Genomic DNA, 115,343 nt, shown 5'->3' with positions numbered 1-115,343 from the left:
TGATCAACTCGATGAATTTCTAGGCTGCGTTGCGATGCGCGCGGGTTAAAGCCGCCTGCAACAGCCAATGCCTGCATTACCGTCATTTTTGGCTCCATGCGAAAAACGCCAGGGCGATTCACTTCGCCATAAACATAAAATTGCTGAGCACGCGGCACATAGACAACATCACCATTAACAATTGGCATATTGCGTTTTGTTTCATTCGATAATTTCATCGATTGATTTAAGCTATATTCAATACGCTCTGAACCACGCAAGACTATAATTGTGTCACCCGCATTTGGGTTTAGCCCTCCTGCAATAGCAATCAAATCAACCAGACCCGTTGCACCTTCCAGCGCATAACGCCCAGCTCGATTAACCTCACCAATCACAGCAATCCGCTGGCTACGATATTGAGAAATTAAAACGCTAACATTAGGGTTATTAATAAACCCACCCTTTTTAAGAGCGCCACCAATCAGTGCTTCTGCATCTGTGTACTGCAGCCCCAAAAGCTTTATATCGCCTAACAAGGGAAATGCAACGGCTCCCTTATCATTTAGCTGCAATTCAGTTGTTAAATCTGGGTGATCGTAAACACTAATTTTAACTATATCGCCAGGCCCAAGCCGATATTCAGCATTAGGAGCAGCCAAGGCAAAAGCATTGCAAAAAAATACAAAAATCAAGGCAATAAAATGCTTTGCTTTCATTATTTTAATCCTTTCAGTCCTGCTTTTAATCCATCATCCGTGCTTGATGGGCTGCTCGCTGCTTCAGGTTTAGTCTCAACAAATTTTTGGGTATATTCAATTTTTGCCGCGTCGCGCAATGCTTTAATTTTAATTTTTGCATCCGCCTGTGCTTTGTCATTTTGTAAATAACGTTTAATTAATGGTGCAGCATTTTCTTTTGCAACAGGGGCCGATACACTTTCTTTTAATAATAACAATACTACTTTGTCACCTTCTGGCATCGTCATAATATCGCCAGGTTTCATTGCAGAAAATTTTGGTAACAAAGCCAATGGCAGTTGCTCAGCCGTACGTTTTACTTCATTTTCACTAAATTGAACTTTTGCACCATCTAAAGTAACTTTAACCTGCTGTACATTTGTTATTTTATCTAGTTTTTTAATTAATTCATCGCTATATGATTTTTTGTCAACACTAAACACAGAGAAATCATAGTTTTTACGCTCAGCAAATAAAGCTGGATTTTGATTATAAAATTTATCAATATCCTCTGCTTTTAATTCTTCAGCTTTACCTAATACACGCTCTGCAGCGGCTTGCGATAAAATTTGGCGTTTAGCCGCCTCAATCGCTTGCAAAATATTGGGTTCTCTATCTAACTTTAGATCGGCTGCTTTTTGCACTAGCAACTCTTGATCAATAAGTTGATCAAGCATTTGCTGCTTAATAGCTGGACTGGCATCTTGAACTTGCCCTAGCAGGCTATTTAATTGATGGACAGTAATTTCTGTTTTATTTACTTTGGCTAAAACTTGGCTTGGTGATTTTTTTTCGTCTTTGTCGCCACATGCAGACAGCAACATAGCGGCAGTAAGGGTTAAAACAATAGGTTTAATGGCTATTTTTAGCATTTTAATTCCTTAGCATTTATTTTTTAAATTAAATAAAATTTAATAAGCATTTCTGTCGCGGAAAATCACAACAACAGTCAAAACTATAATTTTTAAGTCCAACCATACAGACCAATTACGCAAGTAATCTAAATCATATTTGATACGACTCTGCATTTTATCCAGTGTATCTGTTTCCCCTCTAAAGCCATTTACCTGGGCCCAGCCAGTAATACCTGGTTTTACTTTATGCCGAATCATATAGCCTTTAATTAATTTTCTATACTGTTCATTATGCGCATTAGCATGCGGCCTTGGCCCCACAATACTCATTTTTCCCTGCAGTACATTAATAAACTGAGGTAGTTCATCTAAAGATGTTTTGCGTAAAAAGCTACCAATTGATGTTAACCTTTGATCATTCTTGGTTGCTTGGACGACTTTGTCACCATCTTCCATAACCGTCATGGAGCGAAACTTATATACCAGCACACTGTCGCCATTTTCACCATAACGGCGCTGCTTAAAAAATACCGGCCCCTCAGATGTGCATTTAACTGCGAGTGCAATTCCTAATAAAATAGGCCAGATCATCATTAAGATCAGCACTGATAATACAATATCACTTATTCTTTTAACTACCCCATTCAAACCCATAAAGGGGCTTTCACAAATAGCAACAATAGGCATCCCCGCTACGTTATCAAACCGTGCATTAATTAAATCAAAAACAAATAAATCGGGAATAAAATAAATAGATGCAGTGCTATCTTTAAGCTCATCAATTAAATCAAGCACCCTAGGCTGCGAGCTCATTGGCAGAGAAATAAATATTTTTTTAACGCCATGCAGCTTAACAAATTGAGGTATGGCATCTAAGCCACCAATTAAATGTTCTGCGGCACTTTTTGGCAGCCTACTAACAGATCTATCATCAAAATATCCAATAAAGTCCATTTTTAAAAAAGGCTCTTCATTGATATTTTTTACTAAAATTTGGCTAGGATGATTTACCCCAACTACAACGACTTTACTATGCTCTGCATTTTCTCCCGAGTCGACTCGTAAAACATAGACTCGAATAGCCATATGCACACCAATTAAAACAATAGGCGCAACAATAAACCAAGTAATAACGAAGGGTGGATGATAGTAATTAATGAACCCAGAAACGCGCCCAATCAGTATTAAGCCGATCACCACTCCTAGCCATTCAACAATAAAACGCCCAAGCCCTAACCATGACCGTGAGTAGCCAGGAATAAATAAAAACATACCATCTAACAAAAGGGCGGTTAGTAAAAACGAAAGCGCACCTAAAACAAACTCATAACCATCCATCGCAATATCAAAGGGAATGGATAATAAATAGAGCGTTACAACAACTAAAACTGGATCGATAAACAGCTTGAAAAAACTAATAAAAGGTGCCGCATTAGAGAACTCACGGAACCGATCAGCAAGCAAACTAGGTGCGGAGACTATGCTCGACTCTAATTCCTTACCATCCATATATTGGTCAATATTTTTTACTGTATCATTCACAGTGATAAAAACCCCCTAGGCAATTTTCTCATTGGTTAATTAAAAAAACCATTCACTTATAGTTTATTAAAAAATTCAATAAACCAGTGTGGCATTTAAACCAACTTGATAGTATTTGTAATCACTATTATTCAAACTACTATCCCGTTTTTCCGTCTGCAAATAACTATTTATCGTTAGCTGCCGTAGTACTTTGTATCCCATGCCTAAACGTAAGCTATTTGTTGTTTCTTCATTACTAGAATTACTACCAGCCACCTCAAAACTACGATCGCGCTGATTTAAATCAAGATTCCAATTTATTTTTTCTGACATAGACCAACGAGCATTAAAATTTACATGCTGATCTAAGTTTCGCCCTGCACCACTCGTAAACTCTGCAAAACTTTTCCCATAGCTGAGCTTTAGCTGTGTTTTATCTGTGACTCGCCAAAGAAGCCCTAAGTCACCCTGTGGGGTATATTGGCTTTCATCATTAAATGCAGAAACCCAGTGGCTCATCCCTAAAGACATATTTAAATCAATTTTACTACTCGGGGCATAAGCCATGTCTAAGGAGCTAATTTGTTCTGTAAAACCAGCTCTAAATGGTAAATCTTGATCATAGGTATATTTTCGCCAGCTATGCTGAGCCGAAATATAATTACCTTTTTTAGAGCTATAGCGCATACCTAAACTAACCATATTACTTTTTGCATCAATATATTTTTTTACATCATGTTGCTCTGTACTAACCATTGCAGTTGCAATAATTGCAACCGTGCTTTTTAGTTGCAATGCACCCTGCCAATTTATACTATCTTGCTTTTGCATATCCAGCGCGCTATTGCCATTTGAGCCAAGTGAATTATCCTCAAATGAAGACATGCGTGTAGAGGTATTGGCCCTCAGTTGCCCAGTTGCGATACTACCCACTACCCAATCCCAAACTAAATTTGCGTTCCACTCATTGTGGTTTAAATCTGTAAAATTAAGATAATTAATTTGATTCACACCCACTACAACATGTACAAGCTGACGCGACATAACTAAATCTAGGCTGCCACCTAAACGGGTTTCTATTTTCGAATCTGCTCTTTTGCCATGTTTATTAGTTTGTGCATTCGTTATATCTTCATCTAACTTAAATAAATTACTATCGTATTGATAAGCAAGATCAGCAGTCAACTTAAATAGATCTTCAGGGCCATAAGCAGCTTGCGCATAATCGACCAAGCAAAATCCAATTAGGCAGGCACGAAACCACATTACTAGCATCCTTGCTTTCTTTATCATCTTATAATTTATGAAGATACATCAGTTGTATTGCAAACTTCCTACCAAGAAGCCTACTTCATGACACTTTTATTATTTCTTTATCGGTGCAGTTTACCTGTGTTTTTAACTTACTGCATGATTTGCTCTATATTACATAATGCTTATAGACAGAACAACCCTAGCACAGGTGATAAAGCTCACCTCTGACTTTTTATTTTTTTTCATTACTGAAAAAACCACAATGCTTACAAAAAATTTATCCAGATAGATAATCTACCTAGATAAATTTGGAGGATAGATAACCACAGATTTTATCTATTTTGCATATACGCGCATATGATAAATCAATACACCGCTCGTTAATGACGCAGTCATTAAAAAATAAGTGTCGAGCATGTAGGCACTTAGTAATGCTTTAGCAATGAACTCTAATAAAGAAAAGCACTTTGTGGAGGATGATTGCATAAGCTCACCCAAGATAGGCACTGACAACTTGAATCCTACGCTTAATCAACTGCCCCACTTTTGATCTAAGCCGAACTTTTAAATCAAAGGCTTAGTGAAAATGTCACAGCCAACAGATGGGGCCAGGGGATTGAAGAGGGATATCGGCATAACATTTAATAAATAAACAGCAGTAGCGCCGTCATAGTTGTTAGCAAAATATAAATGTTATTATATTAAGTATATTTTTAACCAACATAGTCCAAACGCATGAGCCAACAGACATCCCTGCATCAGCACCGTTTGCCACAGCACCTGCTGAGTGCCCGTGAGGCAGTGATGTCCTATTTCAGGCCGATGCTAAACAGCTTTAATCTGACCGAACAACAATGGCGCATTATGCGACTGCTTGATGATCGTGGCGATATGGAAGCGGGCGTTATTGCTGGACTGGCCTGTATCCTCCCCCCCAGCCTGACCGGCATTCTGGTCCGTATGGAAAAAACTGGGCTAATCCACCGCAGCAAAGATACGGTGGATACGCGCCGCCTGATTATTTCGCTTTCGGCAAAAGGCAGTGAGCTAACTCGCCAGATCCTGCCCGTTTCAGCACGCTATTACGAGCAAATCGAGCAGCATTTTGGCGCAGATAAGCTTGAGCAACTACTCACCCTACTCACCGAGCTAGAGCAAATCCCAGACCCGCAGCCAGCGGACTAAACAGATGCCTGCTTAGACCCCTGCAAATCTGACAAGCATTTGTATCCAGCAGATCACGATGCTTGTCCGCACATTATTGTGCATCCTCCCCGTGGGATTACTGGTAGTGATCACCTCGATGGGCGTCCGACACCACATGCATTAACGATAAGTCTGGGGCACGGGGCGGTTCTGGAGTGATTGCTCCAAGAAACTATTTTAGTTGATGGTGCAGATTCGCCATATCTAATCGTTTTGGTTTAGGCCAGCATGCTTGCCTGCTGAAGATGGAAATAGTCTGCCTTGGATGCGCAAGCGGTGTGGAGCCATTGTCAAAAAGGTTTGTGGCTGCCCCAACTAAATCACCTTATAAATAAAGCATGGCAGGCTCGTAAAGACTGCAATAAAACCTGGCGTTGCTCCGTAATCAATCGGATATAGCGCCGTAGCGGTGGCATGCGACTGACCACCTCGCTGGCTCCATAGTGCTCAATACAGAACTGCCAGCCCTCGTCCTCATACCGCAGTTCACAGCGGCGAAAATCCAAAGATAACAACGCCGCCTGTAGCGCCCTATCGTTCTGCAACTGGCTGGCAATCGCCGCCAAACTGCCATCATCACGCCCTACAACCAAACAAACCGTGCCCAAACGGCGCAGATTACCGGTATGACGAATAACAATACGCCCCGTCTTAATGACATCTGGCATTAGTGGAACAGGCATGCAAAATTCACAGCTGACGATATGCGACAAAAACAGCGACTCTGTATGCTCCCGCACCAAAAACGCCAGCCCATCGCTCATGACGCAAGCTAAAGTGCTCTGACCAATCAACTGGCAATCCACCGATAAATCCTGCCTTAACCGCAGCAGTGTGACACCAGGACGATAAGCCGCCGGTAAGCGATTACGACGTAGCCACTTAAACCAGCGGAGCAACATACTTAAGCTCTTTATCAAGAATAGAGATACAGGCGGATGCTTTACCGAACTCTTTTTCCAGCACAACTTCTATTTCAACAGGGCGAAATGGATGTACTTTTTGAACAAAAATCGTCCATACCAGCGCATACAACCCAGTCAGACCCAACATCAATCCAAACGGCATATAAATATCACGAGGATTCATCCCCGGCGGGGTGATAAAACAGATGGCGATAAGAATCCCAGCACTGGAAATAATTTGTGGCAGAGGAAACCACGGCGAGCAGTAAGCCCTAGGGAAATCCGGACGGCGTATACGCAACATTACGACCGAAATATTCACTAGCAGATAGGCCACTCCCCAAGCACACACCGCGGCCAGCACCAGTGGCAAAATACGATTCAGATCACCCTGAATGTACCAAGCATGTATACATGGCACGATTACAGCGGTCAGAATACCTGCCAGCGGAGTCTTAAAGCGTGGGTGCAGGTAAGTAAACACCTTGGGTAATGCGCCATCCAGCGCCATCCCATATAAGATGCGGGGCAGTGCTGCAATCAAGGTATTAATAGTGGCAGCACCAGCAAACAACAGACCGATACCCAACCAAATTTTACCCATCGGCCCCATAACCTGACCGGCAAACGCCGGTATGGCCATGGGCGTATCCAGAAGACGTGGGCCTGCTGCATTAGTCGGGTCCACCAAGGTATTGGCCACCTGATGCACCATTGCCGCACCATAAAGAAACATGGTGACAGCCACAGCAGTAAGGCCCAACTTAGTAGCCAAAGGAATATTGCGACCAGAGTTTTTCAGCTCTGGAGCCAAAGGGGTTACCAATTCAAACCCCACAAACATATACATAGCCATACCAATCAGACTCAGCATCCCTGATGGATCAGTCAGATTCAATGGTGTGCCAAACCACCCTTCCAGCGGAACAGCAGGCGCTTTTAGCAATCCAATCACAGCAAATACAGTCAGGGTGACCCACATGACAAAGGTAAGAATAATTTCAATCTTGCCAAATACGGCAATCCCCAGAGCATTGAATACTCCAAATAATATTACTAGCCCCACCCCAATCAACCAAGAATGACCACTGCTTTCCATCATGGTATTAAGGTGTTCAAAGTTCACCAGCGCCATCACTCCAGACAAAATCGTCTCGGCGGTACCAGCAAACACATGTACCAGCAAATAGGCAGAGATCGTCCCAGTAATCGCAAAAAAACGCCCCATACCACAGGAAATGTAATCGTAAACAGCCCCTGAAGTCGGGAGCATAGAGGCCAGCTCAGAAAAGGTTGTCGCTTGCGCTTGCATCATAATCCAAGCAATCACCATTGCTAATGCAAAAGTACTCCCCCCCATACCAAAACCGCTGGTCGCAGTAAGAATCACTGGGCTGGCCATTATTACCCCCACTGAGCTGGCCAGCGCCACGGAAAACCCCACCTCACCCTGAGCAAGGTAGTGGCTAAGCTTATGCTGAATTGTCATTGATTGTGACCCCTTACCTTTCTATGTAAGCGACGCTCACTGTCTGATTATGGCCCTGCACCGCCAGCCTCTCACACACAAAGACCAAAAACGGCACAGGTAAAATACCCGCCTCAGTCTCATGGTTAAGTCACTAAACCAGCCCCCGCAAAACCGGCATCCAGTGCCGCAACAATCATATCTAGCTGCGACGACTGGATGACCAACGGCGGCGACAGGATGATTTTTGTTCCTACTGGGCGCACCAACACACCGTGTTCTCTTGCGATTTGTGCTACTCGGTTGGCATAGCCTCCCGTAGGGTCTATTGGCTCACGGCTGTGTTTGTCTACTACCAGATCCAGCGCCACCATCAACCCCTTACCACGCACCTCACCAACGGCAGCGTATTTGTCAGCAAATGGTTTCAGCCTAGACAGCAGATATTCGCCTTGAATGGCGGCATTGGCCGGTAAGTTTTCTTCCTGCACAATTTTGAGATTAGCCATCGCTGCAGCACACGCCACCGGATGGCCAGAGTAGGTATAGCCATGCATGATAGCTCCGCCAAAATCAGCGTTCGCCGCAAAGGCATCGGCCACCCGCTGGTTGACCACGGTAGCCCCCAGCGGGATATAACCCGAAGAAATACCCTTGGCTAAGCACATAATGTCCGGTGCTACGCCCCATAGGCGGCAGCCAAACATGGCACCAGAACGGCCAAAACCGGTGACGATCTCATCTGCAATCAGCAGCACGCCATATTTATCGCAGACCTCTCGGATCAGCGGCCAGTAGCTGGCGGGTGGCACAATCACCCCGCCCGCCCCTTGTATTGGTTCGGCAATAAAGGCCGCCACTGTGTCTGGGCTCTGAAACTGAATTTCCCGCTCTAGCATCTGGGCGCAAATCTGCGCCAGTGCTTCTGGGTCCTCTGTAAACGGATTACGGTAAGTCCACGGGGTTTCCACATGAAAGCAGCCCGGTAGTAGCGGCTCGTAATTACGCCGGAACACAGTGTTGCCGTTCACCGAAGCCCCACCAAAATGCGTGCCGTGGTAGCCCTGCTTTAACGAAATAAACTTGTTACGATCCGGCTGCCCTTTTACCCGCCAGTACTGTCGGGCTAGTTTTAGCGCGGTTTCTACCGCATCCGAGCCACCACTGCTAAAGGCCACACGGGCCATATCCTCTGGCTGCAGCATATCAATGATCATGGTGGACAATTCTTCGGCACGCGGGTGGCTGATGCCGTCAAATAGTTGGAAGTATTCCAGCTCATCTAGCTGCTGCATAATGGCTTGCTTGATTTCACTGCGGTTGTGGCCCACGTTCACATTCCACAAACCGGCCACGCCATCCACCAGTTTGTGTCCTTTGTCGTCGTACACATAACAACCGTCACCACGCACGATGCGGATCGGCTCACGGCGCTGCATTTCATTCGGGTGCAGCATAGGATGCCAAAAGCGGGCTTTATCGTAAGACATCGTTCACTCCTTTAGATTATCAAAGCCGCAGCATCAGCATGCGGCGGATACCCATAATTAAAGCGTTCGGCAGCAGCCTGCCTATCGCTTCAATGGCTTGCCGATTACAGCCCGCAAGCCACGGCCATTTCGTCTAGTAATTGCCGCTGCAGCACCTGCAGGGCGGCACAAGGCTGCTGCAGCTCAACAAAATCAAGCAGTGGATCGATCACCTCGGTGCGGATGCCCGACAATTCTTCCAACACGGCCAGCCCGCAGAACGGTACATAGGCATCGGAATAACCGCCCTCATGCACCAACACCAGCCTGCCATCCGCATGGCGCTCTGCTACCTCGGCGCTCAGCTTGGTCATCAGTCGAAACGTTTCGCTATGCGCCAACATGCGCGCCAGCGGGTCCACCGCGTTGGCATCGTAGCCGCAGGCCACCACGATAAGCTGTGGTTTAAAACGATCTAACGCTGGGACCACCAGCCTTTCCATCGCATAGCGGTAAGCATCGTGGCCACCGCCAGGTAGCAGCGGCACATTGATATTTGCCCCTTCGCCCGCGCCACTACCATGGTCTGTTGCACCGCTGTAGCCTGGCGGAAAACACCCCTCCTGATGTAATGAAATGGTCAGCACGTCTGGGCAGTCGTAATAAATTGCTTGCGTGCCGTTGCCGTGATGCACGTCCCAATCCAGAATAGCCACCCGCTTCAGGCCATAGCGGGCCTTGGCCGCTTCCACCGCAATGGCGATATTTGCTAAACAGCAAAACCCTATCGCCTGATCCGGCAGGCAATGGTGGCCAGGTGGGCGGGACAGCGCATAAGCTTTATCCACTTCACCGGCCATCACGGCATCAACTGCGGCAAGGGCCAGCCCCGCAGAAAGACAGGCAATGTTGTAACTACCAGGGCCAATTGGCGCATGGTCACCCAGCTCGCCGCCGCCTGCATCGCTCAAAGCCTTAAAACGCGCTAGATACGCAGGGGTATGCACCCGTAGTAGCGCCTGTTCACTGGCTGGCGCTGCGCTACGTTGCCATAGCTGAGCGCTCAGGCCGGATACATCCAGCAAGCTTTTCAGCCGCCGTTTGGTTTCAGCCGATTCAGCATGGCCAACGCCTGCTGGTGGCTGCACCCAGCCGCCCACAGGCAGGGTTAAGGCATGCAGCCCCGTGCTGTGCCACAAACACAGTTCATCAAAGAAAAACGCAGTACGCTTACTCATCACAGACTCCTTACAAAAAACGGCCGCAGTCAGCCCTGCTGCGCTTGCAAAAACACCGCGAGCAAAAAAAACGAATCGGTTAGTTCTGTATGGCTGGGGGGAGCTGATGCAAAAGAAGGGCAATGCCCGCCTTACCATGGATGCCCAGCTTGGTATAAATAGAGCGAATATGGTGGCGCACGGTATGGGGTGACATTCCCAGCAGCCGTGCAATTTCTTTATAAGTGCGGCCTTGGCCAAATAACCTTGCCACGTCACTTTCGCGCACAGAAAGCTGCTCCATAACGCTGCGCTGGCGGGCGGTCAGCAGATAAAGGTCATTGACCTGCCGCGCATCAATATATAAGCGGCGGCCATTGTAGCCCTGTGGTTGCACCCCCATCGGCAGGCGCGGGCCGAACCAATCCGGCCATTCGGCCAGTAATAGCTCCGCAAAAGCCGGCTCGGCACTTTGCAGCACGCCTTGCCCGTCGCACACCGCCAGTGCCAGTGCAAGCCGCTGCTCTGCACCTTCCAGCGACATCCGCAGCGCCTGCAAACTGCGGATTTGATTCAGCGATACCGCCGAAACTAGATGCGGCATTAGGCAGGACAACAACTCACGTTCGTCTGTACTGAAGGGCGCAGCGCCTAGGCTACGATACAGCTCCAAATGATCGCTCAGCAGTGTAAGACGGTCTGAGCTAATCACACACAGCAGCTCGGCAATATCATAACGGGCGCCTAGCCAGCGCAAACCCGCTGGGGATTCTTTGTGCTGCATGTCCACCACCACGGCCACACCTGGCTTGGCATGTGCCCGTGCCACCGTAATATCTTCATGGCTGATGGATTTCCAATCGGCCACATAGCTTTCCGGCAGACCAAATAGGTAGGAGCTGTGCTCTTGCGGCCCGGCATCGCCCTGTGCCGAACGCCCCCACCACGCTTTATCAAATGGCAACAACGGCAGCAAACACTCCATCACCGCCTGATGAAAGCCTAGCAGCGATTCTTCACGCGCCAGCCGGTAAATCTCTAGCAGCACCGCCGCAAACACAGCCATGCTGGCCGGTGGACGAACACAGGGTTCAGTCATGATGGAACTCCTTTGAGCACACGGCTTTGCGGCCTTGCTGATGTTTGATCACATGCAACATTCATACAGTCTGTGTTACCCAACCCGCCCGCGCCATCCTACAGATGAGGGATGGGCTGAACGCCCGTTCAACAAGCACAGCCTACATAAGCTTTGCAGAAAAACGAAGCAGCCACACTGCGGCTTTTTGCTTATGCCATTTGGGGCAGCACAATCAAATAAGCTTTAAAAACAAGCGCTAAGCAATAAGCCATTTCAGCAGTATCTACTCAGCTGCCAAGTAAGAAAACAAAATAAGGTAGTTGACAAAGCAGTATGCGCCGCCCTATAAAGTTAACATGTTAAGTAAAAATTGCAACTGCCCAAGGCAGATAAGCCTGAAGGTGCCGCACTCAAAGGAAGCAAAATGACTCGAGGCCAAATACTGCTTAACAATATGGCCTGTGGCGTTACGCTACAGGCAGATGGCAGCCTGCAAACAGACCATGGCAAAGTGCTAACAGGGCCGCCACACTGGCTGCCACCGATATCTGGCACGGTTTACGGCGTGGCCCTCAATCACCGCTCTCTTACCAACAGCCTAGCCACAGCATTTATCAATGAGCCCTATAAGGCGGCCCCCGTGGCCCCCGTGCTGTTTATTAAAACCAGCAACACGCATATTGGGCACGGCGCAGCGATTCCCTTCCCCAATGGCGCAGCCTGCATTCAGGCGGGTGGCGCGCTAGGTGTGGTTATCGGCAGGCCCACACGTAAGGTGAGCGTGGCCAGCGCACTGGACTATATCGAGGGCTACACCGTGGTTAACGAGGTGAGCCTGCCGGAAGTCAGCTTTTACCGCCCAGCGATCAAGGCTAAATGCCGTGACGGCTTTTGCCCCATCGGCCCGTGGATCGTGCCCGCCACCGGCATCAACCCAGCGAATCTGTGCATAGAAACCCGTGTGAATGGCGAGTTGCGTGAAACCAGCCACACCGCAGACCTGATTCGCAACGTGGCCGAGCTCATCAGCGAGTTATCCCAATTTATGACGCTAGAAGCAGGCGATCTGCTGATTGCTGGCACGCCACTACGCAGCGTCAATCTGCAAATTGGCGATGTGGTCAGCGTCCGTATTGATGGCATAGGCACTCTGGAAAACACCGTCATGGCAGAGGAGCCAGCCCAATGAAGCACGCCCGCATTCTTTATCAAGAGCAGATCCACGCCGTGCTGGTTAACGACGATCACTCCGTCACCCTCAGCAATGGCCAGATCCTGGCTGCGGCGGCGGTAGAGTGGCTGCCGCCAACACAGGGCACCATCTTTGCGCTGGGCCTAAACTACGCTGACCACGCCGCCGAGCTGGCCTTTAGCCCCCCCGCCGAGCCGCTGGTTTTCCTTAAATCACCCGCTACGCTCACCGGCCACAACAAGGTATCGGTGCGGCCAGACAATATTCACTACATGCATTACGAGTGTGAGCTGCTGGTGATCATCGGCAAACGTGCAAAAAACATCCAGCGCGAGCAGGCCATGGATTATGTGGCTGGCTACAGCGTGTGCAACGACTACGCCGTGCGTGATTTTCTGGAAAACTACTATCGCCCAAATCTGCGCGTTAAAAACCGCGACACGCTCACCCCAGTCGGCCCTTGGTGGGTAGATAAAGCCGATGTGGCCGATCCAGCCAACCTTACCCTTAGCACTTGGGTCAATGGCGAGCTGAAACAGCAGGGCAATACCCGCGATATGGTGTTTGATATTCCCTTTTTAATTGAGTATCTCAGCGGCTTTATGACCCTTATGCCGGGAGACATGATCGCCACCGGCACACCGGAAGGCCTAGCCAACGTGGTGCCGGGTGATGAGGTCATCACAGAAATTGAAGGCGTTGGTCGACTAGTCAACCACATCGTGAGCGAAGCCCAGTACGAAGCCGCGCGGCGCTAAGCACGCCAATACTAAGGAGCAAGCATGATTAAGCACTGGATCAATGGCCGCGAGGTCGAAAGCAAAGAAACATTCACCAACTACAACCCCGCCACTGGGGATGCCATCGGTGAAGTTGCCAGCGGTGGTGCCGAGGAAGTCAACGCCGCCGTTACCGCTGCTAAGGCGGCTTTTCCGAAATGGGCCGCGACACCGGCCAAAGAGCGTGCCCGCCTGATGCGACGCCTTGGCGAGCTGATCGATCAAAACGTGCCTGAACTGGCCAAGCTAGAAACACAGGACACCGGCCTGCCCATTCACCAGACCAGCAATGTGCTGATTCCCCGCGCCTCGCACAATTTTGATTTCTTTGCCGAAGTCTGCACCCGTATGGATGGCCATAGCTATCCGGTGGATGACCAGATGCTTAATTACACGCTGTATCAGCCGGTAGGCGTATGCGGGCTGGTTTCGCCGTGGAATGTGCCGTTTATGACCGCCACATGGAAAACCGCTCCCTGCCTAGCACTGGGCAATACCGCCGTGCTAAAAATGTCCGAGCTATCCCCGCTCACGGCTAACGAGCTAGGGCGTTTAGCAATGGAAGCCGGTATTCCAGAAGGCGTGTTCAACGTAGTACAGGGTTACGGTGCCAACGCAGGGGATGCACTGGTACGCCACCCAGACGTGCGGGCCGTTTCATTTACCGGCGGCACCGCCACGGGCCGCAAGATTATGCAAACGGGCGGGATCAAAAAATATTCGATGGAGCTGGGCGGCAAGTCGCCAGTACTGATTTTTAATGATGCCGATCTAGAACGCGCACTAGACGCCGCGCTGTTTACTATTTTTTCGCTTAACGGCGAGCGCTGCACCGCAGGCAGCCGCATCTTTATTCAAGAAGGCGTCTATGACGCATTTGTCGCCGAATTTGCCGCCCGCGCCAAAAAACTGATCGTAGGAGACCCACAGGACACTCAAACTCAGGTCGGCTCGATGATCACCCAAGCACACTACGACAAAGTCACCGGCTATATCCGCATCGGCATGGAAGAAGGCGCTAGCCTGCTGGCTGGCGGGCTAGAGCGCCCAGCCGGGCTGCCTGCGCATCTGGCTAAAGGCCATTTTATTCGCCCCACAGTGTTTGCCGATGTCGATAACCGCATGCGTATCGCACAAGAAGAAATCTTCGGCCCCGTGGTATGCCTGATGAAGTTTAAAGACGAAGCCGAAGCACTGCGTCTAGCCAATGATGTGGAATACGGATTGGCTTCTTATATCTGGACTCAAGACATCGGCAAAGCACACCGCCTGGCCCGCAGCATCGAAGCAGGCATGGTCTTTATTAATAGCCAGAACGTACGCGACCTGCGCCAACCCTTTGGCGGCGTCAAAGCCTCTGGCACCGGCCGTGAAGGCGGTGCCTACAGCTTTGAAGTTTTCACCGAAATCAAAAATGTGTGCATTTCGCTAGGCAGTCATCACATTCCACGCTGGGGGCTCTAAACAGCAGCACGGCAGATTTGTGAATAACAAGCTGGCTAGCCAGCACCACCGCCCGCAGGGCAAAGGAAACCAGCATGGGCAAACTAGCTCTGGCGGCCAAGATCACGCATGTGCCGTCTATGTATTTATCGGAACTACCTGGCCCGCATCAGGGCTGCCGTCAGGCCGCTATTGATGGGCATAAAGAAATCGGCCGCCGCTGCCGCGAGCTGGGAGTGGACACCATCGTGGTATTCGACACCCACTGGCTGGTGAATTCTGGCTACCACATCAACTCTGCCCCGCATTTTAAGGGCGTGTATACCAGTAATGAGCTGCCGCACTTTATCAAAAACATGCCTTATGAATATAGCGGCAACCCAGAACTAGGCAGCCTACTGGCTGCAGCAGCCACGGCCGCCGGTGTACATACCCGCGCCCATGATGCCACCACGCTGGCGCTAGAGTACGGCACGCTGGTGCCGATGCGCTTTATGAATCCAGACCAGCAGTTTAAGGTGATCTCTGTTTCTGCGCTCTGCACCGTACATAATCTGCAAGACAGCGCCACACTGGGTGCGGCTTTTCGCCAAGCCATTGAGGAACAATACGATGGCACAGTGGCTATTTTTGCTAGCGGCTCGCTATCGCACCGCTTTGCGCAGAACGGCGTATCCGAGCAGTTTTTGCACCGAGTATGGAGCCCGTTTCTAGAAACCACGGATCACCAAGTCGTGGAGATGTGGCAACGCGGCGACTGGAAAACCTTCTGCGCCATGCTGCCGGAATACGCCGAAAAGTGTCATGGCGAAGGCTTTATGCACGACACCGCCATGCTGCTGGGCGCACTAGGCTGGGACCAATACACCGGCAAAGCCGAAATCGTCACGCCTTATTTCGGCAGCTCCGGCACCGGCCAGATCAATGCCGTTTTCCCTGTTTAATCACAGCCGCTTGCGGCCAGCTTGGAGCCAGCCATGCCCCACTTTATTGTTGAATGCACCGACAACATCCGCGAACAAGCCAAGCTGCCGGCTCTTTTCAGCCAAGTCCATGCCTTTCTGGCGGGCACCGGCTTATACCCGCTGGCTGGCATTCGCAGCCGTGCCATCTGGCTAGATACTTGGCGCATGGCCGATGCTGAAGCAGACTACGCCTTTGTGCATATGACGCTAAAGATCGGCCATGGCCGCACTTTTGACGAGCGCGAGCGCACCGCAGAGGGGCTGTTCCAGATTATCCGAGCGCACTTTCAACCACTGTCTGACACGCGCTATCTGGCGCTGAGCTTCGAGCTAAGCGAGCTGGACGCCAAGCTCAGCTACAAGCAGAACAACGTACATCAGCGTTTCAAAAAAGACTGACAACAAAAAGCCTAGCACACCCGCTAATCACCAGCGGTGCGTACTGCTGCCTGCTGCTGCCCTCCTACCAATCGTGAGCATATAAAATGATACTAAACGATCCCTTACTGCTTCAGACCCAAGCCTATATTAATGGCGACTGGATAAATGGCGAAAACAATGCCGTCTTTACCGTTAACAACCCTGCCAGCGGCGAGACTATCGCAAGCGTAGCCGCAATCGGCATCGCCGGAACCCGCCGTGCCATCGAAGCCGCCGAAGCCGCATTACCCGCTTGGCGCGCACAAACAGCCAAAGCCCGCTCGCAGATTCTACGTCGCTGGTTCGATCTGATTTTGCTGCATCAGCAAGACCTAGCGCTGATTCTAAGCATGGAGCAGGGCAAGCCGCTGGCAGAAAGCCTGAGTGAGATCGCCTATGGTGCCAGCTTTATCGAATGGTTTGCCGAAGAGGCCAAACGCGCTTACGGCGATGTGATTCCCAGCCCGTTTAGCGACCGTCGTCTGATCACCATTAGGCAGCCCGTGGGCGTAGTGGCCGCCATCACACCGTGGAATTTCCCTCACGCCATGATCACCCGCAAAGTGGGCCCAGCACTGGCAGCAGGCTGCACCGTGGTGGTAAAACCCGCCTCCGAAACACCCTTGTCAGCGCTGGCGCTGGCCGTCTTGGCCGAAAGGGCTGGCGTGCCCCGAGGCGTGCTCAATATTGTGACCAGCAACCGCGCCGCTGAAATCGGTGCCGAGCTAAGCCACCACCCAGCGGTGCGCAAGCTGTCGTTCACCGGCTCCACCCATATCGGCAAACTACTGATGCAGCAATGTGCCAGCACAGTCAAAAAGCTGGGGCTGGAGCTGGGGGGCAACGCCCCCTTTATCGTATTTGACGACGCCGATCTAGATGCCGCAGTACAGGGCGCACTGGCTTCCAAATTCCGTAACACCGGCCAGACCTGCGTCTGCACCAACCGCCTGCTAGTGCAAGATAGTATCTACGACGCCTTTGCCAGCAAACTAACCGCAGCAGTGCGCCAGCTGCAGGTGGGTGCCGCCACCAGCCCAGGGGTGCAGCAAGGCCCATTGATTAATCACAAAGCCTTAGCCAAAGTTGCCGAACATGTGGCCGATGCACTCAGCCAAGGCGCAAAGCTACTCACAGGCGGTGCGCCGCACGCGCTGGGGGGTAATTTCTACCAGCCCACCGTACTAAGCGAAGTCAGCGAAAATATGCTGGTTGCTCAAGAAGAAACCTTTGGCCCACTGGCCGCATTGTTTCGTTTTAGCAATGAAGCAGAAGCCATCCGCCTCGCAAACGCCACCGATTCCGGCTTAGCCGCCTATTTTTACAGCCGCGACATTGGCCGAATCTGGCGCGTGGCAGAAGCAATCGAAGCGGGCATGGTGGGCATTAACGAAGGCATGATTTCAACAGAAGTCGCCCCCTTCGGCGGAATCAAAGAATCCGGCCTCGGCCGCGAAGGCTCCAAATACGGACTGGAAGACTTTATGGAAATAAAGTATCTGTGCTTTGGTGGGCTAGCGGCTACGAATATGTAATAAACCGCCGCAAATCACTCAACACCACTGGCGAAAAATAAACGTTTTCCGCCAGTGAACGCTAAGCCTATACCCAGCAGGAGGTTGACCAAGGCTGGGGCAGCATCACAGCGGCAAACCAGCCATAAACAGAGCCTATCCCGCTTGCCCCTTTTATTGCGTTGGGCGAATTCGGATGGATTTTACGATGGTTTCGTAAAGGGCCATGACCTCTTGGTCCGTTAGAGTAGAAGGGAAAAGTTGCCCTCCTCCCCCTTCTCCTGTGTTAACTTCTAAATGAATACTTGCCTTTAGTGGATTGCCCACTTCTCCTAATGTTTCCCACACAAAAGAGTGTGCTACGCCTGCTTCATCATCTGAAGGGAATCGATCTAGGATTTCTTCCCCTTTTAATGTACTTACTTCTCTATTACCTCGTTTAAAAGTTTTTATTTTACTTGCAAACTTAATTCTAATGCCGGTTTCATCGGTTCTTTCTAATAGAGGCTTATGTTGCTTGAAATAAACATCGCTGGAAATTCGTATTTTAACGTATGGATTGTTTTTTAAAACAAAATATAGACTAGCCTCTTCTGCTTGACTGATTTTCCCATCATTGGCGACAAAACCATTTTCAAAACAAAAGCCAGGTTCTTTTGGTATTTCTTTTTCAGCACGGTAACGCGTTTGGTTTATTAATGTTTTGTATTGGTCAATTATTTCATTGATGCGTTTGTCACGCATAGCCTTTTCCTGTCGTATAAAAGTATATTGCCCCGCCTATTTTGTCGATAGGGTTTATTTTAAATGTATCAATTCCATAAATTACGTCACCGTACAATTCAGCTTGTGAGACTAATATGCGTTTCTCATCATCTCCAGCAAACTCTTCATGTACATATTTAAACCCTCTTTTGGTGTTTTCATTTTTTAAAGCATCTATCTTTTCTTTAATTATTTTTTTAAATAAATCTCTTCCTGTTCCAGATTCAATGGCGGTGGAAAGATACTTGTTCCCAAAGCCTTTAAGCTCAGCTACATAAGGAACGTCGACTAGGTAGCGACCAAAACAATAGGTTTTTGTGTTTTCAAACATTACAGGCTCCACTGTAGCTGCATAGCCATTGCAAGCTAGGAATAGGGTAATGAATTGAAGTTTTTTCCTATGCATTATGGTTTAACTTATTGTTGGTTGGAAATAGGCTACATTAAATAATGTAGCCATGCATTACGCATATAGCGGCAAAGTGTATTCTTTATTGCGTTGGGCGAATTCGGATGGATTTTACGATGGTTTCGTAAAGGGCCATAGCTTCTTGCTGGGAGAGGGTTGAGGGAAATGTACCGCTGCCGCCAGAATCACCTGTTTTAATTTCTAAATTAATAGAGGGAAATAATGGATTACCTATTTCGCCCAATGTTTCCCAAGTAAAAACATGCGCAATCCCTGTTTCATCATCAGATGGAAAGGTAGTAAGGGCTTCTTCGCCATTTAGGCCATTAATTATACGTTTCCCTTGCTTGTTATATTTTACTTTACTTAGAAATTTTTTCATAACACCTGATGAGTCAATTCTTTCTAATAAAGTTTGTTCTTTATTAAAATATACATGACTAAAAATTCGTATTTTAACGTATGGATTATTTTTCAAAACAAAATATAGGTTAGCCTCTTCTGGTTGGCTGGTTTTACCATCGTTGGCGACAAAACCATTTTCAAAACAAAATCCAGGCTCTTTTGGTATTTCTTTTTCAGTACGGTAACGTGTTTGATTTAGTAATTTTTTATATTTATCAATTATTTCATTTATTCGTTTATCATCATAGCCTTGGCCAGCTGTATAAAAATATATTGAACCACCGGCTTTATTTTTTGGGTTAATTTTAAAAGTATCGATCCCATATGCTACATCGCCATATAAATCAGCTTTTGAAATTAATATGCGTTTCTCATCATCTCCAGCAAACTCTTCATTTACGTATTTAAACCCTCTTTTTGTGTTTTCATTTTTTAAAGCATCTATCTTTTCTTTAATTATTTTTTTAAATAAATCTCTTCCTGTTCCAGATTCAATGGCGGTGGAAAGATACTTGTTCCCAAAGCCTTTAAGCTCAGCTACATAAGGAACGTCGACTAGGTAGCGACCAAAACAATAGGTTTTTGTGTTTTCAAACATCACAGGCTCCACTGTAGCTGCATAGCTATTGCAAGCTAGGAATAGGGTAATGAGTTGAATTTTTTTCCTATGCATTATGGTTTAACTTATTGTTGGTTGGAAATAGGCTACATTAAATAATGTAGCCATGCATTACGCATATAGCGGCAAAGTGTATTCTTTATTGCGTTGGTCGAATTCGGATAGATTTTACGATGGTTTCGTAAAGGGCCATGGTTTCTTGCTGGGTGAGTGTTGAAGGAAACGTACCGCTGCCACCAGAATCACCTGTTTTAATTTCTAAATTAATAGAGGGTAATAAAGGATTACCTATTTCCCCTAGTGTTTCCCAAGTAAAAACATGCGCAATCCCTGTTTCATCATCAGATGGAAAGGTAGTAAGGGCTTCTTCGCCATTTAGGCCATTAATTATACGTTTCCCTTGCTTGTTATATTTTACTTTACTTAGAAATTTTTTCATAACACCTGATGAGTCAATTCTTTCTAATAAAGTTTGTTCTTGCTTAAAATAAACATGGCTAAAAATTCGTATTTTAACGTATGGATTATTTTTTAAAACAAAATATAGGTTGGCCCCTTCTGCTTGGCTAGTTTTCCCCTTGTTTGCAACAAACCCATTACTAATACAAAATCCAGGTTCGTTTGGTATTTCTTTCGGCTGACGATATCTGATTTTTTTTAAATAATCTTCATAGTCAGCTAGAATGCTTTGATAATGTTTGGCTCCTAATGATCGAACAGATGTTGTTGCCGCATACCCCATGCCCAGCATTTTAAAAGTATCAATACCATAGGCAGTACTGCCGAAACGAGTTGCGGAAGAAACTATTATTTTTTCATTATTTCCATCTAAAGATTTAGAATCGATAAGCCTATATTCCTCAGTGTCTTTTTGCTCTTTTAATTCTTTTTCTCTAGATGAAATATTTTTATTTAAATCAAAAGAAAGTATTTTTTTTATAGATATTTCTTTATCTGTAATGAAGTGATTTCCCTCGTTTTTTAATTCAGCAGCAACAGGAACGTCAACCAAATAACGGCCAAAGCAATAGGTTTTTGTATTTTCAAACATTGTTGGCTCCACAGCATAGGTATAGGTATTGAAACCCAATAGGGTGGCAAAAATAGCAATTTTATTCATTCTCATGGCTTGGCTGGCTCGGCAAGTTGGATGAGTTTTGCAATGCTGTAAATTGTGGATTGCAGGGCATATTTATTTGCATAACTCATTTGATGATCAAAACCACTCAATTTAAATACATTCAGTGGCGTGGGGCTGAGCTTTTCTAATGCGGCACCGGAATGGAGTGGCACCGTGCCATCGCCCGCCAAATCTTTGTCATTAGCCAGTTTAAAGCTTGTAACTTGATTCTCTCCAAACGATACTTTTGATTTTCCGGTGGTATTGCGCCATTGATCTTTAGATGAAAATAAAGCCGCTTCAGAGCCTCCAATGAGTTTGTCATTGGTTTGCCAGCAAATACTGCCAAAAGTAAAATATTTTTTATCATCGATGCCATAATAACCATATGTTTTAGGGTGAGCATAGAGGCCGACATTATCGTGAAATTTTTTAGCAACTTTGAGTGCATCTTTATAAGCTTCCAATGGCTCTGATTGCGTATATTTTTTCATAGGATCAATTAAGCTTGAATCAACCATGCCCCACCAGCAATCGTCTGTAGTTTTGCCATAAATTTCTTCGTAAGGGTCTGATTTTGGCAATGGCTCGAGCAATTGTTTTTCTTCCCCTCCCGATGTTTGTACAAATTTCAGCCAGCCCGCTGGGTAGTGCTTGGTCGGGAGCAGCTCTAATGGGCCAGGTGCGCAAGAGAGGGCGGGGGTGATATCGGCGGCACTCCAGCCAATGACGGCTGCGGCTCCCGCTCCTGCTAAATCATAAAAACTATCGACTTCAGTTCCGGCCCTAAAGCGCCGATATACCACGGGTGCACCGGCCACCGGCTGCACGCCGTGCACAATGCCAAGGATGTTAGCGTCTGACATCTGGGCGGCACGGCGGGTGACAAAACCACCGAGCGAATGGCTGATTAAGATGACCTTGCCATCGCAATGAAAGTAAGGGCTTTTTTCATAATATGCGAGTACTTCATCAATCTTACTCAGTAAGCTTTTGGCTGATTCTTCGCAGCTTTGCAGCCAGTTGTAGCCATGCGCCCAAACTGGGTAGTAATAATTATCTAGATTGTCAATTTCTGCCTTATTAAGCGGCTCAGGCGTTTGCCCCCATGCTTTACAAGCTTTGGCCGCAGCTTTTGAGTAATTGGGTTTGCCATTCTTGGTGTCCGTTTCGGCGCTGCTGCCTAAATGCAGCAGCATGCCAATTTCAGCCAGCATGTGATTCCCATTTTCCTCACTTCTGCCGGGCTTGCTGTATTGCTCATTTAGAATGATTTCTAGCTGTTGCAAAGTACCGTGGTAGCTATCGGCATGCAAGGCTCCCCAGCCGCGCTTTTTTGCCTCACTTTTTGTTAGCATATAAAAATTGCTGGGGATGGAGCAGGCCCCATCGGGGTTGACTTCGGTGTCGTTTGGATTAAATTGCGCCTGCCGGCTTGCGCCGCTTTGCCTCGCTCTGGATACGGCCTCCCCCATGCCTGCCAATAGGCCATTGGGTGGCGACCATGCTTCATCCTTATTTTTCGTCATCCGCAAATTTGTCCCCATAATCCCTGGCACAAAAATCACCGGAATCACGGTATGGGGCGGGCAGATGGCTAAGGCGTGTGGGGTAAATGATTCTGGGCTTTTGCATGAGGAAAATGTGGGGCAGCCCTCTTTATCAAACTCTAGCGGTACTCGGCGTGTGGCCTTTGGGTCGACCTGCATCTCGCGATCACTCATCTTTTATTTCCGCGTCAGTTTAAGTTTAAGGGCTTCAATGGCCTTGCCAGCTAAAAGGCTGGTGGCTCCTTGTTTGTCGGTGCTACCGCTCTCTAAAAGCTTGCCTGCATCATTGCGTATTTCATGGGATACCTCGGCTCTGGCCTGACCAGAGCGCCCCGCTACGGCAAATTTTTCTGTGGTTTTGCTTTCACTCTTAGGCATTTTGGGTAATTGCGGGCTGCCATTGCCTGGGCCTTCCATACTGTGCTGGCTGGCTTTTTGGGTATGGGAACCTGATGCTTGGGAGATGATATTGCCGCCGCCCATGGTGTACTCTGCTCCTTCCGCGCGGAATGTGATTTTAGGGCCTTCAAAGATAATTTCTTCCAGTGAGTACAAATGCAGGCGTTTAGCCGCGCCTATTTCTAGTTCATCACTCTGGGCTTGGATTTTTATTTTTCCAGCAGCAGCAATCAGCTTTATGCCTAGCTGCTGCACAAACACCGATAAGGATTCACCTACCCTAAAGCGCAGTTTTTGCCCAATGCTGTGGTTACTGTCTTTGGCTGCCACCACATCCTGATTGCCACCAGAAACGGTGCTGATTGCCGATTGCGAAGAGATAGCTACACCAGCAGGGGCGCTCATGGCCAGAATGCCCTTGCCGCCGCCTTTGCCTTCTTTATCAGTATTGCTGCCTGCATGCCATTTTTTTAAATCGCTTAATAGTTGCTCTTCTTGCTGGGTATCGGTGCTATCGGCCTCATGTGTTTCTGCTTGCTTAGCCAGTTGCTGGGCAATGGATAAGGCCAGCTCTAATTGCCCAATTAATTCATCTCGGTCTAATTGCTGGCCCTTAGCGCCTGATTGCCCATGTGCGCTGACTAATAAGCCTTTTGCCCCGCGAATCGCTCCGGCTAAGTCAGTCCTTAATTCAAAACCATCGCCACGCGGATCTGCCTTGCCATCTGTGCGGGGGTGGGTCAGATAGCCTTGGTTCAGTTGGGTCTTGCCAGTTTCAGAGCTGAGTTTGGCCCTGACTTCGCCAGACGTATCGTCAAAGAGTAGTTCGTTATATTGGCCGCCCTGGTGCTCTTTGGTTTTGATCCCAGAAAGCGTTTTATTTGCAGGCAAAGCGTCCGCGCCGCTAAATGCAGGGGTTTGGTGGCTTCCGTTATAAACCACACCCGTAACGATGGGGCGATCGATATCTCCCTCAATAAAATCGACCAGCACCTCATGGCCGATTCGTGGAATAAACTGATGGCCCCAGCCAGCGCCTGCCGATGGGTAGGCAACGCGAATCCAGCAGGATGATTTGTCATCGAGGTTAGCGCCAAAGCTGGGGTGCTCTTGAGCGCGTTGCCAGTGCATCTGCACCTTAATCCGCCCTTGTTCATCGGTATGCACTTCTGATCCAGCGGGGCCGACGACGGTGGCGGTTTGCACACCTCGGCTTTGGGGTTTGCTGAAAGCTTCGTGGGCAAAGGCAGGGGTGAGCGGCTGGCCACGTCTTTGGGCAGTAAAATCAACTTGATAAGGAGGGGGTGCATCTGCGCCCTTTACTTCTGAAACGGCCAGTAAACCGGGGGCAACCAGCATTAGCTGCTGGCTTAAATCGGCTGGCAGGTTATTGTTTGCGGTGAAGGTAAGCCCTGTAATGGCAAATTCCCGCTGCTCGGCGCTGTCCCATTCATGGGCAGGGTGATCTTCAAGCCGGAACCACTGCCCTGCTTGTAAAGAACGTAGCGTGCCTGAGCCGGTAAAAGATTTCTTTTTAGCATCTGAGGCTTGTTGGCGCAGCTGAGCATAGCGGCTTAAGCTTTCTGAATCTGAGGCGTAATACAAGCTCTGTGGGTCATAATCTTCTAGGCTGGATTGCAGTTGCTGGCCGCCATCGCCCTGATCTACGGCGCTCTCATCGGCGCTTTGCTTTGTGCTACTTGCTTTGTAATCGAAACTGGCCAAAGAAACAGAGCTGCTGCCAATTTGGCGCTGAGTTTGCCATTCAGTCAGCGCATCAAATTCTTCCGTAGCAGCTGCTCTATGGAAGCGTACTTGTAGGTCTGCCGCTTCTGGTAAGGCGTAAGCGTCGTCAAATACAGTTAGCTGTACCTGTGGCGAATCGCCTGGCAAGTGTTCAAAGCGGAATGAAAGTCCTTCCTCAAACATTAATCGCACTAAGAAATCAAAGTCCGACTCACGGTACTGCAAGCAGTAGGAGCGTGGTAAATGATCGCCCGATAGCTTGAACTCCAGCGCTTGCACAGAGGCAAACACGGGGTTTTTATCTTGGTGCTCAGCTAAAACTTGTTTAACGATATCGGGCACGCTGATGTCTTGAAACACGCGAGAAGTGCGGCGGTATCTCAGCAGCGCAAATGGCGGTTCAATTGTGAGCGAGTATTTAGCAAACCCACCATCAGAGCCAAGTAAAGCGGCTTGGGTGATGACCCCGCAACGCTCGATCACACCGCCATTGGCGTCTGCAATAGACAATACCACTGGCAAGCCTAAGAGCGATTTGAGTTCTAAATTATCACTGGGGGATAGGCAGTTTATTTGATAGCGATATTCCCGATTAATCCCCTCGCTGCCTGTGACGTGCTGGGGGAGTAACTGTTCCCCCCACGCTGCACCATCGCCAAGCTGAAGCGAAATAAGGCGGTTATCCTGATTAAAAGCAGCGGCAAACGAGGCAAGCAGATCAATAGGGTTCATAAAAATCAGCGACTTAGAGGGTAAGATTTTCAGTATTACACAAAGCCTTAGCTCATCATACATCGTTGTTAATTTTTACTTACTACCACCATAAGGTATTTAATCTATTAACACGGCACTCAATACACAGCGTAAATCCATCGGGTACACAGCAATCACTCAGGCTAGATAAGCACTGTGCAAAATGGCTGGGTCATCGCGTAGCTGCTGTGAGGAGCCAGAAAACACAATGCGCCCGCGCTCCATCACATAGGCTTTTTCAGCGAGGCCTAAGGCGATGCTGGTGAATTGCTCGATTAACAGTACGCCCACCCCAGATTCAGCAATCTGTTGCACGGTCTCCGCCAGCCGTTTAACAACCCCGGGAGCTAGCCCCAGCGACAGCTCATCAATCAGCAAATACTGCGGCACGGCCAGTAACGCCTGCGAGATGGAGACCATTTGCTTTTGCCCGCCAGATAAATCACCACCACGACTGCTTAATTTGGCTTCTAGCTCCGGAAAAATAACCATCATCCGTTCTATTCCGCTTTGCAATTTTTGGTTTGATAAGGCAGAACCAGCAGCACGCAGATTATCCAGCACCGTTAATTCGCTTAAAACCTGATGCCCTTCCTGCACAATGGCCACGCCCTCCTTTCTAACCTGCTCTGGGCGCAAGCCGGTTAATATCTTGCCATTGGCGGACACCGTGCCAGAAGCCGGTGCAATAACGCCAGCAATCGCCAACACCAAGCTCGATTTCCCCGCGCCATTTGCACCCAGCAGCGTAGTTACCGCGCCAGCCGGTATGTTCAGAGAAACGCCGTGTAATACTTGTTTGCCTGAACGGTTCACCACCAGCTCGGCAATCTGTAAGGATGTTGTAGTCATAGCGGCTCAAGATAAGTTCAATTTTCGCCCAGATAGGCTTTTCTAACGCAAGGCTGTTTTAGCATGGCACGGGTCGGGCCTAGAGCAATGCAGCGGCCAAAATCAAGCACCAGCGTTTCTTCGCAAGTGGCAGAAATAAGCTCAACGTCATGATCGATTAGGATCAACTGAGCTTGGCAAAAATGCGGAATCCCCAAAATAAGCTGCCGCAACTGCAAAGATTCAATCTCATTCATGCCTGCCCCCGGCTCATCCAGCAAGAGTAAGCGCGGCTTACCCGCCAATGCTCTGGCTAACTCAACCATGCGCCGCTGATATAGATTCAAGCTACGGCCTGCTTGCTGCGCCACCCCGCTTAAGCCCACATAATCAAGCACGCGGGCGACTTCTGCAGCCCTAGTATATTGAGCCACCAGCGGTAAGTGATCCAAAATCGCCAGCACGTTATCCCATACGCTCAGGTCTTCTACCACCTGTTCAGTCTGAAAACTACGGCGAATACCCAACCGAGCGCGAGCGGCCGGTTTAAGCGGGTTAAGCAGCTGCCCGTCTAATTCCAGCGTGCCGCTCTCTGGCCTTACAAAACCACTCAAGGTATTGAGTAGGGTTGTTTTACCTGCGCCATTCGGGCCGATCAATCCACAGATCGGCGCAGTAAATCTGGCATCCAGCGCATTAATCGCTTTAACCCCACCAAACCTGACTGTTAAACCGGCAATGTTAATCATGCTGTTTCCGCTCTATTAAACGCCTAATAAATGCAGGGGCTCTGCTCAGTAAATCAGCCAGCTGACCAGCAATGCCAGTCGGTGCGGTAATCAACGCATGCAGCAGGGCCACACCAAAAAACATCATTGCCACATAGCCGCTCACCCCTAAATCAGATAATGAGGCGGGTACGGCGCGCAATAGCAAGCCGGCGATAATGACGCCGAACCAGTTGTACACACCGCCCACAATCGACAAGGCAAACATTAAGATCGATTCACTGGCGGTAAAGGCCCTGCCATCTAGGCTACCAATGGCCCCCGCCAGCAGCCCGCCTGCGCAGCCCGCTAAAAACCCCGCCAGACCAAATGCCCAAGTCTGATAAAAGATGATATTCACCCCAGCGCTCAGTGCACTGGTGTCACCCTTGCGGATCAGCGCCCAGCTGCGCCCTACTCTGGAATAACGATGCAGCTCAATCAGGCACAGCGCAAACGCCAGCCAGACCAGCACGTAACGTAAAAAAGCGCTGTCTGTTTCTGCCAGAAAAGGCCGCGACATCATCAAGCGTGCACCATCCATTGCCCGGCCGCTCAGGCCCTCACCACCATCCGGAAAATTAATTGCGCCAATAAAAACCTGAAAAGCCCCAGCCATCATCAGGGTAGTGAGCGCTAAGTACAAACCACGCAAACGCAGCGCAGGCAAGCCTGCCACCATGCCCATTACGCTGCCACCAACGGCTCCAGCCAATACACAGGCTTCAAATGGCCAGCCCCATGCGTGATAGATTCGCAATGAAATCCATCCTCCCACTCCCATCAGCGCGTATTGCGACAAACACACCAGACCCAGCTGCCGGTACAGTAAGCCGACACCCGACGCGGCAATGGCGCAAATAAATACTGAGGTAAATATTTTGATCCAATAAGCATTGGATAAGGCAGGCAGGGCTAGCGCAATCACCGTCAGCACCACGGCAATCTGCAGCAAGGTGCGATAGCGCTGAGCCTCGTTTACATTCGGCCGAGCCAGTACATTCGCCTGTTTGGGGATATGGAAACTCATCATCTTCATGATTCAACCGAGGCAGGATAGATCGCGGTAAAAACCATCATCGCAAGCAGCGCCAGTACAAACGGCGTGACAGAGCGATAGATGGCAAAACCAGGAATAGTAATTGCCAGTGCTTCTGCTATCCCAATCACCACGCCAGCAGCAACGGTGATCGGCAGTGAGGATAAACGCCCCACAATGGCAGCGGCAAAGGCCGGAATCACCATAAAGGTGAGAGTGGTGGCCTGTAAACGCACGATATTGGCCAGTAGCAAACCGCACACACCGGCAAAAGCACCGGAAATCAGCCAAGCGGCGGTGTCTACTCTGATCACAGAAATCCCCAGTACGGCACTGAGCTGACGATTATTAGCCAGCGCCCGCATATACAGGCCAAGCCGCGTTTTACGTAGCAAAATGCCAATCGCCAGCATCATTAGCACCGCCAATACCAAGCTGAGAATGCGTGTGTAGGTGAGACGGATATCACCAAAATCAATGGATTCAACATCCGTGGGCAAAGAGAGTCGGCGTGCAGCCTCCCCCCAGTACCATTCGGTAAAACCCAGCACCACCAGCGCGAATCCCAGCGTTGCAATGCTGCGGGTAGTACGGTCACGGTGTGCTAGCCGGGGTGCCAGCACAGCGCCGTACAGTAAAGACAGTAAAGTGGAAGCCAGTACCGCCAGCGGCCACACCACAATCTGCGGATAATCCATCTCCAGCAAAGACCAAGCACAATAGGCGCTGATCGCCCCCAGTGCACCAAAGGCAAAGTTAAGCACGCCGGACGCACGGTACAGCACCACCAGCCCTACTCCGGACAAGGCATACACGGCGCCTATACCCAGCCCAGAGATCAGATAAGGAATCAGAAAAACAGCAGATTCAGGCATCACTATCTCCTTAGATTAAGCTGTTGTTCATCCAGCTGAACATCAGCTAACTCCGGATCAAGTACCGCGCTGCACTCCGAACGCACCGCCCAGCCGGTACCGGTTGAAGTTGCGACGCGGCTAAAGTTGTTGGCATTGTGACGTTTTCCTGCGCCTATATAAAAAGGACGGCACAGCATCTCGCTTTTAAAATCAACAATTTTACGCAACGCTTCGCTCACACTGGCACGGCTGATTTTGGCCGGATCAAGTTTCAGTAGGGTTTCGGTCGTTAGCCTAGCGCTCAGATAACCGGCTTGAGAAAACGTATCCCGCTGATCTTTTTTATTCCCATACTGATTCATCAGCGCCAGCCAGTTTTTGTTTTCTACTGTATTGGCATCCAGCGGGTGAAACTCCAGTGATACATCGAAATTATCTTTCCAATACGGGCCAATCGCTTTAGGCACTTCTACGTTATAGCCAGAGGCAGGTGCCAAAAATTTAATTTTCTTGCCCAAATTCTGCTGCTCAGCCGCAGCCAGCATAGGAATCAGCAGGCCTTTAGACAGGCTCAAAATAATGGCATCTGGGTTTTTAGAGCTGGCCTGCAAGATCACCGAGCTGGCATCTGCCGAGCCTGGGTCGATCAAAATGGTTTCAGAGACCACGCCTTCCTTGCTCCCCCAAGCGCGCACCCCACCACAAGCCCATTCACCCAGCCCTGGGATATTTGGCGCAATACAAACGAATTTTTTTGCCTTGTAATGCTTATTCGCGTAAATCGCCGCCATGGTGGTTGCCAACCTTGGGCCGGTATTCATCGGCACATAGTTTTTAGATTGAAAACATTCACGCGGCACACCCACACCGGCGATCACCATAAGCCCCGCCTGCTCATAGAGCTTGGCATTGGCACCGCATTCCACAAAGCTGGTGCTGCCCACCATGGCGACGACTTTTTTATCCTGTACTAATTTAGAAGCCAGCTGGGCCGCTATTTCTGGGTTCCACTGATCATCCACTACGGTGTATTCAACCGGCCTGCCGTTAATGCCGCCGTTCTCATTCACGCATTTAAAATAGGCACTGGCCGCCTGAGCCGAGCTACTAAAATCATCCGGCCCAGTTTTACCCACCACGGCCCCAAGCGGAATCGGCTGGCCGGTCGCTTTTTTGCCGTTATTTAAGCCACAGCTCACTTTTTCTGCGGCCATGACCTGAGTACTGATTCCTGCGGCCATCACAGAGGCTATTAAAAACATCTTATTCATTGTCAATTCTCCATTTATCCGATTTATGCTGATTTAACTGAGCACTGTTAATACGCAATACAAACCGATTTCAATTCAGTAAATTGCTCAATTGCAGAATGTCCTAAATCACGACCAAAACCCGATTGCTTTACCCCACCTAATGGCAGATTATTGTCTAGCATATTGTGCGTATTCACCCACACCATGCCCGCTTTGATTTTTGGAATAAAACGATGCGCCTGATGCAGATCATGCGTCCATATACTTGCAGCCAATCCAAAAGCCGAGTCATTGGCCAGCTGTATCGCTTCTTCCGCCTCATCAAAAGGCGTCACCGTCACCACGGGGCCAAATACTTCCTCCTGATTAATCCGCATTGCGGCGCTGGTATTAATAAATACGGTTGGGCGGACAAAATAACCACGATCAAATTCGGTGCAGCCCCCTGCTGTGACTTCGCCACCCGCCTGTTTTGCTTCCTCAATATGCGCCATCACCCGCTGCATATGCCGTTGTGAAATTAACGGCCCCATTTGTGATTCGGGATCGAACCCTGAACCCAGTTTCATTGCGTTGGCAATCGTACTGAGCCGTTCCACCACCTCATCTATTTTGCTACGTTGCACAAACAATCGAGATGCGGCCGTGCAAACCTGACCCTGATTAAAGAAAATCGACATCGCAGCACCCTGTGCCGCCACGTCCGCCTCCATATCCGCCATCACAATCATAGGGGATTTACCCCCCAACTCCAGCGTCACGCGGCTCAGATTATCGGCAGCGGCATGGGCGATCTGTTTGCCAACACTGGTTGAGCCGGTAAAGCTGATTTTATCTATGCCAGGGTGGCGGGTTAGAGCTTCCCCCACCTCAGAGCCACTGCCGGTCAGTACATTCAACGCTCCAGCTGGAAAGCCGGCTTCCATCACTAGCTCGGCCAGCCGCAGAGCGGTCAGCGGGGTTTCCTGAGCGGGCTTTAATACCACGGTACAACCGCAGGCCAGCGCCGGAGCGAGTTTCCAGATTGCAATGGCCAAAGGAAAATTCCACGGCACGATTGCAGCCACCACGCCCACCGCCTCACGGCGCGTATAAGCAGAATAAGCCACGCCAGGAGGAAATCCGATCGATAAATCCAGTGTACTGCCGGTAATTTTAGTGGCCCAGCCCGCCATATAGCGCACATATTCGCTGGCAGAACCCACATCGATGGCTTTAGCAACCCCCAGCAGTTTTCCGCTTTCCAGTGTTTCTATCGCGGCTAGCTCATCACCGTGTTTTTCAATCAGCTGAGCTAAATTGATCAACAACCGCTCACGCGTTGCCGGACGCATCCCAGCCCATGGGTCAGATTCAAAAGTTTGCCGAGCAGAGGCAATAGCTCGATCGGCATCGCCTGCACTGGCATCAGCAACCTGAGCAATCTCTAGGCCGGTGGCTGGATCAATCACGGGGTAATAACGCTCTGTAGCGGATTCATGCCCATCAATAAAGATGCCAAATTTTTGTCTGGCCAGAAAACTGGATTTCTTCACTTCACCATGCGTAAATTCTGCTAAAGGATGACCCATACTGCCCTCCAAAAAACCCACATAAACGGTTATAAAGATCTGTTCCAGCCAACGGACTGCCCATTCAATGTGGCATGGACCAAACAGGAAAGCAGTGTTTTTCCAGCATGCGGCACCGAGTAACGCGATGCTGGAAAACGTTTGCCTGGTGACTAAACTCCCAAACTGACTAGAAGGGAATATTAAATTTAACTTTGATGCCGGTTCCGTCAGCACGATTTCTGACGCCAAATTCCTTTTCTATTTTGGCGGTCACAAAGAAGCCACTGCCGTTATCGTATTTAATAGTTGGCCCTATCGACATCGCCCGGCCACGTTGATCGGCTAGGGTTACACCCCCTACTTTGTCATCAGTGATCTGCTGATAAAGAAAGCCACCAACCCCAGCCACCAGCCCATTACCAAAGCCCCAGCCAAGCGCATAATCAGCATGCAGCTCCTGGCCGGAGGTGTAATCGCTGTCTTTATTTTTGCCGTTAAAGTCATACATGACTTTCAGATCGGCATTCAAGCCGCTTTTCTGGATATAGCTGACTGTTGCCAGTGGCTCGATATTCCAGTAATTACGCCCCAGATTAGCCAGATCATTTTTATCATAGCGGCCGGTGGGTGCATTAATGTCTACAGCAAACACATAGTGCAATTTATCGGAAGCGTGGTAACCCAAACCGGCACCAAACACCATATCGCCCACACCCGTCTGCGACTGGTTTTTGCCTGCTACGCTCACATCTACATTCAGCAGTGGCGCAATCACATGCAAGGCCAGCTGACCATCCAGAATTTTCTGATCCGTCACCCAAATCAGCCGTGTCGCAGCTGCGGCAACCTTGACGTTAAAATCGAGGGGGATCTGATTGCCGTTGTTATCCCTTAATTTATCGGCCTGATAGCCGATCAGATATTCAAGAACATAGACCCCAGGAGGTGGCATGGCGGCTACCAGATAATTCTCGTTGCCGTTTGGATACATCCCTCCCCCGCCTTCAGTGGCCAGTGCACTGGCGGCACAGGCCGATAAAGCCATAGCAAGGGATAAGCGCGTTGCTACCGGTATGACTGAGCATTTTTTCATTGCGATCTCTTATTAAGTTAATTGATCAGAAACCGTGCTAAGTACGGAAACAAAAGTGCTTCAGCAAGATGCACTGGCTGTGCATCGGGGATGGCGTAAGCGTTACGCTTTGTTGAATATTTTTTGTCTACTTACTTAACATCTGTAATAAATCAGCTGCATGTCATAGTAGGGCGCGCTACTTCTTTCGTTTATACCAACAGTGCACTTAAACTAGCATTGGGATGCATCTAAAACCGGCCGCAGCCATTCATGACGACATCGCCTGAGCCACCAGCAAAGTATCGGTAAACTGCTCAAATTTGCGGATTTTGCCGCCCGATAGTTGCCACACATGCACAACCCTTGCCTTCATGGCTTTACCGCTCTGACGGTGGCTGGCGCTGTAATCACCAATCCCCACAATGCTGTCTCCACCATCAATTAAACGCTCTAGAGTGAACGTATAATCATTCCACTCGCTGCCCAGCACTTTAAAAACCCCTTCGATGATTTGCTGCTTGCCGATATAGGTTCCCGCGCAAGGAAAACCGGCCATTTCAGTCCATTGCACATCGTCAGCTAGATCAGCCATCATTGCGGCAATATCTTGTCTGGCGGATGCCGCATAGTGTTCGACAATAATTAGTAAATTGCTGCGCATCATGTATTTCCCTAAAAAAGGATTTAGGCCAAAACTGCCCAGCGGCGCTGGAACAGTTTTACATCCGCTCTGAAGCGGCTAAAGAGGTTGCTGCTCACTGGAATACATCGTGACAGACGCTTTTTCTATAAAAGCCCCCGCTGGATTATTGGCAATCTGCCCGTCCCCCGTCACCCCCAAAAACTTACCGGTAGAGCGATTGCTAGAGAAATTAAAAAAGAACACGGATGCCACCGGAATGATGAATTCGCGGAAAGTAAAAATATACTGCTCGTCATCAAACTGGTAATAACTAGCCAGATCCACATCACCATGCCCACGCTGTACTCCCACCAGACATTGCCATGCATAACGTAGTGAATTCAGATAGGTATGCTCATAGGTATGCTCAGGGCTGTAATGCTGAAAAGTACGCAGCCCAATTAAATTGCGGCTTTCATGCGGCACCATGCCACTGGCCAGAGCGGGATCACTGCCTAAAGTGCCTACCATAAACGTCTGCTGTACACGTGGCTCTGCCCCTGCCTCACTTGCAGCTTGCACATGGCAGCGAATCGCCAGCACGCGTAAGCTGCGCAGATTTACCACGATCGTCAGCGCATCCTGAGGGCGTGCGCCCTGCAGCATATCGATAAAATAAGTATCTGCCGCCACTTCAATCGCCTCATACCAATCCGTGCCACTGTGCTGATCAGGCTGCTGATGGAGCTGCTCAAGCCAATGCAGCTCATGAGAGCTTAGTAGCCGCAAAGTCAGACATCGGTCAGGCAGATTTAACTGTAAAGTGCGCCCAACCAGTGCATCACTGGCGGGCAGGCGATTAGTGGCGATGCCTTTGGCAAAGTCATCGTAGTTTTTCCAGCCAGCAGGGCGAATCTGTGTCATGTCTGTGACTCCTTATTTAGTGAGCAAATGCAATCGTTGGCAAATCAACCGACGATGCACCACCATCAATCATCAATGAGATGCCAGTCACCATCCGCGCCTGATCAGAGGTTAAAAACAACACCGATTGAGCAACCTCGTCCGGGCTGATCGCGCGGCCCAGCGGTACATCTTTGGTCACCATGGCATACGCAGCATCTAGATCAGGCAGCTGATATCGATCCATTAACAGCTGCATCTGCTGATCGGCCATTTCGGTACGTACCCAGCCGGGGCAAACCGCATTCGCACGCACCCCATAGCGGCCGTAATCACGTGCCAAAGAGCGGGTCAGGCCGATCAGGGCGTGTTTCATGGTGACGTAACCCACCACATCAGGCCCAGCAAAATGCCCAGCCAACGAAGATAAAACCACGATATTGCCCTTACGGTTGATCAGCTCAGGCATCAGCTCACGGGCGCAGACAAAAGCCGTATCCAGATTAAGCCGAGTAGATAATGACCAAGAAGTGTCATCGGTATCCAGCAAGGCCCCAACACCATGCCCACCGGCATTGGCCACCAAAATATCGACGCCACCAAAAGCCTCCCGCGCGGCATGCAATGCGGCGCGTACATCGCTAGGATTTGCGGCATCGCCCACCACCACTAAACCGCCCAAGGGCTCAGCCACTTCTGCCAGAGGCGCGGCCCGCCGTCCCATCAGAACCACCCTGCCCCCTTCAGCACAAAACTGCCGAGCCACAGCCGCCCCAATGCCAGTGCCGCCACCGGTGATTAGCGCAACTTTTCCTTGAAATAAATTCATCGTCAGGGTGTCCTTATTCAGGTGAAGGAAAAAACAGTTGTTACGATGCCTTATGCTTGATCCTGCAAAATAAAATCAGCGCAACGCTCTGCAATCATGATGACTGGCGCATTGGTATTGCCGCTGATGAGATCCGGCATCACGGAGGCATCACAGATTCGTAAATTGGCGATGCCATGCACTTGTAAGCGAGGGTTCACTACAGAGTTGAGCTCAGAATTACCCATGCGGCAGCTACATGCGGGGTGGTATACCGTTTTGGCATAGAGGCGCACATGTTCTTCTATCGCGGCATCGCTCAGTTGCTCGGCGGCGCTAGGCAGTAATTCCCGCTCTATAACCTTGGCCAGCGATGGCGCGCGCAGAATTTTTCGAGCCAGTTTTACGCCACGAATCAGCGTCTGTACATCGTCGTCATGCGATAAATAAGCACCATCCAGCACAATAGGGTCGAGTGGGTTTGTAGAGCGCAGCTGTATTTTTCCGCGTGATTTGGGCCGCAAAAAGCACACATTCAGTGAAATACCATGGCCTGCCAGCGGCGCACGGTCGGCGTCCCCCGCCAACACGGGCAACACATGAAACTGCACATCGGGCCTACCCTCGCCCGTGGTATCCATAAAGCCCCCGCTTTCCACCACATTGGAGGTGAGCAAGCCGGTTTTAAACAACTGATATTGCAAGCCGTGTTTCAGCGCGTTTAATCCGCGATCCTGCCCCAGCAGGCTAATGGGCTGCTTGGTGCGCCCATACACCGGTACTTCTAAATGATCCTGATAATGCTCACCTACCGCAGGTAAATCCTTGATCGGCGTAATGCCAAAGCTGCTTAGATGCTGCGCTGGACCAATGCCAGATAGCATCAGCAGCTTGGGAGTTGCCAGCGCCCCAGCGGCAAGGATCACTTCTTTTGTGGCACGCACCGTTATTTCGCTACCGCTGCCCTTGCGGTACACCACGCCAGTGGCCACGCCATGCTCAATCAGCACTTTGCATACATGGCAATCGGTCGCCACCGTTAGTAAAGGATTGTTCAGCACCTGTGCCAGATAAGTTGCCGCCGTACTGGCACGCCGCCCTTCATAGGTAGTGGTTTGATAAAAACCGGCTCCGCCCTGCTGCTCACCATTAAAATCATCGTTATAAGCAATGCCGGTTTCCTGAGCCGCTTTAACAAAAGCTAAGCTTAAAGGATGCCGATAGCGCACATCAGAAACGGTGAGCAAACCATCCACACCGTGATATGCACCCGATAAGCGTTGATTCGCTTCGGCGCGTTTAAACACGGGTAAGACCTGATCCCAGCCCCAGCCGGTGCACCCTTGTTCCTGCCATTCGTCGTAGTCTTGTTGGGTGCCACGAATATAAATCATGGCATTCACCGAGCTGCCGCCGCCCAGCGTGCGCCCTTGGGGAATAATCATGGTGCGATGGGCTGCCGCAGCCTGTGGCTCACACCGATACTGCCAAGTGCGGCGGGTGCCCAATACTCGGATAAAAGTGCCAGGCATATGGATAAACATCGTGTCATCTTTTGGCCCAGCCTCAATCAGCAATACCTTGTACCCAGCCTTTACCAGCCGGTTTACCACAACACAGCCAGCCGAGCCGCCACCTGCCACCACATAATCAAATTGCGTCATACACAGACTCCATTTTTCTTTTGGTAAGGCTTAATGTGACAACATCACTTCCCGCTGATAATCACGCGGAACCACGCCGTATGTTTCTTTAAACATGCGGCCAAAATGAGCACTGCTGTTAAAGCCCCATGAAAAAGCAACATCTGAAATAGAACGCTTACTGCCCGCACAGGCCTGCAAAGTATCGCGGCATCGCTCCAACCGATACCACCAGATATACCGATCTATGGTTTTGCCTTCTTCTTCAAAAATGCGGTGTAGATAGCGCTTTGAGCAGCGCATTTCATGGGCAATGCTATCTATGCTTAATTCAGGGTCAGTAATATGCGCGGCAATAAAATGCTTCACCCGTAAACGCAATACGGCAGGAAGATGAAGCTGCCCACGTCTGGAGGCCTGCTCGGCGGCAAGCGCCGATGCCAGCAATCCCAATACGGTTTCGGCCAGTGAGGTATGTACGCTGATGGGTAATTCATCAGCATATTGAGCCAGCGAGCGCAATACGGCAGACAGCACTGAATTCAGACCACGGGTTTCAGGGTGCTGCGACGGTGAACATTGCAAACCATCTAGCTTAAAACCGATAAGGCTGCTGCGCGGAATCAGCATCACCAGGATTTCGGTAGCGTCGACATCCACGCGGTAGGGTGCGCGTGAATCGTATAAGCCCCAATCGCCGCAGCCCAGCTGAATCACGGCGCCGCCCTGAGTGATTTTTACCGCGCCGTTTAAGGGCAGAATCAGCTTCATATAATCACTGGCATGACAATCACGCCGGACTTCGCCACGCTCTATCCAGTGCGGGGGGCAGGAAATCAAATACATCTGTAAGGCAGCAATGTCATACCTTGTCAGGCACGCATCGAATATCCCCTCATTCACACAATGCGCACTGTGCTCGCCAAAATAGGCCGACATCACCTTGCTCCAATAAGCACGACGCTGTGCTGATGGTACTGTGCTGGTCAAAAAAGATGCTGTTAACATGCTGCCCCCACCCTGTTAAGTACGGCCAAACGATGTACTACCGACCACCAGCTTGGGATTAAGCGGCCTTGCTGCTGAAACCCTGACGTAGATTTACAGCGGCATTACGCAATATCTGCGTATCTGCCCCCACTGCTAAAAAGCGCACCCCACTGGCCTGATATTTTTTAAGCAGTTGCGGATCAGTAGAAAATATCCCTGCGGCTTTTGCTGCCCCGCGCAATTTGCCCAGCGCCTGCTCAATAACCGCCTGTACTTCTGGGTGAGCAGGCTGATTCAAATACCCCATAGAGGCGGCCAAATCAGCGGGGCCGATAAAGAGCCCATCCACGCCATCCACCTGCAGAATTTCGTCCAAGTTTTTAACCCCCTCACAGGACTCAATTTGCAGCAGCAGGCAAGTTTGCGCCTCGGTTTGAGCAAAATAATCCGCCACATGATTCCAGCGGGCTGAACGCTCCAGCGCCGTGCCCACACCACGAATCCCCCGCGGCGGATAGCGCACCGCAGCCACCAGATCCCGTGCCTGCTGCGCACTCTCTACCATGGGGATCAGCAAGGTTTGTGCGCCGACCCCTAGCAACTGCCTGATCAGAACCGGATCATGACTGGCTGGCCGTACCATCACAGAAACTGGATACGCCGCCATCGCCTGCAACTGCGCCAGCACAGAAGGCAAATCATTTGGGCTGTGTTCTGCATCAATTAATAAAAAATCGAAACCACAAGCGGCGAGTATTTCAGCACTCAGCGTACTGGCTAGGCCTAAAAACAAACCCAATTGCAGGCGGTTTTCTGCCAGCCCCTGCTTGAAATGGTTGTGCGGCATATCCATGGCTGTTTCTTCCCTTTTAATAATGAGCAGAACTTAAGCAAAACGATGTCAGCCTAACTAAGCACTGTGGCTAGCTATTTTCAGGCTTAGCGCCTAGGCAAAGCGAAAAGCAATTTGCCCTAGCCGGCCATAATCGGCTTGAAAGGTATCCCCTGCACTGGCGGCCACTGGCCGGGTAAACGAGCCAGCCAGCACAATGTCACCCGCATTAAGCTGCTCACCATAAGGGGCAATTTTATTCGCTAGCCAAGCAACCCCAATCGCCGGATGATTTAATACCCCTGCAGCTAAGCCGGTTTCTTCAATCACTCCATTTTTAAACAGCATCGCGCCAACCCAGCGCAAATCCAGATCGTGTGGGCGCACGGGTGCGCCGCCTAGCACAATGCCGGCATTGGCGGCAAAATCAGAAATGGTATCCGTCACCTTGCGCGGAGCCTTGGTATCACGATCGAATTGCTCGATTCGGGCATCAATAATTTCTATCGCTGGCGTCACATAATCGGTGGCCGCCAGCACATCAAACAAAGAGATATCTGGCCCTTTTAATGGCTTGCCCAAAATAAAAGCCAGCTCCACCTCCACGCGTGGCGCAATAAAGCGGGCCACCGGAATATCTCCGCCCTGCTCAAAAAACATATCGTCCAGCAGGGGTGCGTAATCTGGCTCGGTGATTTGTGAGGAGAGCTGCATGGCGCGTGAAGTCAGGCCAATTTTTCGGCCACGGATCACCCGCCCCTCTGCCAACTTAATCGCCAGCCACGCACGCTGAATCTGATAGCCCTCTTCAATTGTCATCAGTGGATAATCTTTAGAAAAGTGCCTCAACGGAGTACGGTTTTTTTCTGCCTGGTGAAGTTTATTCGCCAGCTCTTGAATGACGTGCTCAGCTAACATAAGAGTCTTCCAGTAAAGTGAAATGAATCTTTGCAATCTTGTATATGCGAATTTTTTATTGCTGGGTAGCCGCTATATAGCACCCAGTCATGTGCCATGACCGTGCCAGCCCCATACTTTTCTCTGAAGTAAAAAGGCGTGCTGATTTAATACAACAGCGTACGGCCGCTGATCTGATGCGCTGCGCACCCGTTTTGAAAGTAGTGCAGGCCTTTTGAGCAGCGGAAACAGCAGCCCATGCTGCTGCACAGCGCAGTCATCGCATAGTAGGTCCTGATCAATCTGATGAGCTTGAGTGGCTGCTTTCATATTGCGTCCCGAGGATCGTTACATTCACTGCGCGGCTATTAATTCACTAACATGTTAATTATATTATTCGCTAATATGTTAGTATGTCAATCAGGGTAAGCTATAAATTTTGTAACGCTGAAAATGGAGAAAAAAGCATGAAGAAGCCGCTAAAGCATCGTAATCTAGCGTTACTGTTGCTGCAGGCAAGAGAAGTCGTCATGGCACGGTTTCGGCCTATTTTGAACCACCATAATATTACCGAGCAGCAGTGGCGAATTATTCGCTCGCTGAGTGAGCGAGGGATGATGGAGCCGAGGGAAATTTGCGAAAATTGCCAGATTCTCAGCCCAAGCTTAACCGGCGTATTAGCCCGCATGGGAGAGCTAGGACTGGTTACACGCACACGGATGGATACTGATCAACGCAGAGTCAATGTGCGCCTGACTGCTAAAAGCGAGCGCCTATTTAACGACATTGCTCCGCTGATAGAGCAAGAATATCTAACACTAGAAAGTGAACCACTAGGCGCGAATATCGAAGAGCTTTATGCCGCGCTAGACCGGTTTTTAGCCAATAGCCAGAACCACTAAGGTGCCACGGCGGCTCGATTTAAAACCCGCCCAGCTTGAAACACAGCCGTGATCTAATCGTAATAGGCACTTCGATCATCACCCCTCTCGATTATCGAAGTGAAAACCAGCAAGAATAGCGGACTTATTCCTTACGATCTGGAGAGGTAGTCGCATTTTTTCCATGAGCTCTGGCCACAGACGGCTCTGACATTTACCCATTTCGAGGTGCCCTGCCGCGTGCATAAACAGCACATCACCGGCGTCTTGCATTTTTTGAGCAGCAGAATCCTGACGGTGATACCAGCAGAGTCAAATAGTTTGGCGGGAGCAAGGCGAAGCTCAGATGCACTTCGCTAAATAAAAACACCACGAACCATTTCATCTTCAGCGCTTCTGCACCCGCCTTCAGCGTTACTGTTTGTGTGGGAAGTTTTGAAATGAGAAGAGCAACATTTCAAGCGAATTATTCCCTTCTAGGCCCCTAAGCAGGGCTTCGTGAAGATATCTATCTGGCTCTAGGAATCGTTACTGCACTGAAAATGTACTTTTCAGGGGCACAAAATAAAACGGCTTACGCAATCTATGCGTAAGCCGTTTTATTTACTGGTGGGCCTGCTCGGACTTGAACCGAGGACCAAAGGATTATGAGTTTGCTTATAAATCAATAAGTTACTGATATTTAAGAGAAATATAGCGAAACATAAAAACCAGTAAAAACTATATTATTCAACAACTTAACATATGTTACCTAAATACAACGAAGCTGATCAGTGCACTGATACTGCACCGATGATTTGCAAGCAAAACATTTACTAATCTAAAAAATGCGATACCAAAATCTTACATAAGTTTAAGTATCGTAAGCCTCAGCCCTTCAAATTTTATCCCTAATACTGAAAATCTTTGTCACACGGCGCTGCATAAAATACACCTTGGAGATAGTCAAACCTTAGAGCCTTCTAAAACCCAAGGCTCGGTAATCCTCCCACAAAACCAGCTCGGTGAAGTAGAAATCCATACTCGGCTTGCCCGTTTGATCTACTTAAACATGAGGGGATACAAGGAGCTGCTAGGTTTGCGGACGTCATACAGTGCTACCTGAGCTAAAAACGCGTGGCGTGCCGGATGTTTTGACTACGTGCCTTGGCGATTAAAAGGCTTCCCAGCTGTGATTGCAGTGGAATTATCACCAAGGTAACTTGGTAGCTAAGTCTACTGAAATACAAATTAGCGATGCAATTTTGAGGCTTGATATTTACCCCATGCTTTGCTTTTAGGATTAGTAATCTTATCAATAAACGAGCATTGCTGACACCAATGACCTTTGCAAATTTCTGTTGAAAGGGCCTTCCATGTATGCCCGCGTTTGCACTGCCAAAGCATTGGATCATAAGGGGTATATTGATCAGATAAGCAAAGCCCGTCCCTTTGTTTTGCAATACCTTGCATTTTTTCCAGCGTAAACCAATAGCGATCTTTATGGCATTGCATACAGCCAACGCCATTTTTAATTGAATCTAATGACGTATTGAATTCATGGCCTTGATCGCAACGCCATGCGACGGGCGTTTTGCAATTTTTATATTCAGTTGCCAGGCTCTGCCAACCACGGGCCGCAGCCAAGTCTTGCAGTGTTTTTAGGCTTGCTTCCTCATCCTTATAACAAATTGGGCAGAAGCTGCCATATATCAAACGTCGTGGCTTGATCTCAAAATCATGTCCTTTTGCACAACGAATAGACATATAGTTTAGGTGGGTTTTGTATTCCGCAGATAGGCATTCTCCGCCCCAAGCTTTGGCAAGGCACTGGATAATTTTCAAACGAGTTTCATTCATTTGTACGCGTGTCACGCCATTATTTTTCAGGGAAGCCCATTCTTGAATGACGTCTTGTACGGCTTGGGGAATAGAGAGAAAGTTATAGGAGCGGTGCCGCTGTATATTTTCTAACTTTTCCTTTTTACTTTCTTCAGGCAACCGTTCAGCCTTTTCCTTGTTTGTATTGGCAATTCTCTCACGAATCCGACTTTTCCTATCCTCCATCATGGCAAGATCCATGCCCTTATATTTAACCCGCCATTCGCTAATTATATTTTTATTTATCCCATGCTCAAGGCTCAGCTCTCTGTTTGTAGCGCCTGCTTCAGCTTGTTTAATAATTTCAAGTATTAATTCATAAGGGTGATGTTTTGCCATATTCTGCAACTATAAAATTAGTTTTTTCCTTGTAACTAACGAGCTATAGAGCAGGTTTTAAATTACTGTAAAGGCATAAAACCTGCCCCTCCACTTTCCTAGCTAATAAAAAGTATAGGTTCAACATCCTCAAGTGCCCATGCAGGCAAATCACTATTAAGTCCTTGCATCCATTCAACTTCATCTACTGAGGCAAATCTTACGCCACACAATAACTTTTTTGACTGAGCTTCTTTAACAAAACGATCAGAAAAAAACGTTGGATCTTGTTTAGAGGATGCTTTATGCAATTTGAACACATCACTGTTGATATTGTCTTTCAGAGAACATACCTCTATTAACAGCTTTCCATCTTCATTTAGTAATTTAGCGCTAGAGTCAAATATCAGCTCACTATCCTTAAAGATTGAGCTCTCAAATCTTACGACAAAATAAGTCTTCTCGGAAACACAAGTCCCTTGTAAATTAACAATATTCAGAACGCTGGTCTCTTTAATAGGGCATCCAAAATCTCTTAGGAGATCAAGAAAATTTGAGCTAACCACATAAATGCCAGAGCTTATGCTTCTTATTTCATAATCAATCAGCTTCTCTTTTACGATTAAAAACATTTCGCATTCAAAAACTTTATCTGTCTGTAAGTCTCTTGATTGATACCATGGTTTATATCCATGATCTAGATCTTTAGTATTCTCTACAAAACGGTCATAGAGAATTGCACCTGTAAATCCTATCGGGGCCCCTTTTTCTTTTTTTTCCAAAGCAACAAAATAATTCATCGTCAAGACATCCTTACAGGCTTCTTTTACTAGCCAATTGAATCCTTTTCTTGCTGCAGTGTCACATGAAGCCACTCCCAAAAATCATAATCAAGTTGCTCTATCGTGTTGGAGTTAATATTCCAATACCAAACAGAGTTATCACTATCCTTTTTAAAGGCAAAGCAAGCGTATGACTCTTCTGTTGCAAAAATCAAAAAGGACGATAGTGCGTTACTATCGCCATTAAACCATATACTAGTATTTATATTGTTGTTTCTACTTATTGAATCACCAGTTTTTTTTAGATTTTTCTTTGACAAAACTGGCAATATTCTTATTCTTCCAAAAGCGATTCCATTTGATACCTCACCAATAAAATCTTTGTAATCGAGTGGAAAAGCACATCCTAGTAAAGCCTCTGAAGAAGCTATTTCATCAGGCTGTGCGATCATGATTTTCGAAATGCCAATCCTGGCATTTTTAATCAAATTAATGCAATTATCTTTCATATTATCCTCATTTAGGTAATGAGCCAGGTTTAGGTAGGCTTAATTTATCAGTCCCACGGCTTCCTGATTTTGGCATTGCAACAGTAAAGCATCCTCCCCTTTTCCTATAGTAGCGATGATGAACGCCTTGATGATCAGCTCTTGTTGCTGGCTGAGCGTGCGAATAATCATAACCTAAATCATTTTCCTTTCCATATTCATGACTTAAATCATAACCGGGAGGGGATTTCACTTCTTTTTGCTTGCCTAATTTTACTTGTCGTTGCTGATTTTTTACCCAGCCTCTGATATGGGATGGTGTATTAGGATCATTTGCTAGTTGCTCCCACCTTTCCGATCTCGTCACATATTCATCACCACAAGCGCAGCATGCCTTTGCCAGTCCTAAAGGATCAATCCACTCCACCGGATTCGGCGCATAAGCATGGGTATTAAATCCCCCCATTAACCCAATCGGATCGCTGCTAATAAACCGCCCAATCTCCGGATCGTAATAGCGGTGGCGGTTGTAGTGCAAGCCGGATTCTTCGTCGAAGTATTGGCCTTGGAAGCGGATTGGGTTATTGATGCCTGCTGTTTTAGCCGCTTCGCTAATCACGACCTGTGCTTCGCCCCATGCTTTATATTCTGCGCTCCACGCGATTTCGCCGTTTTCATCGCTCAAGGTCTGCGGCGTGCCGAGGTGGTCTACGTGGTAGTAGGCGGTGTGTTCTTGTTCGCTGTCGTTGGTGGAGACGATCTGCGCCAGCGGTATAAAGCTGTTGGGCTCGAACAGGTAGTGGCGGGTGTGTTCAGCTGTTTTTTCCAGGGCGATGACGTCGCCGTCCCAGATGAATTCTGTTTTGCCCTGTGCATTTTCTTTGCCAATACGGCGGCCGAATACGTCGTAGTAGTATTTGGTTTCGCCTGCTGCGTTGCTGATTTTTTTCAGGCGGTTAAAGCCATCCCAGTTGTATTGGGTAGTTTGCTCGCCTTGCTGCTTTTCAATCAGATTGCTGCGGGCGTCGTATTTGTAATGAGTTCCGGCGTATTGCTTTAATAAGTTTCCGAGTACGGCGGGCATGGCAGGTAAGCTGCTTGTGCTGTTGCCAGCATGCGGTTTTGTATCGACTAAGTTACTGGCCGAATCAAATGCAAAGCTTTCATGGCCAAGACTGCTGTTGGCGGCGATAAGGCGGCCGACTGGGTCGTACTGGTAGCTGATCTGGCCGCTGCGGCTGTCGCTGATGCCCAGCAGCTGGCCAACTGGATCATATTGGTAGCTGCGCTGGTTATTGGTTTTACCCGTTAGCGTTTGCTGGCTGATGCGGCCCATTTTGTCGAAGTGGGTGTGAGCGGTCAGTTGATTGCCCAGTATGCGCTGGGTTTCGCGGTGCAGGTCGTCGCGCTCAAAGCTGGCGATTTCTTGTTTGTTCCACAGCATGCCGTGCACATGGCCGCTGCCGTAAATTAGCCAGTCGGTGCGCTGGCCATCGGGGCGGATACTGGCGATGCGGTTGCCCAGTTCATCGTATTCGTGCTGCCAGTTGTATTGCTGTTGCTGGCCGAATAGCTTGTATTCGTGGCGCTCTGTGATGAGGTTGCCGACGGCATCAAACCCAAAATGGCATTCGCTGTATTGGTTTTTGGCGGCGTAAATCCGCCCTAATACGTCGTATCTAAAGCGCTCGCTGCTTTGGCCACTCTGCCTTGCGCTTAAGCGCCCGGTTTCATCGTAGGCAAGGGTGGTGATTTTCCCCGCTTCATTGATTTGCTGCAGGCGGCCCGTTTCTGCTTCGTATTGGTAACGGGTGCGCTTATTGCCGAAGTCGGTTTCTTCCTGCAGGCGGCTGGCGGCATCGTAAGTAAAACGATAAGCCTCTTTGTTTTCATTAATCAGGCTGAGCAGGCGGCCCAGCTTATCGTATTGGTAGTTCAGCGTTTGATTGGCGGCGTCTTTGCGGCTACTGACTCGGCCTGCGCGGTCGTAATCAAACTGGGTTTTAGCTTGCAGCGCGTCGGTGTGGCTGAGTAAGCGGCCTTCGGCATCGTATTGCAGCAGGCTGTGTGTACCGTCAGGATTGACGACTTTAGCCAGCTGGCCATCGCTACCGTAGTGATACTGGCTGGCATTGCCTGCGGCATCTTGCGCCACAATCAGGCGGCCACGGGCATCGTATTGCCATTGGCTGGTTTTGCCAGAGCAATCGGTATAGCTGCTGAGCTGCCCATTAGGCAGATAGGCGAGTTTTTTGCTGCCGCCTTTGGCATCTTTAATCGCTACGGGCAAGCCCTGCGGGTTGTAGTTGTATTGGGTGCTATGGCCCAGCGGGTCGGTTTCTTTAGTGAGATTGCCCTGGGCATCATATTCGCGCAGCCATTCATGGCCGCTTGGGTCAGTGATGCGGATAAGCTGGTCTTTATCGTCGTAGGCCATCAATACCCGCGTTTGATCCGGGCGGATATGTTCTATCAGATTGTCTTTGTCGTCATAGATAAAGCCTTCTGCTGTGCCATCGGGGTGGATGTGCTTAGTCAGGTTTTTAGCTTCATCCCTGAAGGCCCATTCCTCTTTGCCATCGGGGTAAACCGTGCGATACACATAGCCATCGATATCGAAGTAATAGTAAATCTCTTGCGCCAGCGCATCGGTGGTGATGGTCAGGCGCAGGTCAGGCACATATTCGAGCTGGATGCTGTTGCTGCCATCGTCGGCGTATTCACGAATGGCTTTGGATTTGGCGTCTGTACCGTCCCACTCGATGTTCTGGCCCCGGCCGGTGCGGTCGGTGTAGCGGGTAATCAGGTGCTGTTGGTATTGATACTGCCAGCGCTGCTGGTCTTCGTCGCTGGCACTTATCAAATCGCCCGCATCGTTGTACTGATAGCTGGCGAGTTGACGAGGGGGCGTGCTGGCTAAGCTAATGCTGCTGATTCTGTTGTGCGCATCGTATTGCAGCAGCGCCCAAGGTGATTCGCCATTCCTCAGGCGGCTCAAACGGCCCTGAATATCATAATCCAGCACAATTTCATTACCTGCCCGGTCGCGCAGCATGGCCAGCAAATAGCTTTCACCATGACGCTCAAAAATCTCAAGCAGCTCATGGCCATGCGCCACGGTGAGCAGTTTGTCGCTCAACTGGCTAAGGGTTTGGCCTTCGCTGCGGTCTTGGTGGTGTTCGCCTACTTTTAAGCGGGGATAGGGTGTTTCGCGTCCCTGATCGTCGATATACACCATGCCATCGTCGCTTAGATCAAAGCGCGTATGGAATGGCGTCAGCCAGCGTGCGCCCTGGCTGCTTTGGTCAAAACGAGCTAAGCGGGAGTTATAAGTACGGGCCCAAACAATAGGCATCACGCCGGTCAATACAAAATCAGTGTGGCTGAAGCTTTCTTCGCCAAGGGCAAAGCCAATCGAATGGGCGGTGCCGCCAGTAATCGGGCAGCTTTTGCAGTTATTGGGGGCTTTTTCTGCTTTTTTAAGTTTGCGGGATTTTTCAACCTGCTGCTGGGAGACGCGGTATTTGGCTTCAGACTTCACCCCCGGCGTGGCGGAGCCATGGGTTTTATTGGTTTTTTTATGCGCCAGACGTTCTAACAAGGTTTTGAGCAGATGGGCAATACCGCCTTGTACTTTTTCATCGCCCAGATCTTTCATCTTCGCTTTCACCAGCGGTGAAATTTTATGCTCTAAGTGATCTGCAGCTTGCCATAGCCATTCTTTTTGCTCCTTAGCGAGCGCCAACTGGCTAATGGTGTTGATGACCACATTTCTGGCGCTGGCATGAATCTCTAGCAGGGCATGGAAAATGCTGGTCTTAGTGGCCTTGGCATCGCGGAAATTGGTGCCTTTGTTGTAAGCAACCCCCGCTGGAACAGCTCGATACTTACCCAGCTCTCCACTCGATAGTTGCCTGAGGAATAAAGCAAACTGATCAATCAGACCCATGATAAACGTTGCCACGTTTTCCATAATCGGCTGAATGGCTTTGCTCAGGTCTTTAACCGCCGTTTCTACGGTAGCTGCCACCCGCTGGTCAGCCATGATATGGCTGATAATCACTTCAACCACGGCAGAGGCAATCGCGCCTTTATTGGCAACCACCGATTGCTTCACGACGGCAATCACTGGGCGCAAAGTCATACGCAGCGGGGCCAAGCCCAGTGGCAACGGAATCACGCCTATCGTGTCTACCCCAATGCCAAACCAATCCATCAGGCCGGGTTCTTCTTGCTTTTGCGTTAACTCATACAAGCCAATAATCACATCGCTGGCCGCAATCAGATTGCCCACTACGGGAATACCCGCCAAAACCATTTGTAAATCATTCAGCGATAACTTGCCGCCCGTTAGCTCCTGAATCCACTTATCAAACTCCCCTACATTGCTTTGCACGTCTTTAGACAATTGCGCATCCAACGGTACCAGCGCGTATTGCTTCATCACATCACGCACTAGCTCTCCGCGCTCGGTGTATTCGCCCTTGGTTTCTGCGGGGGTAGGATTAAGGTATGTGCCCATATTTTTATTCAGCAATAGTAAGCCTGGGTGTGACGCCAGGTGGGGTTATAGGAGGCGATGCTTATTGGGTGGTCAGGCTCAAAGTATTTTTTTTCTGGCTTGATCGAGTAAGGCCTGCGCTTGTTCCGCCTTGGCTTGAACTTGTTTCAGCTGATCCAGCCCTTGCTGGGCCTGAGCCTGCACTTGCTGAACTTGTGCTAAGCCTTGTTCTGCCTGCCCCAGCAGTGCTTTGGCGGGGGCAAGTTGTTCAGCGATCAATGGAGCCGCAGATTGAGTCGCCAGCTGAGCCGCTTTAGCCTTGGCCGCAGGGATTAATCCTTCCAGTTGGCTTAAGGCTTGCGCCTCCTCGACGATCTTATTGGCCGCTAAAGGCGCTTGGGGCCATTTAGGAATATCGAACTTACGCTCCTGATTTTTAGGTGCGCGGGGATCCGCCTGAAAGGCAACGCTGATTGCGCCCATCGGCAAACCACTCACTAGCGCTTTGCCCTCAGCATCCAAAGCCCCTTCATGCTTATTGCCATTCAAGTCCAGCAGGGTGTACTTGCCGCTTTTAATCCCTTCCATGTTTTCATAGAAATGATGGAGCTGAATATCACCTACGGCAGGTGCCTTGCCTGCAAATGCTGGCAAAGGTGGGTTTAAACTCGCAGGCCCGCTCCAATCATGGCTCCCGCCTTTAATGCTCACTTTCCCCGGTGCATGCAGCTCAATCTTGCCGTCTTTGATACGGATATACGCGCCGCCGGCGGTGAGTAGGATTTCTTGCTTGGCGTTGAAGAGGCCCTTGCCTTTGATGGCGGTGAGTTTGACGTTTTTGTCGCCGGTGATTTCGATATCGTCGCTTTGGGCCTGCATTTGTAGCTGGCCTTTGGCGGCGATCAGCTTCATGGTGATTTTGTCTTTTACGCCGCCCACAAATAGGCTGATGTGTTGGCCGACATTGTGTATCCAGCGGCGGCCTGTGCTTTGGTTGGTGTCGCGCTGGGCGACTAAATCTAGGTTGGTTCCAGCGCTCAGCGTCTGGCTTTGCGGGCTGGTGATCGCCACGCCATCTTCGCCGTGCAGCAGGATGATTTTTTGTCCCCCAAGAGGACTTCCTTCGGGGCGTTGGCCAGCTTGCTCTTTAGATTTGGTTTTGCCGTCTTTATCTGTATTGCTACCCGCTTCAAAGCTTTTGCTGGCGTGCACATGGTGGTGCAAGTGGCCGGTGGTGGCTTTGTCGCCTGCGCTGTTGTCGGGCTTGATGGTTTGACCATCGTCACCGGTTTCGATGCTGTCGGCGAGTTGTTTGGTCGCGTATTCGCCGAGGTTTTTGGCGGTTTCTAGGGCGGACTCAAGCTGGCTTTGGGCTGGGCTGCGGTCGAGTTGCTTGCCGCTCGCGCCGCCTTTAGCTTCGGTGCTGATCAGCAGGCCGCTGGCGCGAATGGCACCTTGTTTGTCGCTGCGCAGCTCAAAGCCTTCGCCGCGTGGTTCGCCTTTTCCGTCGGTACGCGGGTGGATTAGGTAGCCAAGGTTGAGCTGAGTTTTACCGTGCTCGCTGGATAATTTGGTGCGCACTTCGCCCTTGCTGTCGTCAAACAACAGCTCGCCGTATTGGCCGCCTTCAAATTCTTTACTCTTAATGCCAGATAGGGTTTTATTGGCGGGCAAGCTGCCTGCGCCGCTGAATGTTGAAGGTGGATGAGATCCGTTGTGAACCACGGCGGTGACGATGGGCCGGTCGATATCTCCCTCGATAAAATCCACCAAAACTTCTTCGCCGATTCGCGGGATAAACTGGTGGCCAAAGCCTGCACCGGCGCTCGGCATGGAGACGCGTACCCAGCAGGACGACTTATCGTCTAGGTTTGCGCCAAACTCAGGGTGCTCCTGAGCTCGCTGCCAATGTAGCTGAATTTTGGCATCTTTAATCGCGACCGGCAGGCCCTGCGGGTTGTAGCTGTATTGGGTGCTATGGCCCAGCGGGTCGGTTTCTTTGGTGAGATTGCCTTGGGCATCGTATTCGCGCAGCCATTCATGACCGGTAGGGTCTGTGATGTGGATCAGTTGGTCTTTATCGTCATAAGCCATCAACACCCGAGTTTGATCCGGGCGGATATGTTCGATCAAATTGTCTTTGTCGTCATAGATAAAGCTTTCAGCCGTGCCATCGGGGTGGATGTGCTTGGTTAGGTTTTTAGCTTCGTCCCTGAAGGCCCATTCCTCTTTGCCATCGGGGTAAACCGTGCGATAGACATAGCCGTCGATATAAAAGTAATAGTAAGTCTCTTGCGCCAGCACATCGGTGGTGATGGTCAGGCGCAGATCAGGCACATATTCGAGCTGGATGCTGTTGCTGCCATCGTCGGCGTATTCACGAATCGCTTTGGATTTGGCGTCTGTGCCATCCCACTCGATATTCTGGCCTTGCTTAAATTGTTAAAGATCGGCAAATCTATGCTTGATTCTGATCCCAATACCAAATCGTCGCGCCGTAAGTAGATGTAGGGAAATCAGGCATTAACTCTCCCCCCTTAAATAAGGCACGGCTGTTTTGTTTGGCAGGGGTGTACCAGTAGCCTGATTGCGGGCAGGGCTGGTTAGCTACAACACGTTGTGGGCCTGAATCAGTATCGGGCGATGGTTGCTCTGCTCTGGAGCGGGCAAAGTCGATCAAGTCTTTTGGGTAATGCAAATGATCACGATAGCTGCTGTCATCAACATCCCATAGAAAAGTAACTAAGGCCGCTTCAAAGGCCCAATAGCCAAAGTAAGAAGAATGGCCGACTGCATCTGTATGGGAACCATACCAATAGCAATCTTTCATTTTTTTGTACCAGCCATCCAGAAAGGCTTTAACTAAAGCGGGGCGCTCTTCTGCTGGGGAAACAATCACTTTGGCCAGAGGGCGATAAACATCGGCATGCAACAACGTGCGCTCAATTGGCCCAGTTTCAGGGCTAAGTTTTTGAACAATATATTCAAATAAACCATCACGGTGACGATTAAATTCAGCGTTCTTATTAATCCAACCCATAATTCGGGGGATTTGCTCTTCATGACCGAGTAACTTGGCAAGAGACAACAACCACATGACGTAAACATATGCTTCTAATTGGGTGATTTCTAGGCTTAATGCCTCGCCTTGTTTGCGCACTTCTTCATCAATAAAAATTTCAAAGGCATCGATGGTTTTAATAAAATCAAGATCTAAGGTTTCAATAGGTTGCCCTGCTGTGTACTTAAGAATAAGTATTTCAAAAAAAGATGTTGCAATGGCCCACATAAAAGATTGTCTTGCGCGTAAATCCAAAGATGAATTAGTTAGCTTAATCGTTGAGCGCTGTACTGTGTCTAGCAAATCATCAGAAAATTCATGATAATGTCCTTCGCTTATAAAGCGCTGCCTGCGTGATTTGTTAAATGTCATATATCCTCCTAAAATTCAGAATTATTATTTGTAGATGAAGATTTTCGTTCTTTTGGTTTCAAACTATTTAAATCTACTCCAGAGGAATCTACATCAATAAATATATAAATTTTAGTGCCTTTCGTATTGCCTAAAGGGCCTGGTAAGCATATAAAAACCCAACGGGCATACCCACTTTCTCGTATATCATCCATGCGATCTTTCTGTTCTTTTTTATTTTTTGATTTGTCTTTTTTTAAGGCGGAAGGAATTCTTTTTTCTGTCCACTTCGTTCCCATTTGCTGCCCATCACACGTGTTTTTCAGTCTATTTTTCGCTTCTTTTGTTATCCCTTCGGTATCTTTTTCATCAAAGTGCTTAGCAATATTTTTTGCCTCAAATACCACAAAACGTGGGTATGAAGGAAATGGAAATTGTTTATCCCATGCATATTTAATGTTAGGTGGTGTTGCTTCGGCAGGAATAAATATTATTTTTCCTGCTTTAGGCTGGGTCACTAATGCAGGAAATGGGCTAGGTTTGTTTTTTTCCTGCTCTGGCTTTTCAAACAGGCCATCCAGCCCTTTCCCTTTTGGTGGGTCAATTAAGCGCTTATACAAAAGGGATTTTTCCATGATCCCATAGCCATCACTTTCACATTCTGCGCCATTTTTTTTGTTCTGATCTACTTGATCCGTACATCGATTATTAGTTGTATTAGATGTCGCAGTATTGGCTTGAGCAACTTCTAAAATAATCAGTTTTTTCTTTTCTTCAGCCAGTTTTTTCCGGCGAGTTTCCCGCTCTGCCATTCGATCCAGCTCTTGCTGCTCCGTATTTTCCTGCATTGCATTGCCAGGGATGGTGAGCAGAAGTAAGCCAATCATCACTGGAGACAAAGCAATTCGAGTCATGGATGCAAGGCGTGAAGGTGCGGCCGCCGTTTTAGGCATGGTCACAGGCTCTAGTGGCACATCCGTCATCGTAGGCAAGTAGCTAGGGCTTGGAGCAAAAGCAAGTTGAACTGGCGGACCATTTTGCGCCAGATGGAGCGCAGTATCTTGTTGCTTTAAAATATCCAGCCATGCCTTATGCTCTGACTTAATCTTGGTCTGTGCTCCTTTGTAATCAAATTCTTCAATATACTTTCGGGCATCACCATAACCAATATGATGCATAAAGGCTTTGATTTCAGACCACTCCCTGCCATCGTAAACCATATCAATCAGCGTGCAAGAAGCCCCGTAAGTAGGCATAAATCCACTGAAATAATATGCAAGGGAATCCGATGTTTTGCTGCGCTCTCCACCGCCAAGAATAGATTGCAAATAGTCTCTGACTAATTGCAAAAAATCATCGCCATTATGAAAAGCTTGAATGCGGGAAAGCCATTGGCCTGTGATTTTTTCCGCAACTTCATGTTGAGCGATCAGTGCCGCTGGGTAAAACAAACCAAGAAACTGGCCGACTTCCCGCACTGCCATCCTAATTGCGTCTGTTGAGCTGGTTTCTACTGGAATGATAGAGATGACACGTTTGCTATTTATACTCATTTTTTTAACATGCCTTTAATGAGAGCCAGTGCGGCTTCCGCGTCGGAAGCAGAGCCTGCATGAGGATTCTCAGTTTTATTTTTTGCATTCCATTTACGGTTATCTTCACCTAATTTTACTTGCGCAGAGCCAAGGGGAACGCCTTGGACTCGAGCAAAGCCCTTCTCATCCAATACCCCATTGATTTCTGTTCCATCTGGGTATTTCAATTTAAACGGAGCACCTTTAACGGGCTCCAGATCGTTATACCCATAATTTAACTCTATCCAATTATCTTTATTTTCAGGCTTAGGCATAAAGGGGAAGTCTGAGTCTTGCTTTGCTGGCCCACCCCAATCATGGCTGCCGCCTTTAATGCTCACCTTCCCCGGTGCATGCAGCTCAATCTTGCCGTCTTTGATGCGGATATATGCGCCACCGGCGGTGAGTAGGATTTCTTGCTTGGCGTTAAAGAGACCCTTGCCTTTGATGGCGGTGAGTTTGACGTTTTTGTCGCCGGTGATTTCGATGTCGTCGCTTTGCGCCTGCATTTGCAGCTGGCCTTTGGCGGCGATGAACTTCATGGTTATTTTGTCTTTAATCCCGCCGGTAAACAGGCTGATGTGTGATCCGACGTTATGTATCCAGCGGCGGCCGCTGCTTTGGTTGATGTCGCGCTGGGCGACGTGGTCTAGGTTGCTGCCTGCGCTAATGGTCTGGCTTTGCGGGCTGGTGATCGCCACGCCGTCCTCGCCGTGCAGTAGGATAATTTTTTGTAGGCCAGCTTGCTCTTTAGATTTTGTCTTACCGTCTTTATCCGTGTTTGAGCCAGCTTTAAAGCTTTTGCTGGCGTGTACGTGGTGGTAAAGATGGCCGTGGCTGGCTTTATCCCCAGCGCTGTTGTCGGGCTTGATGGTTTGATCGTCATCGCCGGTTTCAATGCTATCGGCGAGTTGTTTGGTGGCGTATTCGCCGAGGTTTTTGGAGGTTTCTAAAGCCGATTCTAGCTGGCTTTGCGCGGGGCTGCGGTCGAGCTGCTTGCCGGATGCGCCGCCTTTAGCTTCGGTGCTGATGAGTAAGCCGCTGGCGCGAATGGCACCTTGTTTATCGCTGCGTAATTCAAAGCCTTCGCCGCGTGGCTCACCTTTTCCGTCCGTTCTTGGGTGAATCAAATAGCCCATATTGAGCTGGGTTTTACCGTGCTCGCTAGATAATTTAGTACGCACTTCGCCGGTGGAGTCATCAAACAGCAGCTCGCCGTATTGGCCGCCTTCAAATTCTTTACTCTTGATGCCTGATAGGGTTTTATTGGCGGGCAAGCTGCCAGCGCCGCTAAACGCGGGCGTTGGATGGCTGCCGTTGTAGACTAGGCCAGTCACAATCGGGCGGTCGATATCGCCTTCAAGAAAATCCACCAAAACTTCTTGGCCGATGCGCGGGATAAACTGGTGGCCAAAGCCTGCACCGGCGGATGGCATGGAGACGCGTATCCAGCAGGACGATTTATCGTCTAGGTTGGCGCCAAAGCTTGGGTGCTCGGCGGCGCGTTGCCAGTGAAACTGCACTTTAATGCGGCCTTGCTCGTCGGTATGGACTTCTGAGCCAGCGGGGCCGACTACGGTGGCGGTTTGCACGCCACGGCTTTGGGGTTTGCTGAATGTTTCATGAGCAAAGGCAGGCGTCAGCGGTTGGCCGCGTCTTTGGGCGGTAAAGTCAGCTTGGTAGGGCTTGGCAGCGTCTTTGTCGCCAGCGCCAAGCAGGCCTGGTGCCAGCTGCAACAATTGCTGTGTCAGATCCACCGGCAGATTGTTATTGGCGGTGAATTTAAGCTCGGTAATGGCGAATTCGCGTTGCTCGGCGGTATCCCACTCGTGGGCGGGGTGGTCTTCTAGCTGGAACCACTGCCCAGCTTGTAAAGAGCGCAGCGTGCCAGAGCCGGTAAATGATTTCTTTTGCGCGTCTAAAGCTTGCTGACGCAATTTAGCGTAGTGGCTTAAGCCTTCGGCATCGCTAGAGTAATAATGGCTTTGCGGGTCGTAATCTTCTAAGCCGGTTTGAATTTGCTGCCGACCTTCGCCCTGATCCACCGCGCTGGCATCTAGGCTACTGCGGGTCTGCACAGATTTGTAATCAAAGCTGGCGAGCGCAACGCTGCTGCTCCCCACCTGACGCTGGCTATGCCATGAGGTTAGCGAGTCTGATTTTTCTGTAGCGTCAGCGCGATGAAAGCGCACCTGTGGGTCGGCGGCCTCCGGCAGGGCATAGGCATCGTCAAATACAATCAGCTGCACCTGTGGCGAATCGCCAGGTAAATGTATAAAGCGCCAAGCCAAGCCTTGCTCATGCATAAGGCGCAGCAAGAAATCAAAATCTGATTCTCGATATTGCAGGCAATAAGAGCGTGGCGGCTGGGTGCCGCTAAGTTTGAAATCCAGCGTTTGTACAGCAGCAAACACGGGGTTCATTGCCTGATGTTCGGCTAACACCTGTTTAATAATGTCTGGAACGCTTAAATCTTGAAAAACCCGTGAAGTGCGGCGGTAGCGCAGTAGGGCAAATGGCGGCTCAATGGTTAAGCCATATTTAGCAAAACCGCCATCTGAGCCCAGTAATTTGGTCTGGCTAATCACCCCGCAGCGCTCAATCACCCCGCCATCGGCATCGCTAATGGCAATCACCACCGGCAATCCCAGTAGCGATTTCAGCTCTAAAGAGCCGTCTGGCGATAGGCAATCAATTTGGTAGCGATAAGCTTGGTTCACCCCCTCTTGGCCGCTGATGGATTGCGGCAAAAGCTGCTCGCCCCAAGCTGCACCATCACCCAGCTGCAGGCTGATTAGACGGTGATCTTGGGTAAAAGCAGCGGCAAAAGAGGCAAGCAGATTGAAATTAATCGTGGTTTGACCCCATTTGTTTTATTGAATCTGTTTTTTTAAAGAACACTAAATGATTAATTTCTGCTCACTAAGCTACTCTTGATTTGCATCCCAATACCAAATCGTAGCGCCATACGTAGACGCAGGAAAATCTGGCATTAATTCTCCGGTTTTAAATAATGCACGGCTATTTTGTTTGGCGGGGGTGTACCAATAGCCATCACGAGTGCAGCTTTGCTTGGCAATAACACGATATTGAGTCGGCTTCTCCGCATCGCCTTCACGACTTGTATAGCGGGCCTCATCACGTAGTTTTTTTGCATAGGAGACTAAGTCTTTGGGGTAAACCATATGCTCGATTTGGCTGTCGTCCAAATCTAACAAATAGGCAGTCGCACCCGCTTCAAAGGCCCAGTAGCCATAGTAAGCCGCATTGTCATTGACTATTTTACGATGCTCGTCATACCAACGCGCACCTTCTTGAGCGGGATACCAAGCTTTAAGATATTGCTGTATCAGGCCTAGCCCTTCTGTGCCTTCGGGGTCAAAATAGACTTGTAGCAAAAGGTTGTAAGGATCGTCATGAAATAACTCGAATGTATCTAAGCCATCATCTACAAAATCAAAAATTAATTGCTCGAATAAGCCATCACGTTGCCGATAGAACTTAAGTGCTTTAATAATGCGCTGCACACTAGATTGGTCGCGCAGCATAATGGCAACAGAAAGAAACTGTAGTGTATCTTCATAATTTAGTTGGTTATAAAAATCGGGAGCCGCAGCGTTCGGATCAATATTTTTTTCGGGAGACTTTTTAATTAGACGTTGGTTATAAGCTTTTTCAACATTGAACCACTCCTCAAATAAATCAGTTATTTCGGAGAGGCGCGGGGCTAAATCGTCCAGACTAACCCCCGCAGTGTAATCAAGCATCCAAAGCCAAAAGGATTCAAGAAATATATATTGATGACACGTTGCGTGATGCATATGCCCATAGCCATATTCCGGGTCTGATATATATTCTGTAGCCTCATTTATTTTTGAATTTATTCTTAATAATTGATAGGCCCTGCTATTTTTAAATAAATCTGGATATAAAAATTGTTGCCTACGTTTTTGAGTGACTTCAGATGAATCCATTAGCGATTTCCCCCTCTTCTTGATTTTCCACCTGAAGATTTTTTATCTTCAGGCTTAGGTGTTTCTTTGGTTTCCTTAAGTGGCGCTGATTTCTTTGCCTCTTTAAATATTTCACTTACTGAGTCAAGTTCTGCTGCAGTAAAAATATCTGAATACTCATGTTTTGCCTTATGTCTATCATGTAAAGACATTTCATAGACATCTCCACCACTCAGCATCCTTAGACCCACTTCAGCACTTACTTCGATGTGTTCCAAAATACCGAGGGCCAGACCTTGTTTAATTTGAGCTCCCAATTTAAGTCCGGTGTATTCTTTTGGTGGTTTACTATTACCAGGAATGGCGAAAAATAGATAAACCCAGCGATTAACCTTATTGCGTTTTGTAGTCATTTCTAATTGTTTAGCCGTTGCCTCAATCCACTCCCATGACATCTGCAAACCTTTTTTGGGCTGCCCAAGCATATACCACAATGCTAATTGCCTTTCATCCATCCCAGCAGGTGGTGAAAATTTATTCTTACCAGAAGCGGAAAGTTTTGCACCTAGGCCAAACATCGCACCAGCAGACTCGTAAGCTTTTGCTTCTACAAAATGATAAATACCACCTCCCAATGTCCATATCCCATCCACTCCGGTTTGATTTACTCGTGGCAGGTGCTCAGGGAAGAGTTCGACAGGCGAGTCAGCATGCCCTGTTTCAGTGACTAATCGGATTTCACTAGACCACTGGCCCTTGCGTATGCCGTGCTGCCCCCACACTGCTTTTACTTTAGCCATATGGTAGTAATGGGCCATGTGCTCACCTACCAGTGCTTTGTAACGCATCCCAATTTCTGCCCAGACCGCTTTCGTTACCCGCGTTGTGTTGTCGTGGCCAGAAGGCTTTTTCTTAGCATCTTGTACGTTTTTATCCGCAACGGGCTTATGCGGCTTTTGTTGAGTAGGAGTGGGACTATGTTTATTGCTTACACTAGATTTTTTATGCCCAGTTGTTGTACTACCGACTGCAGCACCAGCGAGTTGTTGGGCTACACGATAGCCATCTTCACCAAGTAGCTCGGTCACAAACTCTTGTAACGCTTTGCTGCCTTCTTGCACGCCCGTTTTAAGAGGGCCACGAATTTTTTTAAGTTGTGGGCGTAAGTCGTGAGCAAGGCCTTCAACATCAGCAGGTAACCACCAATGTGGTGTGGCTAGTTGCCCAAGTAATTGGTCACATAAATCAAGGGCAAGCATGGTTTGTTGAATGGCTAACTGAGTATTTCCTGCCCAGTTAAAGGTTTTCATAAACTTTATTGCTGCGCCTTTTCCCTTACCTAACATGCTTTCAAGGAAAGCTTGCCCACGTAATGCGCCTTTTAATGCTTTTCTACTTTTCCAAAGTGGTTTGATGATGGTCTTGAAGAGGCTACCTACTTCAGGGATGCAGCCAAATGCCGCTAAAGCCAAATCAACCCAATCATCTTTACTGCAATTTTTTGTGCCTTTGCGGTTAATCCGATAAATCATGCCGGATACATCCCGCACGTCCATCACCTGATCAACAACAGGAATTAAAGAAATCAATCCACCAATGACCATCGCGGCATTGCTAGGTTGCTGTTCAAAATCCCCCAAGATCAGGTCTTTACAAAATTTCGAAATATCGTCGCCCAAACTCATACTGATTCATCCAAACGTGGTTTATTTTGCTGCAGGCGCTCTTGTTCAAGAATGCGCTCTGCCTCGCTTTGTTTTTGTTTGTATGTCTGATCTTTTTCAAGAGGAGGGGCTTGCCATGGCCGTTCATCTTCGCCGTATTCAACGGTGTAAGGACGCGGGGGTGGCCCCTTAATCTGAGCATGGCCTTGCTTATCCAGCTTACCTTCGATAATTGTGCCATCGCTAAAGGTCAGCTTATACGGCGCACCTTTTACGGGTTCCAAATCGTCGTAGTGATAGTTTAATTCCAGCGCATTTTTCCACTCGCCCTTGGGTAAAAATGGTGGCGTGATATTCAAACTCTTCGGCCCACCCCAATCATGGCTGCCGCCTTTAATGCTCACCTTCCCCGGTGCATGCAGCTCAATCTTGCCGCCTTTGATGCGGATATATGCACCGCCGGCGGTGAGTAGGATTTCTTGCTTGGCGTTGAACAGGCCCTTACCTTTGATTGCGGTGAGTTTGACGTTTTTATCGCCGGTGACTTCGATATCGTCGCTTTGCGCCTGCATTTGCAGCTGGCCTTTGGCGGCGATGAACTTCATGGTGATTTTGTCTTTAATCCCACCGGTAAATAGGCTGATGTGTTGGCCTACGTTGTGTATCCAGCGGCGGCCGCTGCTTTGGTTGGTGTCTCTTTGGGCGACGTGGTCTAGGTTGCTGCCTGCGCTTAGGGTATGGCTTTGCGGGGTGGTGATCGCTACGCCATCCTCGCCGTGCAGCAGGATGATTTTTTGTTGGCCAGCTTGCTCTTTAGATTTTGTCTTACCGTCTTTATCCGTGTTTGACCCTGCTTCAAAGCTTTTGCTGGCGTGCACGTGATGGTAAAGGTGGCCGTGGCTGGCTTTGTCGCCTGCGCTGTTGTCGGGTTTGACGGTTTGATCGTCGTCGCCAGTTTCGATGGTATCGGCGAGTTGTTTGGTGGCGTATTCGCCGAGGTTTTTGGCGGTGTCTAAGGCGGATTCTAGCTGGCTTTGCGCGGGGCTGCGGTCGAGCTGCTTGCCGCTGGCGCCGCCTTTGGCTTCGGTGCTAATCAGCAGGCCGCTGGCGCGAATCGCACCTTGTTTATCGCTGCGCAACTCAAAGCCTTCGCCGCGTGGCTCGCCTTTGCCGTCGGTGCGCGGGTGGATCAGATAGCCAAGGTTGAGCTGGGTTTTACCGTGCTCGCTAGATAATTTAGTGCGCACTTCGCCTTTGCTGTCGTCAAACAGCAGCTCGCCGTATTGGCCACCTTCAAATTCTTTACTCTTGATGCCTGATAGGGTTTTATTGGCGGGCAAGCTGCCTGCGCCACTAAACGCGGGCGTTGGATGGCTGCCGTTGTAGACTAGGCCAGTCACAATCGGGCGGTCGATATCGCCTTCAAGAAAATCCACCAAAACTTCTTGGCCGATGCGCGGGATAAACTGGTGGCCAAAGCCTGCACCGGCGGATGGCATGGAGACGCGTATCCAGCAGGATGATTTATCGTCTAGATTTGCGCCAAAGCCTGGGTGCTCGGCGGCGCGTTGCCAGTGAAACTGCACTTTAATGCGGCCTTGCCCGTCGGTGTGGACTTCTGAGCCAGCGGGGCCGACTACGGTGGCTGTTTGCACGCCACGGCTTTGGGGTTTGCTGAATGTTTCATGAGCAAAGGCAGGCGTCAGCGGTTGGCCGCGTCTTTGGGCGGTAAAGTCAGCTTGGTAGGGCTTGGCAGCGTCTTTGTCGCCAGCGCCAAGCAGGCCTGGTGCCAGCTGCAACAATTGCTGTGTCAGATCCACCGGCAGATTGTTATTGGCGGTGAATTTAAGCTCGGTAATGGCGAATTCGCGTTGCTCGGCGGTATCCCACTCGTGGGCGGGGTGGTCTTCTAGCTGGAACCACTGCCCAGCTTGTAAAGAGCGCAACGTGCCAGAGCCGGTAAATGATTTCTTTTGCGCGTCTAAAGCTTGCTGACGCAATTTAGCGTAGTGGCTTAAGCCTTCGGCATCGCTAGAGTAATAATGGCTTTGTGGGTCGTAATCTTCTAAGCCGGTTTGAATTTGCTGCCCACCTTCGCCCTGATCCACCGCGCTGGCATCTAGGCTGCTGCGGGTCTGCACAGATTTGTAATCAAAGCTGGCGAGCGCAACGCTGCTGCTCCCCACCTGACGCTGGCTATGCCATGAGGTTAACGAGTCTGATTCTTCGGTAGCGTCAGCGCGATGAAAGCGCACTTGCAAGTCAGCGGCTTCCGGCAGGGCGTAGGCATCGTCAAATACAATCAGCTGCACCTGCGGTGAATCGCCTGGCAAATGAATAAAGCGCCAAGCCAAGCCTTGCTCATGCATAAGCCGTAGCAAGAAATCAAAATCTGATTCTCGGTATTGCAGGCAATAAGAGCGTGGTGGCTGGGTGCCGCTAAGTTTGAAATCCAGCGTTTGTACAGCAGCAAACACGGGGTTCATTGCCTGATGTTCGGCTAACACCTGTTTAATAATGTCTGGAACGCTTAAATCTTGAAAAACCCGTGAAGTGCGGCGGTAGCGCAGCAGGGCAAATGGCGGCTCAATGGTTAATCCATATTTAGCAAAACCGCCGTCCGAGCCCAGTAATTTGGCTTGGCTAATCACCCCGCAGCGCTCAATCACCCCGCCATCGGCATCGCTAATGGCAATCACCACCGGCAATCCCAGTAGCGATTTCAGCTCTAAAGAGCCGTCTGGCGATAGGCAATCAATTTGGTAGCGATAAGCTTGGTTCACCCCCTCTTGGCCGCTGATGGATTGCGGCAAAAGCTGCTCGCCCCAAGCTGCACCATCACCCAGCTGCAGGCTGATTAGACGGTGATCTTGGGTAAAAGCAGCGGCAAAAGAGGCGAGCAGATCGCTGGGTGTCATGGGGGTAATCTACGGTCGGATGGGAGCGTGCAGACTACATTAATAGGCGGTTATTTACAATAAGATTACTTGTTTTCTAGGTGTTTTATCAAGCTGTAAGTTATAGTGCGTAAGTAAAATAACTTATTTAAATTGCATATGCGGATGTTATGTCGCGATATGTAGCCAACCATAAGTTTTTTTATATTTTTGATCGACGAATAAAGTGCCATTTCAGAGAGTTTTTAGCGGGAATCCAGCAACACCACTGGATTTTCGTCCCCAATCTAAAGATATTTGAGGGCAGGCTCTGTGCGGGAATGACGGGCTAGCTTGGCATAATGTTGAAAATTTTATTGCAGAGCACGTACTCGTAAATACGCTGTGTTTTAGGTGAAAAGTAAGGAAAAAGCTTTTTGCTGTGGCTCTGTGAATTAAATGTAAGGGCGCTGCTTGCTGCGCCCGATAGGTATCAAGTTACCTGATTATGTCTCTTGCTCAATTTCATTATAAATATCGTAGGGCGGGTGAAACCCGTGTATTTCTTCAGCATGGCTCGCGGGTTTCACCCGCCCTACACATTTAAAAACCAAGCTCAACACTTAAGAAACCCATCTGCACAGAGCTCATTGAGCAAGAGACATAATCAGGTCAAGTTAAGCCAATGCCCTATAAAGCAAATCACTAAAAGTGGGTGAGGTTTCATCTGTGCTCAGCCATAAAATGCGTGAGATGAATGGGTTAAATCTTAAACCACAGAGAACACAGATGCCTACAGAGTAGGCAAAACTCTGTTTGGAGTATTTATCTGTGTACTTTGTGCTCTTATTATCTCTGTGGCTCAAGATTTAGCGCCATTTCACACCTCGCTGAGGCGTTTTGCGGCCTACGCCGACGGGTCTAGCGCTGCCATTAAATCGCCCGGTGGGGTTGCGCCACGCTCTTTAAAGGCTTGGTTACGCAGCTGAATACCTTCTAGCTCGGGCAAATCATGCAGTTGGCTGATAAAGCGAATGATGGAGGTGGTGTCATAAAGGGTGTGATCCACATGGCCTTTTTTGGCGAAGGGCGAGACCACAATGGCGGGGATACGGGAACCTGGGCCCCAGCGATCGCCCTTAGGAGGGGCGACGTGATCCCACCAGCCGCCGTTTTCATCAAAGGTAATCACCACCACCATGTTTTTCCACTGCGGGCCACTCATCAAGTGCTGCAGCACATTGGCCACGTGCTGGTCGCCTGATTCCACATCAGAATAACCCGCGTGCATATTTAGATTGCCCTGTGGCTTATAGAAGGCCACTTGCGGCAGGGTGCCGGTTACGGCGGCGGCGATAAAGTGATTGGAGTAGGGGCTCTCACCTAGGCCAGCATCGCGCAAATGCTCGGCTCTGGCGGCGGTGCCGGGGGCGAATTGCTTGAAGTAATTAAAGGGCTGGTGGTGGTACTGAAAATTAGGTGCGTCGGCACCGCCTTTGCCATCTAAGGTGGCCTGCCATGCGCCGCCATACCAAGCCCAGCTCACTTTTTTATCTGAGAGTAAATCGCCAATGGTGCGATAGCTTTGTGGTGGCAAGGTGCTTGGGTCGGCGGGATCGGCAAGCTGGGGATCGCCGCCGGGAGCTGGCGGAATATAGCTGGGCTGATAGGGAGGGGCCATGGTGTTTACGGCGTAACCATCGGGGGTAATCGCACCGCTATTGATATATTTGGCGGGGCCATCGAGTGCCGAGGCGGGCGATTTGGCGCTGGTTGCCAGTTGATAGCCCTGTGGGCCATCGCTTAATACGGCGATTTTTTCTTTGGCGGGGCCATTGGCGGCGTCAAAGTATTCTGGGGTGCGGCCAGAAATTAAAAATTGGTGGTTGAGGTAAGAGCCACCAAAGGCCGCCATAAAAAAGTTATCGCAGAGCGTGTATTTACGGGCAATTTGCCATAGATTGAGGTTTTTTGCCGTTTCGCTGTAATGCCCCATCACCAGCGCGCCAGAATTGCCCCAAGCCACAAACTGATTATTCTTTCCGCCATTGATTTGTTGCTGATTATGGTAAAACAGGTGGGCTAGATCGCGGGTAATCACTGCTTCAGGCAGCGGCTTGCCCTCGGTGTCTTTAAGCGCAAATGGCGCATTCGGCAGCCCGCTGATTTGTGCCTCTTCAATAAAATAACGTTTACCGGCTACGGTTTGGCCGCGTTGCACCATGCCACCCCAAATCTTGGGCAGGCTGCTTAAAACGCTGCCATCGCGATCGAGCTGAGGCTCAGGGTTTGCACTGGCAAGGGGCTGCGCCACGCCAGGAAAATTGCCAAACAGATTATTAAAGCTGCGGTTTTCTAGATAAATCACCACCACATTTTTAATTTTTTCTTTTAAAGGTTTATTGAGCGCAGCGATCGGCTTGCTGGCTATGGGTTTGGCTGTGCTACTGGCAGGCAAGGCCAAACCTGCACCCATTGCGGCCAACCCGCCTAGTAAGCGGCGGCGGTTTGGATCGCTTGGTGCGGATGATTTTGACTTCTTACTCATGATGTTGTCCTGAAAAGGCCGTGTGCGGCGGTTGTGCCTTTATTTCATCATAAGTGACTGGGGTACTTAAAGGGATAAGTTCATAAAATTGTAATTGTACTGAAATACAAATGAAATATTGACTTGGGCACACCATGTAGGGTGGCAAGGTGGTTTATCTTGCCCACGCGGATGTACACAGCGTGGGAAAAAAACGTGCCCACCCTACACATTTTACAAGTCCTTAAGTTGATAGGATTGGGTGGCGATCCCGCATTTACGCTGGATCCTCGATAAAACCATTCGGGGATGATGATTTAATTAGTGATCAATAAACTGATAAGGCTGAAATTTTTGTTTTAGGTATTCGCCGTGGCTGATCAGTTTGTCGGCGTCTTCGCTGTATAGATCGGCTGCCATTTCTGTTAGCTCATTGTGCAGCAGCACCAGTTGCTCGGTGAGTAGGGTTTGGGCGGTTTTGCCATCGCGCAGGGTGTGCATTTTGGCAAAGCTGGCAGGCAGCGCCAGATAATTACCGATGGTGGCGGGCAAATCTCGGCTTACGGTATTGGCTAGCTCAATACGGGCGGTGGCAGGAAAAGCGGGGGTGGCAAAGCGCGGTGCCAGCTCATGAATCAGTGCTTGAATATGGCCAAGCCGGGCGCGTGGCTCGGCGGGCAGGCGTGGGCCAAAATCGGCACAGATGGCGTCTATGGCCTGATCAACCGGCATTTGGGGCAGCTGTTCTAAAATGGGCGGGCGGCTTGGGGGCAGAATCAGCCAGCCAAATAGATAGGCGCCTATCGTGAGCGGCAGCCACCACGCGTGGATAATCCCAGCAAAAAACAGCGCCAGCACCAAGAGTGCGCAAAGGCTGCCCGCGATATTGCGATTGCTGTAAATAAATAGCATCAAGCGCGTTGGCATTACTGGTAGCCCCGAATATCTTTAAACGCCGCTTGTAGGCCAGCTTTTTTGGCATCAAAAACACGGCCGCCGGTGGCTTGGGTGAGCACTTCTAGCTCCTCGCTTTTGGCCTCGCCAAATAGCACGGCAAAAATGCGAATATGCTTTTGCTGGGGCTGCAGCGTGCTAAACCATTGCTTGAATTCGTCTAGCGTTATGCCGTCATTATTGATGCCATCGGTCATTAATAATAAGGAATACACGCGGTCTGGATCTTTGCTTTGGCGCAGCAGCGCGGCCTGATACGCTTCTTTGGCTGCGGTATAAATGGCGGTGCCACCGGTGGTTTGCAGCTGGCTGGCGTAATCGCTAAAGGCTTGCAGTAGCTTGGCATTGCTGGCTTTGTCACTGCTTAATGACCAAAGCTGCTGGTCTTCTACATGATCTGAAAAGCGCAGCAGCGCGATGCGTTCTCTGTCACGCAGCTTGGCATAGCGGCCAGATAGGCTGCTATCGCCGCCAGCCAATCCCGCTAGCGATTGGCGCAGTTGCTCAATCCGCGGGCCTTGCATCGATCCGCTTACATCCACCACAAAGGTGGAATCGGCGGGGCGGCGCAGGGTGTTGAGATAGGCGTCAAGCAGGCCATCCACCACTTCTAGCTTGGCGGGAAAGGCCAGTTCAAAATAATCTTGGCTGGCGATAATGGGTTTAACGGTTGAATTCACCGGCAGGCGATAGCTGGCTTTATTCATGGCCTGCTGAAATTCTGCGCCTTTTAGGTAGGCCACAAGTTTGTCGTAAGCGGCGCGCTTGGATTCTTTAAGCAGCATAAAAGGATAATCAGCAGTGATCACGCCATCTTTAGGGTAAATCAGCGTCAGCGGCTCTTTTAAGCGGCTATTCATGCCATGCAATACCGATGCGTAATTGACGATGCCATCTAGATTAGCGGCTTCTTTTTCATATACTTCGGCCAGCCAGCCCGATGATCCAGCGGTCAGGGATTGCGCCTTAGCAAAGGCGGCGAGGGTTTTAAAATCAATATCTTTTAGCTCTAGTGCATCGCCTTTACCCGCCACGGCAGAGGCTAGGCCTAAAATAGCGGCAAAACCGGTGTTTGAGCTGGCGGGGCTGCTCATCGCAAAATGCAGCTTGCCAGCGCCGGCCGCGTCGGCAATATCACGCCAGCTTGGCGCTTTGTTTGGATCTGCCCAGCCCAGCGCTTTGGCCTTATTGGTTTTAAGCCCAAGCACCACCGGCGAAATCATAGTGCGCTCGCTGGCCTTAATTCTGGCCTTGGCAGCAGGGGTGAGCAGCGCGTATTTATTGCTGGCCAGCCAAGCAAAATCGTACTCCGCCCCCGATTGGATTTGCTCTACGGCATCTAAAGTACCCGCGTATTTTAATTTGAGCTTAATGCCGGTTGCCGCCGTAATTTGCGGCAAAAGCGGCTCGATATCTTTTAGCTCAGAGCCCGCTAAAACGGTGAGGGTGCCGTCGTCGGTCATGGCTGCTGTTTGCGGCGTTTTTTCGCAAGCAGTCAGTACAAATAAGGTGGCAAGCAGCAGGATAAAAGTTTTGCGCATAGTGGGGCTCGTATTAGCGGGCGGTCAAATGGGTTAAAGCTTCACCGGCCCATCGCTGGTGCTGCTGCTTAGCGATTGGCGCACGCTTTCACCCTGTGCTCGGTCTACATAGCTTTGGGCGCGCTCAATTTGCTGGCGGATTAGCTCATTGTTTTTGCCCATCACCGTGATGGCCTCAGAGCGAAACTTATCCATCGCATCCATTGCGGCAAAAGATTGATCAAACATCGATTGAATCCGCTCAATGCCAATCAGTGGTGAGCTGGCAAATTCACCGGTTTTTTGTACATGGGTATTGAGTGCCTTGCCGCTTTGCTCGATCAAATCGCCAATGGTGCCGGATACGCCTTGCAGCATATTCATCACTTCAATTTGATTGCCGGTCGCGCGGGCCACGGTGGTGGCCACCGCCAGTGCCGACATCCCCGTGGTGGCTACGCGGCTGCAGCCATTGGCCATTTCGCGGCCGGTCTTTTTTAAGATTTCCATCGCCATATAGCCGTTCACGGTAACGGCCATTTGCGTTTGCATATCGCTGACATTTTGCCGCGCATAAAACAGCACTTCTTGTTCCAGCGCACGGGCGCGCTCGGCATCGCTGCTTTTGAGCCTATCCACTTCACCGGCAAGGCGTTGATCCAGCTCGCGGGCAAAGTGAATCGCGGCACCTAGTTTTTGCATCGCATCCCACAGCTTTTGCTTGATGGTTTCAATCTCGGCGGCGTCTTTTAGCATATCGTCGCGGGCGGCGTGCACCTGCTGTAATGCCGTATTGAGCTGCGTTCCTGCGGATTGAAACTTGCGAAAATAAGCTTTGAGCTTGTTACCAAAGGGGATCAGGCCAAGGATTTTGTTCTCAGATAATAAATCGCCCTGCTTGCCAGGATTGAGCTCATCCAGTTGGCCGCGTAATGCGCCAATCGCTTTAAAGGCCGCGCTATCTTCAACCCCCGCCAGATTGCGATCCATAAACCGGCCCGTCATCAGGCCCGCCGCCTGCGAGATTTCTTCTCTGCCCAGATGAAACGCGGCATCCAGTTTTTGCTTAAAGCTATCGCTGCTGACATCTTCCGCTACCAGTGCGCTTACAAAGCGGCTAACTTGTTCTTCAACTTTGCTTTTTAGCTCGCTGCTGAGCGGTGCCATTTCTGGCGCACGCTCTGCAGGCACGGCAATTACGGCTTCCGGTGGGGTTAGTACGAGGGCTTCTGGGGGCTGCAGGGTATCGCTCATTATGTATTCCTGTTGTATGTATTGGCTTTGGATTACTTCAGCTGGCCAGGCTGAAATTACTTCAGCTGCTGAGCAATGCCTTCAATCATACGCTCCAGCATTTCAAAGCTAGGCGGATCGATTACGTCAACAAGGGTGGTGGGTGCGGAGAGTTTTTTCTGCTTTAAAAACTCAGAAAAATGTGCAATCGCACTGCCCCGATAGCCGTATTCGGCGGCGAGTTTTTGCAGCTCTGCATCGTGCTCTAGCGCCTCTCCCACCCGATTACCCGCCTCAGTAAATGGCACCAGCACATGTTTGGTAAACGCGGTGGGTTGTGGATAGAGCAGCAGCATGTCTGGGTTGGCTTGGGGTAGCTTGGATTGGAATTCTAAAAACTGTGATTCATACACCATCACCAGCGGCGCTTTGCCGATGCCCATGCTGGTGTAATCATCAAATGGCCCAGCGGAGCTGGATTCCTGAAACCCTTGCTTAAGAAATAGCGGGCTGACTAAGGGCAAAACTTTTTGCACTTCTGCATCAGACTGCACCACATTATTATCATTGAGTAAGTAGCTTGCCAGCGCTAGATACATGGCCCCAGAGTTAGACTTACGCACATCGGTGCTGGAAATTAAAATCGAGCGGCCACTATCGTAAGCGGTGTTGTTTTTTAGCTCGCGCCAGCGTTTACCTGTGCTAATCAACTCGAGTAAGCGCTTCATATCAATAATGTAGTAAGCCCCATCTCGGCTCTGCACAAGGCCGTTACTTTCCAGCATGGGAATCAGTTTTTGCCATGAAGCCACGGCCATCGGGGTAAAAAAAGGCGTATAGAGTTTTTGCGCCTTCATCACTTGCTTTAGGCGTAATGCCGCAGGGCTGCCTGCAGGGTGGCCAAAATCAAAGCTTTTTAAATCAGGATGCACGGCCATCTCGCGCGAGCCGGCTTTTTGCACTTCTACTTGTAAACCCAAGCGGGCAAAGGCTTGGATAACCCGTGGGTCGCGGTAAAACGGCTCTTTTTCAGAGCCAATCAAGCCACGGGCCAAGCTTAGCTTGCCAGCCTGCGCTGCTGCGCCATCTGTTTTTTGCTTATCGTGAGCAGAAAAAAATAGCCCTAGTAATACCGCTATTCCTAGAATGCCAGCCAATAGGGGGCCAATAATCTTGCGCAAGACTGCTCCTTTACCAAATAAATAATGTGCATCTAGATTAGCAATTACGGGTGTGCGATTTGCCGCCGAGAATAAAAACGTGATTTGGCTTTCAATCGTTGTAGGTATTTAGCGAGAGTATGGAGAAGAATATGCGGGCGGTGTGTTACAAATAGATGACAAACAGATAGTGTAACTAGCCAGGGCGGAGCAAGGGAAGGAGGGGTACAGGCGCAAAAACGCACACCGCAACTTAGGGCTGCGGTGTGCGTTTTTGATAAAGATTACTTATGTTTTTTGCTAGTCGTGTGCTTAATCACGGTTTTGCTGGTGCTTTTGTACTTGGTGGCTTTGCTGCTGGCTTTGCTCGACTTGCTGTTTTTTGCGGCAGCCTTGCTGGTTTTCTTGCTTACAGTCTTGCTACTGGCGTGCGATTTACCGCCCTTGCTGGTTTTAGAGCGTGTGCTGCTGCTTTCGCGCTCAAGTTTTGGCGTTTCACATACCAAGTGTTTTTTACCCTTACGTTTAACCGTTTTGCAGACCGGCTTAGCGCGAACGCTGCTGGTGGTGCTGCTCGATTGCTTAGGTACTTGGGCCAATAGAGTGGCCATATTGACGGGGGTGCCGCCAGCGCCATCGTAGCGGCGAGCGCCAGTAAAGCGTGAAGTCCAGTAGCTTTGGTTTAAATTAGTAATTTCAACGCTTTTACCCGCACGTGGCGAGTGAATAAAGCGGTTGTCACCCATATAAATGCCGACATGCGAAAAAGTGCGCCCCAGCGTATTAAAGAAAACTAAATCGCCCGGTTTAAGCTCTTCTTTATTAATACTTGCGCCCGATTGCGCCATGCCTAAGGCATTGTGTGGCAGGGCGATATTCATCGAGTTTTGGAACACATAGCGCACAAAGCCGCTGCAATCCAAGCCCGCCTCTGGGGTGGCGCCTCCCCATTTATATTTCACGCCAATCAGGCTCATGGCCTGTAGCAGCATATCTTGGGCGGGGGCGTAATCGGGTTTTTCGCTGCGGTTATCAGCTTTGGCTTTGCGAGGCCGTGTAGTGTTGGTAATGGTCGTGGCTGGAGCAATTTGCTCAACGGCTGGATCGACCTCATTAAGGCTAGTGTCATCGGCGTGAGCCGCAAATGCACTAACGCCCACGAATAATGCGCTGATTAATCTAATCCATTTCATGTGGGGGGCAATGGCTCTAAATGAAGCAGGCGTGTTGTTGGCTGCGCTTAAGATGCATCACGTTTTGCAACGTTGGTTTAAGGGGCCAGTAGCTACGCCTACTTAGGGTTATGGGGGCAGTAAAAAACAGCCGCCAATATTAGCATGTTCACCCCGCTAGGAAAATTGGAATACGGCGCTGCTGATTGGCAATCTGACAGACTAAAAGTAATGAAGGACGTGCTTAATTCAATTGGCCGATGATTTAAAAGATTTTTCTTTGATCATGGAGTTAAATGCACGGCATGGCTGATTTATGTTGAAATAGCATGACTCTTACTTCTGGGCTTAAGAATGCTGAAGGAAACCTTTACCGTGATGCGTGATTTGCCACGGGTTCGTGAAATTGTGGCGGTGCTGGTTCGCCATGGTTTGGGTAATTTGGTGCAAAGATTGGGCTTGGCCCGTGGCATTGAGCGCGCCAGCGATCTCTTGCATTTGCCTGGTAATTATGAAGCCGAGCTGCTCGATTCCCCTGTGCGGGTGCGCCGTGCCTTAGAAGAATTAGGCCCTGCATTTGTAAAACTGGGGCAAGTATTGGCCACACGGGTGGATATGTTTCCACCGGAGTGGATTACTGAATTCGAAAGATTGCAAAGCAATGTGCCACCAGTGCCTTTTGATTTAATCCTGCCAGAATTAACCGCCTTGCTGGGTACGGATCCTGCCCATATTTTTCTTGATCTAGACTCAGAGCCGGTTGGGGCCGCTTCGATTGCCCAAGTGCACCGTGCCAAATTATTAGATGGCACAGAGGTAGTGTTAAAAATTCGCCGCCCTGGGGTGATTCCTAAAATAGAGGCCGATTTACGTATCTTGCGGCATATCGCTTCTTTGATGGAATTTGAATTCGCCGAATCGCGCCGCTATCAGCCGGTTAAAATCGCCGAAGAATTCGCTAAATCTTTACGCCGTGAATTAAATTTATCTGCAGAGGCTAGAAATTCAGAGCGCTTTGTGCAAAATTTTATCGGCCATAAAGATATTGTTATTCCAAAAACCTATTGGGAATGGACTTCAGAAAGCCTTAATGTTCAAAGCTATATTGGGGGAGTGGCAGGCAATGATTTATTAGGGGTAGATGCTGCGGGTTTGGATCGCTGTGTTTTAGCGTCTAGGGGCGCGGATGCGGTATTAAAAATGGTATTGATTGATGGCTATTTTCATGCCGACCCGCATCCTGGCAATGTGAAGTATTTGCCGGGCAATCAAATTGCCTTTTTAGATTTTGGTATGGTGGGGCGTTTACCGCATCCACGGCGCGATCAAATTGTCGATTTATTAGCCGCCCTTGCGCAGCGCGATGAGCATGGCATTTTAAATGTGCTATTAGAATGGACCGGTGATACGGTGGTGGATGAGGAAAAGCTCGCCGCCGATATTGCAGGGTTTATGTTTGATTATGAAAACCTGGCTTTAAAAGATATTCGTTTTGGTAATTTGCTTAATGATGTGGTGCAAATGATGCGCGAACATCAAATTACCCTGCCATCAGATTTAACGCTGTTATTTAAAGCGCTGATTACCTTAGAGGGATTAGGGCGGCAGCTTGATCCAGATTTCCAAATGGTGGGGCATCTCACGCCTTTTGTTAAAGAAGTGATCTTGGAGCGCTTTCATCCCAAGGCCATGCTTAAAAAAGGTAAAGAAGGCCTGTATGAAGCGGTGCAATTACTGGGCGGCTTACCCAGAGATATTGGCAAGCTGATTAAACAAGCCCGCCGTGGCAATATGCGTATTGATTTAGATTTAAAGCGGCTAGATCATTTTGGCTTGCAAATTACCCGCAGCGCTAATCGGTTGACGATGGGGATTGTGACCGGCTCTTTAATTATTGGTTCATCGATTGTGATGACAGTAAAAGCTGGGCCTATGCTATTTGGTTTGCCCTTGTTGGGTTTTTTAGGCTTTGTATTAGCGGTGCTCAATACCATTTGGTTGGTGATTTCTATTTGGATTTCTGGCAAAGAAGAGCGCTGATATTTTAGGGAGGGGTAAATACAATCCTATCAACTTAAGGGGAATGTTTGTATTGTTATACAGGCTTCAACTTGGATTGCATTATTGCAAGTATTTAGAACATCGTAGGGGGAGTTTTTTGCCCACGCCGCGTATCCGCGTGGGCAAGATAAACCGCCTTGCCCACCCTACATGTTGGTTAAATCTTAAGCGATCAACGTAGATCTATCTATTGCACGCATTGAAGCATCGTAGGGCGGGTGAAACCCGCGTATTTATTCAACATCACTCGCGGGTTTCACCCGCCCTACGAATGGCATATTGCTTAAGTTGATAGGATGGGGGGTAAATAGCCCACGCGGTATATCCGCGTGGGTAAAATAAACCGCCTTTGCCCGCCCAACAACTCCTTTAACGCAATTTTATCCCTTGCTCCACGGCCCAAATGGCGGCTTCTAGGCGGGAGCGGAAGCTGAGTTTTCGCAGTAAGCTTTTAACGTGCACTTTAACCGTGCCTTCGGCGATACCCAGCTCGCGGCCCACTAGTTTGTTGGATAGACCATTGGCAAGGCAGGCTAAGATTTCGCGCTCGCGCTCGGTTAATGAATCCATCATGGCGTTACGCTGGCTGGCGTCGTCATCCCGCAAGGCCAGCGCTAGCACTCGGCCAAGGCGCTCGGGTATGGCCATTTGCCCATCGAGTGCCTCGGCTAGGCTGCTGATAATCTCTTCTGGCTCCATATCTTTCAGTAAATAGCCATCGGCCCCCGCCCGCACGGCGGCGACTAAATCCGAGGATTGATCGGATACGGTGAGCATGACCACGCGTGAATCAAGGTCTAATTCTTTAATGGCGCGTAGCGTGCTAATGCCATCCATCTCTTTCATATTTAAATCAAGAATCACTAAATCTGGGTTTTGAGCTTGCACAATGACCAGCCCTTCCGCGCCGCTGGCCGCCTCGCCCACCAAAATAAAGCGCTCATCAAGGGCTAAAAGCTGCAGTACGCCTTTTCTAAATAGGGGGTGGTCATCAATAACAACAACGGTGTATCCATTGCTCATGAGGTGGCTCCTTGCGGTGCAAAGGGGGTGACTGGGGTAAAGCGCAGCGAAACCAAAGTGCCGCTTGGTTCTCGGCGTTGTAGGTTGAACTGGCCGTTTAAACTGTGCGCGCGGTCGCGCATGATGCTCAGCCCATAATGTTGTTTTTTATCGGGGTGCTGGCTAATGCCGCAGCCGTCATCCTCAATGGTGACCAAAATACGGTGTTCTTCCCAAGTTAAGCCAATCCACGCGTGCTGGGCTGCCGCGTGATGTTCAATATTGGCGAGGGCTTCGCGGATAATTTGTAGAATATGAATTTCTTCATGTGCGCTGAGTTCCACCCCCATAAGGTGGTTTTTTAAGAGAATAGGGTGGCCTATGCGCTCAGTAAATTCTTGCGCGGTTTGTTCTAGTGCAGCAGCAAGCCCGCGCTCGTGCATTTGTAAGCGAAAAGTATTCAGTAGTTCGCGTAGCTGGCGATATGCACCATTCAGCCCTTCACGCAGCTCGCTGAGTGCGGCTTGGGCGGTAGGGCTGCGTTCTGCTTCAGGAAACTGCTTTTGTAAGCGCACCACTTGAATCTTTAAATAGGATAAAGATTGCGCGAGCGAATCGTGTAATTCCCGCGCAATGACGGAGCGCTCCTCGTGCAGAGCCAAACGATGCGATTCTTGCTTACGTTTGGCATTGGCCAGTGCCGTACCAATTTGCCGCGCCACGGCTTCTAATAACTGCAGTTGCCAATCTGCCAGCACCTGCTCTGGCTTGAGCTGAATGGGCATAATGCCGTAGTTTTTTCTGCCATCGCTGAGCTGAAATACGGGGCGATTGATGGTTTGCGGCGGCTGATTGACTGCCTCAGTACAGTCTTGGCAGCTATTTTGATTGCAATGTTCAATATCTTTATTGGGCATGATGGCAAAGCGAAAAGCCAGCGGTGCTTGCTCGGTTTCTGTGATGCAGATGGCGGCGTGCTCTAGCTCAATAACGCTGCCTAAATCATTCAGTACTTGATCAAAAGTGGCTTGATCCGGCTCTTGATCGGAGAGGATTTGCTTCATCCGGTACAAAAACTCTAAGCTGCGCTGGTTTTGCGATAGCGCCTTGGTTTTTTTAGTGACGCGAGATTCTAATTCAGCGATGCCTTCGGCTAGCTCGCTCACCATATGATTGATCGCTTGCCCAAGCTGGGTAATCTCGCCAGCGCCTTCTTCAGGAGCGCGGATGTTTAAATCACCTTGCCTAATCTGGGTAGCGGCTTGTGCCATGGCGATTAAGGGGCGGGTCACACTGCGGCTTAGCCATTTTAAGGTAAGCAATAACACACAGATCATCACGCCCAAAGATATCCATTGAATGCGCCCTAGCCACAGCAGGCGTGCTTCGTGTTTGTCTTCAATGGCAGCGACATAATGGTCGATTAAAGTCACAAATTGCATTGCTTTAGGGAGTAGCTGGCCATCGTAGGTGGTATTGAGCTGGGATAAGTCATGCTTGATCTCGGTGCGCCAGCTCATCTCCATTTTATTGTAAGCAACGCGCACGGGGTCAGCTTGTTCGCTTGGCAAATTGCTAAGCAGGATGGGGTGATAAAGGCGCTGTTCAAAATCATCAATGACTTGCTGCAAATAAGGCCGGCTTCCCGGAACAGGAGCGGGGGGAGATAAGTGGGTGGCAACAATTAAATAGGTTTGCTTGCGCAAAGAGCCCGCCAAATTAATCACCGCCCCTTCACCGCTGGAGCGAATCACACTGCTCCAGCTCATAAAAAAAGCCACAAAAGCCGGTAAGACCATCAGCAATAGGGCGTGGGTGATAAACCGCAAAATAGAGGTTTGGCGGAAATAATCCTTAATACGCATGTCTACCTCTAAATTTCCATGGTTTCAATCACGTTGCTCTGGCCTTTGCCTTTTTGCCTTAATCATAAGCTGCGTATCGAATACATTTTATGGGCTGCATCGGTTTTACCCATGTGTAGATGGCTTGCGCAGATGACAAGCCGCTGAGTACACCATGCCTGTTGGCTTTGCGCAAACCTGAGGCTACCTCCTCTGGGGTAGAGGGTTTGCACCGCTGGGGGCCAACTCCCTCTAAAGAGGCATTGTATCTAAGCGTGCGCCCACCTAACCTTAAATCCTTACTATTTGAATTGACGATTGCAGTGGATCCTTCGCGTCGCAACTTACTTTTTGGCCGTCGCCCGCAAACGCCGATGGCGCCTCGCCCACCATGGGCGAGCCCTGCATTTCTTAGCTTATGCACCCGTTGCGGTGATTGCGCTAGTGCTTGCCCAAGCCAAATTATCAAGGTGGGAGACGGAGGGTTTCCTAAAGTCGATTTTACCGATGGTGAATGCACCTTCTGTGGGGATTGCGTGAGCGCATGCCAAAGCAAAGCGTTAGATGCGCAGATTGATCCCCCTTGGCAAATTCACGCGCAAATTGATGCCAGCTGTTTGGCCGAGCGGGGGGTGGATTGCCGGATCTGCGGCGAGGCCTGTGATCAGCAGGCAATTCGTTTTCAGTTGGCCGTTGGCAAAGTGGCGCAGCCCATTATTAATACGGAGCAATGCACCGGTTGTGGCGCATGTGTTGCTCCTTGCCCAAGTAATAGCATTCGTTTGTTGGAGTTGATCGCATGAATATCTTTAGCCTGGTGATTCGGGCCGTTCCCGGCCGTTTAGAAGAAGTTAAGACGGCGGTGTTATCGGTGCAGGGCGTGGAATTACATCTGGAGCACGAAGGGCGAATGATTATCACGATAGAAGACGTGGTAGACGTGCGCTCCTCAGATTTACTTAAGCAAATTCAAGAGATTCCCTATATCGCATCGGCCACGCTGGCTTATGAATACTGTGATGAAGAAATGCCCCAATCCCCTACAAAATCTAAGGAGCACTTATCATGAGCTTGGACCGCCGTGAGTTTATTAAAATATCCGCCGTGGCCGCGGCGGTGGCGAGTGCGGGTATTCCACTTGCAGGCGCTGCGCCTAAAACGATGCCCGCAATGGCTGGCGATGGCAAAAACAGCATCCGCTGGGATAAAGCACCCTGTCGATTCTGTGGGACTGGCTGTGCCGTCTTAGTGGGCACGCAAAATGGCCGTGTGGTGGCCACTCAGGGTGATCCTGATGGTGAAGTGAATCGTGGCTTGAACTGTGTGAAAGGGTATTTCCTTTCCAAAATTATGTACGGCGAAGATCGTTTAACCCAGCCTTTGCTACGCAAGAAAAATGGCCAGTACGATAAAGATGGCGAATTCACCCCGATTAGTTGGGATGAGGCGTTTGCCATTATGGAAAAAAAGTGGAAAGAAGCGCTTAAAACCAGCGGCCCAGAATCTATTGCCATGTTTGGCTCGGGCCAGTGGACGATTTATGAAGGCTATGCCGCCGTTAAACTGATGAAGGCAGGTTTCAGATCTAATAATCTAGACCCAAATGCCCGCCACTGTATGGCCAGCGCGGTCACCGGTTTTATGCGTACCTTTGGTATGGACGAGCCGATGGGCTGCTACGACGATATCGAAGCCGCCGATGCCTTTGTGCTTTGGGGCTCTAATATGGCCGAGATGCACCCGATTTTATGGAGCCGGATTACTGATCGACGTTTATCTAATCCTAAAGTAAAAGTCGCTGTGCTCTCGACTTATGAGCATCGCTCTTTTGAGCTGGCCGATATCGGCTATGGCTTGGTATTTACCCCACAAACTGATTTGGCGATGATGAATTTCATCTGCCATCACATCATCAAAACCGGCCGAGTTAATCAGAAGTTTGTAAAAGATCACTGTAATTTTAAAATTGGTGAGACCGATATCGGTTATGGCTTGCGCCCAAATAATCCGCTAGAAGTGAATGCTAAATCGAATGGCTACCCTGATGCTTCGGGCAAGCCAAAAAATAATCCAAATGATATGAAAGACGGCTCGTTTGAGCAGTTTTCAAAGTTTGTATCCGATTACACGGTAGATAAAGTCAGCAAGCTTTGCGGTATTCCTGAGGACCGGCTGATTGCGTTGGCTGAGCTCTACGCCGACCCTAAAATCAAAGTCACCTCGTTCTGGACCATGGGCTTTAATCAGCACACCCGTGGCACATGGGCGAACAATATGATTTACAACATCCACTTGCTGACCGGCAAAATTGCCGAGCCGGGTAATAGCCCGTTTTCACTGACTGGCCAGCCTTCGGCCTGTGGTACGGCGCGTGAAGTGGGCACCTTTGCTCACCGCCTGCCTGCCGATATGGTGGTCACTAATCCAGAGCACCGTAAACACGCCGAAGAAATATGGCGTATTCCTGAGGGCACTATCCCTAGCAAAATTGGCTTGCACGCCGTGGCAATGGCCCGTGCCATTAAAGATGGCAAGATTAAAGTCTATTGGCAGATGTGTAATAACAATATGCAAGCTGGCCCCAATATTAATGAAGAGCTTTACCCCGGCTGGCGCAGGCCAGACACCTTTATTGTGGTGTCTGATCCATACCCAACCGCCTCTACACTGGCGGCAGATTTAGTGCTGCCCACCGCGATGTGGGTAGAGAAAGAGGGCGGTTTTGGTAATGCCGAGCGCCGTACCCAGCTATGGCGTCAGCAGGTGAATGCACCGGGTGAAGCAAAATCTGATTTATGGCAGCTGATGCAATTTGCTAAGCGCTTTAAGGTGGAAGACGTGTGGCCTGCTGATTTGATTGCCAAGCAGCCCGCGGTCAAAGGCAAAACGCTGTACGACGTGCTGTATGTGAATGGCAATGTCGATAAATTTAAAGCCGCCGATCAATACAAAGGCTTTGAAAACGTAGAAGCTAAACTGGCTGGTTTTTATATCCAAAAAGGCTTGTTTGAAGAGTACGCCCAGTTTGGTCGCGGCCATGGCCATGATTTAGCGCCGTTTGATATGTATCACCAAGCCCGTGGTTTACGCTGGCCCGTGGTGAATGGCAAAGAAACCAAGTGGCGCTATCGCGAAGGTTACGACACGTATGTGAAAAAAGGCGAGGGCGTGCGCTTTTACGGTAATAAAGATGGCCGTGCCAATATTATTGCTCTGCCATATCAAGCCCCGCCAGAAATGCCCGATGCCAACTTTGATATGTGGCTCTGCACGGGCCGCGTGTTAGAGCACTGGCATACCGGCACCATGACCCGCCGCGTGCCTGAGCTGCATAAAGCCGTGCCAGAAGCGATGGTGTTTATGAACCCAAACGACGCTAAAAAACGTGGCTTACAGCGCGGGATGTTGGTGAAGGTATCGTCCCGCCGTGGCGATATCAAAGCCCGCCTAGAAACACGTGGCCGCAATAAGCCGCCGATGGGGCTGATCTTTATCCCCTTCTTTGATGAAGGCCGCTTGGTGAATAAGCTAACGCTGGATGCAACTTGCCCGATTTCTAAGCAAACCGACTACAAGAAATGTGCGGTGAAAGTGGTTAAGGCCTAAAAGTAAGATTGCGCCGCAGGCGCTACTTATCCCCCTCTCCCTTTACGGGAGAGGGCAAGGGGAGAGGGGATGTTGATACCCACCCCTGTCGAGAGGATGGGCTTCGCTATAACACGATGATTCAATGAGATGTGGCGATCGATACCCAACCCACAATCAAGAAGGAGAAAAAAATGAAAAAATTAATGCCAATGCTGGCGCTGTTTCTGAGCTTCTGTATGGTCTGCGCCCCCGTGGTGCAGGCAGAAACCATGAAATCCCTGCGCGGCACTGAGGCCGTAAAAGGCGATGCACCTTCTGAAAACTATCGCTGGGAAAAAGATCGCAAACCACTGCCTCGGCAATTTGTGCAGCAGCCCCCGCTCATCCCGCACACCACCAAGGGCTATCTGATTACCAAAGAGTTTAATAAATGCCTCGATTGCCATAGCTGGGATCGCACGGCGGACACCGGTGCGACCAAGGTATCGATTACCCACTTTAAAACCCGAGGCGGCACTGAGCTGACTAATATCTCGCCACGTCGTTATTTCTGCCAGCAATGCCACGTGCCGCAAACGGATGCCAAACCTTTGGTTGGCAATACCTTTAAGCCTGCGGATGGCTTGGTTAAGTAAAAGGAATGAAATATGAGCGATGAAAGCAAGCCCTCACTCAAGGCACGCATCTGTACCTTGCTGGCAAAACTACGCAGCTTACGTATTGGCTATATCGGGGTGATTGTGGCGTTCTTGGTGGGGATTATCTTTTGGGGCGGCTTTAATACCGCCCTAGAGATGACCAATACCGAGAAATTCTGTTTAAGCTGTCATGAAATGGCGAGCAATGTGTATCCGGAATACCAAGAAACCGTTCACTACACTAATCGCTCTGGTGTGCGTGCCACCTGCCCAGATTGCCATGTGCCGCATGAATGGGGCCCAAAGATGTGGCGTAAGCTTGAGGCCTCTAAAGAAGTCTGGGGTAAGCTCACCGGCTTTATCGATACGCGTGAGAAATTCCTAGATAAGCGGATTGAGTTGGCGCAACACGAATGGGCAAGGATGAAGGCTAACGATTCCAAAGCCTGTCGTAACTGCCATAACTACGAATATTTTGACTATATGGAGCAAAACACCCGCTCGGCCAATGCGCACCAAAAAGGCTTGTCTGAAGGCATGACCTGTATTGATTGCCACAAAGGCATTGCCCATCACTTGCCAGCCGTAAACCAGAATGTAGGCCCAGATGGCAAGGGCGTTAGCCCCGATGTAATGCACCCAGTACCGCCTAAGGCTGCCACGCCAAAGGCGGAGAGCGCCAGCGAAGAAGAAATTGCAGGGACGCAATAAGGCTAAGAAGCCAACGCAGCCGTGCTGCTGGATACCCGCCTGAGCAGGAATGACGCCCCGTACTTATTGAACAATCAGTAAGCAATGGAGCATTCGTAGGGCGGGTGAAACCCGCGTTTTTTCAACGTTACTCGCGAGTTTCACCCCAATCCTATCAACTTAAGATTTAACCAACATGTAGGGTGGGCAAGGCGGTTTATCTTGCCCACGCGGATACGCGGCGTGGGCAAAAAACGCGCCCACCCTGCGATGTTTTAAATGCTTGCGATAGTGCAGTCCAAGTTGAAGTCTGTTTAATAATTAAAACATTGCCCTTAAGTTGATAGGATTGGTTTTTCCCGCCCTACAAATGCAAGAACAGTGTGCTGTTCTAAAAAGATGATTTACCTCGGTGTTATTGAATAAGAGACATAATCAGCTGTGTTTTTATATTAAATTGACGCCATGCTTTCTATTTGATAAATTGCTGGCTCACGCTCAAAGGAGATAAACAATGTTCCGTGAAAATCCTTATCAAATAGCAATATCCGTATTGGCTGTTTTTGCTCAAGTAGAAACCCACCTCTAGCTTTCCTCATTAGGCCGCTAGCCCAATCGGCTTGCCTGCCTTATCGCTTTGCTCTATCCCAATTTTTTATCTATTTGCTTTGCGTAATAGCCCTTATTTTCGCGTGCAGAATTAATTCTGCTTGCCTGTTTTAATATGGGTGAATATTTAGTGGCTTTTACTTATGCAGATACGATGACACTTTAAAAAAGTGATGCAGCATTTTTGCGCCTATTCAATACAGCGATTGTCTGTGTTACTAGAACACGGCTGTGCATCACCTACATATTAGGTTTATATCATGTCAGTATTTAAATTATTAATATCATCACGCTGGTATCTGTGGTTTAGCTTGGGCTATCTTATTACAGGGATTGGAACGGGCTTAACTGGGGTAGCTATTTATGCCAACTTAGCTAAGTTGGATGCCAGTCCCCTTGATTTTGCTATTACGTTTTCAGTATCGGTTGCACCGGCTTTATTATCGTCTGAGTTGGGTAAGTACTTGAGCCGATATTTTAAACCATTCTCTATACTAATTGCCGCAGAGCTGGCGGGTTTATTTGCCTTAATCTTACCATTTTATGCGCTTATCACCGCTAGTCCACGCGTGCTAATGCTTGCTGTTGCTGTATCTAGCCTATTTATTGGCGTGGGTGTGGCGGCATACAATATGATTAATAAACGTGGCTTTACTGAAGAAGACTATTTGCAAATCGCCACCATTGAAACGATATCTTTCTCTGCGGTTGCAATTGTTGGCACAGGGATTGGCAGCCTTATTTATCCTTTAGTACAGCATGGCGTGTATTTTTTTATTGATGCGGTTTCCTATCTGCTGGCAATGGCATGTTTAATTTATTCACGCTCAATTAGCCCACAGCAAGTGGTGGATAAAATAGAAGAGGCCGTGGAAGCCACATTGCGTTTCGCATCATTAAATGGGGATAAAAAGTGCGCCCTATTAATCATGCCCTTGCTAACTATTATTTCCGCACCTGCAATGGCTTTGCTACCGGTAAAAGGGCTAGCGTTTGCAGAAATAAAATGGCTGGGGCTGCTTATTCATCCGGTGCTTATGTTGCTATTTGCCCGCTGTCTTGGGCAATTAATTGGCCCCTTAGTAGTAAACCAAAAAATAGTGGATTATTTATTTGGGTCTAGCCTTGGTAAATCTGGCTTGGGATTGATGTTTTTTATGATGTATTTATTAGCCTTTTACTCAACAAGTTTTACCTTGGTTTTTATTGCTGTGGTGCTGGCACATATTGCTTCCAATATGCTGTATGCAGTGGCGTATACCACTATGCTTAGCCGTTTTTCAGAGCAAGAAATTGGCCCTGTTTCGGTGCTGGTATACCAAATTACCACCTTGCTCTTGGCTGGATTGGCGCTGCCTGCAGGATTTTTGGCAAATCAATACGGCTTGTTTAATACCTTGTTATTATGCTCTTTGCCCGCTGTGCTATTGATGTTTTTGGTTTTTAATCGAATTGCGGCGCTAGATAAATCCATTGTGGCTGCTTAATCGCTGAGGGCGTTTTTGATTTATTCTGCTTCGTCATTTCTATACAGACGGGAATCCTGTATTTACGCAGGATTCCCGATAAAAAATTGAGGGATGACGATTAAATCAGCGCTTCCTTAGTTGTTTTGACTCTTTTTTTGTAAAAAAGAAAAGGGGCTTGTGTTGCGATTTAAAAATTCATCAAAGATTCAAATAGACGAGTGTCGTTTTTCCTTTCTTGCTGCTAAGTTTAGTGTCAGATATTTGATAAATTTAGCCATCAATAAGGGGTTTTTCATGAAAGATAAGTCTAGTGCTCTACATTGTAGCTTTGCTGTGGCGGCGGTGTTTTTGGGGCTGTATAGCAGCTTTGCCGCCAGTACGGATAAGTTGCCCGCTTATAAGGCAGATTTAAGCCAGACATCGGTATCCGGCTTATCTTCTGGGGCGTTTATGGCGGCACAGTTTCAAACGGCTTTTTCTGCTTCCTTGGTTGGGGCGGGAGTCGTCGCGGGTGGGCCGTTTTATTGCTCTGGCTCGGCCTATCCCGTGCCTCCATCAGTGCTGGTGGCAACCACCGCTTGCATGAATCCTTCTTTAAGTGCCTATGGCCCACCTAATCCCACTCTTTTAATCCAATTGGCAAAGGCATTTGAGCGTACTGGAGCCATTGATAAGCTCGAAAATCTAAAAACCCAAAAAGTGTATTTATTTAGCGGGCAAGCCGATAAAACCGTGGCCACCGCCGTGGTGGATCAGGCTGCCGCGTTTTATCAGCTGGCTGGTGTGCCCGCAGCAAGCATTAAATATATTCAGAATGTAGATGCTGGCCACGCCATCATCACCAGTAATACTAAGGATGTGGTGTGTGCCGACACCCAAGCGCCCTATATTAATGGCTGCAATTTTATTCAATCACAAGATATTTTGAAGCACATTTATGGCGATCTGCAGCCTGCGGTGGCAGTGCTCAGTGGCAAGATTGTGGCGTTTGATCAGAGTGAATTTATTAAATCTAGCTATACCAGCATGAGTAGCGATGCCTATCTTTATGTGCCTAAGGCTTGCGAGGCAGAAAGCTGCAAAGTGCACGTGGCGTTTCACGGCTGCGAGCAGGGCGCTACAAAAATCGGCAATCTGTTTTATGGCACCACCGGCTACAACGAGCTGGCCGATGCAAATAAAATAATGGTGCTTTACCCTCAGGCACAGGCGAGTAGCGGTTGGTTTTTTACCCCACTAAACCCAAAGGGCTGCTGGGATTTTTGGGGCTATTCAGACCCAAGCAATCCTCTAGCACCTAATTTTTATAGCAAGACCGCCCCGCAAATGTCGGCGGTAAAAGCCATGCTAGAGCGCTTGGGGCAGGCAAAAAATTAATGGCTTGGTCCGCGTAAAAAAACGCCGCTCATTATTAAAGGGCGGCGTTTTTCTTAGTGCGTTTGAAGCCCTCTATCAACTTAAGGGAAACTTGTTGATGGTTAAGCCTTAAGCCATCAACGTAGATCTATCTATTGCAGGCGTTGAAGCATCGTAGGGCGGGTACAACCCGCGTTTTTAGCATCGATCGCGGGCTTCACCCAGCCTACAAGTTTGGCTTAAGTTGATAGGATGGGTGTGCAACCCACGTACCTGTTCTTTGACCCCTACACTCCAAAACTAAGCCTGATAAACGCTTGGGCTATGGATCTCCATAAAGCGCGAGGCATTGGCTAGCTCCGTAAAACCAAATTGAGTGTAAAGCGAATGTGCGTCTTTGGTGGCTAACATAAATCGCCGAATCATCTGCAAATCGGGGTGGGCTTGAATGGTGGCGATTAAATACTTGGCTAAGCCTTGGCCGCGATGTGCGTCCAAAATATATACATCGGCTAAATAGGCAAAGCTGGCTTTATCGGTAATCACCCGTGCAAAGCCGATTTGGCTGTCACCAAGAAATACGCCAAATGCCAGCGAGTTTTGCGTGGCTTTTGCAACCGTATCGCGTGAAATACCGGCAGACCAATAAGATTGGCTGAGAAAAGCATGAATCGCATCCAGATCAAAGCGTTGCTGATCGGTGCTGATATGGTAATCGCTGATGGGCATGGCGGTACTCCTTGGCGTAGTGCTTACAAGTTTATCCCTTTGGTATTTTTTGCGCTTGCTTTGCGGGAAAGAAAATCAGCTATCGTGCTGCGATTGGCTAAATCTATACGTACAGCCGGTGTTTGCTGAATACTTGCTAGCCGCAATGAGCTGAGCAAGGTAAAATTCGGCGATTATTTAAACATCAAAGACGTCAGACAATGGATAAAATTCTCATTTTGGACTTTGGCTCGCAGGTCACTCAGCTGATCGCCCGCCGTGTTCGTGAAGCGCATGTGTATTCTGAGCTGCACTCTTTTGATGTATCTATCGATTTTATTCGTGAATTTAAACCGACCGGTATCATCCTTTCCGGCGGCCCAAATTCGGTTTACGAGAGCGATTACCAAGCCGACCCTAAATTGTTTGAGCTGGGCGTACCGGTACTGGGTATTTGCTACGGCATGCAATGGATGGCTGAAGCGCTGGGCGGCAAGGTAGAAGCGGGCACGGTACGTGAGTTTGGCTTTGCCGAAATCGGCAAGCAAGAAAGTAGCAAATTATTCAGCGGCCTAGAAGATCGCAAAAATAGCCAAGGCCAAAGCGTATTAGAAGTCTGGATGAGCCACGGTGACAAAGTCACCGCGCTGCCAGCGGGCTTCTCGGTGATTGCCAGCAATGAAGCTTGCCCAATCGCCGCGATCAGCGACGAAGCGCGTGGCTTCTACGCCGTACAGTTCCACCCAGAAGTGACCCACACTCTGCAAGGCCGCGCCATGATTAACCGCTTTGTGCTGGATATTTGCGGCGCAAAGCCAAGCTGGACCATGCCTAACTACATCGACGTAGCGGTCGCAAAAATCCGCGAACAAGTCGGCACAGACGAAGTAATCTTGGGCCTATCTGGCGGCGTGGATTCATCCGTAGCCGCAGCGCTGATCCACCGCGCCATTGGCGATCAACTGACTTGTGTGTTTGTAGATAACGGCCTCTTGCGCCTGAACGAAGGTAAGCAAGTGATGGATACCTTTGCCGAGCACCTTGGCGTAAAAGTGATTCACGTTGATGCCGCCGCGCAGTTTATGGGCCACCTTGCCGGTGTAACCGATCCAGAAGCCAAGCGCAAAATCATTGGCCGCGAATTCGTAGAAGTATTCCAAGCTGAATCCGCTAAATTGCCAAGCGCAAAATGGCTGGCCCAAGGCACCATTTACCCGGATGTGATCGAATCGGCTGGCGCAAAAACCGGCAAAGCGCACACCATCAAGAGCCACCACAATGTAGGCGGCCTGCCAGAAACCATGAAGCTGAGCTTGCTAGAGCCATTGCGCGAACTATTCAAAGACGAAGTGCGCGAACTAGGCGTAGCGCTCGGTCTAGCCCCAGAGCTAGTCTACCGCCACCCATTCCCAGGCCCAGGCCTTGGCGTGCGTATCCTTGGCGAAGTAAAACAAGAATTCGCTGATCTACTGCGCTTTGCCGACGCCATCTTTATTGAAGAGCTACGTGCTACGGTAGACGAAAAAACCGGCAAAAACTGGTATGAACTCACCAGCCAAGCCTTCGTCGTCTTCCTACCCGTGAAATCCGTTGGCGTAATGGGCGACGGCCGCACCTACGACTACGTGGTAGCCCTGCGCGCCGTAGTCACCTCAGACTTCATGACCGCCAAATGGGCCGAACTGCCTTACGACTTACTCGGCAAAGTGTCCAATAGGATTATTAATGAAGTGAAAGGTATCAATCGCGTGGTTTACGATGTAAGTGGTAAGCCACCTGCGACGATTGAGTGGGAGTGAGGTTGCCGTAGCTTTTAGCGTTTGTTGAGTGTCACAAACACAAGCAAAACCTCAGCCAATGGCTGGGGTTTTGTTGTTTTTAGGGTTAGGAGTGTGTGTTGGTTGCTGAAAGTAAAAGCAATGAATAATGTTTTGGTTTGGTTTGTTGACTCTTTGCGTTTAACTGTCGTCGGATTCCAGTTTTAATGATAAAAAAGCCATGTATTTACAGGGCTTTATATATTTTAAGCATTGAATTGATTTCTTTATGTCAGATGTAAGGTCTGACCCTAGAGTCTAATCATTGTTTCATAATGTTCTAAATATCCAAGCTCTTCGAATATTAATTTAAGCCCCTCCTTAAAATTTTCATAATCAAATTCCTTGATGTCAAAGATATTTTGCCCAATTGAGTGAGACTCTCTATTCATGTATCTATAGAAAGCTTGATACTTGTCGGAATGAAGTTTCGGATTCTGGAATACATTGTTAAAGTCTTTCTTGTTAACAAAATTGAAAAAATATTCAACAATATTTCGCATGCAATTTGCTATTAATGCAGGAGGAGTGTCTTTGTCTTTAATTGTCGCCCAGTAAGTTTGATAGTCATTTTGAATTTCTTCATATTTCATCTTAACTATTGAACTTCCTGATGCGGATTTTTTGATTCTATATAAGTTTTGCTCGGCGTCTCTTTTATCTTTTTTTGTGTGGGTTAGTTCATAGAAAAAATATAAGCTGTGAGTGAAAATTAAAACTTGATCGTAGTTTTTTGAGTTAATAAATTCTCTTTTTATTAGTTGACCAATATTGAAAACATAGATGTGAGACAGGCTTGATATAGGGTCATCTATCACGACGATTTTATTTTTTGGAGTGGCCGAAGCATGGACTTCACCTTTGCATAACTCAATGAAATACAAAAAACTAATTACAGTTTTTTCTCCTTCGCTTAGAGTGAAGAAGGCATTTTCCGTTTCGTTTGATCTTGATATTCTGTATAAGTCATTGTCGTGTTTGATGACGCTAAACCCATCAATTCCAATTTCTTTTAAGCCATTGTTAATGTTGGCGATAGCCTCTTCTATGTTGACTGTTTTTTTTCTCAGTTCTGCTATTTCTTCTTTTATTGTTGTTGCAGCTTGAGTGGCTTCTTTGTGCGCTGTTTGGATGATTTTTATTTTTTCTTGGGTAATATTTTCTGTTTTTAGATAGTTGGCTAATGTTTGGTCGTAGTTGTAACGCATTAGTTGCCAAAAATTTTTCTTTATTTTTAATAGAACTTGCTTTTTATTTTTTAAATTTTCGTTGTGTTTTTCTATTTTTAAATTTGTATCGTTAATTATTTTTTTTGTTGCTTTTATGGTTTCTTCGCTTGATTTTAACTCGAGGGGTGAGCTTGGGCTTTTTATCTTCTCATTTATTGTGAAAATATTTCTTTGATATATTGAGTTTAACTCGGATTGTAATGACTTCCATATTTCGGCGGTCAAGGAGTCAACGACAATAATGTCAGAAATTGCATCTAGCTTTATTTCGTGTTCTGAATTGAAATAATTGCTAGCCTGTAAATTCAACGAAGAAATATCTTTCTCGTATGCTTCATCAAATATGTCGGTTATTGACTCAAATAGGTTTTTCGTTATGGTTTTTGCTTGGCAAAATGGGCAGGGCGACCCATTTTGCTCGATTTCATTTGGCAGGTATTGTAGGCCATTCCTTACCCAGTCTAAATTTCCTAGTGTGCTTATAAACTCTGCAATAGTTCCATCTTGCTTTCCAACTATCACCTTTTTGAATATGCCATTTTTTTCAATCGTCTCCCCAGAGAAAGTAAATTCTTCTAGTTTTTTGATTTCATACGCCTTATCTCCCTGTAGAGAGGCAAGCTCTCGTTTGAGTGAATCTATAGTATCTGCAGGCTCTTCATTTGGTAAGGTTAGCGACTTTATATGATTAAATAAATTATCTTTTATTTTCAAACCTTCAAGGCAATATTCAAAAACACGGTCTCCACCAGTGTATTTTGTTTTGATTTCCCATACTTTATTTAATGCTTCAGTTTTTGCTGTGTTTTTCTTGTCTTCTAAATTATTTATTTCTAGCAGTTGCTCTTCTGTGGTTTTTTCTGATTTATTTAATTCTAGTGATTTATCTTCTATTTTAATTAGTATATCTTTATTCTCTTTAGATAAGGTAAAAATCCCTTTTAAGCTATCTTCTTCATGAAAGTAATCACGTAAAAATAACTGATTGTAAACCAACAAGTTGCTATCAGCACTTCTAGCAACGCGGCAATGCTCATACAAAGGATTTGCGTTGTCGTAAAGATAATTAGAAATTGTGCTTTTTCCTGCGCCATTTAATCCATATAAAAGTGATGTTTTATTGATTGGATTGATTTTTACTGGGCTTTTATAGCTGGCAACTTTATCGATAAGTATTTCAGTTATCATGGTGCTCTTCCTCGATATGGATAATGGAATTAATTTGAATTTCTTTGCATTTTATTAAGCCTATTTATATAGTCGCCACTTAACTCTTACCACCCGCCTTCTTCTGCACCAAAATCTTTGTCACAATCTGCTACGTTATTTACTGTAGATGTGAAATCACGCTGACTTTTCTGCCCATGGCTTGTAAGCCATCCAGTGCATCCATTGTGACACGTAGCGCTTCGGCGTCGAGGCAGCTAAAGCTTTCGTCGATAAAGAGCGATTCAACACGCACTCGGTTGGATGACAGTGAGGCCAAGCCTAGCGCTAGCGAGACAAGGAAGGATTCGCCGCCCGAGAGTAAATGCACCGAGTGCGCATCGTCGCCCATGTCTTGATCGATCCAACATGTCGCTGATGCTCTGCAGGCGGTCGCGGCGCGAGAGTTGTTGTAAGTGGTGGTTGGTGTGAGGCGCATGCCGCTGTCCGAGAGTCTGCGGGGTATTACATATTATGACAGCAATATAAAGTAAATTGTCGAGAAAAAATAACAATAGAGTAAGTTTGTTTGCGCTTTATTGATTTGGGTTTGCATACACACAACTGGGGATAAACCACAGTTAATTCAGTGCTGCTTTTTTTTGAATGTAGTCGCCATTCTTTTAATCGCCAAAAGCCTGCCGCACCGCATTAACAACCCGTTCACCCATTCCTGCATTCTCAGCAAGAATCGGATACCCTTACAAAGCGGATTAGACAGCGTATTCCCATTCTGCCGAATACTCCGAATAATTCCGTCCAGTTCATTATCTGGTGCTTCTAAAAATTGCTTGATGGCGCTGCGGGCTTGGTCGTTGGCTTTTAAGAAACGGGCTTCTTTGCGCATCTCCTGTGTCAGCGTGGTGTCGATGATTTTTGCGAGATATTCAGCGTGTGCGGTAAGGTCTGGGTAGCGCCATTCGCCATCGGATGAATATAGACAAAGCCGAAAGAGGCTACTGTGGCACGCACAATGGGTGATGCGCTGCGTTCCAGAAAGTGAGCAAGCCCATTGTTGCCAATACGGGGCGATGTAATCAACTACTGCCAGTGCCCCACATACGCAGGGGAGCGGCGCAGGCCGTAGCGCAGCGCTATATCGCCCAAAATGCCGCGTTGCAATAGGCTTAAGGTGCTAGCCGCGAATGGATTATCGTGTTGCCCGCATTCGTTCTCCATGACTGCGGCAAAGCGATTCATGTTGGGGGGCTTATGCCGCTATTACATCAGTGGCATGGGCCCCTGATTTTTGCAACAAAGCCCCCGCGTAGAATGCTAGTTTTCCGCTGTTATGCTAAAGGCAGCTTCAGGATTTGCTCAGTTGTCATGATGTCTCCAAAGGTATCGGCGATGGATGCTAAGGCTGCGTGATGTAGGGTGGTGTGGGATAGTACGCTTCCATCGGCGTTGTCAAGATCCCGTGTGGCGCAAGCATCATCTACCACAATAATCTGGTAACCAAGTGGCACAGCATCACGAGCTGCGCCAGCTACGCAAGCATGAGTCATTAACCCCGTGATAATTAGGGTTGTGATACCAGAGTCTTTGAGGCGATGGTCAAGGTCTGTGCTAGGGAATACGCTAACCGACGATTTTTGCAGCACGCTGTGATGAGGTGCAGGCTGTAGATCGCTATGGAATTGTGCATTAGCGCTGTGTTCGGCAAAGATTGGACTGCCGACAGGCGTTATGTGTTGAATGTGGAATACGGGGATGTTTTTTTGATCGGCGTGAGCGATCAGGCGCTGTGTGTTGCGCAATGCGCGGATGCCATCGGGGATGGGCATCTTCCCGCTGAAGTATTCGTTCTGAAAATCGATTACTAGCAAGGCCGTGCTGCTGGCCTCTAACGATTGCGGCGCAGTAGCACCGGCAATGGTGCGAATGGTTGGGTGATTCATTTTTTTCCTCGGTAGATTGTGAAGTAAGATGAATTTCTATCTTTCATCTTGGTATGGCTGATCATTCGGGACGAGCAGTGTCAATCACTCATCGTGGCTTTTCCGAAGCTCACGTTGCTTTACTTCAGAATATAACGAAGTATCAGGCCGCGCCGTAAATGGCAAAAGTAGCCCAATGGACATAATGTGATAGGATCGGGCCATGTTGAAATCACCCTTTACTTCTGGGATTGAGCACACCATTGCTCTGATCACATTCGAAGGCATCAGCCCTTTTCATCTGTCCGTGCCCTGTATGGTGTTTGGCGACGATTTGGCACGGCTAGGGATACCGCGCTACCGCTTGCTGATTTGCGGAATTGAAACCGGCCTGATTTCCACCATGTCTGGCTTCAATATCGAAGTGCCGCATGATTTTTCTGTTCTGGCCCAGGCCGATACTGTGATCGTGCCTGCATGGCGCGACCCAGATGAGCGGCCACCAGAGATTTTGCTGCAGGCTTTGCGCACGGCACATTCGCGTGGCGCTAGAATTGTTGGTTTATGTTTGGGAGCGTTTGTGCTGGCTGAGGCTGGATTGCTTGATGGTCGTACCGCCACCACTCATTGGGTCTGGGCTGAGGATTTCGCCAAAAAATATCCAAAAATCAAATTAGATCAAAAAGTATTATATGTAGACGATGGCGATATCCTGACGTCAGCCGGTACGGCGGCAGCGATTGATTGCTGTATTCACATGCTGCGCTGCGATCATGGCGCGGAGGTGGCTAATCGAATTGCTCGGCGTATGGTGGTAGCACCGCATCGGCATGGCGGCCAGGCTCAGTATATTGAGCAACCATTACCTAAAGCTAAAGGTGGCGATCCACTTACAATGACTCTTGATTGGGCTATTGGCAATCTTGAGCAGCCTCTATGTCTGGACTTGCTGGCGGCTCGGGCTGCCATGAGCCGCCGAAATTTTACCCGTCGCTTCAAGATGAAAACAGGCACAACGGTATCGCAATGGCTCCTTAATCATCGCTTGGCTTCTGCACAGCGCTTATTGGAAACGAGCGATAAGACGATCGATCGGATTGCTGAGATAGTTGGCTTTGGTTCAGCCGTTTCGTTCCGCCAGCACTTTACCGCTACATTTTCGATTTCTCCTAACGCATATCGCAAGCAATATCGGCGCATATAAGCCACTGCAATTGCCCTTGCTCAGTTTAGTAGATGTCATTGTGGATGTGAAAATATTGGTGTGTGTAGTTTATATGTAAGAATTTTATTGTGTTTTAAGTGGAACATACGCTTTGACACTTTTTATCTTTTTTTGAATTTTTTTTGCAGAGGGATGTTTGTGGGGCTTGGTGATTACCTGCCGCGATTTGCATCACTCTGTATAGCCAAGTGATGTACTGGGTGAGTATTGTAGGTGAGCGACAGCCATTGATATTCGATTGCCTACATAAAATCGATTACTTCACCTTAAAAACATTTATAAATCACACTTTTTAAGTAAAACGATTATATCGGGTGGATTTTTAGCACGCAGCTTAGGATTCATAGCCCATTTTAGTGATAAGAAATGGGAGAGGTCATTAATGTGGCGACTGTTTTTTACACTACACTTTCATTTGCCAATGAAGTGATAAAATTTTATCAAATTGCATAACCTTACATACCACCAAGCCCACATTATTGCGGGCTTTTTTTTTTTGCCATCACCATCATTTTTATCTTTTAATTTTGTTATTTTGATAAGTATAGTTTTATTTTGTTTTTAACCTGTCAGGCTGTTTTTGTGTGTTAACTTTATGATTATTAATCATTTTGTTTTTAATTTATTATTGCTTGGCAGGTTAAGTTTGTGAGTATGCTTCTTATTTGGGATGGGATTAATTACACAAGTACGATTGTCTATATCTTTCATGTTCTAATGGTTTCTCTTACATATAAAAATATTTATACGTAATTGTACTGGAGAGCATGTGCATATGTTTAAGCCTAACATCCCGTTGCGCTGCCTGATTCCTTTCTCCTGCTTATTCTTGTTCGCTTGCGCTGCTGCGCCCCAAGCCGAGCAGCATGGCAATCCTTTGCCTGAGCAATTCCCTATGCAAGCCGATGCCACACCGCAAGCCGATGCAGTGGCTATGCCGGTCTGGAAAAACCTATTTGTTGATCCATATCTGCAGGCGCTGATTGCAAACGCGCTTACTTATAACGCGGATTTACAGGCATCTACTGCTCGTGTGGCAGAGGCTAAAGCGCTGTATGGCATACAAGATGCATCACGCTGGCCCACGGTTGGGGTGGGGGCGGAGGCGGGCCGTAGCCGTACTCCGGCGGATTTATCTTTGACTCGTAAGCCTTTGCTCAGCAATAAATTTCAGGTGGGCGTTAGTGTTGCTGCATATGAGCTGGATTTTTGGGGCCGTGTTAGCAGCCTGAATGATGCTGCGCTAGCGCAATTTTTGGCCACTAACGAAGCGAGGCAGGCTTTTCAAATTAGCTTGATTGCGCTGGTAGGCAATAGCTATTTGCAAAGCTTAGAGCTGTCTCAGCGAGTAGCACTGGCGCAGCAATCGCTGGCTAATCGGGAAGAATCACTGCGAATTATGCAGCGGCGGGTAGAGGTGGGTAGCGCTTCAGATTTAGTGCTGCGGCAAGTGGAAACGCTGGTGTTTTCTACCCGCAGCGAGCTGGCCGTATTGCAGCGTCAGCAAGCGCAAAATACCGCGCTGCTGGCCCAGTTAACGGGCCATGCCGCATTACCGATAGCGCCCCGCTTGCCCTTGACAGAGCAGGGCTTAGAGCGCGAGATTGCTGCTGGTTTACCGGCTAATCTGCTGCTGCAGCGGCCAGATTTACGCGCTGCAGAGCAAAAATTGCTGGCTAGCCGTGCCAATGTAAAAGCGGCCAGAGCGGCCTTTTTCCCCAGTATTACCTTAACTGGCATGGCGGGGATGGCGAGTAGTGATTTAAGTGATTTATTTAGCTCTGGTCAGCACGTCTGGAGCTTTGCTCCCCGTATTACTTTGCCTTTATTTGATGCTGGGCTTACTCAGCGCGGCTTAGATTTAGCCGAGGCGCGTAAGCATTTGGCGGTGGCCAGTTATGAAAGCACCGTGCGCACTGCTTTTCGTGAGGTTGCCGATGCATTGGCAGCGCAGCACTGGTTAAAAGTGCAGCTGGAGCAGCAAAACGGGTTGGTTAAATCCGAGGCTGATCGTGCACGCTTGGCTGAATTACGCTACGAGCAAGGCTCAGCGGCTTACTTAGAGGTGCTGGATGCCAAGCGGGCATTGTTTAGCGCCGAGCAAGTTCAGGTGCAGCTACAGCGGGCGCGTTTATCTAGCACGGTTGATCTTTATGTGGCCTTGGGTGGCGGTCAGGACGCGGCATTGCTGGCGCCTACTGAGTTATCTAATAAGGAAAAAAAATGAAAATAACATTAAAAAATGGCCTGATTTGTGCGGCAGTGGTGCTTGTGGTGGCGGTTTTAGCAGGGGCGGGCTGGTATATATGGCTTAGGGAGGATGATAAACCCAAAGATTTTGTGATGAGTAATGGCCGCCTAGAAGCCACGGAGGTGAATGTAGCCAGCAAAATGGCGGGCCGAATCCAAGAAATTCTGGTGAAAGAAGGGGATTTAGTCCAAAAAAATGATGTTTTGGCCAGAATGGATATGTCTTCTTTAAAAGCACAGCTGCTGCAAGCCCAAGCACAAGTGGCGAATGCGATCAGTGCCAAAGATACCGCGCTGGCGCAGATTGCTCAGCGTCATGCCGATGCGGCAATGGCGCAGGCCGTGCTGGTGCAGCGTCATTCAGAGCTAGATTTAGCCAGCAAAACCGCCGCACGCTCTAAGGCATTATTGGCGGAGCGGGCTACCTCGGTGCAAGAAGTAGACAACGATCAGGCCCGCGTTGAAAACGCAAAAGCCCTTGTTACCGTGGCAAAGTCGCAAATTACTACCGCTGAGGCGGGTATTCGTGCCGGTGAATCGCAAGTCAAGCAGGCTGAAGCGGGCATTGCCGCAGCAGAGGCTGGGGTGACGCGTTTGCAAAGTGATCTTGCCGATGGTGAATTGCGAGCGCCACTGGCAGGGCGGGTTCAATTTAGGGTGGCACAGCCCGGTGAAGTGGTGGGCAATGGCGGTAATGTGCTCAGTCTGATCGATTTAAGCGATGTTTATATGACCTTTTTTCTGCCAACCAATGTCGCCGGACGGGTGGCGCTGGGCACGGATGTGCGGCTGGTGCTAGATGCAGCAAAGCAATACGTGATTCCGGCCAAGGTTTCTTATGTGGCTAGCGTGGCGCAATTTACGCCCAAAACAGTAGAAACAGAAAATGAGCGTGAAAAACTTATGTTCAGGGTGAAAGCTAAAATTGCCCCTGATCTACTGCATAAGCACGTGGCTCAAGTTAAAACCGGTTTGCCCGGCGTGGCGCATGTGCAATTAAATGCCTCGCAACCGTGGGTGGCTGAACTAAAAGTTAATCTGCCATGACTACGCCTGCAGCTCCAGTTGCCCGTCTTAAAGGCCTGATTCATCGCTATGGTGAGACGCTGGCGGCTGATGATGTCACCTTGGATATTCCCGCTGGATGTATGGTGGGCCTGATTGGCCCTGATGGGGTGGGTAAATCAACTTGGCTGGGGCTCATTGCTGGCGCGCGCAAGATTCAGCAAGGTGAGATTGAAGTGCTGGGCGGTGATATGCGCAGCGCCAGCCACCGCCGCGAGGCATGCAGCCTGATTGCTTATATGCCTCAGGGGCTGGGTAGAAATTTATATCCCACTTTATCTGTCTTTGAAAACATCGATTTCTTTGGCCGCCTATTTGGGCAACCCCGCTCTGAGCGTAAACAGCGGATTGAAAAACTACTTGCTAGTACAGGTTTGGCTGATTTTGCCGATCGCCCCGCTCAAAAACTATCCGGCGGTATGAAGCAAAAGCTGGGCCTTTGTTGCGCACTGATTCATGATCCTGATTTATTGATTTTGGATGAACCAACCACGGGGGTTGATCCTTTGTCTCGCCGGCAGTTTTGGGAGTTAATCGCAGAAATTCGTGAGCAGCGACCAACAATGAGCGTGATGGTTGCTACTGCCTATATGGAAGAAGCCGAGCAATATGATTGGCTGGTGGCGGTAGACGATGGCAAGGTTTTAGGCACTGGTAGCCCAGCAGAATTACGTGAGCGGACCAAAACAGATACGCTGGAAGCGGCCTTTTTGGCGATGTTGCCAGAAGAAAAGCGCCACGGCCATCAGAAGCTGGTTATTCCGCCCCGCCCAGAGGATATGCACGATATTGTGATTGATGCCAAGGGCTTGCAAATGCGCTTTGGTGATTTTATTGCCGTAGACGATGTCACCTTGCAGGTAGAGCGTGGCGAGATTTTTGGTTTTTTGGGTTCAAACGGCTGCGGCAAGTCCACCACTATGAAAATGCTGACGGGCTTGTTGCCGCCTAGCAAGGGCTCTGCCAGCTTGCTGGGGCAGCAAATTGACGCCAGTAATATTGAAACCCGCCGCCGCGTGGGTTATATGTCGCAGGCCTTTTCGCTTTACAGCGAGCTAACGGTCGAAAAAAATCTGCAATTACACGCAAAATTATTTCATCTGCCAGAAGGCGAGGTTGCCGACCGCTTGGCAGAGCTAAGCCGTGATTTTGGCTTGGAATCCGTGCTTAAGCAGTTTCCTGAAGATTTGCCGCTGGGTATTCGCCAGCGTTTACAACTGGCCGTGGCGGTATTGCATCGGCCGGATGTTTTAATTTTAGATGAGCCAACTTCTGGGGTAGACCCAATTGCGCGTGATCAATTCTGGGCCTTAATGATTGATTTGGCGCGCAAAGACGGCGTGACTATTTTTATTTCTACCCACTTTATGAATGAAGCAGAGCGCTGCGACCGGATTTCCATGATGCACGCGGGCAAGGTGCTCGATAGCGGAACACCCGCTGAGCTAGTCGAAAAACGCGGTGCAGAAAACCTAGAAGACGCCTTTATTGGCTATCTAGAAGAAGCATCGGGCGTTGCCAAGAAGGCTCCCGAAGCATCCGGTACTGAAGCAGCACCCACTTCTAAACCAGAAATTACTTCCGGGGCAGAAGCCACTTCAGAGGCAAAAACCGCTTCTAAAGCAGAAGCCACGACTAAGGCAGACGCGACTCCTAAGTCAGAGGCGACACCTAAGGCAGAGACGACACCTAAGGCAGAGGCGACACCTAAGGCAGACGCGACTCCTAAGTCAGAGGCGACACCTAAGGCAGAGACGACACCTAAGGCAGAGACGACACCTAAGGCAGAGACGACACCTAAGGCAGAGGCGACACCTAAGGCAGAGGCGACACCTAAGGTAGAGGCAACTTCTAAGCCAGAAATTACGTCTGGGGCAGAAGCCACTTCAGAGGCAAAAACCGCTCCTAAAGCAGAAGCTACTCCCTCTGCAGGAGCAGAGAAAAAAGATGCAGCCCGCAAAATACCGCCACGCTTTAGTCTTGGCCGCTTGCTCTCTTATAGCTCAAGGGAGGCGGTGGAGCTGCGGCGTGATCCTGTGCGTCTAACTATGGCCTTGATTGGCTCCTTATTACTGATGCTGGTGATGGGCTATGGGATCAGCATGGATGTGGAAAACCTTAACTTTGCGGTGCTGGATCAGGATCAGAGTGAAGCCAGCCAAGATTATATTTTGCGCATTGCGGGCTCTAGATATTTTATTGAGCGGCCAGCATTGCAAAGCCAAGAGCAGATGATGGAGCGCATGCGTTCGGGGGAGCTGGCGCTGGCCATTAATATCCCTCCCAATTTTGGCCGAGATTTAGCCAATAGGGCGCATCCAGAGGTGGGTATTTGGATTGATGGCGCGATGCCGATGCGGGCTGAAACGGTAAAAGGCTATGTGCAGGCGATGCATCTGAGTACGTTAAGCGATTGGGCGCTCAGTGTAACGGGCCAAGCACCCAAGAGCCTGTCTAACGTGCAGGTGCGCTTTAGATATAACCCAGAGCTGCGCAGCTTAGTGGCGATGGTGCCCAAGGTGATCCCGCTATTGTTGGTGTTTATTCCTGCCATGCTGATGGCGCTTGGTGTGGTTAGGGAAAAAGAGCTGGGCTCTATTATGAATGTCTACACCACGCCAGTGACCAAGCTCGAGTTTTTGCTGGGCAAGCAACTGCCCTATATCTTGCTATCCACTATGAGCTTTTTCCTGATGTTTTTATTGGCGATTACTTTGTTTCAGGTGCCATTTAAAGGCAGTTTTTTAACCCTGCTTAGCGCCACCTTGCTGTATGTTACGGCCGCAACTGGCTTGGGTTTATTGGCCTCTACTGTTACAAATAGCCAAGTGGCCGCGATTGCGGTTGCCACTATCGGCACCATGATTCCGGCTATTCAATACTCTGGCATGATTGATCCGATTTCTTCTTTGCAAGGCTTGGGCGTGCTGATTGGTAAAATTTATCCAACCTCGTATTACTTGACCATTAGCAGCGGCACCTTCTCTAAAGGGCTGGGGTTTACTGAATTAAGTAGTGCTTTCTTTTCGCTGATGCTGATTATCCCCGTACTGACATTGGCCTCTGTCTTGCTGTTGAAAAAGCAGGGGAAATAGCCAAAATGAATAAATTTTCTACTCGTATGAGTAATATCTTTCACCTTGGCATTAAAGAGTTTCATAGCCTTTTACATGATATGGCGATGCTGGTGATGATCGTGTTTATGTTTACGGCCAGTATTTATTTAGATGCGCGGGCCAAGCCGGATTCGCTAAATCATGCGGCGATTGCCGTGGTAGATGAAGATCAGTCACAGCTTTCACTGCGTTTGATTGATGCCATGCAAGATCCTTATTTCCGTAAACCGATACTGCTCTCCCCTGGGGAAGTGGATCAGGGCATGGATTCTGGGCGGGATACCTTTGTATTAAATATCCCTCCCAATTTTCAGCGCGATGTGGTGGCAGGGCGGATACCGGTGCTGCAGCTGAATGTGGATGCTACTCGGCAAAGCCAAGCCTTGATTGGTTCGGCCTATATTCAGAAAATTCTAAATGATGAAGTGCTCAATTTTGCGAGGCACGATCAGCCAGGTGCTCCGGCGCTGCCTGCCGAGTTGACCATTCGCGTATTATCTAATCCCAATTTGCATTCATCTTGGTTTGGCAGCATTACGGCCATTATTAATAATGTTACTTTGCTATCAATTATTTTAAGTGGTGCGGCGCTGATTCGTGAACGTGAGCATGGCACCATTGAGCATTTACTGGTGATGCCGGTTACCCCGCTGGAAATCATGCTTTCTAAGGTTTGGTCGATGGCTACGGTGGTGCTGATCGCCTCGATTTTTGCCTTGCAGATTATGGTAAAAGGCGTGCTGGATGTAACGGTCAATGGCTCTGGGTTGCTGTTTGCTATGGGTACGCTGGTGTATTTATTTGCCACTACCTCTATCGGTATTTTTATGGGCACGCTGGCCCGCACTATGCCGCAATTTGGCCTGATGGCTATTCTGGTGCTGCTGCCGCTGCAAATGTTGTCTGGTGCGGTTACCCCAAGGGAAAGCATGCCACAAATGGTGCAATGGATTATGTCCTTAACCCCAACCGTGCACTTTGTGGCGCTGGCTCAGGCTATTTTATTTCGCGCCGCCAATTTATCGGTCATCTGGCCACAATTGCTCGCCATTATTGCAATTGGCCTTTGTTTCTTTTTGTTAGCGCATTACCGCTTGCGCAAAACATTGGGGTCGATGTAGCCAGATTGTATGGGCTGCGTTTTTTATCTTGCTGCGTAACATCAGCTATTTAATCTATTTCCGGTAAATTCAGCATCCCTGTATGGAAATTGTATTCATATACCTCGCCATAGCGGCCCCACTCCACGGCGATATCCAGCACTTGCTTGGCTTCGTCTTCGGCTAAGAATTCTTCTAGTAAACGCAGGAATGGCTCTTCTGCAAGCTCACCAGACTCTTCTTTTTCTAGGCTGTGGCGGATACGTGCGGCTAGTGCTACGTGCTGCAGTAGTTGCTGGCCAAATATCTCTTTGCGCGTAGCCTGATCGGCTTGGCTGTAATGCTGGCCTAAAACGGTTAAATGAATATCGCCTTCGGCAATATGCACCAGATCTAGCAGGCGTAAGGCTTCGTAAATTGGGAATAAATCTTCATCCAATAGGCCCGCTTCGGTGGCCAGTTTTGGTAAATCGGCATGGCCGTGGAAAGGCTCGTCCGCCAGCATTTCCAGTAGGCCTTCTATCTGGCTGATTTCTGCATCTGGTAGGCGATAGCCCGGATGTGCCGCGTGCATCTGGCTGCTGGCTGTGGCTTCTTGCGGCTCGGCGGAGCTGGTCATCAGGTTATAAACTTCGTCGATCAAGGCCCGCACTTCAGGCGAATCTTCTGAGCGATTACGCGGTAAATTAACTTTAATTTCAGCCCGTACTCGGCCTGGGTCGCTAGAGAAAATCAAGATGCGGTCGGCCATCATGACGGCTTCTTCGATATTGTGTGAAACCACCAAAATGCCTTTCATTGGGGTTTGCTTGTCTTCCCACAGCTCCAGCATATCGTTTCTGAGTGTTTCGCCCGTTAGTACATCCAGCGCAGAAAAAGCTTCGTCCATGAGCAATACATCGGGCTTCATGACCAGTGCGCGGGCAATCCCCACGCGTTGCTTCATCCCGCCGGATAGCTCTCTGGGTAGCGCGCCCTCAAAGCCCGCTAGGCCGATCAGCTCAATAGCCGCTTCGGCTTCTTTGGCCCGCACCGCTTTGGCAATGCCTTGCGCTTCTAAGCCTAGCTCTACATTTTGCTGCACTGTTAGCCAAGGAAATAGCGCAAAAGACTGAAACACCATCGCAATGCCGCGTGCGGGGCCAAATAGCGGGTGGCCTCGGTATAGCACTTCGCCTTTATTGGCGGGCAGTAGCCCTGCAATAATCCGCAGCAGGGTGGATTTGCCAGAGCCAGATTTACCCAGCAGCGCAACAATCTCGCCCTCGTACAGGGTAAAGTCGACGTTCTCTAAGACCACTCGCTCAGAGCCATCGGCAGTACGAAAATGCTTATTAACGCCGCGAAGTTGAATCAGTGCTTGGTTCATAGCTTTACCTGTTTATTCATTGTTGTTTTGTTGAGTGCTTGTGCAAAATTTTTACGACAAGACGATACAACGATGCAAGAAAATTTTTACCGGTCTACTAGTAACTCATTTTTTCTTCGGCAATGGCATAGAGCTTGCGCCAAACAAAGCGGTTAAAGGCCATTACAAAGCAGCACATCACGCTAATGCCCAGCGCAATTCTGGGGAAGTCACCAGTGGCGGTCATTTCGGCAATATAGCTACCTAGGCCGGTGGCGGTAAGCGTGGTGTCCCCCCAGCTGACGTACTCTGCCACGATGCTGGCATTCCATGAGCCGCCAGAGGCCGTAATAGCCCCCGTTACAAAGCTTGGAAAAATGGCCGGTAATAAGAAGCGCTTCCAGCGTAGCCAGCGGGATAAACCCAAATTATCTGCGGCATAGCGCAGCTCGCCAGGGATGGAGCTGGCCCCAGCAATCACGTTAAATAAGATATACCACTGCGTGCCAAACACCATTAAAGGGCTTAGCCAGATTTCTGGATTAAGCTTAAATTTAACCAAGCCCAACACCACAATTGGGAACATCAGATTGGCCGGAAAAGCCGCCATAAACTGCGCCACCGGTTGCAGGCGCGCCGCATATTTGGGGTTTAAGCCCACCCACACCCCAATAGGCACCCAGACGATCGAGGCTAAAACAATCAGCACAGATACCCGCAGCATGGTTAGGCAGCCTAGCCAGAATACCCGCCCAACCTCATGCCAGCCGACTTCTGCATGAACAAATACGGCTATTTTCCAGCAGGCAAACAAAGCCAGCGCGGCGATGATGGCATCCCCCACGCGCTCTGCCTTGGGGTTGATTGCCTTGGGGCGGGCCAAGATGGACGTGCCGTCGTAGGGTTTTTTAAACAGCAATAGGCCGCGCTCTAAAAACGCCACCGCCCAGTGGCTAAAGTTTTGCACGGCATTGGTTCGGCGCATTAAGGTGAGTAACCAAGACTGTGGCTCATCCTCGCTGCTAGATTGCTCAAACTTAAATTTATTGGCCCATGCAATCAGCGGGCGAAATAGGAGTTGATCGTAAATCAGAATGCCAATCAGCATGGCCAAAATAGCCCAGCCAATGGCGTTCATATTCTGTTGAGAAATAGCCAGTGCAATATAAGAGCCAATGCCTGGCAATTTAATATTTTGATTTGAAACAGATATTGCCTCAGAAGCCACTACAAAAAACCAGCCGCCAGACATAGACATCATCATATTCCACAATAAGCCAGGCATCGCAAATGGCAGCTCTAGCCGCCAAAACCGCTGCCAAGTCGATAAGTGAAATATTCTAGCCGCTTCTTTTAATTCAGATGGCACCGTGCGCATGGATTGATACAGGCTAAATGCCATATTCCAAGCTTGCGATGTAAAAATCGCAAAAATAGCCGCGCATTCAACGCCTAATAAATTGCCTGGAAATAAAGCAATAAAGCCGGTAACGGTAATAGATAAAAAACCCAATACCGGAATTGATTGCAAGATATCTAGCGCAGGCACCATGACTTTCTCGGCCATGCGATAGCGGGCGGCAATCACTGCAAATGCAAAACTAAAGAGTAGCGATAAGCCCAGTGCCATTAGCATGCGTAAAGTAGTGCGCAGCAGGTAATAGGGCAAATAGCTGGGCTCTAGTGAAATAGCCAGTGGCGTACCAATATGGTAAGGCGTGGCCATTTGCGACGCACCAAATGCCATCAAAATAATCAGTGCAATAATTAGCGGCAGAATCAGCCAATCCCAGCGATTGGGCTGCACGCCACGCTGCCAAGCTTGGCTGGAAAGTTGTGAGTGATCCATGCGCGCTATCCACAAAAAAGACCCGTATCTTTACCCTGACGAAAAAGGTCGTAAGGAGATGCGGCGGTGCGATTATCACCCTTTTCTACGCTAACTTTGTGCTTTTTTTGTTACCAAAAATGAGGGTATTCGCGTATGGATAATGAGCTTGGATCTGATTGCGCCATGCGGTTGGAATTGAAGGCAGGCGATTGCGCTAAAGCATGGCCGCGTAGGGAGGGCAACCCGCGTTTTTTTCAATATTACTCGCGGGTTACACCCGCCCTACAAATGGCAGATTGCTTAAGTTGATAGGATTGGGTGGGGGGGGCTGGAGTTATGGATTGTTTGTTATTGCAAATGGTAGTGTTAATTAATGGCTTGCATTAATAATTAGGTTTTAGTGGCATATCAGCAAATGCCAAGCGCAAAAAAGCCCTGATTAATCAGGGCTTTAGTGGGGCTTCTTGGCGGAGAGAGGGGGATTCGAACCCCCGACAGGTTTTCACCTGTGGCCGCTTTCCAGGCGACTAACTTAAACCACTCATACATCTCTCCGCGAGAAGAGGCCGAATAATACTCAATCCCCAGTGGATGCGCAAGTGCTAATGGCGTTTATTTTTATATTATTATTGCTAATAGCCCAATGAGGGGAGATTCAATTCAATTAATCATTATTAAATCAATGGGCTATGTGGAGAGAGGGGCTTTAAAATTTTTAAGGGCAGTATTTATTTTAAGTGCAGGCCTCTGGTGTTTTGCTTGAAATGATTGGCATAGGGTGGGGTTGTTTGTTTAATCAGCGGCTGCCACTGCGTGATTTAATGCTGCATTTATGATCTTTTGAGTGGGCGTCATATTTGTTTAGCGCTGTGCATGCCTATACTCCACGATTTAGCCCAATAAAATGCTGCAATTTGGCGAGGATTTCTGAGCGGGCAACTGGGGGGATGATGTTATCGTCGTTAAGTAAAATTTGCTCTTCAGCTTGGCGTTTGACTAGCACTTCAGAGAAAACGCCTGCTAGCTCGGGACGGGATAGCAGAATGTGTTGGAAAGATTCTTTATCTATGCGATAGCACTCTACATTGCTGCTAACTACCACGGTGGCGCGGATGGCCTCGCCAGTCATTAATCCCATCTCCCCAAAAAAGCTGCCAGGCCCTAGCTGGGCCAGTAATTTGCGCTCCCCCCTAGTGGGCTGCACCCAAGCTTCGGCTTCGCCCTTGATGATGATATACAGCCACTCTACTTTCTCGCCTTGGCGTATCATCACGTCCCCCGCCACATAGGGGGTAAAGCGCAGTTTATCGGCGAGAGTTTGTAGCTCTTCTTCTTTTAGTGAGGCCAGTAATTCTAGCTTTTGCAGTACGGCTAGCCGCTCTTGGGTGTGTTGTTTGTGCCGGCCTTCAAAGTAGCGCTCGTTTTCTTGGGTGACAAATACTTTGTACTGCGGGGCGGCTAAGCGCAGGCTGTTGCGGCGTAATACGGCATCGATCAAGGTGCGGATTTGCGAATCGGTGGGATCGTCATTTTGCAAATCGGTGAGCCAATAGCGGGCGGCGTAGCGGGCATTGCCTTTTTCTACATTCATTAATAGGCAGGAGGGCGGCGGGTCTTGCGCCACATTAGGCGGGGCGGCTTCGCGGATGGCGGTTTCAATCAGTAGCATCACTTGGGTGGGCAGGGTATCTAGCCCCACTTCAAACCAAATCCAGCGCCGCCACGCCAGTGGTTTATCAACTCGCTTACCAAGTAGCTGAAACTGGCCTTTCATTAGCATACCGTTGGGGATCATCACGGTTTCGCCATTACGGGTTTCAACCCGCGTGGCGCGCCAAGATAAATCAATTACTCGCCCGGTTAACTCCCCTAGCCGAATCCAGTCGCCTTGTTCGATCGAGTTATCGAGGTGTAGTGCCAGCCCCGCTAAAATATTGCCCAGCGTGTCTTGCATGGCAAAGGCCAGCACGGCGGTAATGACCGCTGATGTGGTGACCAGCTGTCCTAGTTCTAAACCTGCCAGATGTAGGCGATAAAACACCCAGCCTATCATGGCGATGGCTTCTAGCAGGTCTTCCAGAATACGGGGTGGGTAGAGGTGGCAAAAAGGCGCAATCAGCTGAAATAACAGCATGCCCCAATAGCGGATGATGGCAAAGCCAAGAATCACCATGGCGGTTTCGTGTAAGGCTTTGGCTGGGCTGCTGAGGTTGTAGTTGGTGAGTTGTTGGCTGGTGTAGAGGCCGATGCCGCTAAAAACCAGCAGCAAAACGGTATTGATTAAACGTCGACGACTGGTGCGTACACGGTAATAAAGCAAACCGCCAAGAATAAGGCTGATGAGCAAAAAATAAATTTGTAGCTGTAAGTCAGAAGGCGGGGTGAAACCATTCATCGCAATACTCCAGCTTCAAGGAGGCTTTCCTTGTTTGTAGCCTTTGATTGCGAAAATACCTAGGGGATACAGGGCACGGCATGCCGTGCCCCTGCATGTATTACAGCCTTACACAATCCATAAAGTAGCGGGTTTCGCCGCTGCTCTTATCTGCTACCAAGCCGTGGATATAGGTTTCAAACCCTGGGAAGCGCTGGTTAAAATCGCGGGCAAATTTGAGGTAATCAACAATCGTCTTGTTAAATACTTCGCCTGGAATTAATAGCGGAATGCCTGGCGGGTATGGAGTCAGCATCACGGCGGTGATACGGCCTTCTAACTCGTCGATGGCGACGCGGTCGATCTCGCGGTGCGCCATTTTGGCGAAAGCCTTGGCAGGCTTCATTGCCGGTTCCATATTGGATAAATACATATCGGTCGTCAGTCGTGCTACATCATGGGAGCGATAAATGCCGTGGATTTGCTGACACAGATCTTTAAGGCCAATGCGCTCGTATTGCGGATATTGGGCAATAAATTTCGGCAGAATGCGCCATAGCGGGGCATTTTTATCGTAATCGTCTTTGAATTGCTGTAAGGCGGCCACGAGGGTGTTCCAGCGGCCCTTAGTAATGCCGATGGTAAACATAATAAAGAAGGAATAAAGGCCGCACTTCTCAATCACCACACCGTGCTCAGCCAAATACTTGGTGATAATGCTGGCTGGAATCCCTTCGTCAGAGAATTTGCCGTCTAAATCTAAGCCCGGAGTCAGAATGGTGGCCTTGATCGGGTCGAGCATATTAAAGCCGTCGGCGATATCGCCAAAGCCGTGCCAGTTGTCGCCAGATTTCAGCATCCAAGCATCGCGGTGATCCAAGCCTTCATCGGTTAGATCATCTGGGCCCCACACGGTAAACCACCATTCGTCACCGTATTCTTCGTTCACTTTGCGCATGGCACGGCGGAAATCCAGTGCTTCAACCAAGGATTCTTCAACCAGAGCGGTGCCGCCTGGTGCTTCCATCATGGCCGCTGCCACATCGCAAGAGGCAATGATGGAGTATTGCGGGCTGGTGGAGGTGTGCATTAAGTAAGCTTCGTTAAATAAATCACGATCTAGCTTACGGTTTTCTGGGTCTTGAATCAGAATCTGCGAAGCTTGGCTTAAGCCTGCCAGTAGTTTATGCGTGGATTGGGTGGAGAACACCATCGATTCTTTGCAGCGTGGGCGGTCTTCGCCAATGGCGTGGTAATCACCGTAAAACTCGTGGAAAGCGGCGTGTGGCAGCCAAGCTTCATCAAAGTGCAAGCTGTCGATTTCGCCATCGAGCATGCCTTTGATTTCTTCGACGTTATACATAATGCCGTCGTAGGTTGACTGAGTAATGGTCAGAATACGTGGCTTGAAATTAGGATCGGCCAGTAGTTTTTCGCGCGCGAAGGGATTATCCATCATCTTTTTACGGATGTTTGCTGGCTCGAATTCGCTTTTTGGAATCGGGCCGATAATGCCGTAATGATTGCGGGTTGGCATCAAAAATACCGGCACCGCGCCCATCATCATGATGGAATGCAGAATCGATTTGTGGCAGTTACGGTCTACTACCACCACATCACCTGGGGCCACGGTGGAGTGCCAAACAATTTTGTTGGAGGTGGAGGTGCCGTTGGTCACAAAGAATAAGTGGTCGGCATTAAAAATGCGTGCAGCGTTGCGCTCGGAAGCGGCAATCGGGCCGGTATGATCCAGCAATTGGCCTAGTTCTTCTACCGCATTACACACGTCGGCACGCAGCATGTTTTCGCCAAAGAATTGGTGAAACATTTGCCCAACCGGCGATTTTAGGAAGGCCACGCCACCGGAGTGCCCTGGGCAGTGCCAGCTATAAGAGCCGTCTTGGGCGTAATTGGTGAGTGCGCGGAAAAACGGCGGGGCCAAGGTATCTAGATAGCTCTTGGCTTCGCGGATAATATGGCGCGCCACAAATTCCGGTGTGTCTTCGTGCATATGAATAAAACCGTGTAATTCACGCAACACATCGTTAGGGATGTGGCGTGAAGTGCGGGTTTCACCATAGATATAAATGGGGATGTCGGGATTGCGGCGGCGAATCTCTGCCACAAAGCTGCGCAGGCTGGTGAGCGCTTCGTGGGTTTCTTCGGCGGAGCCGCCACCAAATTCTTCATCATCAATCGATAAAATAAAACCGGAAGCACGGCTTTGCTGCTGGGCGAAGGAGGTTAGATCACCGTAGCTGGTGTAACCCACTACGTCTCTGCCCTCGGCCTCAATGGCCGCCGCTAATTCACGAATACCGGAACCACTGGTGTTCTCGGTGCGGAAATCTTCATCGATGATGATGATGGGAAAGTAAAAACGCATGGGCAAAATCCTTGCAAACGCACAAACAGTACAAAGGACGGCAAAGCCGGAAAGGCGCGTATATTAATCCTAAAATGCTTCACTATGTGACCAAAAATGAAAACAATTACCGTGTGTGTAAATCGACGTTTAAGTGGGCAAGCATCTTGTGCGGCCAGAGGCAGCGAAACGCTGGCGCAAGCCTTAGAAAACATAGCTTTAAGCCAGCCGGATTTACGCATTATGCGCCTGCCTTGTATGGGCGCTTGCGAGGAGGGGCCAAATGTAAAAGTAGTCGGCGGCGACTTGTATCACGGCGTGACGTTAGCCATGTTGCAGAAGATTTTGCAGGAGATGGATGCCATGTAGGGGCATGCTGTCGCTTATTTAACTGAGGTTACGCGCAAGGTGTGTCGTCCACGAAAAACACTAAGTAAGCCAAGCTCAATTTTCTTGTATTTTAAACAGGCTAAAAAGGCATCATCCCCGAGTGTTTTTATCGGGGATCCATCCGCGTAGCTGGATTCCCGCCTACGCGGGAATGACGCTGCTGATTGGTTCTGATGAGGTCTTTTTTTCAAACAAAGCCATGTATGACAGCCAATATGCTGTAGGGGCGCTGCTTGCTGCGCCCTGTTTGGCGAGGGCGCAGCAAGCAGCGCCCCTACGAGTCAACAAAAAATAAGCATAAGACAGCATCAGCTTGTTTTTAATAAGTGATTTTAATTGATAGGTATGTGAATAAAGCGGTGGCAATACATCATCTCAACCGTTCGTGCTTTTAGTGTTTTTCGTGGACGACGTATTTTTTGCTCTTGCTGCGTAACATCAGTTATTTAAGTTGCTGAGTTCAACATCCGCCAATTTTTTTCCATAATCCCTGTGCGGCATCTGGTGTGATCGGGCTGGCGGGGCAGCCGCTCTCCATGGTGCATTGATACAGGGCATTGCCCGATTTAGCCCATGCGCCCCAGAGTAAATCTTTGCTGGCGCTCCATGCATAATCGCAGGCGTCGGTGGGAGGGCTGGGTAAGTCGCCAAGGGATGACCAGTTGATTTGGCTGCTGAGGCTGATGTATTGCTTATCGCCAAAGCTGTCTTTCCAGTCTAAGACTACTTGCACCGCTCTTTCTACTTGATACAGCTTTTGTGGGTCGGGCAGGGTAGCGGCGGAAGGGGGATTTTTTGCAATGGGCGGGCAGCCGTAATCTGGAGGTGTTTTGGCAGGGCTGCTGATGTCCTTGATTAAACTAATTCGGCGGTATTCGGTGGCTTTGCGCACAATGTTTTCTAATTCGGCTTGATCATTGCCAGCGCTGCCGCTCACCGTAATGCCCCCTACTATGGGGCTGCGGCGTGGGCAAAGATTGCTTTGCCGTAGTTTTTCTAATTTATCTTGGGCTAAAAACAGCGCTTCATTCCGGCTTTGCGCGATGCTATTGTTTTTGATGGCATTGCTCTGCAGTGCATTAAGTGCCAAGGCGGCAATGCCGATCAGCAGCACGGTGATCAGCACTTCTATGAGCGAAAATCCAGCATGCTTTAGCATTTGCCTTCTCCACAGAAGTCATGCCAGCTGCCCAGCTTATTGCCGCTTAAATTGCCCCCTGAATTGGCCCCAATAAACATACGCTCATCGTAGGCCACATTGATCGATCCTAGTGAGCCAGAGCCAGGGTTGTGTGCGCAAGCGCCATAGAGGCAATCGCCTGATCTACTATCAAAAACCCCGTTTTTAACCCCTTCAATATCGCCATTTACTGCCATTGCCCCTAGTATTTGTAGGCTGCCATAAAGGTGATTGGTAAAGAGCATGCCATTAATTAAGGTGCTGTCAGAAACCGTGTTACCTCCTGGCCCATTGGCCGTAAGTGCATTGGCCGCACTGCCACCCACTACCACGATGGTAGGCGCAAAGCGTGGGTAGCTGCTGCCAATTTCGCAGTTTGAAGGGGGAGTAAAATTGCCATTAATCCAAATTAGCCCAGCAGCTTTGGGGCATTCAGTCACGGTATCGCTCCCTAGCGGGGGATTGTATTGACTGGCTTGGGCTTTAAAATCGGCAGGGCTCATGCCAAAGAGGGCATTAAAGAGTTGCAAATGAGATAGCTTGGCCAAAGGGGTGTTATTGGTGCTATCGGGCGTAAGTGGTGCACCCCAATAAGCAAAATCACCACCTGTCGACACATTACATGCTGGTTTGGGCTGGCCTGAATTAGGATCTAGGCTCATCGAGCCACTCATATCAATATGGCCTTTTACCGTGAGTGCAATTTTTTTAGGATTAAATATTGCCGTACGCGGTAAATCAAAGCCACGGCGCACCACCGCAGCGGTTTGGTCATTCGCAATATCAGCACAAAAAGGGCCTTTAGTGCTTTTGACATCCACACAGCCCTCGCTGCTGACAATGCCGTTGGCTAAATCCACGGTGCTGCGCCATGCCGTGCTGTCGGTATTAATGCTTTGAGCGTCTAATTTTTGAAATAGGCTGGTGGTTTTATTGGAAAAAACCTGATTGTTTCTTTTAAATTGCTCAGAATATTCATAGCTATCACCATTGTTACTTATATCATCCCAGCCACAGTTTTTAGCATTAGGCGCTGCTATTGTGGATGTGGATTTTTTTAAAATAAGGCCATCGTAATTGCTGTTGGAATTAATGGCCTCAATATCTTTACGCATCTGCAATAGAGTGGCTTGCGCACCCGCCTCTGCGGCTTCAAAGGCTTGTGTTTGCTGATAATGATTGACCGATGTTTTTTGAAATAAATAGCTGTTTTTATTGGTAGACAGCACAAAAATGGTCGCTATTAAAGTAAGAATCAAGGTAACAGCCAGTGCCGCAATGCCTTTTTCTGATGCTAAATAGTCGTGCATGCTTTCCTCTTTAGTCTGATTCCTATCCATCTGAGCGAAATGTTTTCTGTAAGGCGGGAAAATCCCGCTAGCGATGTTGAATCAATGTGGGCTTTCTAATGTATTTTCCTATAAATACAGGTGAATCATTTATTTATTGTAAAAAAGGACGATTACGCAATTGTATGTCTTGATTTAAATGTATTTGTAATTTACCTGCATTATCAGTGGCCTCTAGATCAATGTCTAAATTAGTAATCACCTCTTTGATCTCTGTACCTACTTTTTCAAACGCACGGTAGGGAGTAATGCTAAATTGGGTAATGAGCATATTGCGATTACTATTTAATTCTTGCCATGTGCCATCATCGCATCCACTGGCATTGTTTGATGTGAGCATTTTAATAAAGCCTTTGCCATCTGCTGATGCGGTATATTGAAAGCCATGTGTGTCTTTATCTGGAAAATCAGGGTTATGGTAACGATATAATAGACAAGTCTTATTCTTGCTGTAATCCAGTAACCAAATTTTACGCATATTAGGCATTTGTTCTTCAAGCGGATGATAGCCTGCGCGGCGTAGGTCTCGGCTAATTAAAGCCAAGATAGCTTGCGCATCTTCTTGCAAAATAATACTGCGCTGGGTATCTGTACTGGTAAATAAATGCGTAAGGGATAAGCTGGAGATCTCTGCCAAAAGTAATAGCCCTATTGCCGTTGCAATCATCATCTCAATTAAAGACAAGCCTCGTTGCTGATAAATATTTATACGCATTCTGCATATCCGCCAAAAGTAATACTGCCCTTAGGGCGGCAAAGCGTAGATAAGCCGGTGGCGGTAATTTGTAATTGCAGCTGGTATTGTCCAGATTGAAAGCTAATAAATTGTAGAGTGGTGAAATTAGGTAGGCCATTATAATTATGGAATTTATTTTCTTTAATGGCATCGCTAAGTGCAATTAATTCTACGCCTTTATGCTCAGTGGCTTGTTGCTGGCGTAACAAAGTGCTGCCTTCTTGGCATGCATTAATTGAGCAAACCGCCAGTGACCAATCGGTGTTGCTAAGTCGTTTTGCCATATAAAAAACAGCTGGGCTATGCACCCCACCATATTTAACGGCGGTACTGCGAGCAAATAGCCAATCATTTTGCGCTTGCAGTGCCGCACTTTGCAGACGATAGCGCTGCATCATGCCGGTAAAGCTGGGGATGGCAATGCCTAACACAATGCCTAATACGAGCAGCGTGACCAGAAGCTCGATAAGGGAGAAGCCCCGCTTGGGGTAAAATAGAGTAGGGAGCATGGTGGTGCTAAAGGTAGGACGTCAGTCTTTATAGACTAAGTCAACGCAGGATGGGGGGCTGAGCCTGATTATATACTGGCGGATATAAGCGGGGAGTGTTGCAGCCTAGCGCGGATAGCCATCAAAACGATAAGCCGCACGTTTTGATGGCCATATAGGCTTTAAAGGTAACGAACCCAACGCACCTGAGGGGCGACTGGGGCCGTGCCAGGAGTGCCGGGCTTGATGACCCCTGTGCCTGGCCTGAAATTAGGCGGTAGTTTTTTTAGATCAATTGTGGTGCTGTTTTTGATGATATTTGAAGACTTATCACCACGCGCTTGCGCTTTAATATAGCCATGTAGGGTTACTGATCCACCATACTCCGCATCGGTGCCATATAGATTGCCCGCCCACACATTGCCAAATATTTCATTGGTATTTAGAAATGCAATATTGCCACCTTCATAGGTTTTATTATCTATCTTATTAAGGCTGCCTGCCATGGCTGAAAAATTACCAATACCGCCATCAATTTCGCTATCCCATGAGTTTGTTGTATTGGTAGAGCATAGCTGAGAGGGTTTAAGGCCAAAGTCGGTATCATTGCAATAGCCTTGAGGGGCATAGCGTGTTCCATTTTGCATGCCAGAAAAAGCCGCATAATTAGGGGAGTAAATTTGAGCTTCTCTGCTTTTAAAGGTTAAAGTTGCAATAAAGGTATTGTAATAAGTGCCTTTAGCAATGACATTTCCTTCAAACCAAACAATGCCAGGTGCAATATTTTTTACTGTTTTGTCTGTGGCTTCGAGCGTCCATGTTTTTAAGCTGGCATCGTATTTAATACCGCTCGCTGTAAGTGCAATTTGATTGCTTTCGGCATCAAGGCCAATACAATTGGCGTTGGGTATTAGTTTTGTACCGCAAAGAAAATAATCACCGTCAGCGATGCCCGTTACACGTTTTACTTGTACTTTAATTTTATTATCTCTATCCACGGTAAAGGCGTAATTAGCTAGGCTTTTATAATCATAGGCATTAAAAGCTTCATCGCTATTTATTTCTACCATAGGGATATTCACAACTAAACCGCTTACTTCGCGAACATTTGGGGTTGTTACCCAGTTTGCTGCTGTTTTATTGATTGGGTTTTTAACTTTGTCATATTTAGGTTTGTTTGTACTGCCATTATAGCCATTGGCTGTATCAAATTGAGTTAATGTTTGGATCGTATATCCCACTATGGCGGGGTCAAAAATTTTAGTAGCGTACCCCGCTGTTGGGCTCAATTTTGCATCACCAGTGATGATAAGTGTTTGGCCTACTAATAAATCATGCACTGTGCCTGCTTGAACTGTGAGGTCTTGATTTGTTGCTGCATAAATAATGTCTTTTGAACTTTTATGAACAATATTACCCCTCGCCAGTACCGCATCTGCGCGGGTACTGCCAGACATCGTTACATTGCCGTTTGCATGAAGTAGCCCGTAATCGCTGCTAGATTCGACATTAATATTGCCTGTAGCACGAATAACGGTAGGGTCAGAATCTGAGGTGGTAATGGAATTAGATTTTAAATCGACATCGCCTTTAACAATGATTTCAAAATTACTGATATCACCCTCAAAAATTTTAATATCACCACTCATTTTTAAATCGCCTTCAATACTTACTCCTGAAAGTAGGCGGGGTGGGGTGGGGGGGGAGCCTGGGGTAATCACGATATTTGCGGCGAGACGAGAGCTGGCTGCCAGCGGAGTGCCTGTTGCCGCACTGCCGGTTACTGTAATACTAAATTGAGTGGGATTGGTGGTGGGCAGGGCGCTGGTCACTTGTAATGCAATATTGTTTACACCCGTAAGGGTAATGGTTTGTACGCCGCCTGCCGTGGCGGTAGCAAGCGCTTGCAGCTGGGCAGATGTCATGTTTGCAAACACAGATTGCGCAATATCTAAGCCTTGCCACGCCCGCATCTGCGCCTGAGTACTGGCCAGCGCCGTGCTTTGCTGCTCTTGCATGCCTTTAACGTAGAAGTGGCCGCCTAAAACGGTTGCGGTTAAGGCCATACCCACAAACAGCAAAATGAGGATGGTGGCCATACCTTGTTGGTTTTTTTTCATGGTGCAGTCACTAAATTAGATAGGCAGCTTTGAGAGTTCACTTGAATCTCATTGGCATTGTTTGAGCTAATCAGCACGGTGGCGCGGCCTCCGCTGCTATAGCCAAACTGGGTGCAATTGGCGACGGTGCTTAAGGTAAAGCTAAACGTGCCCTTAGTGTCCTTAGTGCCCTTAGTGTCCTTAGTGCTCTTAGAGGCTAAAGCTCTGGAGGTAGTCCAAATCGGGCCGCTCCAATCGCTAATATTTGTGCAGTTAACTGGGCCAAGTAGCAGCAAGCCTTGAGTGGCATTGGAGATGAGAGCAGAGCATTGTGTCGTGCCCGAGGTGTTGAATCGCCATATCAATGCATTGGCATTGGCTCCGCCTACCGTGCCGCTGAGGGTGTTGCCCGCTAAGCTGGCCCCGCTTAAGGCGATGATATTGCTACTTACGGCTGCGTTGTTAATGCCAAAGCCCGCATCTTGCAATAGCAAAGGGGCGATAGTCATGGCGCTGCTGCGCTCGCCATCCTGAACGCTCATTTGCTTGGTGTTGATAGAAATGCCGATGGAGTGGCGATACATATTTAGCATCGCCACTGCGCTGATTAAAGAAATGGTCACACCAACCATTAAGCTAATCAGTGAAATACCTGCTTGGTTTTTAATTGAGGGAGATAACACCATCGCCCCCAAGTAATGCTTTATTGCTGCCGTTTGCTTGCGTTTTCAATATGGTGTTCGTAATGACGGTATCTTTAGCAATGGTGATGGTTTGCCCTGCAACGGTGGCGGTGACTGGATTGCGCTCACAGGTGGCTGTGATATCCACACGATTGCCTGCAACTGTAATGGGGGCAGCCGTGGTGCAAAGGTTACTTATCCCCGCTGTTTGCGCTTGTTGGCGTAGTTGAAACAAAGCCATATTCAGCATGGAGCTGTTTTTTTGTGCGACAGATGTTTTGGCCACTAAATAGGTTTGGCTGATCATCATTACAGAAAGTAAAACAATCGAAACCAAGGCCTCGATGAGCGCTTCACCTTTTTGATTATTAAACGAGGGAGCCGGCAATTTGGTCTCCTTTTTCAGTAATGGAAAAATTAAGTTGGGCAGCACTGAGCCCATTACGGTCGAAGCTAATTGTGACATCTGCCGCATTATTGATAGTGACAGCACTCCTTTTGGCAAAGGACCCTGTCCATAGGGTATTGCTGGCATCGCATGCGGTATTGCCCGGGCAAATAGCGACTTGCGTTCCGGTGATTTGCAAGGTGGCTGTGGTGCCATTAGCTGCAGTGGCGTTTCTAATCGCCAATGCCTTGGCTTTGCTATGCGCTAGCTTTAACACGCTTTCGGATTTTTGCAGATCACTGGAAACCAGCCAGCTTGAGCCTAATGAAACGGCTGCTAGCATTAGCATGATAAAAATCACCAGCGTGATCATCAGTTCAATTAGGCTAAAACCCGCTTGCTTACCAGTTAGTGAAGGCTCTGTCTGCATTAATAGTTGAAAAGGATATTTTTTCCTATCGCCTGCTCAATCCCTGATTTTGCCGTGATATTTTGGCCTGCGCGGTCTAACCATCGCCGCCAGCCTAAATAGCTTTCC

General features: G+C 48.7%; 89 protein-coding genes, 1 tRNA gene and 1 pseudogene (1 of these 91 running past the window's edge). 23 read left to right on the top strand and 68 right to left on the bottom strand.

Going from position 1 to position 115,343, the window contains the following annotated elements; genetic code table 11:
• The 4 genes from R6242_RS08835 to R6242_RS08820 all read right to left on the bottom strand — a co-directional run.
• Positions 1–698, bottom strand: the 5' portion of a protein-coding gene (locus R6242_RS08835) for an SLBB domain-containing protein (protein WP_318426100.1). The gene continues 88 nt to the left of window position 1, outside the view; the window shows 698 of its 786 coding nt (coding positions 1–698); the start codon lies at positions 696–698; its stop codon lies beyond the left edge, outside the window.
• Positions 698–1,591, bottom strand: a complete 894-nt coding sequence (locus R6242_RS08830) for an EpsD family peptidyl-prolyl cis-trans isomerase (protein ID WP_318426099.1) — start codon at positions 1,589–1,591, stop codon at positions 698–700. Before R6242_RS08830 ends, R6242_RS08835 begins: the two co-directional genes overlap by 1 nt.
• A 39-nt stretch (positions 1,592–1,630) precedes the next feature.
• The gene (locus R6242_RS08825) at positions 1,631–3,115 is read right to left on the bottom strand and encodes an undecaprenyl-phosphate glucose phosphotransferase (RefSeq protein WP_318426098.1); all 1,485 of its coding nucleotides are present in this window, start codon (positions 3,113–3,115) and stop codon (positions 1,631–1,633) included.
• Between the two features lie 75 nt (positions 3,116–3,190).
• Entirely contained in the window at positions 3,191–4,363 is a 1,173-nt protein-coding gene (locus R6242_RS08820) for an outer membrane beta-barrel protein (protein ID WP_318426097.1), read from the bottom strand.
• A 723-nt stretch (positions 4,364–5,086) separates the two neighbouring features.
• On the opposite strand from R6242_RS08820, the gene hpaR (R6242_RS08815) reads away from it, so the two are divergent.
• Entirely contained in the window at positions 5,087–5,536 is a 450-nt protein-coding gene (gene hpaR, locus R6242_RS08815; RefSeq protein ID WP_318426096.1) for a homoprotocatechuate degradation operon regulator HpaR, read from the top strand.
• A 341-nt stretch (positions 5,537–5,877) separates the two neighbouring features.
• Here the strand turns inward: hpaR (R6242_RS08815) and R6242_RS08810 are convergent, their stop codons facing one another.
• From R6242_RS08810 to R6242_RS08790, 5 genes are all read right to left on the bottom strand, one after another.
• Positions 5,878–6,459: a DUF3156 family protein gene (locus tag R6242_RS08810; RefSeq protein WP_318426095.1), complete on the bottom strand. Its 582-nt coding sequence runs from the start codon at positions 6,457–6,459 to the stop codon at positions 5,878–5,880.
• Positions 6,440–7,951 carry an APC family permease gene (locus tag R6242_RS08805; protein WP_318426094.1) on the bottom strand — a complete coding sequence of 504 codons (1,512 nt, stop codon included), beginning with the start codon at positions 7,949–7,951 and terminating at the stop codon, positions 6,440–6,442. Before R6242_RS08805 ends, R6242_RS08810 begins: the two co-directional genes overlap by 20 nt.
• A 125-nt stretch (positions 7,952–8,076) precedes the next feature.
• Positions 8,077–9,420 carry an aspartate aminotransferase family protein gene (locus R6242_RS08800; RefSeq protein WP_318426093.1) on the bottom strand — a complete coding sequence of 448 codons (1,344 nt, stop codon included), beginning with the start codon at positions 9,418–9,420 and terminating at the stop codon, positions 8,077–8,079.
• Positions 9,421–9,524: 104 nt separating this feature from the next.
• Positions 9,525–10,637: a class II histone deacetylase gene (locus R6242_RS08795; RefSeq protein WP_318426092.1), complete on the bottom strand. Its 1,113-nt coding sequence runs from the start codon at positions 10,635–10,637 to the stop codon at positions 9,525–9,527.
• Between the two features lie 79 nt (positions 10,638–10,716).
• Positions 10,717–11,715: a helix-turn-helix transcriptional regulator gene (locus tag R6242_RS08790; protein WP_318426091.1), complete on the bottom strand. Its 999-nt coding sequence runs from the start codon at positions 11,713–11,715 to the stop codon at positions 10,717–10,719.
• Between the two features lie 406 nt (positions 11,716–12,121).
• Between R6242_RS08790 and R6242_RS08785 the strand changes: the two genes are divergently transcribed.
• From R6242_RS08785 to R6242_RS08760, 6 genes are all read left to right on the top strand, one after another.
• Positions 12,122–12,886, top strand: a complete 765-nt coding sequence (locus R6242_RS08785) for a fumarylacetoacetate hydrolase family protein (RefSeq protein WP_318426090.1) — start codon at positions 12,122–12,124, stop codon at positions 12,884–12,886.
• On the top strand, positions 12,883–13,647 hold the full coding sequence (locus tag R6242_RS08780) for a fumarylacetoacetate hydrolase family protein (RefSeq protein ID WP_318426089.1): 765 nt from the start codon (positions 12,883–12,885) through the stop codon (positions 13,645–13,647). The genes R6242_RS08785 and R6242_RS08780 overlap by 4 nt, the downstream gene beginning before the upstream one ends.
• Before the next feature lie 24 nt (positions 13,648–13,671).
• Positions 13,672–15,132, top strand: coding sequence for a 5-carboxymethyl-2-hydroxymuconate semialdehyde dehydrogenase (gene hpaE, locus R6242_RS08775; protein WP_318426088.1), 1,461 nt, complete (start codon positions 13,672–13,674; stop codon positions 15,130–15,132).
• Positions 15,133–15,206: 74 nt separating this feature from the next.
• Positions 15,207–16,055 (top strand): 3,4-dihydroxyphenylacetate 2,3-dioxygenase, encoded by an 849-nt coding sequence (hpaD, locus tag R6242_RS08770; protein ID WP_318426087.1) that lies wholly within the window; start codon positions 15,207–15,209, stop codon positions 16,053–16,055.
• Between the two features lie 33 nt (positions 16,056–16,088).
• Complete coding sequence (locus tag R6242_RS08765) at positions 16,089–16,475, top strand: 5-carboxymethyl-2-hydroxymuconate delta-isomerase (protein ID WP_318426086.1); 387 nt, start codon at positions 16,089–16,091, stop codon at positions 16,473–16,475.
• A gap of 86 nt (positions 16,476–16,561) precedes the next feature.
• Positions 16,562–18,031 carry an NAD-dependent succinate-semialdehyde dehydrogenase gene (locus tag R6242_RS08760; RefSeq protein ID WP_318426085.1) on the top strand — a complete coding sequence of 490 codons (1,470 nt, stop codon included), beginning with the start codon at positions 16,562–16,564 and terminating at the stop codon, positions 18,029–18,031.
• Positions 18,032–18,184: 153 nt separating this feature from the next.
• Here the strand turns inward: R6242_RS08760 and R6242_RS08755 are convergent, their stop codons facing one another.
• The 20 genes from R6242_RS08755 to hpaH all read right to left on the bottom strand — a co-directional run bounded on the left by R6242_RS08755 (position 18,185) and on the right by hpaH (position 39,867).
• Complete coding sequence (locus R6242_RS08755; protein WP_318426084.1) at positions 18,185–18,754, bottom strand: T6SS immunity protein Tli4 family protein; 570 nt, start codon at positions 18,752–18,754, stop codon at positions 18,185–18,187.
• On the bottom strand, positions 18,747–19,106 hold the full coding sequence (locus R6242_RS08750) for a hypothetical protein (protein WP_318426083.1): 360 nt from the start codon (positions 19,104–19,106) through the stop codon (positions 18,747–18,749). Before R6242_RS08750 ends, R6242_RS08755 begins: the two co-directional genes overlap by 8 nt.
• A 160-nt stretch (positions 19,107–19,266) precedes the next feature.
• Complete coding sequence (locus R6242_RS08745) at positions 19,267–20,187, bottom strand: T6SS immunity protein Tli4 family protein (RefSeq protein ID WP_318426082.1); 921 nt, start codon at positions 20,185–20,187, stop codon at positions 19,267–19,269.
• 160 nt (positions 20,188–20,347) lie between these two features.
• Entirely contained in the window at positions 20,348–21,328 is a 981-nt protein-coding gene (locus tag R6242_RS08740) for a T6SS immunity protein Tli4 family protein (RefSeq protein WP_318426081.1), read from the bottom strand.
• 2 nt (positions 21,329–21,330) lie between these two features.
• On the bottom strand, positions 21,331–23,052 hold the full coding sequence (locus tag R6242_RS08735) for a hypothetical protein (RefSeq protein WP_318426080.1): 1,722 nt from the start codon (positions 23,050–23,052) through the stop codon (positions 21,331–21,333).
• Positions 23,053–23,055: 3 nt separating this feature from the next.
• Positions 23,056–25,755: a type VI secretion system Vgr family protein gene (locus R6242_RS08730; protein ID WP_318426079.1), complete on the bottom strand. Its 2,700-nt coding sequence runs from the start codon at positions 25,753–25,755 to the stop codon at positions 23,056–23,058.
• A 159-nt stretch (positions 25,756–25,914) separates the two neighbouring features.
• A complete protein-coding gene (locus R6242_RS08725) occupies positions 25,915–26,628 on the bottom strand; it encodes an ABC transporter ATP-binding protein (RefSeq protein ID WP_318426078.1) in 714 nt (237 codons plus the stop codon).
• A 17-nt stretch (positions 26,629–26,645) separates the two neighbouring features.
• Positions 26,646–27,356, bottom strand: a complete 711-nt coding sequence (locus tag R6242_RS08720; protein WP_318426077.1) for an ABC transporter ATP-binding protein — start codon at positions 27,354–27,356, stop codon at positions 26,646–26,648.
• Positions 27,349–28,413, bottom strand: a complete 1,065-nt coding sequence (locus R6242_RS08715) for a branched-chain amino acid ABC transporter permease (RefSeq protein ID WP_318426076.1) — start codon at positions 28,411–28,413, stop codon at positions 27,349–27,351. The genes R6242_RS08720 and R6242_RS08715 overlap by 8 nt, the downstream gene beginning before the upstream one ends.
• Positions 28,410–29,288, bottom strand: a complete 879-nt coding sequence (locus R6242_RS08710; RefSeq protein WP_318426075.1) for a branched-chain amino acid ABC transporter permease — start codon at positions 29,286–29,288, stop codon at positions 28,410–28,412. The genes R6242_RS08715 and R6242_RS08710 overlap by 4 nt, the downstream gene beginning before the upstream one ends.
• A gap of 2 nt (positions 29,289–29,290) precedes the next feature.
• Complete coding sequence (locus R6242_RS08705; RefSeq protein WP_318426074.1) at positions 29,291–30,541, bottom strand: ABC transporter substrate-binding protein; 1,251 nt, start codon at positions 30,539–30,541, stop codon at positions 29,291–29,293.
• A gap of 47 nt (positions 30,542–30,588) precedes the next feature.
• Entirely contained in the window at positions 30,589–32,094 is a 1,506-nt protein-coding gene (locus R6242_RS08700; RefSeq protein WP_318426073.1) for an aldehyde dehydrogenase family protein, read from the bottom strand.
• Between the two features lie 169 nt (positions 32,095–32,263).
• Entirely contained in the window at positions 32,264–33,169 is a 906-nt protein-coding gene (locus tag R6242_RS08695; RefSeq protein WP_318426072.1) for a transporter, read from the bottom strand.
• 250 nt (positions 33,170–33,419) lie between these two features.
• The gene (locus R6242_RS08690) at positions 33,420–33,815 is read right to left on the bottom strand and encodes a nuclear transport factor 2 family protein (RefSeq protein WP_318426071.1); all 396 of its coding nucleotides are present in this window, start codon (positions 33,813–33,815) and stop codon (positions 33,420–33,422) included.
• A 75-nt stretch (positions 33,816–33,890) separates the two neighbouring features.
• Positions 33,891–34,697 (bottom strand): MoaF C-terminal domain-containing protein, encoded by an 807-nt coding sequence (locus tag R6242_RS08685; RefSeq protein WP_318426070.1) that lies wholly within the window; start codon positions 34,695–34,697, stop codon positions 33,891–33,893.
• A 16-nt stretch (positions 34,698–34,713) separates the two neighbouring features.
• The gene (locus tag R6242_RS08680; protein ID WP_318426069.1) at positions 34,714–35,505 is read right to left on the bottom strand and encodes an SDR family oxidoreductase; all 792 of its coding nucleotides are present in this window, start codon (positions 35,503–35,505) and stop codon (positions 34,714–34,716) included.
• Between the two features lie 50 nt (positions 35,506–35,555).
• Positions 35,556–37,148 (bottom strand): GMC family oxidoreductase, encoded by a 1,593-nt coding sequence (locus R6242_RS08675; protein ID WP_318426068.1) that lies wholly within the window; start codon positions 37,146–37,148, stop codon positions 35,556–35,558.
• A gap of 30 nt (positions 37,149–37,178) precedes the next feature.
• Positions 37,179–38,135 (bottom strand): helix-turn-helix domain-containing protein, encoded by a 957-nt coding sequence (locus R6242_RS08670; protein ID WP_318426067.1) that lies wholly within the window; start codon positions 38,133–38,135, stop codon positions 37,179–37,181.
• A 58-nt stretch (positions 38,136–38,193) separates the two neighbouring features.
• A complete protein-coding gene (locus R6242_RS08665) occupies positions 38,194–38,970 on the bottom strand; it encodes an HpcH/HpaI aldolase/citrate lyase family protein (protein WP_318426066.1) in 777 nt (258 codons plus the stop codon).
• A 93-nt stretch (positions 38,971–39,063) separates the two neighbouring features.
• A complete protein-coding gene (hpaH, locus tag R6242_RS08660) occupies positions 39,064–39,867 on the bottom strand; it encodes a 2-oxo-hept-4-ene-1,7-dioate hydratase (RefSeq protein WP_318426065.1) in 804 nt (267 codons plus the stop codon).
• A 446-nt stretch (positions 39,868–40,313) separates the two neighbouring features.
• On the opposite strand from hpaH, the gene hpaR (R6242_RS08655) reads away from it, so the two are divergent.
• The gene (gene hpaR / locus R6242_RS08655) at positions 40,314–40,748 is read left to right on the top strand and encodes a homoprotocatechuate degradation operon regulator HpaR (RefSeq protein ID WP_293936351.1); all 435 of its coding nucleotides are present in this window, start codon (positions 40,314–40,316) and stop codon (positions 40,746–40,748) included.
• 1,209 nt (positions 40,749–41,957) lie between these two features.
• Here the strand turns inward: hpaR (R6242_RS08655) and R6242_RS08650 are convergent.
• The 17 genes and pseudogenes from R6242_RS08650 to R6242_RS08570 all read right to left on the bottom strand — a co-directional run bounded on the left by R6242_RS08650 (position 41,958) and on the right by R6242_RS08570 (position 70,742).
• A complete protein-coding gene (locus R6242_RS08650) occupies positions 41,958–42,926 on the bottom strand; it encodes a transposase (protein WP_318426064.1) in 969 nt (322 codons plus the stop codon).
• Between the two features lie 98 nt (positions 42,927–43,024).
• A complete protein-coding gene (locus tag R6242_RS08645; protein WP_318426063.1) occupies positions 43,025–43,705 on the bottom strand; it encodes an Imm43 family immunity protein in 681 nt (226 codons plus the stop codon).
• A gap of 29 nt (positions 43,706–43,734) precedes the next feature.
• Positions 43,735–44,196: an SMI1/KNR4 family protein gene (locus R6242_RS08640; protein ID WP_318426062.1), complete on the bottom strand. Its 462-nt coding sequence runs from the start codon at positions 44,194–44,196 to the stop codon at positions 43,735–43,737.
• A gap of 7 nt (positions 44,197–44,203) precedes the next feature.
• Positions 44,204–48,697, bottom strand: coding sequence for an RHS repeat-associated core domain-containing protein (locus tag R6242_RS08635; protein ID WP_318426061.1), 4,494 nt, complete (start codon positions 48,695–48,697; stop codon positions 44,204–44,206).
• Positions 48,698–48,775: 78 nt separating this feature from the next.
• Positions 48,776–50,599 (bottom strand): annotated as a pseudogene (locus tag R6242_RS08630) (DUF2345 domain-containing protein); the annotation flags it as partial.
• Between the two features lie 535 nt (positions 50,600–51,134).
• Positions 51,135–52,109 carry a PoNi-like cognate immunity protein gene (locus R6242_RS08625; protein ID WP_318426059.1) on the bottom strand — a complete coding sequence of 325 codons (975 nt, stop codon included), beginning with the start codon at positions 52,107–52,109 and terminating at the stop codon, positions 51,135–51,137.
• Positions 52,110–52,117: 8 nt separating this feature from the next.
• Positions 52,118–53,641 (bottom strand): hypothetical protein, encoded by a 1,524-nt coding sequence (locus tag R6242_RS08620; protein ID WP_318426058.1) that lies wholly within the window; start codon positions 53,639–53,641, stop codon positions 52,118–52,120.
• Positions 53,638–56,514, bottom strand: coding sequence for a type VI secretion system Vgr family protein (locus R6242_RS08615; protein ID WP_318426125.1), 2,877 nt, complete (start codon positions 56,512–56,514; stop codon positions 53,638–53,640). The genes R6242_RS08620 and R6242_RS08615 overlap by 4 nt, the downstream gene beginning before the upstream one ends.
• Before the next feature lie 75 nt (positions 56,515–56,589).
• Positions 56,590–57,429 (bottom strand): PoNe immunity protein domain-containing protein, encoded by an 840-nt coding sequence (locus R6242_RS08610; protein ID WP_318426056.1) that lies wholly within the window; start codon positions 57,427–57,429, stop codon positions 56,590–56,592.
• Positions 57,430–57,635: 206 nt separating this feature from the next.
• The gene (locus tag R6242_RS08605) at positions 57,636–59,300 is read right to left on the bottom strand and encodes a hypothetical protein (RefSeq protein ID WP_318426054.1); all 1,665 of its coding nucleotides are present in this window, start codon (positions 59,298–59,300) and stop codon (positions 57,636–57,638) included.
• Entirely contained in the window at positions 59,297–62,197 is a 2,901-nt protein-coding gene (locus R6242_RS08600; protein ID WP_318426052.1) for a type VI secretion system Vgr family protein, read from the bottom strand. The genes R6242_RS08605 and R6242_RS08600 overlap by 4 nt, the downstream gene beginning before the upstream one ends.
• Before the next feature lie 865 nt (positions 62,198–63,062).
• Positions 63,063–64,703, bottom strand: coding sequence for an acid phosphatase (locus R6242_RS08595; protein WP_318426050.1), 1,641 nt, complete (start codon positions 64,701–64,703; stop codon positions 63,063–63,065).
• Positions 64,704–65,003: 300 nt separating this feature from the next.
• On the bottom strand, positions 65,004–65,609 hold the full coding sequence (locus tag R6242_RS08590) for a hypothetical protein (protein WP_318426048.1): 606 nt from the start codon (positions 65,607–65,609) through the stop codon (positions 65,004–65,006).
• Positions 65,609–67,177 carry a substrate-binding and VWA domain-containing protein gene (locus R6242_RS08585; protein ID WP_318426046.1) on the bottom strand — a complete coding sequence of 523 codons (1,569 nt, stop codon included), beginning with the start codon at positions 67,175–67,177 and terminating at the stop codon, positions 65,609–65,611. Before R6242_RS08585 ends, R6242_RS08590 begins: the two co-directional genes overlap by 1 nt.
• A 33-nt stretch (positions 67,178–67,210) precedes the next feature.
• Entirely contained in the window at positions 67,211–68,410 is a 1,200-nt protein-coding gene (locus tag R6242_RS08580; RefSeq protein WP_318426044.1) for a toxic anion resistance protein, read from the bottom strand.
• Between the two features lie 56 nt (positions 68,411–68,466).
• On the bottom strand, positions 68,467–69,570 hold the full coding sequence (locus tag R6242_RS08575) for a hypothetical protein (protein ID WP_318426042.1): 1,104 nt from the start codon (positions 69,568–69,570) through the stop codon (positions 68,467–68,469).
• Positions 69,571–69,833: 263 nt separating this feature from the next.
• The gene (locus R6242_RS08570) at positions 69,834–70,742 is read right to left on the bottom strand and encodes a C40 family peptidase (protein ID WP_318426040.1); all 909 of its coding nucleotides are present in this window, start codon (positions 70,740–70,742) and stop codon (positions 69,834–69,836) included.
• 333 nt (positions 70,743–71,075) lie between these two features.
• Here R6242_RS08570 and R6242_RS08565 point away from each other — a divergent pair, with 333 nt between their 5' ends.
• On the top strand, positions 71,076–72,761 hold the full coding sequence (locus tag R6242_RS08565; RefSeq protein WP_318426037.1) for an ABC1 kinase family protein: 1,686 nt from the start codon (positions 71,076–71,078) through the stop codon (positions 72,759–72,761).
• Positions 72,762–73,151: 390 nt separating this feature from the next.
• Here the strand turns inward: R6242_RS08565 and narL are convergent, their stop codons facing one another.
• Together narL and R6242_RS08555 are read right to left on the bottom strand one after the other, a co-directional pair.
• Positions 73,152–73,805: a two-component system response regulator NarL gene (gene narL / locus R6242_RS08560; protein WP_318426035.1), complete on the bottom strand. Its 654-nt coding sequence runs from the start codon at positions 73,803–73,805 to the stop codon at positions 73,152–73,154.
• Positions 73,802–75,649, bottom strand: coding sequence for a HAMP domain-containing protein (locus R6242_RS08555; RefSeq protein WP_318426033.1), 1,848 nt, complete (start codon positions 75,647–75,649; stop codon positions 73,802–73,804). Before R6242_RS08555 ends, narL begins: the two co-directional genes overlap by 4 nt.
• A gap of 254 nt (positions 75,650–75,903) precedes the next feature.
• Here R6242_RS08555 and napF point away from each other — a divergent pair, with 254 nt between their 5' ends.
• From napF to R6242_RS08520, 7 genes are all read left to right on the top strand, one after another.
• The gene (gene napF, locus R6242_RS08550) at positions 75,904–76,431 is read left to right on the top strand and encodes a ferredoxin-type protein NapF (protein WP_318426032.1); all 528 of its coding nucleotides are present in this window, start codon (positions 75,904–75,906) and stop codon (positions 76,429–76,431) included.
• Positions 76,428–76,697 carry a chaperone NapD gene (locus tag R6242_RS08545; protein WP_318426031.1) on the top strand — a complete coding sequence of 90 codons (270 nt, stop codon included), beginning with the start codon at positions 76,428–76,430 and terminating at the stop codon, positions 76,695–76,697. Before napF ends, R6242_RS08545 begins: the two co-directional genes overlap by 4 nt.
• On the top strand, positions 76,694–79,234 hold the full coding sequence (gene napA, locus R6242_RS08540) for a nitrate reductase catalytic subunit NapA (protein ID WP_318426029.1): 2,541 nt from the start codon (positions 76,694–76,696) through the stop codon (positions 79,232–79,234). Before R6242_RS08545 ends, napA begins: the two co-directional genes overlap by 4 nt.
• Before the next feature lie 173 nt (positions 79,235–79,407).
• Positions 79,408–79,851 carry a nitrate reductase cytochrome c-type subunit gene (locus R6242_RS08535; protein ID WP_318426027.1) on the top strand — a complete coding sequence of 148 codons (444 nt, stop codon included), beginning with the start codon at positions 79,408–79,410 and terminating at the stop codon, positions 79,849–79,851.
• A 12-nt stretch (positions 79,852–79,863) separates the two neighbouring features.
• Positions 79,864–80,565 carry a NapC/NirT family cytochrome c gene (locus R6242_RS08530; protein WP_318426025.1) on the top strand — a complete coding sequence of 234 codons (702 nt, stop codon included), beginning with the start codon at positions 79,864–79,866 and terminating at the stop codon, positions 80,563–80,565.
• An 848-nt stretch (positions 80,566–81,413) separates the two neighbouring features.
• Positions 81,414–82,640, top strand: a complete 1,227-nt coding sequence (locus R6242_RS08525; protein ID WP_318426023.1) for a hypothetical protein — start codon at positions 81,414–81,416, stop codon at positions 82,638–82,640.
• A gap of 276 nt (positions 82,641–82,916) precedes the next feature.
• A complete protein-coding gene (locus R6242_RS08520) occupies positions 82,917–83,999 on the top strand; it encodes a poly(3-hydroxybutyrate) depolymerase (RefSeq protein WP_318426022.1) in 1,083 nt (360 codons plus the stop codon).
• Positions 84,000–84,278: 279 nt separating this feature from the next.
• On the opposite strand, the gene R6242_RS08515 is transcribed toward R6242_RS08520, so the two are convergent.
• Positions 84,279–84,707 (bottom strand): GNAT family N-acetyltransferase, encoded by a 429-nt coding sequence (locus R6242_RS08515; protein ID WP_318426021.1) that lies wholly within the window; start codon positions 84,705–84,707, stop codon positions 84,279–84,281.
• 200 nt (positions 84,708–84,907) lie between these two features.
• Between R6242_RS08515 and guaA the strand changes: the two genes are divergently transcribed.
• On the top strand, positions 84,908–86,485 hold the full coding sequence (gene guaA, locus R6242_RS08510; protein WP_318426019.1) for a glutamine-hydrolyzing GMP synthase: 1,578 nt from the start codon (positions 84,908–84,910) through the stop codon (positions 86,483–86,485).
• Between the two features lie 269 nt (positions 86,486–86,754).
• Here the strand turns inward: guaA and R6242_RS08505 are convergent, their stop codons facing one another.
• From R6242_RS08505 to R6242_RS08480, 6 genes are all read right to left on the bottom strand, one after another.
• Positions 86,755–88,920 carry an AAA family ATPase gene (locus R6242_RS08505; RefSeq protein WP_318426017.1) on the bottom strand — a complete coding sequence of 722 codons (2,166 nt, stop codon included), beginning with the start codon at positions 88,918–88,920 and terminating at the stop codon, positions 86,755–86,757.
• A gap of 139 nt (positions 88,921–89,059) precedes the next feature.
• Positions 89,060–89,377, bottom strand: coding sequence for an SbcC/MukB-like Walker B domain-containing protein (locus R6242_RS08500; RefSeq protein ID WP_318426014.1), 318 nt, complete (start codon positions 89,375–89,377; stop codon positions 89,060–89,062).
• A gap of 147 nt (positions 89,378–89,524) precedes the next feature.
• Entirely contained in the window at positions 89,525–89,785 is a 261-nt protein-coding gene (locus tag R6242_RS08495; protein WP_318426012.1) for a hypothetical protein, read from the bottom strand.
• Positions 89,786–89,793: 8 nt separating this feature from the next.
• Positions 89,794–89,979 carry a hypothetical protein gene (locus R6242_RS08490; RefSeq protein WP_318426010.1) on the bottom strand — a complete coding sequence of 62 codons (186 nt, stop codon included), beginning with the start codon at positions 89,977–89,979 and terminating at the stop codon, positions 89,794–89,796.
• Positions 89,980–90,138, bottom strand: a complete 159-nt coding sequence (locus R6242_RS08485) for a hypothetical protein (protein WP_318426009.1) — start codon at positions 90,136–90,138, stop codon at positions 89,980–89,982.
• 89 nt (positions 90,139–90,227) lie between these two features.
• Positions 90,228–90,839 carry a cysteine hydrolase family protein gene (locus R6242_RS08480; RefSeq protein WP_318426007.1) on the bottom strand — a complete coding sequence of 204 codons (612 nt, stop codon included), beginning with the start codon at positions 90,837–90,839 and terminating at the stop codon, positions 90,228–90,230.
• A 202-nt stretch (positions 90,840–91,041) separates the two neighbouring features.
• Between R6242_RS08480 and R6242_RS08475 the strand changes: the two genes are divergently transcribed.
• The 5 genes from R6242_RS08475 (at position 91,042) to R6242_RS08455 (ending at position 99,595) form a co-directional block, all read left to right on the top strand.
• Positions 91,042–92,022, top strand: coding sequence for a GlxA family transcriptional regulator (locus R6242_RS08475; protein ID WP_318426005.1), 981 nt, complete (start codon positions 91,042–91,044; stop codon positions 92,020–92,022).
• A 796-nt stretch (positions 92,023–92,818) separates the two neighbouring features.
• Complete coding sequence (locus R6242_RS08470) at positions 92,819–94,270, top strand: efflux transporter outer membrane subunit (RefSeq protein ID WP_318426003.1); 1,452 nt, start codon at positions 92,819–92,821, stop codon at positions 94,268–94,270.
• Positions 94,267–95,340 carry an HlyD family secretion protein gene (locus R6242_RS08465; protein ID WP_318426001.1) on the top strand — a complete coding sequence of 358 codons (1,074 nt, stop codon included), beginning with the start codon at positions 94,267–94,269 and terminating at the stop codon, positions 95,338–95,340. Before R6242_RS08470 ends, R6242_RS08465 begins: the two co-directional genes overlap by 4 nt.
• Positions 95,337–98,453, top strand: a complete 3,117-nt coding sequence (locus tag R6242_RS08460) for an ATP-binding cassette domain-containing protein (protein ID WP_318425999.1) — start codon at positions 95,337–95,339, stop codon at positions 98,451–98,453. The genes R6242_RS08465 and R6242_RS08460 overlap by 4 nt, the downstream gene beginning before the upstream one ends.
• Positions 98,454–98,458: 5 nt before the next feature.
• Positions 98,459–99,595, top strand: coding sequence for an ABC transporter permease (locus tag R6242_RS08455; protein ID WP_318425996.1), 1,137 nt, complete (start codon positions 98,459–98,461; stop codon positions 99,593–99,595).
• A 49-nt stretch (positions 99,596–99,644) separates the two neighbouring features.
• Here R6242_RS08455 and R6242_RS08450 read toward each other — a convergent pair whose 3' ends face one another.
• The 5 genes from R6242_RS08450 to R6242_RS08430 form a co-directional block, all read right to left on the bottom strand.
• Positions 99,645–100,943 carry a nitrate/sulfonate/bicarbonate ABC transporter ATP-binding protein gene (locus R6242_RS08450; protein ID WP_318425994.1) on the bottom strand — a complete coding sequence of 433 codons (1,299 nt, stop codon included), beginning with the start codon at positions 100,941–100,943 and terminating at the stop codon, positions 99,645–99,647.
• Between the two features lie 97 nt (positions 100,944–101,040).
• Positions 101,041–102,771 (bottom strand): ABC transporter permease subunit, encoded by a 1,731-nt coding sequence (locus tag R6242_RS08445; RefSeq protein ID WP_318425992.1) that lies wholly within the window; start codon positions 102,769–102,771, stop codon positions 101,041–101,043.
• Between the two features lie 447 nt (positions 102,772–103,218).
• Positions 103,219–103,308: transfer RNA gene (locus tag R6242_RS08440), tRNA-Ser, on the bottom strand.
• 322 nt (positions 103,309–103,630) lie between these two features.
• Positions 103,631–105,148, bottom strand: coding sequence for a mechanosensitive ion channel family protein (locus R6242_RS08435; protein WP_318425990.1), 1,518 nt, complete (start codon positions 105,146–105,148; stop codon positions 103,631–103,633).
• Positions 105,149–105,248: 100 nt separating this feature from the next.
• Positions 105,249–107,513: an arginine/lysine/ornithine decarboxylase gene (locus R6242_RS08430; RefSeq protein WP_293935883.1), complete on the bottom strand. Its 2,265-nt coding sequence runs from the start codon at positions 107,511–107,513 to the stop codon at positions 105,249–105,251.
• Between the two features lie 96 nt (positions 107,514–107,609).
• Here R6242_RS08430 and R6242_RS08425 point away from each other — a divergent pair, with 96 nt between their 5' ends.
• The gene (locus R6242_RS08425; RefSeq protein WP_318425988.1) at positions 107,610–107,861 is read left to right on the top strand and encodes a (2Fe-2S) ferredoxin domain-containing protein; all 252 of its coding nucleotides are present in this window, start codon (positions 107,610–107,612) and stop codon (positions 107,859–107,861) included.
• A 481-nt stretch (positions 107,862–108,342) separates the two neighbouring features.
• Here the strand turns inward: R6242_RS08425 and R6242_RS08420 are convergent, their stop codons facing one another.
• From R6242_RS08420 to R6242_RS08385, 8 genes are all read right to left on the bottom strand, one after another.
• On the bottom strand, positions 108,343–109,041 hold the full coding sequence (locus R6242_RS08420; RefSeq protein WP_318425986.1) for a prepilin-type N-terminal cleavage/methylation domain-containing protein: 699 nt from the start codon (positions 109,039–109,041) through the stop codon (positions 108,343–108,345).
• Complete coding sequence (locus tag R6242_RS08415; protein ID WP_318425983.1) at positions 109,035–110,372, bottom strand: pilus assembly PilX N-terminal domain-containing protein; 1,338 nt, start codon at positions 110,370–110,372, stop codon at positions 109,035–109,037. Before R6242_RS08415 ends, R6242_RS08420 begins: the two co-directional genes overlap by 7 nt.
• Positions 110,373–110,505: 133 nt before the next feature.
• Positions 110,506–111,126, bottom strand: coding sequence for a PilW family protein (locus R6242_RS08410; RefSeq protein WP_318425981.1), 621 nt, complete (start codon positions 111,124–111,126; stop codon positions 110,506–110,508).
• Positions 111,117–111,656 (bottom strand): Tfp pilus assembly protein FimT/FimU, encoded by a 540-nt coding sequence (locus R6242_RS08405; RefSeq protein WP_318425979.1) that lies wholly within the window; start codon positions 111,654–111,656, stop codon positions 111,117–111,119. Before R6242_RS08405 ends, R6242_RS08410 begins: the two co-directional genes overlap by 10 nt.
• 161 nt (positions 111,657–111,817) lie before the next feature.
• A complete protein-coding gene (locus R6242_RS08400; RefSeq protein ID WP_318425978.1) occupies positions 111,818–113,755 on the bottom strand; it encodes a hypothetical protein in 1,938 nt (645 codons plus the stop codon).
• On the bottom strand, positions 113,752–114,420 hold the full coding sequence (locus R6242_RS08395) for a hypothetical protein (RefSeq protein ID WP_318425977.1): 669 nt from the start codon (positions 114,418–114,420) through the stop codon (positions 113,752–113,754). Before R6242_RS08395 ends, R6242_RS08400 begins: the two co-directional genes overlap by 4 nt.
• Entirely contained in the window at positions 114,398–114,805 is a 408-nt protein-coding gene (locus R6242_RS08390) for a hypothetical protein (protein WP_318425975.1), read from the bottom strand. Before R6242_RS08390 ends, R6242_RS08395 begins: the two co-directional genes overlap by 23 nt.
• Positions 114,786–115,235 (bottom strand): type II secretion system protein, encoded by a 450-nt coding sequence (locus R6242_RS08385; protein ID WP_318425973.1) that lies wholly within the window; start codon positions 115,233–115,235, stop codon positions 114,786–114,788. The genes R6242_RS08390 and R6242_RS08385 overlap by 20 nt, the downstream gene beginning before the upstream one ends.
• Between the last annotated feature and the right edge of the window lie 108 nt (positions 115,236–115,343).

Source organism: Iodobacter sp. CM08 (assembly GCF_033446605.1).
Lineage (GTDB): Bacteria > Pseudomonadota > Gammaproteobacteria > Burkholderiales > Chitinibacteraceae > Iodobacter.
This window is presented reverse-complemented; position numbering and strand designations above follow the sequence as displayed.

Bases quoted from the DNA above. Each gene is read 5' to 3' on its own strand.
- R6242_RS08830 (WP_318426099.1), bottom strand. From the start codon at position 1,591: ATGCTAAAAATAGCCATTAAACCTATTGTTTTAACCCTTACTGCCGCT.
- R6242_RS08820 (WP_318426097.1), bottom strand. From the start codon at position 4,363: ATGTGGTTTCGTGCCTGCCTAATTGGATTTTGCTTGGTCGATTATGCG.
- hpaR (WP_318426096.1), top strand. From the start codon at position 5,087: ATGAGCCAACAGACATCCCTGCATCAGCACCGTTTGCCACAGCACCTG.
- R6242_RS08810 (WP_318426095.1), bottom strand. From the start codon at position 6,459: ATGTTGCTCCGCTGGTTTAAGTGGCTACGTCGTAATCGCTTACCGGCG.
- R6242_RS08805 (WP_318426094.1), bottom strand. From the start codon at position 7,951: ATGACAATTCAGCATAAGCTTAGCCACTACCTTGCTCAGGGTGAGGTG.
- R6242_RS08800 (WP_318426093.1), bottom strand. From the start codon at position 9,420: ATGTCTTACGATAAAGCCCGCTTTTGGCATCCTATGCTGCACCCGAAT.
- R6242_RS08795 (WP_318426092.1), bottom strand. From the start codon at position 10,637: ATGAGTAAGCGTACTGCGTTTTTCTTTGATGAACTGTGTTTGTGGCAC.
- R6242_RS08790 (WP_318426091.1), bottom strand. From the start codon at position 11,715: ATGACTGAACCCTGTGTTCGTCCACCGGCCAGCATGGCTGTGTTTGCG.
- R6242_RS08785 (WP_318426090.1), top strand. From the start codon at position 12,122: ATGACTCGAGGCCAAATACTGCTTAACAATATGGCCTGTGGCGTTACG.
- R6242_RS08780 (WP_318426089.1), top strand. From the start codon at position 12,883: ATGAAGCACGCCCGCATTCTTTATCAAGAGCAGATCCACGCCGTGCTG.
- hpaE (WP_318426088.1), top strand. From the start codon at position 13,672: ATGATTAAGCACTGGATCAATGGCCGCGAGGTCGAAAGCAAAGAAACA.
- hpaD (WP_318426087.1), top strand. From the start codon at position 15,207: ATGGGCAAACTAGCTCTGGCGGCCAAGATCACGCATGTGCCGTCTATG.
- R6242_RS08765 (WP_318426086.1), top strand. From the start codon at position 16,089: ATGCCCCACTTTATTGTTGAATGCACCGACAACATCCGCGAACAAGCC.
- R6242_RS08760 (WP_318426085.1), top strand. From the start codon at position 16,562: ATGATACTAAACGATCCCTTACTGCTTCAGACCCAAGCCTATATTAAT.
- R6242_RS08755 (WP_318426084.1), bottom strand. From the start codon at position 18,754: ATGCGTGACAAACGCATCAATGAAATAATTGACCAATACAAAACATTA.
- R6242_RS08750 (WP_318426083.1), bottom strand. From the start codon at position 19,106: ATGTTTGAAAACACAAAAACCTATTGTTTTGGTCGCTACCTAGTCGAC.
- R6242_RS08745 (WP_318426082.1), bottom strand. From the start codon at position 20,187: ATGTTTGAAAACACAAAAACCTATTGTTTTGGTCGCTACCTAGTCGAC.
- R6242_RS08740 (WP_318426081.1), bottom strand. From the start codon at position 21,328: ATGAATAAAATTGCTATTTTTGCCACCCTATTGGGTTTCAATACCTAT.
- R6242_RS08735 (WP_318426080.1), bottom strand. From the start codon at position 23,052: ATGAGTGATCGCGAGATGCAGGTCGACCCAAAGGCCACACGCCGAGTA.
- R6242_RS08730 (WP_318426079.1), bottom strand. From the start codon at position 25,755: ATGAACCCTATTGATCTGCTTGCCTCGTTTGCCGCTGCTTTTAATCAG.
- R6242_RS08725 (WP_318426078.1), bottom strand. From the start codon at position 26,628: ATGACTACAACATCCTTACAGATTGCCGAGCTGGTGGTGAACCGTTCA.
- R6242_RS08720 (WP_318426077.1), bottom strand. From the start codon at position 27,356: ATGATTAACATTGCCGGTTTAACAGTCAGGTTTGGTGGGGTTAAAGCG.
- R6242_RS08715 (WP_318426076.1), bottom strand. From the start codon at position 28,413: ATGAAGATGATGAGTTTCCATATCCCCAAACAGGCGAATGTACTGGCT.
- R6242_RS08710 (WP_318426075.1), bottom strand. From the start codon at position 29,288: ATGCCTGAATCTGCTGTTTTTCTGATTCCTTATCTGATCTCTGGGCTG.
- R6242_RS08705 (WP_318426074.1), bottom strand. From the start codon at position 30,541: ATGAATAAGATGTTTTTAATAGCCTCTGTGATGGCCGCAGGAATCAGT.
- R6242_RS08700 (WP_318426073.1), bottom strand. From the start codon at position 32,094: ATGGGTCATCCTTTAGCAGAATTTACGCATGGTGAAGTGAAGAAATCC.
- R6242_RS08695 (WP_318426072.1), bottom strand. From the start codon at position 33,169: ATGAAAAAATGCTCAGTCATACCGGTAGCAACGCGCTTATCCCTTGCT.
- R6242_RS08690 (WP_318426071.1), bottom strand. From the start codon at position 33,815: ATGATGCGCAGCAATTTACTAATTATTGTCGAACACTATGCGGCATCC.
- R6242_RS08685 (WP_318426070.1), bottom strand. From the start codon at position 34,697: ATGACACAGATTCGCCCTGCTGGCTGGAAAAACTACGATGACTTTGCC.
- R6242_RS08680 (WP_318426069.1), bottom strand. From the start codon at position 35,505: ATGAATTTATTTCAAGGAAAAGTTGCGCTAATCACCGGTGGCGGCACT.
- R6242_RS08675 (WP_318426068.1), bottom strand. From the start codon at position 37,148: ATGACGCAATTTGATTATGTGGTGGCAGGTGGCGGCTCGGCTGGCTGT.
- R6242_RS08670 (WP_318426067.1), bottom strand. From the start codon at position 38,135: ATGTTAACAGCATCTTTTTTGACCAGCACAGTACCATCAGCACAGCGT.
- R6242_RS08665 (WP_318426066.1), bottom strand. From the start codon at position 38,970: ATGGATATGCCGCACAACCATTTCAAGCAGGGGCTGGCAGAAAACCGC.
- hpaH (WP_318426065.1), bottom strand. From the start codon at position 39,867: ATGTTAGCTGAGCACGTCATTCAAGAGCTGGCGAATAAACTTCACCAG.
- hpaR (WP_293936351.1), top strand. From the start codon at position 40,314: ATGAAGAAGCCGCTAAAGCATCGTAATCTAGCGTTACTGTTGCTGCAG.
- R6242_RS08650 (WP_318426064.1), bottom strand. From the start codon at position 42,926: ATGGCAAAACATCACCCTTATGAATTAATACTTGAAATTATTAAACAA.
- R6242_RS08645 (WP_318426063.1), bottom strand. From the start codon at position 43,705: ATGAATTATTTTGTTGCTTTGGAAAAAAAAGAAAAAGGGGCCCCGATA.
- R6242_RS08640 (WP_318426062.1), bottom strand. From the start codon at position 44,196: ATGAAAGATAATTGCATTAATTTGATTAAAAATGCCAGGATTGGCATT.
- R6242_RS08635 (WP_318426061.1), bottom strand. From the start codon at position 48,697: ATGGGCACATACCTTAATCCTACCCCCGCAGAAACCAAGGGCGAATAC.
- R6242_RS08625 (WP_318426059.1), bottom strand. From the start codon at position 52,109: ATGACATTTAACAAATCACGCAGGCAGCGCTTTATAAGCGAAGGACAT.
- R6242_RS08620 (WP_318426058.1), bottom strand. From the start codon at position 53,641: ATGAGTATAAATAGCAAACGTGTCATCTCTATCATTCCAGTAGAAACC.
- R6242_RS08610 (WP_318426056.1), bottom strand. From the start codon at position 57,429: ATGCTTGATTACACTGCGGGGGTTAGTCTGGACGATTTAGCCCCGCGC.
- R6242_RS08605 (WP_318426054.1), bottom strand. From the start codon at position 59,300: ATGAGTTTGGGCGACGATATTTCGAAATTTTGTAAAGACCTGATCTTG.
- R6242_RS08600 (WP_318426052.1), bottom strand. From the start codon at position 62,197: ATGACACCCAGCGATCTGCTCGCCTCTTTTGCCGCTGCTTTTACCCAA.
- R6242_RS08595 (WP_318426050.1), bottom strand. From the start codon at position 64,703: ATGAGTAAGAAGTCAAAATCATCCGCACCAAGCGATCCAAACCGCCGC.
- R6242_RS08590 (WP_318426048.1), bottom strand. From the start codon at position 65,609: ATGCCAACGCGCTTGATGCTATTTATTTACAGCAATCGCAATATCGCG.
- R6242_RS08585 (WP_318426046.1), bottom strand. From the start codon at position 67,177: ATGCGCAAAACTTTTATCCTGCTGCTTGCCACCTTATTTGTACTGACT.
- R6242_RS08580 (WP_318426044.1), bottom strand. From the start codon at position 68,410: ATGAGCGATACCCTGCAGCCCCCAGAAGCCCTCGTACTAACCCCACCG.
- R6242_RS08570 (WP_318426040.1), bottom strand. From the start codon at position 70,742: ATGAAATGGATTAGATTAATCAGCGCATTATTCGTGGGCGTTAGTGCA.
- R6242_RS08565 (WP_318426037.1), top strand. From the start codon at position 71,076: ATGCTGAAGGAAACCTTTACCGTGATGCGTGATTTGCCACGGGTTCGT.
- narL (WP_318426035.1), bottom strand. From the start codon at position 73,805: ATGAGCAATGGATACACCGTTGTTGTTATTGATGACCACCCCCTATTT.
- R6242_RS08555 (WP_318426033.1), bottom strand. From the start codon at position 75,649: ATGCGTATTAAGGATTATTTCCGCCAAACCTCTATTTTGCGGTTTATC.
- R6242_RS08545 (WP_318426031.1), top strand. From the start codon at position 76,428: ATGAATATCTTTAGCCTGGTGATTCGGGCCGTTCCCGGCCGTTTAGAA.
- napA (WP_318426029.1), top strand. From the start codon at position 76,694: ATGAGCTTGGACCGCCGTGAGTTTATTAAAATATCCGCCGTGGCCGCG.
- R6242_RS08535 (WP_318426027.1), top strand. From the start codon at position 79,408: ATGAAAAAATTAATGCCAATGCTGGCGCTGTTTCTGAGCTTCTGTATG.
- R6242_RS08530 (WP_318426025.1), top strand. From the start codon at position 79,864: ATGAGCGATGAAAGCAAGCCCTCACTCAAGGCACGCATCTGTACCTTG.
- R6242_RS08525 (WP_318426023.1), top strand. From the start codon at position 81,414: ATGTCAGTATTTAAATTATTAATATCATCACGCTGGTATCTGTGGTTT.
- R6242_RS08520 (WP_318426022.1), top strand. From the start codon at position 82,917: ATGAAAGATAAGTCTAGTGCTCTACATTGTAGCTTTGCTGTGGCGGCG.
- R6242_RS08515 (WP_318426021.1), bottom strand. From the start codon at position 84,707: ATGCCCATCAGCGATTACCATATCAGCACCGATCAGCAACGCTTTGAT.
- guaA (WP_318426019.1), top strand. From the start codon at position 84,908: ATGGATAAAATTCTCATTTTGGACTTTGGCTCGCAGGTCACTCAGCTG.
- R6242_RS08505 (WP_318426017.1), bottom strand. From the start codon at position 88,920: ATGATAACTGAAATACTTATCGATAAAGTTGCCAGCTATAAAAGCCCA.
- R6242_RS08500 (WP_318426014.1), bottom strand. From the start codon at position 89,377: ATGCGCCTCACACCAACCACCACTTACAACAACTCTCGCGCCGCGACC.
- R6242_RS08495 (WP_318426012.1), bottom strand. From the start codon at position 89,785: ATGCGCAAAGAAGCCCGTTTCTTAAAAGCCAACGACCAAGCCCGCAGC.
- R6242_RS08485 (WP_318426009.1), bottom strand. From the start codon at position 90,138: ATGAATCGCTTTGCCGCAGTCATGGAGAACGAATGCGGGCAACACGAT.
- R6242_RS08480 (WP_318426007.1), bottom strand. From the start codon at position 90,839: ATGAATCACCCAACCATTCGCACCATTGCCGGTGCTACTGCGCCGCAA.
- R6242_RS08475 (WP_318426005.1), top strand. From the start codon at position 91,042: ATGTTGAAATCACCCTTTACTTCTGGGATTGAGCACACCATTGCTCTG.
- R6242_RS08470 (WP_318426003.1), top strand. From the start codon at position 92,819: ATGTTTAAGCCTAACATCCCGTTGCGCTGCCTGATTCCTTTCTCCTGC.
- R6242_RS08465 (WP_318426001.1), top strand. From the start codon at position 94,267: ATGAAAATAACATTAAAAAATGGCCTGATTTGTGCGGCAGTGGTGCTT.
- R6242_RS08460 (WP_318425999.1), top strand. From the start codon at position 95,337: ATGACTACGCCTGCAGCTCCAGTTGCCCGTCTTAAAGGCCTGATTCAT.
- R6242_RS08455 (WP_318425996.1), top strand. From the start codon at position 98,459: ATGAATAAATTTTCTACTCGTATGAGTAATATCTTTCACCTTGGCATT.
- R6242_RS08450 (WP_318425994.1), bottom strand. From the start codon at position 100,943: ATGAACCAAGCACTGATTCAACTTCGCGGCGTTAATAAGCATTTTCGT.
- R6242_RS08445 (WP_318425992.1), bottom strand. From the start codon at position 102,771: ATGGATCACTCACAACTTTCCAGCCAAGCTTGGCAGCGTGGCGTGCAG.
- R6242_RS08435 (WP_318425990.1), bottom strand. From the start codon at position 105,148: ATGAATGGTTTCACCCCGCCTTCTGACTTACAGCTACAAATTTATTTT.
- R6242_RS08430 (WP_293935883.1), bottom strand. From the start codon at position 107,513: ATGCGTTTTTACTTTCCCATCATCATCATCGATGAAGATTTCCGCACC.
- R6242_RS08425 (WP_318425988.1), top strand. From the start codon at position 107,610: ATGAAAACAATTACCGTGTGTGTAAATCGACGTTTAAGTGGGCAAGCA.
- R6242_RS08420 (WP_318425986.1), bottom strand. From the start codon at position 109,041: ATGCTAAAGCATGCTGGATTTTCGCTCATAGAAGTGCTGATCACCGTG.
- R6242_RS08415 (WP_318425983.1), bottom strand. From the start codon at position 110,372: ATGCACGACTATTTAGCATCAGAAAAAGGCATTGCGGCACTGGCTGTT.
- R6242_RS08410 (WP_318425981.1), bottom strand. From the start codon at position 111,126: ATGCGTATAAATATTTATCAGCAACGAGGCTTGTCTTTAATTGAGATG.
- R6242_RS08405 (WP_318425979.1), bottom strand. From the start codon at position 111,656: ATGCTCCCTACTCTATTTTACCCCAAGCGGGGCTTCTCCCTTATCGAG.
- R6242_RS08400 (WP_318425978.1), bottom strand. From the start codon at position 113,755: ATGAAAAAAAACCAACAAGGTATGGCCACCATCCTCATTTTGCTGTTT.
- R6242_RS08395 (WP_318425977.1), bottom strand. From the start codon at position 114,420: ATGGTGTTATCTCCCTCAATTAAAAACCAAGCAGGTATTTCACTGATT.
- R6242_RS08385 (WP_318425973.1), bottom strand. From the start codon at position 115,235: ATGCAGACAGAGCCTTCACTAACTGGTAAGCAAGCGGGTTTTAGCCTA.